This is a genomic window from Rhizorhabdus sp. P4_G5, assembly GCF_056401065.1.
This window is the reverse complement of the sequence record NZ_JBFUKB010000006.1, coordinates 1-110028: the sequence shown is the minus strand read 5'-3', so window position 1 is coordinate 110028 and position 110028 is coordinate 1. Positions and strand designations below refer to the sequence as shown.

Annotated in this window: 114 protein-coding genes, 1 tRNA gene and 1 pseudogene (1 of these 116 only partly in view); 58 read left to right on the top strand and 58 right to left on the bottom strand. The window is 63.9% G+C overall.

What is annotated here, in order from left to right; translation table 11 throughout:
• Positions 1-979, top strand: the final stretch of a protein-coding gene (locus AC1DQK_RS12925) for a putative bifunctional diguanylate cyclase/phosphodiesterase (protein WP_477871083.1). Its footprint begins 1106 nt before the window's first position; only the last 979 of its 2085 coding nucleotides appear in the window; its start codon lies beyond the left edge, outside the window; its stop codon occupies positions 977-979.
• A gap of 39 nt (positions 980-1018) precedes the next feature.
• Here AC1DQK_RS12925 and mfd read toward each other — a convergent pair whose 3' ends face one another.
• Complete coding sequence (gene mfd, locus AC1DQK_RS12920; RefSeq protein WP_477871081.1) at positions 1019-4510, bottom strand: transcription-repair coupling factor; 3492 nt, start codon at positions 4508-4510, stop codon at positions 1019-1021.
• A 115-nt stretch (positions 4511-4625) separates the two neighbouring features.
• The gene (locus AC1DQK_RS12915; protein ID WP_477871079.1) at positions 4626-4892 is read right to left on the bottom strand and encodes an FAD assembly factor SdhE; all 267 of its coding nucleotides are present in this window, start codon (positions 4890-4892) and stop codon (positions 4626-4628) included.
• 82 nt (positions 4893-4974) lie between these two features.
• Between AC1DQK_RS12915 and recG the strand changes: the two genes are divergently transcribed.
• Both recG and AC1DQK_RS12905 read left to right on the top strand, forming a co-directional pair.
• A complete protein-coding gene (gene recG, locus AC1DQK_RS12910) occupies positions 4975-7035 on the top strand; it encodes an ATP-dependent DNA helicase RecG (RefSeq protein ID WP_477871418.1) in 2061 nt (686 codons plus the stop codon).
• 173 nt (positions 7036-7208) lie between these two features.
• Complete coding sequence (locus tag AC1DQK_RS12905; protein WP_477871077.1) at positions 7209-7766, top strand: class I SAM-dependent methyltransferase; 558 nt, start codon at positions 7209-7211, stop codon at positions 7764-7766.
• Positions 7767-7880: 114 nt separating this feature from the next.
• Here AC1DQK_RS12905 and AC1DQK_RS12900 read toward each other — a convergent pair whose 3' ends face one another.
• From AC1DQK_RS12900 to tyrS, 3 genes are all read right to left on the bottom strand, one after another.
• Positions 7881-8243: a PilZ domain-containing protein gene (locus tag AC1DQK_RS12900; RefSeq protein ID WP_477871075.1), complete on the bottom strand. Its 363-nt coding sequence runs from the start codon at positions 8241-8243 to the stop codon at positions 7881-7883.
• A gap of 287 nt (positions 8244-8530) precedes the next feature.
• A complete protein-coding gene (locus AC1DQK_RS12895) occupies positions 8531-8674 on the bottom strand; it encodes a hypothetical protein (protein ID WP_477871073.1) in 144 nt (47 codons plus the stop codon).
• A 27-nt stretch (positions 8675-8701) separates the two neighbouring features.
• Positions 8702-9931: a tyrosine--tRNA ligase gene (gene tyrS, locus AC1DQK_RS12890; protein ID WP_477871416.1), complete on the bottom strand. Its 1230-nt coding sequence runs from the start codon at positions 9929-9931 to the stop codon at positions 8702-8704.
• Between the two features lie 167 nt (positions 9932-10098).
• Here tyrS and AC1DQK_RS12885 point away from each other — a divergent pair, with 167 nt between their 5' ends.
• Together AC1DQK_RS12885 and AC1DQK_RS12880 are read left to right on the top strand one after the other, a co-directional pair.
• Entirely contained in the window at positions 10099-11187 is a 1089-nt protein-coding gene (locus tag AC1DQK_RS12885) for an anhydro-N-acetylmuramic acid kinase (protein WP_477871414.1), read from the top strand.
• Positions 11188-11288: 101 nt separating this feature from the next.
• Positions 11289-12443 carry a calcium-binding protein gene (locus AC1DQK_RS12880; protein WP_477871071.1) on the top strand — a complete coding sequence of 385 codons (1155 nt, stop codon included), beginning with the start codon at positions 11289-11291 and terminating at the stop codon, positions 12441-12443.
• 94 nt (positions 12444-12537) lie between these two features.
• On the opposite strand, the gene AC1DQK_RS12875 is transcribed toward AC1DQK_RS12880, so the two are convergent.
• The 3 genes from AC1DQK_RS12875 to AC1DQK_RS12865 all read right to left on the bottom strand — a co-directional run bounded on the left by AC1DQK_RS12875 (position 12538) and on the right by AC1DQK_RS12865 (position 15658).
• Positions 12538-13713, bottom strand: a complete 1176-nt coding sequence (locus AC1DQK_RS12875) for a vWA domain-containing protein (RefSeq protein ID WP_477871069.1) — start codon at positions 13711-13713, stop codon at positions 12538-12540.
• Positions 13713-15008: an MFS transporter gene (locus AC1DQK_RS12870; protein ID WP_477871068.1), complete on the bottom strand. Its 1296-nt coding sequence runs from the start codon at positions 15006-15008 to the stop codon at positions 13713-13715. The genes AC1DQK_RS12875 and AC1DQK_RS12870 overlap by 1 nt, the downstream gene beginning before the upstream one ends.
• A 206-nt stretch (positions 15009-15214) precedes the next feature.
• The gene (locus AC1DQK_RS12865) at positions 15215-15658 is read right to left on the bottom strand and encodes a glycine zipper 2TM domain-containing protein (protein WP_477871066.1); all 444 of its coding nucleotides are present in this window, start codon (positions 15656-15658) and stop codon (positions 15215-15217) included.
• 289 nt (positions 15659-15947) lie between these two features.
• Here AC1DQK_RS12865 and AC1DQK_RS12860 point away from each other — a divergent pair, with 289 nt between their 5' ends.
• Together AC1DQK_RS12860 and AC1DQK_RS12855 are read left to right on the top strand one after the other, a co-directional pair.
• Complete coding sequence (locus tag AC1DQK_RS12860; RefSeq protein WP_477871064.1) at positions 15948-16562, top strand: transglutaminase-like cysteine peptidase; 615 nt, start codon at positions 15948-15950, stop codon at positions 16560-16562.
• A gap of 234 nt (positions 16563-16796) precedes the next feature.
• Entirely contained in the window at positions 16797-17810 is a 1014-nt protein-coding gene (locus AC1DQK_RS12855) for a glycine zipper 2TM domain-containing protein (RefSeq protein ID WP_477871062.1), read from the top strand.
• Positions 17811-18200: 390 nt separating this feature from the next.
• Here AC1DQK_RS12855 and AC1DQK_RS12850 read toward each other — a convergent pair.
• Positions 18201-18317 (bottom strand): annotated as a pseudogene (locus tag AC1DQK_RS12850) (HGGxSTG domain-containing protein); the annotation flags it as partial.
• A 425-nt stretch (positions 18318-18742) separates the two neighbouring features.
• Here AC1DQK_RS12850 and AC1DQK_RS12845 point away from each other — a divergent pair.
• Positions 18743-20008 carry a S1C family serine protease gene (locus tag AC1DQK_RS12845; protein ID WP_477871060.1) on the top strand — a complete coding sequence of 422 codons (1266 nt, stop codon included), beginning with the start codon at positions 18743-18745 and terminating at the stop codon, positions 20006-20008.
• 110 nt (positions 20009-20118) lie between these two features.
• Here the strand turns inward: AC1DQK_RS12845 and AC1DQK_RS12840 are convergent, their stop codons facing one another.
• From AC1DQK_RS12840 to AC1DQK_RS12810, 7 genes are all read right to left on the bottom strand, one after another.
• Entirely contained in the window at positions 20119-20430 is a 312-nt protein-coding gene (locus AC1DQK_RS12840) for a GIY-YIG nuclease family protein (protein WP_477871058.1), read from the bottom strand.
• A 595-nt stretch (positions 20431-21025) separates the two neighbouring features.
• Positions 21026-21994 (bottom strand): hypothetical protein, encoded by a 969-nt coding sequence (locus AC1DQK_RS12835; RefSeq protein WP_477871056.1) that lies wholly within the window; start codon positions 21992-21994, stop codon positions 21026-21028.
• 32 nt (positions 21995-22026) lie between these two features.
• Positions 22027-23079 (bottom strand): ribonucleotide-diphosphate reductase subunit beta, encoded by a 1053-nt coding sequence (locus tag AC1DQK_RS12830; RefSeq protein WP_477871054.1) that lies wholly within the window; start codon positions 23077-23079, stop codon positions 22027-22029.
• 13 nt (positions 23080-23092) lie between these two features.
• Positions 23093-23317, bottom strand: a complete 225-nt coding sequence (locus AC1DQK_RS12825; protein WP_477871052.1) for a hypothetical protein — start codon at positions 23315-23317, stop codon at positions 23093-23095.
• A gap of 583 nt (positions 23318-23900) precedes the next feature.
• Entirely contained in the window at positions 23901-25856 is a 1956-nt protein-coding gene (locus AC1DQK_RS12820) for a ribonucleoside-diphosphate reductase subunit alpha (RefSeq protein ID WP_477871412.1), read from the bottom strand.
• 771 nt (positions 25857-26627) lie between these two features.
• A complete protein-coding gene (locus AC1DQK_RS12815) occupies positions 26628-27323 on the bottom strand; it encodes a hypothetical protein (RefSeq protein ID WP_477871050.1) in 696 nt (231 codons plus the stop codon).
• Between the two features lie 87 nt (positions 27324-27410).
• On the bottom strand, positions 27411-27713 hold the full coding sequence (locus tag AC1DQK_RS12810; RefSeq protein WP_477871048.1) for a hypothetical protein: 303 nt from the start codon (positions 27711-27713) through the stop codon (positions 27411-27413).
• Positions 27714-27939: 226 nt separating this feature from the next.
• On the opposite strand from AC1DQK_RS12810, the gene AC1DQK_RS12805 reads away from it, so the two are divergent.
• Positions 27940-28377, top strand: coding sequence for a VOC family protein (locus AC1DQK_RS12805; RefSeq protein ID WP_477871046.1), 438 nt, complete (start codon positions 27940-27942; stop codon positions 28375-28377).
• A 40-nt stretch (positions 28378-28417) separates the two neighbouring features.
• Here the strand turns inward: AC1DQK_RS12805 and ppk2 are convergent, their stop codons facing one another.
• Positions 28418-29332, bottom strand: a complete 915-nt coding sequence (gene ppk2 / locus AC1DQK_RS12800; RefSeq protein ID WP_477871044.1) for a polyphosphate kinase 2 — start codon at positions 29330-29332, stop codon at positions 28418-28420.
• A gap of 256 nt (positions 29333-29588) precedes the next feature.
• Between ppk2 and AC1DQK_RS12795 the strand changes: the two genes are divergently transcribed.
• Positions 29589-29765: a hypothetical protein gene (locus AC1DQK_RS12795; RefSeq protein WP_477871042.1), complete on the top strand. Its 177-nt coding sequence runs from the start codon at positions 29589-29591 to the stop codon at positions 29763-29765.
• Between the two features lie 126 nt (positions 29766-29891).
• The gene (locus AC1DQK_RS12790; protein WP_477871040.1) at positions 29892-32141 is read left to right on the top strand and encodes a bifunctional diguanylate cyclase/phosphodiesterase; all 2250 of its coding nucleotides are present in this window, start codon (positions 29892-29894) and stop codon (positions 32139-32141) included.
• Here AC1DQK_RS12790 and AC1DQK_RS12785 read toward each other — a convergent pair.
• The 6 genes from AC1DQK_RS12785 to AC1DQK_RS12760 all read right to left on the bottom strand — a co-directional run bounded on the left by AC1DQK_RS12785 (position 32138) and on the right by AC1DQK_RS12760 (position 36511).
• The gene (locus tag AC1DQK_RS12785; protein WP_477871038.1) at positions 32138-33367 is read right to left on the bottom strand and encodes a diaminopimelate decarboxylase; all 1230 of its coding nucleotides are present in this window, start codon (positions 33365-33367) and stop codon (positions 32138-32140) included. The genes AC1DQK_RS12790 and AC1DQK_RS12785 overlap by 4 nt on opposite strands.
• Positions 33357-33485, bottom strand: coding sequence for a hypothetical protein (locus AC1DQK_RS12780; protein ID WP_477871036.1), 129 nt, complete (start codon positions 33483-33485; stop codon positions 33357-33359). The genes AC1DQK_RS12785 and AC1DQK_RS12780 overlap by 11 nt, the downstream gene beginning before the upstream one ends.
• A gap of 290 nt (positions 33486-33775) precedes the next feature.
• Entirely contained in the window at positions 33776-34432 is a 657-nt protein-coding gene (locus AC1DQK_RS12775; protein WP_477871034.1) for a response regulator, read from the bottom strand.
• A 328-nt stretch (positions 34433-34760) separates the two neighbouring features.
• Positions 34761-34913, bottom strand: a complete 153-nt coding sequence (locus AC1DQK_RS12770) for a hypothetical protein (RefSeq protein ID WP_477871032.1) — start codon at positions 34911-34913, stop codon at positions 34761-34763.
• A 15-nt stretch (positions 34914-34928) separates the two neighbouring features.
• Positions 34929-35663, bottom strand: a complete 735-nt coding sequence (locus tag AC1DQK_RS12765; RefSeq protein ID WP_477871030.1) for a TorF family putative porin — start codon at positions 35661-35663, stop codon at positions 34929-34931.
• 170 nt (positions 35664-35833) lie between these two features.
• Entirely contained in the window at positions 35834-36511 is a 678-nt protein-coding gene (locus AC1DQK_RS12760; protein ID WP_477871028.1) for a GntR family transcriptional regulator, read from the bottom strand.
• 65 nt (positions 36512-36576) lie between these two features.
• On the opposite strand from AC1DQK_RS12760, the gene AC1DQK_RS12755 reads away from it, so the two are divergent.
• From AC1DQK_RS12755 to AC1DQK_RS12745, 3 genes are read left to right on the top strand one after another with little or no spacing between them, the layout of a single operon-like run.
• Positions 36577-37332 (top strand): SDR family NAD(P)-dependent oxidoreductase, encoded by a 756-nt coding sequence (locus AC1DQK_RS12755; RefSeq protein WP_477871026.1) that lies wholly within the window; start codon positions 36577-36579, stop codon positions 37330-37332.
• A gap of 13 nt (positions 37333-37345) precedes the next feature.
• Complete coding sequence (locus AC1DQK_RS12750; protein ID WP_477871024.1) at positions 37346-38524, top strand: acyl-CoA dehydrogenase family protein; 1179 nt, start codon at positions 37346-37348, stop codon at positions 38522-38524.
• A complete protein-coding gene (locus AC1DQK_RS12745; protein WP_477871022.1) occupies positions 38521-39579 on the top strand; it encodes a phosphotransferase in 1059 nt (352 codons plus the stop codon). The genes AC1DQK_RS12750 and AC1DQK_RS12745 overlap by 4 nt, the downstream gene beginning before the upstream one ends.
• An 83-nt stretch (positions 39580-39662) precedes the next feature.
• Here the strand turns inward: AC1DQK_RS12745 and AC1DQK_RS12740 are convergent, their stop codons facing one another.
• Complete coding sequence (locus AC1DQK_RS12740; RefSeq protein ID WP_477871020.1) at positions 39663-40919, bottom strand: DUF763 domain-containing protein; 1257 nt, start codon at positions 40917-40919, stop codon at positions 39663-39665.
• Between the two features lie 98 nt (positions 40920-41017).
• On the opposite strand from AC1DQK_RS12740, the gene AC1DQK_RS12735 reads away from it, so the two are divergent.
• The gene (locus tag AC1DQK_RS12735; protein WP_477871018.1) at positions 41018-41254 is read left to right on the top strand and encodes a hypothetical protein; all 237 of its coding nucleotides are present in this window, start codon (positions 41018-41020) and stop codon (positions 41252-41254) included.
• 52 nt (positions 41255-41306) lie between these two features.
• On the opposite strand, the gene AC1DQK_RS12730 is transcribed toward AC1DQK_RS12735, so the two are convergent.
• The gene (locus AC1DQK_RS12730; protein ID WP_477871016.1) at positions 41307-44015 is read right to left on the bottom strand and encodes an adenylate/guanylate cyclase domain-containing protein; all 2709 of its coding nucleotides are present in this window, start codon (positions 44013-44015) and stop codon (positions 41307-41309) included.
• Between the two features lie 468 nt (positions 44016-44483).
• Here AC1DQK_RS12730 and AC1DQK_RS12725 point away from each other — a divergent pair, with 468 nt between their 5' ends.
• From AC1DQK_RS12725 to dxs, 6 genes are all read left to right on the top strand, one after another.
• Positions 44484-45305 carry a trypsin-like peptidase domain-containing protein gene (locus AC1DQK_RS12725; protein ID WP_477871014.1) on the top strand — a complete coding sequence of 274 codons (822 nt, stop codon included), beginning with the start codon at positions 44484-44486 and terminating at the stop codon, positions 45303-45305.
• A 142-nt stretch (positions 45306-45447) separates the two neighbouring features.
• Complete coding sequence (gene fdhD / locus AC1DQK_RS12720; RefSeq protein ID WP_477871410.1) at positions 45448-46230, top strand: formate dehydrogenase accessory sulfurtransferase FdhD; 783 nt, start codon at positions 45448-45450, stop codon at positions 46228-46230.
• Positions 46227-46766 carry a molybdenum cofactor guanylyltransferase gene (mobA, locus tag AC1DQK_RS12715; RefSeq protein WP_477871012.1) on the top strand — a complete coding sequence of 180 codons (540 nt, stop codon included), beginning with the start codon at positions 46227-46229 and terminating at the stop codon, positions 46764-46766. Before fdhD ends, mobA begins: the two co-directional genes overlap by 4 nt.
• 102 nt (positions 46767-46868) lie before the next feature.
• On the top strand, positions 46869-47237 hold the full coding sequence (locus AC1DQK_RS12710) for a MerC domain-containing protein (protein ID WP_477871010.1): 369 nt from the start codon (positions 46869-46871) through the stop codon (positions 47235-47237).
• 62 nt (positions 47238-47299) lie between these two features.
• On the top strand, positions 47300-47776 hold the full coding sequence (locus tag AC1DQK_RS12705; RefSeq protein WP_477871008.1) for a Fur family transcriptional regulator: 477 nt from the start codon (positions 47300-47302) through the stop codon (positions 47774-47776).
• Between the two features lie 47 nt (positions 47777-47823).
• Positions 47824-49743 carry a 1-deoxy-D-xylulose-5-phosphate synthase gene (gene dxs / locus AC1DQK_RS12700; RefSeq protein WP_477871006.1) on the top strand — a complete coding sequence of 640 codons (1920 nt, stop codon included), beginning with the start codon at positions 47824-47826 and terminating at the stop codon, positions 49741-49743.
• 63 nt (positions 49744-49806) lie between these two features.
• On the opposite strand, the gene AC1DQK_RS12695 is transcribed toward dxs, so the two are convergent.
• The 4 genes from AC1DQK_RS12695 to AC1DQK_RS12680 form a co-directional block, all read right to left on the bottom strand.
• Complete coding sequence (locus AC1DQK_RS12695) at positions 49807-50094, bottom strand: FliO/MopB family protein (protein WP_477871004.1); 288 nt, start codon at positions 50092-50094, stop codon at positions 49807-49809.
• 10 nt (positions 50095-50104) lie between these two features.
• Positions 50105-50422, bottom strand: a complete 318-nt coding sequence (gene fliN / locus AC1DQK_RS12690) for a flagellar motor switch protein FliN (protein ID WP_340317100.1) — start codon at positions 50420-50422, stop codon at positions 50105-50107.
• Complete coding sequence (locus AC1DQK_RS12685) at positions 50419-51417, bottom strand: flagellar motor switch protein FliM (RefSeq protein ID WP_477871002.1); 999 nt, start codon at positions 51415-51417, stop codon at positions 50419-50421. The genes fliN and AC1DQK_RS12685 overlap by 4 nt, the downstream gene beginning before the upstream one ends.
• A gap of 294 nt (positions 51418-51711) precedes the next feature.
• The gene (locus AC1DQK_RS12680; protein WP_477871000.1) at positions 51712-52491 is read right to left on the bottom strand and encodes an outer membrane protein assembly factor BamD; all 780 of its coding nucleotides are present in this window, start codon (positions 52489-52491) and stop codon (positions 51712-51714) included.
• 87 nt (positions 52492-52578) lie between these two features.
• Between AC1DQK_RS12680 and AC1DQK_RS12675 the strand changes: the two genes are divergently transcribed.
• Entirely contained in the window at positions 52579-53763 is a 1185-nt protein-coding gene (locus AC1DQK_RS12675; RefSeq protein ID WP_477870998.1) for a glycosyltransferase, read from the top strand.
• 12 nt (positions 53764-53775) lie between these two features.
• On the opposite strand, the gene AC1DQK_RS12670 is transcribed toward AC1DQK_RS12675, so the two are convergent.
• From AC1DQK_RS12670 to yajC, 4 genes are read right to left on the bottom strand one after another with little or no spacing between them, the layout of a single operon-like run.
• Entirely contained in the window at positions 53776-54153 is a 378-nt protein-coding gene (locus AC1DQK_RS12670) for an MTH938/NDUFAF3 family protein (RefSeq protein WP_477870997.1), read from the bottom strand.
• A 4-nt stretch (positions 54154-54157) separates the two neighbouring features.
• Positions 54158-55123 carry a protein translocase subunit SecF gene (secF, locus tag AC1DQK_RS12665; protein WP_477870995.1) on the bottom strand — a complete coding sequence of 322 codons (966 nt, stop codon included), beginning with the start codon at positions 55121-55123 and terminating at the stop codon, positions 54158-54160.
• A 13-nt stretch (positions 55124-55136) separates the two neighbouring features.
• The gene (gene secD, locus AC1DQK_RS12660; RefSeq protein WP_477870993.1) at positions 55137-56738 is read right to left on the bottom strand and encodes a protein translocase subunit SecD; all 1602 of its coding nucleotides are present in this window, start codon (positions 56736-56738) and stop codon (positions 55137-55139) included.
• A 7-nt stretch (positions 56739-56745) separates the two neighbouring features.
• The gene (gene yajC / locus AC1DQK_RS12655; protein ID WP_477870991.1) at positions 56746-57087 is read right to left on the bottom strand and encodes a preprotein translocase subunit YajC; all 342 of its coding nucleotides are present in this window, start codon (positions 57085-57087) and stop codon (positions 56746-56748) included.
• A gap of 133 nt (positions 57088-57220) precedes the next feature.
• On the opposite strand from yajC, the gene AC1DQK_RS12650 reads away from it, so the two are divergent.
• From AC1DQK_RS12650 to AC1DQK_RS12635, 4 genes are all read left to right on the top strand, one after another.
• Positions 57221-57297: transfer RNA gene (locus AC1DQK_RS12650), tRNA-Pro, on the top strand.
• 224 nt (positions 57298-57521) lie between these two features.
• Entirely contained in the window at positions 57522-59345 is a 1824-nt protein-coding gene (locus tag AC1DQK_RS12645) for a methyl-accepting chemotaxis protein (protein ID WP_477870989.1), read from the top strand.
• 85 nt (positions 59346-59430) lie between these two features.
• On the top strand, positions 59431-59724 hold the full coding sequence (locus AC1DQK_RS12640; protein ID WP_477870987.1) for a hypothetical protein: 294 nt from the start codon (positions 59431-59433) through the stop codon (positions 59722-59724).
• Positions 59725-60317: 593 nt separating this feature from the next.
• Positions 60318-60716, top strand: a complete 399-nt coding sequence (locus AC1DQK_RS12635; protein ID WP_477870985.1) for a PRC-barrel domain-containing protein — start codon at positions 60318-60320, stop codon at positions 60714-60716.
• Here AC1DQK_RS12635 and AC1DQK_RS12630 read toward each other — a convergent pair.
• The 4 genes from AC1DQK_RS12630 to AC1DQK_RS12615 all read right to left on the bottom strand — a co-directional run bounded on the left by AC1DQK_RS12630 (position 60707) and on the right by AC1DQK_RS12615 (position 62678).
• A complete protein-coding gene (locus AC1DQK_RS12630) occupies positions 60707-61378 on the bottom strand; it encodes an aquaporin (protein WP_477870983.1) in 672 nt (223 codons plus the stop codon). The two genes, AC1DQK_RS12635 and AC1DQK_RS12630, sit on opposite strands and share 10 nt — an antisense overlap.
• Positions 61375-61887 carry an arsenate reductase ArsC gene (locus tag AC1DQK_RS12625; RefSeq protein WP_477870981.1) on the bottom strand — a complete coding sequence of 171 codons (513 nt, stop codon included), beginning with the start codon at positions 61885-61887 and terminating at the stop codon, positions 61375-61377. The genes AC1DQK_RS12630 and AC1DQK_RS12625 overlap by 4 nt, the downstream gene beginning before the upstream one ends.
• A gap of 11 nt (positions 61888-61898) precedes the next feature.
• Positions 61899-62234, bottom strand: a complete 336-nt coding sequence (locus AC1DQK_RS12620) for an ArsR/SmtB family transcription factor (protein WP_477870979.1) — start codon at positions 62232-62234, stop codon at positions 61899-61901.
• A 99-nt stretch (positions 62235-62333) separates the two neighbouring features.
• Positions 62334-62678 (bottom strand): hypothetical protein, encoded by a 345-nt coding sequence (locus AC1DQK_RS12615; RefSeq protein WP_477870977.1) that lies wholly within the window; start codon positions 62676-62678, stop codon positions 62334-62336.
• 302 nt (positions 62679-62980) lie between these two features.
• Here AC1DQK_RS12615 and AC1DQK_RS12610 point away from each other — a divergent pair, with 302 nt between their 5' ends.
• From AC1DQK_RS12610 to AC1DQK_RS12590, 5 genes are all read left to right on the top strand, one after another.
• Positions 62981-63691: a cistern family PEP-CTERM protein gene (locus tag AC1DQK_RS12610; protein WP_477870975.1), complete on the top strand. Its 711-nt coding sequence runs from the start codon at positions 62981-62983 to the stop codon at positions 63689-63691.
• 27 nt (positions 63692-63718) lie between these two features.
• Entirely contained in the window at positions 63719-64072 is a 354-nt protein-coding gene (locus AC1DQK_RS12605; protein WP_477870973.1) for a DMT family protein, read from the top strand.
• A 62-nt stretch (positions 64073-64134) separates the two neighbouring features.
• A complete protein-coding gene (gene hslV, locus AC1DQK_RS12600) occupies positions 64135-64686 on the top strand; it encodes an ATP-dependent protease subunit HslV (protein WP_477870971.1) in 552 nt (183 codons plus the stop codon).
• A 62-nt stretch (positions 64687-64748) separates the two neighbouring features.
• Positions 64749-66050, top strand: coding sequence for an ATP-dependent protease ATPase subunit HslU (gene hslU, locus AC1DQK_RS12595; protein WP_477870969.1), 1302 nt, complete (start codon positions 64749-64751; stop codon positions 66048-66050).
• Between the two features lie 14 nt (positions 66051-66064).
• Positions 66065-66427 (top strand): ArsC family reductase, encoded by a 363-nt coding sequence (locus AC1DQK_RS12590; RefSeq protein WP_477870967.1) that lies wholly within the window; start codon positions 66065-66067, stop codon positions 66425-66427.
• A 172-nt stretch (positions 66428-66599) separates the two neighbouring features.
• Here the strand turns inward: AC1DQK_RS12590 and AC1DQK_RS12585 are convergent, their stop codons facing one another.
• On the bottom strand, positions 66600-67862 hold the full coding sequence (locus AC1DQK_RS12585; RefSeq protein WP_477870965.1) for a GGDEF domain-containing protein: 1263 nt from the start codon (positions 67860-67862) through the stop codon (positions 66600-66602).
• 46 nt (positions 67863-67908) lie between these two features.
• Here AC1DQK_RS12585 and purT point away from each other — a divergent pair, with 46 nt between their 5' ends.
• From purT to AC1DQK_RS12565, 4 genes are all read left to right on the top strand, one after another.
• The gene (gene purT, locus AC1DQK_RS12580; protein ID WP_477870963.1) at positions 67909-69093 is read left to right on the top strand and encodes a formate-dependent phosphoribosylglycinamide formyltransferase; all 1185 of its coding nucleotides are present in this window, start codon (positions 67909-67911) and stop codon (positions 69091-69093) included.
• On the top strand, positions 69093-69476 hold the full coding sequence (locus AC1DQK_RS12575; RefSeq protein WP_477870961.1) for a RidA family protein: 384 nt from the start codon (positions 69093-69095) through the stop codon (positions 69474-69476). Before purT ends, AC1DQK_RS12575 begins: the two co-directional genes overlap by 1 nt.
• Before the next feature lie 45 nt (positions 69477-69521).
• Positions 69522-70544, top strand: coding sequence for an aldo/keto reductase (locus AC1DQK_RS12570; RefSeq protein WP_477870959.1), 1023 nt, complete (start codon positions 69522-69524; stop codon positions 70542-70544).
• 158 nt (positions 70545-70702) lie between these two features.
• Positions 70703-71017: a UrcA family protein gene (locus tag AC1DQK_RS12565; RefSeq protein ID WP_477870957.1), complete on the top strand. Its 315-nt coding sequence runs from the start codon at positions 70703-70705 to the stop codon at positions 71015-71017.
• Between the two features lie 72 nt (positions 71018-71089).
• On the opposite strand, the gene AC1DQK_RS12560 is transcribed toward AC1DQK_RS12565, so the two are convergent.
• The gene (locus AC1DQK_RS12560) at positions 71090-71452 is read right to left on the bottom strand and encodes a hypothetical protein (RefSeq protein ID WP_477870955.1); all 363 of its coding nucleotides are present in this window, start codon (positions 71450-71452) and stop codon (positions 71090-71092) included.
• Between the two features lie 192 nt (positions 71453-71644).
• On the opposite strand from AC1DQK_RS12560, the gene cysD reads away from it, so the two are divergent.
• The 3 genes from cysD to AC1DQK_RS12545 are packed head-to-tail and all read left to right on the top strand — an operon-like array spanning position 71645 to position 75212.
• Entirely contained in the window at positions 71645-72550 is a 906-nt protein-coding gene (cysD, locus tag AC1DQK_RS12555; RefSeq protein WP_477870953.1) for a sulfate adenylyltransferase subunit CysD, read from the top strand.
• A complete protein-coding gene (gene cysN / locus AC1DQK_RS12550) occupies positions 72550-74475 on the top strand; it encodes a sulfate adenylyltransferase subunit CysN (RefSeq protein ID WP_477870951.1) in 1926 nt (641 codons plus the stop codon). Before cysD ends, cysN begins: the two co-directional genes overlap by 1 nt.
• Positions 74475-75212: a 3'(2'),5'-bisphosphate nucleotidase CysQ gene (locus tag AC1DQK_RS12545; RefSeq protein WP_477871408.1), complete on the top strand. Its 738-nt coding sequence runs from the start codon at positions 74475-74477 to the stop codon at positions 75210-75212. The genes cysN and AC1DQK_RS12545 overlap by 1 nt, the downstream gene beginning before the upstream one ends.
• Before the next feature lie 65 nt (positions 75213-75277).
• Here AC1DQK_RS12545 and AC1DQK_RS12540 read toward each other — a convergent pair whose 3' ends face one another.
• Positions 75278-75544: a hypothetical protein gene (locus AC1DQK_RS12540; RefSeq protein ID WP_477870949.1), complete on the bottom strand. Its 267-nt coding sequence runs from the start codon at positions 75542-75544 to the stop codon at positions 75278-75280.
• A 235-nt stretch (positions 75545-75779) separates the two neighbouring features.
• Here AC1DQK_RS12540 and AC1DQK_RS12535 point away from each other — a divergent pair, with 235 nt between their 5' ends.
• Positions 75780-76025 carry a hypothetical protein gene (locus AC1DQK_RS12535; protein ID WP_477870947.1) on the top strand — a complete coding sequence of 82 codons (246 nt, stop codon included), beginning with the start codon at positions 75780-75782 and terminating at the stop codon, positions 76023-76025.
• Positions 76026-76243: 218 nt separating this feature from the next.
• Here AC1DQK_RS12535 and AC1DQK_RS12530 read toward each other — a convergent pair whose 3' ends face one another.
• Positions 76244-76771 carry a hypothetical protein gene (locus AC1DQK_RS12530; RefSeq protein ID WP_477870945.1) on the bottom strand — a complete coding sequence of 176 codons (528 nt, stop codon included), beginning with the start codon at positions 76769-76771 and terminating at the stop codon, positions 76244-76246.
• An 89-nt stretch (positions 76772-76860) separates the two neighbouring features.
• On the opposite strand from AC1DQK_RS12530, the gene AC1DQK_RS12525 reads away from it, so the two are divergent.
• Together AC1DQK_RS12525 and AC1DQK_RS12520 are read left to right on the top strand one after the other, a co-directional pair.
• On the top strand, positions 76861-77505 hold the full coding sequence (locus AC1DQK_RS12525; RefSeq protein WP_477870943.1) for a hypothetical protein: 645 nt from the start codon (positions 76861-76863) through the stop codon (positions 77503-77505).
• A gap of 179 nt (positions 77506-77684) precedes the next feature.
• Complete coding sequence (locus AC1DQK_RS12520; RefSeq protein WP_477870941.1) at positions 77685-79370, top strand: PAS domain S-box protein; 1686 nt, start codon at positions 77685-77687, stop codon at positions 79368-79370.
• 89 nt (positions 79371-79459) lie between these two features.
• Here the strand turns inward: AC1DQK_RS12520 and AC1DQK_RS12515 are convergent, their stop codons facing one another.
• Positions 79460-79906, bottom strand: coding sequence for an NfeD family protein (locus tag AC1DQK_RS12515; RefSeq protein ID WP_477870939.1), 447 nt, complete (start codon positions 79904-79906; stop codon positions 79460-79462).
• The gene (locus AC1DQK_RS12510) at positions 79903-80877 is read right to left on the bottom strand and encodes an SPFH domain-containing protein (protein WP_477871406.1); all 975 of its coding nucleotides are present in this window, start codon (positions 80875-80877) and stop codon (positions 79903-79905) included. The genes AC1DQK_RS12515 and AC1DQK_RS12510 overlap by 4 nt, the downstream gene beginning before the upstream one ends.
• A gap of 220 nt (positions 80878-81097) precedes the next feature.
• Between AC1DQK_RS12510 and AC1DQK_RS12505 the strand changes: the two genes are divergently transcribed.
• The 3 genes from AC1DQK_RS12505 to AC1DQK_RS12495 all read left to right on the top strand — a co-directional run bounded on the left by AC1DQK_RS12505 (position 81098) and on the right by AC1DQK_RS12495 (position 83573).
• Complete coding sequence (locus tag AC1DQK_RS12505; protein ID WP_477870937.1) at positions 81098-81895, top strand: transglutaminase-like domain-containing protein; 798 nt, start codon at positions 81098-81100, stop codon at positions 81893-81895.
• 99 nt (positions 81896-81994) lie between these two features.
• Positions 81995-82423, top strand: coding sequence for a hypothetical protein (locus AC1DQK_RS12500; protein ID WP_477870935.1), 429 nt, complete (start codon positions 81995-81997; stop codon positions 82421-82423).
• 22 nt (positions 82424-82445) lie between these two features.
• Positions 82446-83573 carry a PQQ-dependent sugar dehydrogenase gene (locus tag AC1DQK_RS12495; RefSeq protein WP_477870933.1) on the top strand — a complete coding sequence of 376 codons (1128 nt, stop codon included), beginning with the start codon at positions 82446-82448 and terminating at the stop codon, positions 83571-83573.
• Positions 83574-83642: 69 nt separating this feature from the next.
• Here AC1DQK_RS12495 and AC1DQK_RS12490 read toward each other — a convergent pair whose 3' ends face one another.
• The 4 genes from AC1DQK_RS12490 to AC1DQK_RS12475 all read right to left on the bottom strand — a co-directional run bounded on the left by AC1DQK_RS12490 (position 83643) and on the right by AC1DQK_RS12475 (position 87851).
• Entirely contained in the window at positions 83643-84296 is a 654-nt protein-coding gene (locus AC1DQK_RS12490; RefSeq protein WP_477870931.1) for a pyridoxamine 5'-phosphate oxidase family protein, read from the bottom strand.
• A 323-nt stretch (positions 84297-84619) separates the two neighbouring features.
• Positions 84620-85003, bottom strand: coding sequence for a response regulator (locus AC1DQK_RS12485; protein WP_477870929.1), 384 nt, complete (start codon positions 85001-85003; stop codon positions 84620-84622).
• A gap of 162 nt (positions 85004-85165) precedes the next feature.
• Positions 85166-86113 carry a DUF808 domain-containing protein gene (locus tag AC1DQK_RS12480; protein WP_477870927.1) on the bottom strand — a complete coding sequence of 316 codons (948 nt, stop codon included), beginning with the start codon at positions 86111-86113 and terminating at the stop codon, positions 85166-85168.
• 139 nt (positions 86114-86252) lie between these two features.
• Positions 86253-87851, bottom strand: coding sequence for an NAD(P)/FAD-dependent oxidoreductase (locus AC1DQK_RS12475; RefSeq protein WP_477870925.1), 1599 nt, complete (start codon positions 87849-87851; stop codon positions 86253-86255).
• A gap of 548 nt (positions 87852-88399) precedes the next feature.
• Here AC1DQK_RS12475 and AC1DQK_RS12470 point away from each other — a divergent pair.
• Complete coding sequence (locus tag AC1DQK_RS12470; RefSeq protein WP_477870923.1) at positions 88400-89932, top strand: phage head spike fiber domain-containing protein; 1533 nt, start codon at positions 88400-88402, stop codon at positions 89930-89932.
• Between the two features lie 180 nt (positions 89933-90112).
• On the opposite strand, the gene AC1DQK_RS12465 is transcribed toward AC1DQK_RS12470, so the two are convergent.
• Positions 90113-91582, bottom strand: coding sequence for a CYTH and CHAD domain-containing protein (locus AC1DQK_RS12465; RefSeq protein WP_477870921.1), 1470 nt, complete (start codon positions 91580-91582; stop codon positions 90113-90115).
• 186 nt (positions 91583-91768) lie between these two features.
• Between AC1DQK_RS12465 and pip the strand changes: the two genes are divergently transcribed.
• The 3 genes from pip to AC1DQK_RS12450 are packed head-to-tail and all read left to right on the top strand — an operon-like array spanning position 91769 to position 94868.
• Positions 91769-92716, top strand: a complete 948-nt coding sequence (pip, locus tag AC1DQK_RS12460) for a prolyl aminopeptidase (RefSeq protein ID WP_477870919.1) — start codon at positions 91769-91771, stop codon at positions 92714-92716.
• A 9-nt stretch (positions 92717-92725) separates the two neighbouring features.
• Positions 92726-94120, top strand: a complete 1395-nt coding sequence (locus AC1DQK_RS12455; RefSeq protein WP_477870917.1) for an amino acid permease — start codon at positions 92726-92728, stop codon at positions 94118-94120.
• A gap of 52 nt (positions 94121-94172) precedes the next feature.
• Complete coding sequence (locus tag AC1DQK_RS12450) at positions 94173-94868, top strand: 2OG-Fe(II) oxygenase (RefSeq protein ID WP_477871404.1); 696 nt, start codon at positions 94173-94175, stop codon at positions 94866-94868.
• Between the two features lie 8 nt (positions 94869-94876).
• Here AC1DQK_RS12450 and AC1DQK_RS12445 read toward each other — a convergent pair whose 3' ends face one another.
• On the bottom strand, positions 94877-95239 hold the full coding sequence (locus AC1DQK_RS12445; protein WP_477870915.1) for a PilZ domain-containing protein: 363 nt from the start codon (positions 95237-95239) through the stop codon (positions 94877-94879).
• Between the two features lie 180 nt (positions 95240-95419).
• Between AC1DQK_RS12445 and AC1DQK_RS12440 the strand changes: the two genes are divergently transcribed.
• Positions 95420-97093, top strand: coding sequence for an MFS transporter (locus tag AC1DQK_RS12440; protein WP_477870913.1), 1674 nt, complete (start codon positions 95420-95422; stop codon positions 97091-97093).
• A 27-nt stretch (positions 97094-97120) separates the two neighbouring features.
• On the opposite strand, the gene AC1DQK_RS12435 is transcribed toward AC1DQK_RS12440, so the two are convergent.
• Positions 97121-97282 (bottom strand): hypothetical protein, encoded by a 162-nt coding sequence (locus AC1DQK_RS12435; RefSeq protein ID WP_477870912.1) that lies wholly within the window; start codon positions 97280-97282, stop codon positions 97121-97123.
• Positions 97283-97779: 497 nt separating this feature from the next.
• On the bottom strand, positions 97780-97956 hold the full coding sequence (locus AC1DQK_RS12430) for a hypothetical protein (protein WP_477870910.1): 177 nt from the start codon (positions 97954-97956) through the stop codon (positions 97780-97782).
• Between the two features lie 161 nt (positions 97957-98117).
• Between AC1DQK_RS12430 and AC1DQK_RS12425 the strand changes: the two genes are divergently transcribed.
• Positions 98118-98372, top strand: a complete 255-nt coding sequence (locus AC1DQK_RS12425) for a hypothetical protein (protein WP_477870908.1) — start codon at positions 98118-98120, stop codon at positions 98370-98372.
• On the opposite strand, the gene AC1DQK_RS12420 is transcribed toward AC1DQK_RS12425, so the two are convergent.
• From AC1DQK_RS12420 to AC1DQK_RS12405, 4 genes are all read right to left on the bottom strand, one after another.
• Positions 98369-99010, bottom strand: coding sequence for an ATP-binding cassette domain-containing protein (locus tag AC1DQK_RS12420; protein WP_477870906.1), 642 nt, complete (start codon positions 99008-99010; stop codon positions 98369-98371). The genes AC1DQK_RS12425 and AC1DQK_RS12420 overlap by 4 nt on opposite strands.
• Positions 99007-99672: a molybdate ABC transporter permease subunit gene (modB, locus tag AC1DQK_RS12415; protein WP_477870904.1), complete on the bottom strand. Its 666-nt coding sequence runs from the start codon at positions 99670-99672 to the stop codon at positions 99007-99009. The genes AC1DQK_RS12420 and modB overlap by 4 nt, the downstream gene beginning before the upstream one ends.
• A gap of 3 nt (positions 99673-99675) precedes the next feature.
• On the bottom strand, positions 99676-100425 hold the full coding sequence (gene modA / locus AC1DQK_RS12410) for a molybdate ABC transporter substrate-binding protein (RefSeq protein ID WP_477870902.1): 750 nt from the start codon (positions 100423-100425) through the stop codon (positions 99676-99678).
• A 62-nt stretch (positions 100426-100487) separates the two neighbouring features.
• Positions 100488-100862, bottom strand: a complete 375-nt coding sequence (locus tag AC1DQK_RS12405) for a winged helix-turn-helix domain-containing protein (RefSeq protein WP_477870900.1) — start codon at positions 100860-100862, stop codon at positions 100488-100490.
• A gap of 128 nt (positions 100863-100990) precedes the next feature.
• Between AC1DQK_RS12405 and epsC the strand changes: the two genes are divergently transcribed.
• The 3 genes from epsC to AC1DQK_RS12390 all read left to right on the top strand — a co-directional run bounded on the left by epsC (position 100991) and on the right by AC1DQK_RS12390 (position 102932).
• On the top strand, positions 100991-101965 hold the full coding sequence (gene epsC, locus AC1DQK_RS12400; protein ID WP_477870899.1) for a serine O-acetyltransferase EpsC: 975 nt from the start codon (positions 100991-100993) through the stop codon (positions 101963-101965).
• Complete coding sequence (locus AC1DQK_RS12395) at positions 101955-102566, top strand: RBBP9/YdeN family alpha/beta hydrolase (RefSeq protein ID WP_477870897.1); 612 nt, start codon at positions 101955-101957, stop codon at positions 102564-102566. The genes epsC and AC1DQK_RS12395 overlap by 11 nt, the downstream gene beginning before the upstream one ends.
• 123 nt (positions 102567-102689) lie before the next feature.
• Positions 102690-102932 carry a hypothetical protein gene (locus AC1DQK_RS12390; protein ID WP_477871401.1) on the top strand — a complete coding sequence of 81 codons (243 nt, stop codon included), beginning with the start codon at positions 102690-102692 and terminating at the stop codon, positions 102930-102932.
• Between the two features lie 12 nt (positions 102933-102944).
• Here AC1DQK_RS12390 and AC1DQK_RS12385 read toward each other — a convergent pair whose 3' ends face one another.
• From AC1DQK_RS12385 to AC1DQK_RS12375, 3 genes are all read right to left on the bottom strand, one after another.
• The gene (locus tag AC1DQK_RS12385; protein ID WP_477870895.1) at positions 102945-103211 is read right to left on the bottom strand and encodes a hypothetical protein; all 267 of its coding nucleotides are present in this window, start codon (positions 103209-103211) and stop codon (positions 102945-102947) included.
• Between the two features lie 91 nt (positions 103212-103302).
• Positions 103303-104532, bottom strand: coding sequence for a dicarboxylate/amino acid:cation symporter (locus tag AC1DQK_RS12380; RefSeq protein ID WP_477870893.1), 1230 nt, complete (start codon positions 104530-104532; stop codon positions 103303-103305).
• A gap of 21 nt (positions 104533-104553) precedes the next feature.
• Positions 104554-105456 (bottom strand): iron-containing redox enzyme family protein, encoded by a 903-nt coding sequence (locus AC1DQK_RS12375; RefSeq protein ID WP_477870891.1) that lies wholly within the window; start codon positions 105454-105456, stop codon positions 104554-104556.
• 159 nt (positions 105457-105615) lie between these two features.
• Between AC1DQK_RS12375 and AC1DQK_RS12370 the strand changes: the two genes are divergently transcribed.
• The 5 genes from AC1DQK_RS12370 to AC1DQK_RS12350 all read left to right on the top strand — a co-directional run bounded on the left by AC1DQK_RS12370 (position 105616) and on the right by AC1DQK_RS12350 (position 109886).
• Complete coding sequence (locus AC1DQK_RS12370) at positions 105616-105813, top strand: hypothetical protein (protein WP_477870889.1); 198 nt, start codon at positions 105616-105618, stop codon at positions 105811-105813.
• A 162-nt stretch (positions 105814-105975) separates the two neighbouring features.
• Positions 105976-106440 carry a DUF3617 domain-containing protein gene (locus tag AC1DQK_RS12365; protein ID WP_477870887.1) on the top strand — a complete coding sequence of 155 codons (465 nt, stop codon included), beginning with the start codon at positions 105976-105978 and terminating at the stop codon, positions 106438-106440.
• Between the two features lie 13 nt (positions 106441-106453).
• Positions 106454-106909, top strand: a complete 456-nt coding sequence (locus AC1DQK_RS12360) for an NUDIX hydrolase (RefSeq protein ID WP_477870885.1) — start codon at positions 106454-106456, stop codon at positions 106907-106909.
• Positions 106910-107009: 100 nt separating this feature from the next.
• A complete protein-coding gene (locus tag AC1DQK_RS12355; RefSeq protein WP_477870883.1) occupies positions 107010-109385 on the top strand; it encodes an HAD family hydrolase in 2376 nt (791 codons plus the stop codon).
• Between the two features lie 237 nt (positions 109386-109622).
• On the top strand, positions 109623-109886 hold the full coding sequence (locus tag AC1DQK_RS12350; protein WP_477870881.1) for a hypothetical protein: 264 nt from the start codon (positions 109623-109625) through the stop codon (positions 109884-109886).
• Positions 109887-110028 lie beyond the last annotated feature (142 nt).

Here is a 110028-nt window from a genome sequence, read left to right as displayed (position 1 = left end):
CGTGTCGGGGGAATCGCTGATTCCCCTGTCATGTCGGGTCGGGATCGCCGCGGCCGACGCTGAAGGGCGGCGCGACGCCGGTACCTTGTTCCAGCGCGCGGCAGCGGCGCTGGCCGTGGCGAAGCATGGCGATGCCGGGCTAGTCCGCGCGTTGGATGCCGATAGCGAAGCCGAGGCCAATCGCCGCAACCAGCTCGAGATAGATCTGCGCCGCGCGCTCGACCACGACCAGATCGACATCCTCTTCCAGCCGCAGGTCGATATCGGAACCGGCCTGATCATGGGGGTCGAAGCGCTCGCCCGCTGGCGCCACCCGCAGCTCGGCGAACTGGGTGCGGTGCCGCTGTTCGCAACCGCCGCGCGATCCGACTTCGTCGTGCAGCTCTCCGCCCATGTCCAGCAGCGCGCGCTCCAGCTCGCTGCGGCATGGCCCGGGAAGTTGCGCGAGCTGCGCCTGTCGGTGAATGTTACCGCCGCCGACATAGCGCGCTCCAATTTCGTCGAGGACTTCCTCGGCCGCGTCGACGAGGCAGGATTCCCGCGCGATCGCCTGACGGTCGAGGTTACCGAGAGTGGGTTGATCTCGGACCTGGCACGGGCGGCCGAACTGCTCGCCCTCCTGCGTCGAGAAGGCCTGCGCGTGGCGATAGATGATTTCGGGACCGGCTATTCGAGCCTCGCCTATCTCAAGGCGCTGCCGCTCGACTATCTCAAGATCGACAAGACTCTCGCCGAGGATATCACCGGGTCGACCCGCGACCGGATCGTCGTGCGCGGCGTGATCGACATGGCGCGCTCGCTGGGCTTGTCGGTAATCACCGAAGGTGTCGAAACCCAGGCCCAGCTTACTTTGCTCGCGCGCGAGGGCTGCAACTATTATCAGGGCTATCTCTGCTCACCGCCGGTCGACAGTACGACACTCGAGGCGATGCTGCCCGATCGGGCCGAGATGGCGACGGCCGAACAACCGCTGGTGTAAGGTGACTGCCGAGCGGCTCGGCGGTGCCCAGACCCTTTTTCAGCCCAATATCTTCGCCAGCCCCCGCGACAGCTGCAGCGCGCCGTTCAGTCGCGCCTTGGCATCGGGCCAGGGCCGGGTGATCACCAGCCTGCTGTCGGGGCGCAGCTTCGCGCTGTCCTTCAACCGGTCGACATAGGCAAGCAACCCCGGCAGGTCCGGAAAGCTGTCATTGTGGAACGCCACCAGCGCACCGCGTGGACCCGCGTCCAGCTTGGCGACACAGGCGTTGCGGCAATTCAGCTTCGTCTCGATGACCGTCAGCAGATTCTGGGTGGCTTCCGGCAGCGGGCCGAAGCGGTCGATCATCTCGGCGGCGAAGGACTCGATCTCCTGCTTGGTCTCCGCTTCGTTCATGCGGCGATACAGGCCCATGCGCAGGTCCAGATCGGGGACATAATCTTCGGGTATCAGGATCGGCGCATCGACATTGATCTGCGGTGAGAAGGCTTCGCGCGGCGGCTGGGCAAGGCCGTCCGCCCTGGCCTCCAGGATCGCCTCTTCGAGCATCGACTGGTAGAGTTCGAAGCCCACCTCCTTGATGTGCCCCGACTGCTCGTCGCCCAGCAGGTTGCCGGCCCCGCGGATATCGAGATCATGGCTGGCGATCTGGAAACCGGCGCCCAGCGTATCGAGATTCTGAAGAATATGGAGCCGCTTTTCCGCAGTTTCCGTCAGGCTGCGTGTGCCGGTGGTCAGATAGGCATAGGCGCGCGTCTTTGCCCGGCCGACGCGACCGCGCAGCTGATAGAGCTGGGCAAGGCCGAAGCGGTCGGCGCGGTTGACGATCAGCGTGTTGGCCGAAGGGATATCGAGCCCGCTCTCGATGATCGTGGTCGATACGAGCAGGTCGAACTTGCGGTCGTAGAAGGCCGACATTCGTTCCTCGACCTCGCTCGGCGCCATCTGGCCGTGCGCGACGACATAGCTGATCTCGGGCACTTCCTTGCGGAGATATTCCTCGATGTCGGGCAGGTCCTTGATCCGCGGCGTGACGAGAAAGCTCTGCCCGCCGCGATAATGTTCGCGCAGCAACGCCTCGCGGATCACCACGCCGTCCCAAGGCGCGACATAGGTGCGAACCGCCAGCCGGTCGACCGGCGGCGTCTGGATCACGCTGAGTTCGCGCAGGCCCGACATCGCCATCTGCAGCGTGCGCGGGATCGGCGTCGCCGTCAGGGTCAGCATGTGCACGTCGGTCTTGAGGGCTTTCAGCCGCTCCTTGTGGGTGACCCCGAAGCGCTGCTCCTCGTCGACGATGACCAGCCCCAGCCGTTTGAACTCGATGCCCTTGGCGAGCAGCGCATGGGTGCCGATGACGATGTCGAGCGTGCCGTCGGCCAGGCCGTCCTTCACCTTCCGTGCATCGCTGGCGGTTACGAGCCTCGAGAGGTGGCCGACCTTTACCGGGAAGCCGTGGAAGCGCTCGACGAAGTTCCGATAATGCTGCCGGGCTAGCAAAGTCGTGGGACAGATCAGCGCGACCTGCATGCCCGCCAATGCCGCGACGAACGCCGCGCGCAGCGCGACTTCGGTTTTTCCGAAACCGACGTCGCCGCAAACCAGCCGGTCCATAGGTTTGCCCGCGCCGAGATCCTCGATCACGTCGGCGATGGCGCGATCCTGATCGTCGGTCTCCTGGTAAGGGAAGCGGTCGACGAACTCGTTATAGCCGCCTTCGGGCTGGATGACCTCTGCGGGCCGCAGCGCTCGCTCGGCGGCGGTCTTGATCAGCTCGCCTGCGATTTCGCGGATGCGCTCCTTCATCTTCGCCTTGCGCGACTGCCAGGCGACCCCGCCCAGCTTGTCGAGCTGGACGCCCTCGGTCTCGGCGCCGTAGCGGCTGAGCACGTCGATATTCTCGACCGGGACATAGAGCTTGTCGCCGCCCGAATAGCTGAGCGCGACGCAATCGTGCGGCGAGGTGCCGACGGGGATCGACGTCAGTCCCTCATAGCGGCCGATGCCATGATCCATATGGACGACCAGATCGCCCGGCGTGAGGGTGGCCAGCTCCGCCAGGAAGGCGTCGGCCGATTTCTTGCGCTTCTGCCGGCGGACCAAACGGTCGCCGAGCATGTCTTGCTCGGTGAGCAGTGCGATATCGCCGCTAGTAAAGCCGTGGCCGAGTGGAAGGACGGCCAGCGCGACTTTGGCGACTCCGGAACCCAGCGAACCCTTTGCGTCGAGCGCCTGTCCCAGGGCTTCCTGCCAGCTTTCGGCAAAGCTCAGCCGTTCCAGCCCATGGTCACGCAGCAGTCCGGCGAAGCGTTCGCGTGCGCCGCCCGAATAGCTGGCGAGAACGACGCGCTTTCCGGCCTTGGCCAGCGCGTCGACATGCTCGATCACCGCATCGTAGATGTTGACGCCCTGGGTCCGTTCGGGCGCGAAATCGCGCGCGGCTTCGACGGCCATGTCGAGCACGGTCGAGCTCTCCGGCTCGTCGAACGGCGTGACGAGGTGGATCGGGCGGTCGGTGATCGCCGTCGCCCATTCGTCGCTGGTCACATAGAGCTCGGCAGGCTCGAGCGGGCGATAGCTGCCGGGATCGGCGCTGCGCGCGCGGACACGGTTGGCGTGATAATCGGTGATCGCTTCGAACCGGGCCTCGGCGGCCTTGCCCGATCCGGCCTCGCGGATGATCAGATCCTCGGGCGCGAGATGATCGAACAACGTCGTCAGCCGCTCCTCGAACAGCGGCAGCCAATGGTCCATGCCCGCCAGTCGCCGACCGTCCGATACCGCCTGATAGATGGGATCCCCGGTGGCGCTGGCGCCGAAGCGCTCGCGATAGCGGCTGCGGAATCGCTTGATCGACTCCTCGTCGAGCAGGGCTTCGGAAGCAGGCAGGAGCGTGAAGCCCTTGACGGTGCCGATGGTCCGCTGGTCGGCGGCGTCGAACTGGCGGACATTCTCGATCTCGTCGCCGAAGAAGTCGAGCCGCAGCGCGTGCGGCTCACCCGACGGGAAAAGGTCGACGAGTCCGCCGCGCACGGCATATTCGCCGGGATCGGTGACGGTGTCGGTGCGGACATAGCCGTTCGCCTGAAGGAGCGCGGCGAGCTTGTCGCGGTCGATCCGCTCGCCGGGTGCGAGCCGGGCCACCAGCTGGCGGATTCGGAATGGGGTCAGCACCCGCTGGGTGATCGCGTTGACCGTCGTCGCGATCAGCAACGGCCCCTGCGGCTTCGTCTGGAGCGCGTGCAGCGTGGCGAGCCGGTCGGATGTCGCGCGCAGCGCCGGGCTGGCCCGATCGTAAGGAAGGCAGTCCCAGGCGGGGAAGTGCAGTACCGACAGCTCGGGCGCGAAATAGGCGGCGGCGTCGACCACCGCCTGCATCGCCTGGTCGTCGGGCGCGACGAACACCAGCCGGCCGTCGCGGGCGGCGGCGGCGCGGGCGAGGTCGGCGAGCAGCCATGGCTGGAAGCCGATCGGCGCGCGGGCGAGCGTCAGGGGGGCGCCGGCTTTGAGGATGCGTTGGAGGTCGGTCATGCAATCCGGATGATGTGAGAGGCCGTTTGATTCATGCGACGTCGAAGGCTGCTCGCCGCGACGCAGAGGCGGCTCTCGACTCCGCCCAAACCAAACGGAAAAGAAGAGTGTGAGTTCAGCTGGGGATGTCGATGTAATCGATACGCTGCATCCGCTCCATCATGGCGCCCTGCCATTCGGGCGGCACCGCGATGGTGCCGATCGCCCAGCCCATGATGTCGACATCCTCCTGGTTCAACAGGCCTTCGAACCAGTCGAGCGCGATATCGTCCCAGCCCTGGTGAAGCCGGTCGAAATAGCCGCCGATCATATAGTCAGCCTCGCGGGTGCCGCGGTGCCAGGCGCGGAAGCGCAGGCGTTTCAGGCGATCTTCGCGGTTCATGGAAATCCTGTCTTCAGCAAATACGAATTAGCCCACGGGCGATTGGCAAGCCCATCGGCGGAACGTTAGAAGCCATCTAGTGATGCGTCCCGATATTCTCAATCCGTTGTTCGCCGAAGTCGAGGCGCTGAAAGGCGTGGGGCCGACGCTCGCCAAGCCGCTCAAGAAGCTGCGGTTGGAGCGGATCGTCGACATGCTGTTCCACCTGCCGACCGGCACGATCGAGCGCAAGCCGGTCAACACGGTCGAGGCGGAAGACAGCGGCCGGATCGTCACCGTGCGGCTCGTGCCGGTCAGCTATCGCGCTTCCGGCGGGCGCGGGCCGTTCCGGGTGGGCGCAACCGACCAGGCCGGCAATGTCGTCAGCCTCGTCTATTTTGGCGGTAATCCAGGCTGGGCGAAGAAGCTGCTGCCGATTGGCGAGCCGCGAATCGTCTCGGGCAAGCTCGAACTGTACGGCCAGGAATTGCAGATGGTCCATCCCGACCATGTGCTGCCCGTTGCCGAAGCGGCCGACCTGCCGGCGCGCGAGAGCGTCTATCCGCTGTCCGAAGGACTGACCACGCGCCGCCTTGGGCAGCTCGCCGAGCAGGCGATCGCTCGCGCGCCCGACTTGCCCGAATGGATCGAGCCGAGCCTGCGGGCAGCGCGCGGCTGGCCGGGCTGGCGCGAGGCGATCGTCCGCGCCCATGCCGATCCGGCCGACGAGCTGGCGCGCGCGCGGCTGGCCTATGACGAGTTGTTCGCCAACCAGCTTGCACTGATGCTGGTCCGCGCCTCGTCGCGCCGCCGGCGGGGAATGCCGCTCGTCGGCGATGGCCGGCTGCGCGACGCGCTGAAGCTGCCCTATGCGCCGACCGGTGCCCAGCAGCGCGTGGTGGCCGAGATAGAGGGCGATCTCGCGCAGCCGGTGCCGATGACACGGCTGCTGCAGGGGGACGTCGGATCGGGCAAGACGCTGGTCGCGACGATGGCGCTTCTGACCGCCGTCGAGGCCGGCGCCCAGGGCGCGCTGCTGGCGCCGACCGAGATCCTCGCGCGGCAGCATTATGAGACGCTGAGCCGCACGCTCGCCGGCCTGCCGGTCAATGTCGCGATTCTCACCGGGCGCGAAAAGGGCAAGGCGCGCGAAGCGACTCTGATGGGACTGGCAGACGGCTCGATCGACATCCTGATCGGCACCCATGCGATCTTCCAGGAGAAGGTGGGCTATCGCAATCTCGCGCTGGCGGTGGTCGACGAGCAGCATCGCTTCGGGGTCGCCCAGCGAATGCTGCTCCAGGCCAAGGCTGAACGGCCGCCGCACTTGCTGGTGATGACCGCCACGCCGATCCCGCGCACGCTGACGCTCAGCCATTATGGCGAGATGGACGTCAGCCGCCTCGATGAGATGCCGCCGGGCCGACAGCCGATCGAAACGCGGGTGATCGCCGGCGAACGGCTCGATGAGATCGCCCAGGCGCTCGGCCGTCACATGGCCAAGGGCGGCCAGGCCTATTGGGTCTGCCCGTTGGTCGAGGAAAGCGAGCAATCCGATCTTGCGGCCGCCGAGAGCCGCGCCGAAAGCCTTCGCCAGCTGTTCGGCGACAAGGTCGGCGTCGTCCATGGCAGGATGAAGGGCCCGGAAAAAGATGCGGTGATGAGCGACTTTCAGTCGGGCGCGCTCGGCGTCCTCGTCGCGACAACCGTTATCGAGGTGGGCGTGGACGTGCCGAATGCCACGTTGATGATCATAGAGGGCGCGGACCGCTTTGGCCTGGCCCAGCTTCACCAGTTGCGCGGCCGGGTCGGGCGTGGCGACCAGCATTCGATATGCCTGCTGCTACGCGGCAATGCGCTCTCGGAGACATCGCGCGCGCGCCTCGCGCTGATGCGCGAAACCAATGACGGCTTCCGCATCGCTGAGGAGGATCTGCGGCTGCGCGGCGCGGGCGAGATATTGGGGACGCGCCAGTCGGGCGAGGCGGAGTTCCGGCTCGCGGGCCCCGAACGGACCGCAGCGCTGATCGAAGCGGCAACCCAGGACGCCCGGCTGCTCGTCGACCGCGACGGCGGATTGGAGGGGGAGCGCGGGCAGGCGGCGAGGACGGCTCTATATCTGTTCGAGCGCGATGCGGCGGTGGGATTGCTGCGGGCGGGGTGATGGCGGCAGCGCTCCGGTCCAGCGTTCGCCACCCATGGCCGCGGCAGCCATGCTTGTATTTTGGACAGATTGATGGAAACCTGATCGCTCAAAGGCAGGGAGAGGTCGCAATGTCGGGCTGGTGGGAGCGCGCGATAGTTCCCCATATCATTAGACTCGGCTGCGGCTGTCGGATGATGGCCGAGCATCGCGCCGGGCTGATTCCCGAGGCGGCGGGCCGGGTGCTCGAACTCGGCATGGGGGCGGGGGCCAATCTGCCCTTCTATGATGTCTCGAAGGTATCGGAGGTGATCGGCGTCGAACCATCGCCCGGGTTGCGGGCGATGGCCGCGCAGGCGGCACGCGCCGCAGGGCTGACGGTGGGGATCGAAGATGGCGTCGGCGAGGAACTGCGCTTCGACTCGGGGGCCTTCGATACGGTGGTGTGCACCTTCACCCTGTGCTCGGTTGATGATCCCGAGCGGATGCTGGCCGAGGCGCGGCGAGTGCTGCGGCCTGGTGGCGTGCTGCTGTTCCACGAACATGGCAGCGCGCCGGATCCCGGGGTCGCCACCTGGCAGCGACGGATCGAGCCGCTATGGAAGCCGGTCTTCGGTGGATGCCACCTTAGCCGGCCGGTCGGCAGCGCAATATCGCGGCATTTCACGATCGATCGGATTGACGGCTTCTATCAACCGAGGACGCCGCGTTTCGCGGGCTGGATGGAAACGGGCCGGGCGCTGGCGAGCTGATCCGGATGGTCGCCGTCCCAGCCTCTCGCCAGTATTGCAGGCGGTGAGGCTGGGACAGCGTCCTTTGGAGGACTGTGGGAGCAGCGCGCTGGAGGCCGCGCTGCTCCCGGCCTCTCACCCCATTGGCCAGCGCTGACGCTTGGCGCGCGCGGCATTGAGCATCGCGGTATAGGCATAGCTGTCGATCGGTTTGATGAATTCGGCACCGACGCGGCCGCCCAGCGACCACATCACCTTGGCGGCGACCTGACCGAGCCGCGGCAGCGCCAGCCGGACGATCGTGCCCTTGGGCGTCTCGCCATATTCGCGCACCATGAAGCCGAGCGGCGAGATGTTGACGAGCAGCACGTCGCTGGCGTGATCCTGCGTGAACATTCGTGTCGGCAGCGCGACCTCGTCGCGCGGTGCCCGTCGCTGCTCGACGTATTTCGCATCCTCGTCGACGCCGGGCGTCGGTGTCTGGGCAATCTGGCTCATGGTTTCATGTCCTTGTTTCAATACAAGAATTGCCCACAGACCTTGTGAACTCCTTACTCGTTACGGTGAACCAAGGGTTAAGCCGTATTTCCCCGGAGCGACGATCTTCCGGAAGTTAGCCACCTTCGTCCCTGCCGTCAGGGCTTCAGATCCGTGGGGAGGATCGGCGAGGAGATTATCGCCTCCACCCGGTGCCAGCGCGCGGCCGCCGAAGCGCCGGAAGCCGCCAGATCTGCCACCATCATGTCCTGATCCAGGCCAGGCCATAGTCTATGACGTAACTGCGATCATGCTCGGTGAAGGATAGCGACTGCTCGGCGCTTGCGGCTGACCAACTGATAGGTCTGGATCGGGTCCAGTGCGGCGTCGCGGTTAACCTTGAAGTCGAGGTACATGGCGGCGATCGTCCGCTTGCCCCCCATCTGGTGCAACAGGTCGAGCAGCTGCGAGCGTAAAGGTTAGCTGATAAGAAGGCCGTGCTTCTTCTTGCCCAGGCTGAGCTTCAGCGTCGGTGCCTGCGAAGGCATGACGATATATTGCGGATCGCGAACCACTTCATCGTTCAACCGGATGGCGCCTTCTTCCAGCTTCCGCTTTGCTTCGCCCCGCGACGCAGCGAAGCCGATCTGCACGTTCGCATCGAGGATGTTGATCCCACTTGCGCTGATCGCGAGCGTCGGCAAATCCCCGCCTGCCGCGCCTTCCTCGAAAGTCCGCCGCGCCGTCTCGGCCGCCGCCGCCGCCGCCTCGGTGCCGCGACACATCGCCGTTGCCTCGTTGGCGAGGACGATCTTGGCCTGGTTGATCTCCTGGCCATCGAGCGTTTCGAGCCGCTCGATCTCCCCGAGCGGAAGATCGGTGAACAGCCTCAGGAAGCGGCCGACGTCCTTGTCGTGCGTGTTCCGCCAGAACTGCCAGTAATCATAGGATGGCAGCTGCTCCTCGTTGAGCCACACCGCGCCTGACATCGTCTTGCCCATCTTGCCGCCGTCGGCGGTAGTGATCAGCGGGGTCGTGACGCCATATACCTCGGAGCCGAGCATCCGCCGGCTCAGTTCGATGCCGTTGACGATGTTGCCCCACTGGTCCGATCCGCCCATCTGCAGCCGGCAATTGCGGCGGCGGGCAAGCTCCATGAAGTCATAGGCCTGCAGGATCATATAGTTGAACTCGAGGAAGCTCAGCGATTGCTCGCGATCCAGCCGCAGCTTCACCGAATCGAAGCTCAGCATGCGGTTGATCGAGAAATGCTGGCCCACTTCGCGCAGGAAGGGGATGTACTCCAGCTTGTCGAGCCAGTCGGCGTTGTCGACGATCACCGCATCGGTGGGACCGTCGCCGAAGGTCAGGAAGCGCTCGAACACCCGCTTGATCGAGGCGACGTTCGACGCGATCGTCTCGGTCGTCAGCAGCATGCGCGCCTCGTCCTTGAAGCTGGGGTCCCCGATCTTGCCGGTGCCGCCACCCATGAGCACGATCGGTTTGTGGCCGCTCTGCTGCATCCGCCGCAGCAGCATGATCTGGACGAGGCTGCCGACGTGAAGCGACGGTGCCGTTGGATCGAAGCCTATATAGCCGGGCACCACGGTCGACGCGGCGAGCGCATCGAGCGCACTGGCGTCGGTCACCTGATGGATATAGCCTCGACTATCGAGGAGGCGCAGCAGATCGGAGCGATATTCGGTCATGACGCGCGAGCGATTAGCATGCGGGGCGGTGATCGTCATGCCCCCTTCTTTCGTCGCCCCGGCGGAGGCTGGGGCCTATGTCTCTTTTCACGACAGGTGTCATCTGAGAAGGAGGCAGACATCGATCCCAGCCTTCGCTGGGATGACGGGAGTAGATAATGCCCATCATGCTCGCGATCGGCCTGATGTCGGGCACCTCGCTCGACGGGATTGACGCGGCGCTGATAGAGACAGACGGTGCCGGGCATATCCGCCCTATCGCGTTCCGCTCTGATCCCTATAGCGCCCAGGCGCGCGAGCAACTGCGCGAGGCGGCGGTGCTGGCGCTCAGCTTCGAGAAGCCGCGGGCCAGCCCGAAGATCGTGGAGGCGGAGCGCATGCTGACTAACCGCCATATTCTGGCGGTGCGCCAGCTGCTCGCGGCGGCGAACCTCAATCGGACGGATATCGACGTGATCGGCTTCCACGGGCAGACCCTTGCCCACCGCCCCGACCGCGGCTGGACCTGGCAGATCGGAGACGGCGCCGCGATGGCGAAGGCGCTCGGTATCCGCGTCGTCAACGATCTGCGCTCGGCCGACGTCACGGCCGGCGGGCAGGGCGCGCCGCTGCTGCCGGTCTATCATCGCGCCCTGACCGCCGGCCTCGATGCTCCCGTCGCCGTGCTCAATCTCGGCGGAGTGGGCAACATCACCTGGCTAGGGGCGGGCGCGGCGGAGGTCATCGCGTTCGATACGGGGCCGGCCAACGGCCTCATCGACGACTGGATGCTGGCGGAGACCGGATCTCCCTATGACGCCGGGGGCGCCTTCGCGGCGCGTGGTACCGTCGACAAGACGGTGCTCGGCGCGATGCTCGACAATGGCTGGTTCGATCTGCCGCCGCCGAAGTCGCTCGACCGGGCGGACTTCACCATCCAGCCGGCGCGCGGGCTGTCCGCCGCCGACGGCGCGGCGACGCTGACCGCCTTCACCGCCGAGACGGTGGCGCTTGCACTGCGCCACCTGCCGGAGCGGCCGAAGCGGCTGATCGTCGCGGGTGGCGGGCGGCACAATCCGACACTCATGGCGATGATAACGGCCGCTACGCACATTGCCGCGGAACCGATCGAGGCGCTCGGCTGGAACGGCGACGCGACCGAGGCGGAAGGCTTCGCCTATATGGCGGTCCGGGCGCTGAAGGGCGAGCCGATCAGCTTTCCGGGCACGACCGGCGTTCCGAAGCCCATGACCGGCGGCGTGGTGCACGAAATCTGATGACGCTGAAGCGCTGACCGTCCGGGTAATGGCCAGAATGGTGTTAACGACGTTTGACGAAATGAAGCCGCCTCGATAGTCCCGGTTAGGGGGTCTAAAAGATGGCGCGATTGATATCGGACGGAGCTAGTCGGATCGATTTTTCGCATTTCGCATCTGACACTTTGGCTGCTGCCACCGTTATCGGTCATAGCAGCACTACATTCTCCCTCGCGCTCTATGCCGGGATCACCCTACACTTCACTGGCGTAAATCTCGTTTATAACTCCGATAATCTGCCGATCTCTGGAACCATAACGGGTCTGGAGGAGCGCCTGAACAGCGTGACCGTCTATAGAATTGTCGATATGGCTGACAGTATCGGACCCATATACGATTATATAATCAATAATCGCGGTGCCTTTTCGATTTTGGCTGGCAACGATTCGTTTATGGGATCGGTTGCAGATGATGTTCTTACTGGTGCCAACGGGGATGATTATCTGTTGGGTGGCGCGGGCGGCGATTATTTGTTCGGGGGATCCGGAAACGACCATCTTTATGGGCAATCGGCAAATGGCGGAACCGATGGAGCCGACGAAATCGATGGCTGGACCGGAAACGATTACATTCAGGGCAATGCGGGCGATGATCAATTGAGGGGTGGGGCTGGGTCCGACCGCATCCAGGGCGGTGCCGGCAATGATCTCATATGGGAGACCGACAGCGGTTTCGCCGACGTCGACGGTAATGATACCATCAATGGCAACAAAGGAAATGACACGATTATATCCGGTAAGGGCGACGATTTCGTTCGTGGCGGCCAAGATAATGATGAGATTGTCTCTGGCGACGGAAACGACACGTTGGTGGGCGACTTGGGTGATGACCGCCTCTCGGGCGGCGGTGGCTATGACTTGTTTACCGGTGGAGGGGGTGCCGATCGATTTCGGCTCGGAGATGACCGCAACGGCGACATCGATGGCGCTGCGTATACTACCATTGGGCCAGATGCGTACAGGATGGATGTTATCACGGATTTCACTCCGGGGCTCGATCGGGTGTATATAGGTAATGTTGACAGGATAGTGGTTGGTACGGCGACGGACGTCCGATCAGCCGAAATGTTTCCGCATGCTTCCGGTACCACAGTCTCGGCTGTCCAAGTGGGCGCGGATACCTACATCTTTTACCACGACTCGTTTCATCACAGCGCGGCAGTGCTGCTATTGCAGGTAACTGCAGCTACGTTGGCCATCACCGACTTCGCGGCGTGACACTCCTAAGCCCTGACGAGATCGAAGCGTCAGCTCCTTTCAGAAACTCTGATCACGCAGTTCAAGGCCGTTCCGTACAGGGCAGCCTTGCACCTCATTTCTTGCGAGCAAGCGACCGCATCGCGTCGTCGAGGCCGGACAGCGTCAGCGGGAACATGCGGTTGTCCATCAGCTCGCGGATCATGCGCGTCGACTGGCTGTGCATCCAATGGGATTCGGCTGACGGATTGAGCCACACCGCCGACGCGTAGACATTGGTCAGCCGCTGCAGCCAGACCGCGCCCGGCTCCTCGTTCATATGCTCGACGGATCCGCCCGGATAGCTGATCTCATAAGGGCTCATCGCGGCGTCGCCGACCAGCACCAGCTTGTAATCATGGCCGAATTTGTGAAGCACGTCCCAGGTCGGCGTGCGTTCCTGGAAGCGGCGGCGGTTGTCCTTCCACACGCCCTCATAGACGCAGTTGTGGAAGTAGAAGAATTCGAGATGCTTGAACTCGGCGGTCGCGGCCGAGAACAGCTCCTCGCACAGTTTGATGTGCGGATCCATCGAGCCGCCGACATCGAGGAAAAGCAGCAGCTTTACCGCGTTGCGCCGTTCGGGCCGCATATGGATGTCGAGGAAGCCGCGCCGGGCGGTGCCGTCGATCGTGCCGTCGAGGTCGAGCTCCTCGGCTGCGCCTTCGCGCGCGAAGCGGCGCAGGCGGCGCAGCGCGACCTTGATGTTGCGGGTGCCCAGCTCGACATCATTGTCGAGGTTGCGGAACTCGCGCTTCTCCCACACCTTGATCGCGCGCTTGTGCATGCTCTCGCCGCCGATGCGCACGCCTTCAGGATTGAAGCCGGCATTGCCATAGGGGGAGGTGCCGCCGGTGCCGATCCACTTGTTGCCGCCCTGGTGCCTGCCCTGCTGCTCCTCGAGCCGCTTCTTCAGCGTTTCCATGATCTCGTCCCAGGAGCCGAGCGATTCGATCTTCGCCATCTCCTCGGGCGTCAGATATTTCTGCGCGACCGCCTTCAGCCATTCCTCGGGGATCTCGTGGCCCTCGGCTGGTGCGTCGAGCACGCCCTTGAAGACCTTGGCGAACACCCGGTCGAACCGGTCGAGCAGCCCTTCGTCCTTCACATAGGTCGCGCGGGCGAGATAGTAGAACTCCTCCGCCGACAGGCCGATCACGTCGCGCTGCATCGCTTCGAGCATCGTCAGATGCTCCTTGAGGCTGGCGGAGATGCCCGCAGCGCGCAATTCATCGAGAAAGCCGAAAAACATCAGGCCGCTATAGCGCGTTTGTCGTGGTGGCGCGACCACCAGAGCGCGAGCAGGCTGACCAGCGCCGACGCGCTCAGATAATAGCCGACGAAGCCCAGCCCGCCGCGTTCCGCCAGATATTGCGCTACCGCGGGCACGGGCGCGGCCCCGAGGATGCCGGCGATGTTGAACGTCATCGACGCGCCGGTATAGCGCACCCGCGGCGGAAACAGCGACGGCAGGAAGGCGCCGAGCGGGCCGTAGACGAAACCCATCATGAACAGCGCGAGCGCCAGCCAGGTGAAGATCGGCGGGAGATCGCCACTCGCGAACATCGGCCCGAGCAGGAGCCCGGTCAGCGCGGTGCCGATGCATCCGGCGATCAGCACATAGCGTGGCGACTTCACGTCGGACCACCAGCCCGCCAGCAATATGCCCGCCGCCATGAACAGGATGGTGACGAGCTGCACGCTCAGGAAGGTTTCCTTGGGAATGCCGAGCGTCTTGGTGGCGTAGCCGAGCGCGAAAGCGGTCGCGAGATAATAGGTGGCGAAGCAGGCCACCGCAGCGAATGTGCCCGCGACGGTCGGCACCAGATGCTCGCGAAACAGCTCCGCAATCGGGATCTTGGCGGGTTCGGACGTGGCCAGCGCCGCCTGGAAGGCCGCCGTCTCGGTCAGTTTCAGGCGCACCCAAAGCCCAACCCCGACGAGCAGCGCCGAGCCGAGGAAGGGCAGGCGCCAGCCCCACTCCATGAACTGCTGCTGGGTCATCGCCACGCCCAGGATCAGGAACAACCCGTTGGCGGCGATGAAGCCGACCGGCGCGCCGAGCTGCGGGAACATGCCGTAGCGCCCCCGCATGCCCGGCGGCGCATTCTCCACCGCGAGCAGCGCCGCGCCGCCCCATTCCCCGCCGAGGCCGAAGCCCTGGCCGAAGCGCAGCACTGCGAGCAGCAACGCGCCGATCCAGCCGGCGGTCTCATAGGAGGGCAGGAAGGCGATCAGCAGCGTCGACATGCCCATCACCATCAGCGATGCGACCAGCGTGGACTTGCGGCCGATCCGGTCGCCGAAATGGCCGAATGCCCAGGCGCCGAGTGGGCGCGACAGAAAGGCAAGGCCGAGCAGCGTGTAGGACCAGATCAGCTGGGTGGAGGGCTCGAACCCGCCGAAGAACAGCGGCCCGAACACCAGCGATGCGGCCGTCGCGAAGATATAGAAGTCGTAGAACTCGACCGAAGTGCCGGTGAGACTGGCTAGCAGCACCCGGCGCGTGGATGGCCGGTGCTCCTGGATCTGCTGATTGTCGCTCATGGTCCGGTCCCCTCGTCGCGCCGGGGGATGGCGCGGCGAGGGGGCGGGGTCAAGAACAACGCAACTTGCAACTACTCAACGCAACATACTTGGCCAAGGCGTCGTCCGGGCGGAGGCCGGGACCTCGGGCGGCAGGGGCGGATTTGCGCACATCTGCCACGCCTGAGATGTCGGCCTCCGCCGGCATGACGAAGTTCGAACGCGCTTTAACGGCACTTCACCTCGCCGCGATCGATCGAGCGGCCGATCAGCGCGCCGCCGCCGGCGCCGAGGATCGTGCCGAGCGTCGAGGAGCGGCCGTTGTCGAGGGCATTGCCGAGCAGGCCGCCGGCCACCGCGCCGATGATCAGGCCGGTGGTGCCGTCCGAACGGCGGCAATAATAGCGTCCGTCATTGCCGCGATAGATCCGGTCGTTCCGGCTGAGCCTGCGCTCCCGGTAATAGCGGCCATCGCGATAATAGCGGGCTGGATCGTAGCTGCGGCCGTAGCGCGTATCGGGGCGGTTATAATCATAGCGGTTCCAGTCGCGCCGATCATCGCGGTCATGCGCGCGGCGGCCATGCGCCGGTGCCCAGGGGGGCGGATCGGCCATCGCGACGGAGGGGACCAAGGTGGCCGCCAACGCGGCCGCGAGAATGAACTTACGCATGACTGTCTCCCTCTGGGTTCGATGCAAGAACGGAACGGACCCGGAAAGGTTTCGTGAACCGAAAACTACGTCACGTTCATCGGAGCGACAGCTTCCGGGCCTTGCAAGGCGACCGGCAAGCCCGCCTTCATAAGTAACTCGTTGTTTTTCCATAACGATCAACGCTGCTCGACTCGTCGCGCCTGCCCGCTGCTGTCCGTCGCAACGGCTGCACAACGGATGGAACGCAGAGCGCGCTGTTCCGTCGAAGCTGCGGTTCGGGGGGCTGTAATGGCCTTCGGAGCAGTTCATGCGTCGCCTTGCCATGCCCGCATGCGCCGGCTTGGCGCTGACGCTGTCGATCCTTTCCGGTCTCTCGCCGGCACGCGCGCAGGATGATGTCCCGCGCTCCGGCCAGCCGATCCGCGATGGCGGCATGGTGATCCCGCCGGATGGCTGGTTGCGCTATTGTGACGGTCATGCCGAGGATGTCGGTTGCCGCGCCGGGGCGGACGGGCCGGCATATGTCACGCTCGACGACTTGCGCTGGCGCCAGCTGAAGGCGGTCAACGATGCGCTGCGCAGCATCCGCCGCGTCGAAGACCGCAGCCCTGCCTGGCGCGACGACTGGCGCGTCGCCGACAGCAGCGGCGACTGCGAGGATATCGCGCTGGCGGCACGGATGCGGCTGATGGCGCAGGGCTGGCCCGCCACGGCGCTGCGCCTTGCTACGGTATGGACAGAGCAGCGGGCGCTCCATACCGTGCTGACCATAGAATCGTTGCGCGACGGCCGGCGGGGCACCTGGGTGCTCGACAGCCGGATGGGCCGAGTGCTGCCGTGGCAGCGGCTCCGGACGCTGGGCTATCGCTTCGCGACCCGGCAGGCGGCGCGGTTTCCCGGCTGGGTCGCGGTCGCCTCGTGACGCAGATTTTGCCGCATGTTGGGCCTGTTCCGATATGCACTCTCCACAAGCTATGCAGCAGTGAAAGAGCGAGTCGTGAACCGGTCCAAAGCGCCGAAATACTCGGCCAATCTGAACGAAATGTAAGACTTGATGATTTGTATTTATCAACTGGTCGTATGCGGAACCATTAGTGCCATCCAAGCGTCTTTGCTGCGTGGAACGGCAATAAGCCGATATTCCAGGAGAGACACCATGCGTAACTATTTGATCGCGGCCAGTATCGCCGCGTTGGCCGCAAGCAGTGCGGCCCAGGCGGAAACCGTCTGCAGGCAGGACAGTACCGGCCGCACCGTCGCTACGGTCGCCGGCGCCGGCATCGGCGCGGTCCTCGGCCGGGTGATCGACGGCGGTCGCCACAAGGAAGTGGGCACGATCGGCGGCGCCATCGCCGGCGGCATTGCCGGCAACCAGCTCGCCAAGGGCGGCAACGATCGCTGCGAAGTGTCCTACGGCTATTATGACGAGAGCGGCCGCTGGCATGCCAACCGCATCGATGCCAGCAGTGCGCGCGGCTATTATGACCGCGACAATCGCTGGGTCGAAGGCGCGCCGACCGGCTATTATGACAGCAACAACCGCTGGGTAGCGTTCAACGGCGACCCCGAGAATTACGGCTATCGCGATCGCGACGGCCGCTGGGTTCCGGTCGGCGTGAGCGGCTATTATGCCGCCGACGGCCAGTGGGTGTCGGCCAACGCGCCCGGCTATTACAGCAACGGCCGCTGGGTATCCGGCCCCGCCGCCGGCCGCTACGACGCCAATGGCCGCTGGATCGCCGACAGCAACCGCTATGGCCAGCCGACCGGCTATTGGCAGGCACAGACCCAGCCCGGCTATTATGACGAGCGCGGCCGCTGGGTGCGTGGCGAGACCACCGGCTATTATGACGCGCGCGGCCGCTGGGTCTCGACCGGGATGAGCGCCGGCCGTCCGGGCAGCGTCGCCTATGGCCGCGACCGCGATGTCCGCGCCCGCGAGGCGCGGTTCGAGACCCGCATCGAGCGGATGCGCGAGCGCGGCACGATCAGCCGGAGCGAAGCCCGCCGCGCGATGAACCAGCTCGCCTCGATCCGCCGCGACGAAGACCGCATGCGCCGCTCGGGCGGCCGCTTCACCGCGAACGAGGAGTCGGTGATCCACCAGCGCCTCGACCAGCTCGGCACGCAGCTGCGCGCGGAGCGGGACGGCGATAACTGGGTCGGCTAAGGCCGGGATCGGTGGAGGAAGAAGTGGCCGGGCAGCGATGTCCGGCCATTTTTTCGCCGCCGTCCCTGCTTGCGATACGGAGAGGGTGTCGAACGCAACCTGTCCGCCGCGCGCCGGGAGCGGGCAGAAATCCGGGTGCATGGGGTTGATTGCCCCTTTTTTGATTTTCTCGGCTGGGCAGCGTTCGGGTCGAAGCGGATCGCCGCCTCGAACGGGGCGCGGAACGGCCTGGTTTTCCCGGCGCCTCGCCATCGTGTGGGTGCGGAGGATCAGGCCGGCCATGCGCAGCGTGACGCTGGTTCCCCGCACATAGCGCGCTATTGCCCGGAACCGGGCGGAATAGATGCCGTGCTTCCGGGCGTTGCTGTTGCCGCGCGGCGCACCGCTGCCCTTGCCGCCGTGCATCCGGCACCGCCGATGGCCCGCGACCGCCGGTGAACGGCAGGGATCGCCGGAGCGCGTGCGCGCACCGCAGCGAGGCGCATTGGCGAGGATTTCGGGCTGCATGGGCGGTGCTCGGGTCCGTGAGGGGGACCTGATCAGGTGGCAGAAAATCGCCGAAAATGCAAGAACAAAACAGAAACAGAATAGGTGTTTGGGCAGGGAAGAGGTGTGTTCACGGCTGGCTGAGGCCGAGATCGGGGGCGAAGGTATGGCCGGTCGAGCGATTATCCGGCCTGTTTTGGCTATGTCCGTCATGCTGAACTTGTTTCAGCATCCACCTATCCTCGCGCGCGCCCCGCATGTGAGGGGAGCGGCCGATACACCGAGCTACCAGGAATCACCGTTACCATCGGAGGTGCTTCGGGGTGGATGCTGAAACAAGTTCAGCATGACGAGCGAGGAAAAATACCACTCTTGATGCCTAATAGATCGCTGGCTAGCCTGTTCGGCGCGGGGCCGGGCTAGCCCCGCGCAAGGGGGCTTTGTCGATGGTCAGGGGGATAGCGGGCGCGTTTCTGTGGATGGCGGCGCTGTCGGCGCCGGCAATGGCCCAGACGACGAATATCTTCGGACCCGGTACGCCTTCGTCGGTTCAGCGGAAGCCGGTTCAACTGGCCAAGATCGTGATCAACATCAAGCGTGGAGACCCCATCGGCCGGGCGAAAACTGGGTTTTTTTGCCAGTGGCCTGAGAATCTGACGTGGAGGGCGGATCCCGGTGGTATCGCTCTCGACAGGTTCGATGCGATCTTCCGGGAGGAGATCACGAAAGCAGGCTTCGACGCCATCGGCGATCCCGCGAAAATGTTCGAGACGGCCGCTGAAAATCCTGCCCGATATCTCGTCGGCGGGGCCATCAATCGCATCGACATGCACGCCTGCTATCGGGGGGTGAACCCTTACGGCAATAGCTATGAAAAATCGAGCGGCCAGGCGTCGCTTGACGTGGAGTGGCAGATATATTCGCCGATCGAACGCAAGGTAATCGCGGTCATCCAGACGACCGGCACCGCCAGCCGGCCTGACAGCCAGGCGGGCGGCGCCTTCGGGCTTATATTCGATGCCTTCGGGGGCAGCGTCCGCCAGCTGGCGTCAAGCCCCGCGTTCATCAAATCTTTCAGCGGGCCGGCCCTCGATGCGTCGGTCGCGCGTTCGCCGTCGCGCGAGATCGTGCCAATCGCCATCAAGTCGGGCCGGCGCGCGCCGGTCGCGCTCAACGAGGCCGTTGCCTCGACGGTGCTGATCTTCGCCAATGGCGGACAGGGCAGCGGCTTTCTGGTCGGTTCCGAAGGCTATCTGATCACCAACCAGCACGTCATCGCCGGCAGCCAATATGTGAAAATCCGCTGGTCGGACGGGACCGAGGGACTGGGCGAGGTGATCCGCAGCGACAAGGCGCGCGATGTCGCGCTCGTCAAGACCGACCCCAAGGGGCATCGGCCGCTGGCTCCGCGCGGCAGCGGGGTGACCATCGGCGAGGATATCTATGCGATCGGCGCACCGACCGGCGAGCAGTTCCAGTTCTCGATGACCAAGGGCATCGTCTCGGCGACCCGCGTCATGGACGGCTTCAACTTCATCCAGAGCGACGTCGGCGTGACCCATGGCAATAGCGGCGGCCCGATCGTCGACAGCAAAGGCCAGGTGGTCGGGCTGACCGTCAGCGGGCGCGAAGATCTGCCCATGCTCAATTTCTTCATCCCGATCGGCGAGGCGCTCGGCTTCCTCGGCGTTCAGATGGTGCAGACTGAGTGATGATATGACGATGAGGGCTTGCAGCCCGGTTTGGATAAGCCCGCAGGTGTTTTCCGGAACGCCCGTCATGCTGAACTTGTTTCAGCATCCACTCATCCCCGCGCGTATCCCTAACGTGATGGAAGCGGCCGATACCCGAGGCCGATCGCCAGATCTTCCCAGCTGGGATTATCCTGTTCGATCAGGTTCAGTTTCCACGCTCTATGCCAGCGCTTGAGCTGCTTCTCGCGAGCGATGGCGGAAAGCATGTCTTCGAACAGCTCGTAACGGACGAGCTTCATGACCCGATAACGGGATGTAAAACCTTCCACCGCACCGCTGCGGTGTTCGTAGAGCCGCTGCATCAGGTTGGACGTCACGCCGATATAGACCGTGCCGTTCCGATCGCTGGCGAGGATGTAGACGCATGGCTGACGTTCCATGCATCATCGCTACCATGGAAAGTGCTTCGGGGTGGATGCTGAAACGAGTTCAGCATGACGGTGAGGGTTTGCTATCCGGTCCCATGGGTCCGCCAAAGGCAGGGCCGACTCCAATCCGGCGCAGGACCATGGCTTCATGTTCGGCCGCAGCGTCGAGGATCCCGATGGTTATGTGTGGGAGCTGTTCTGGATGGATAGGAAGCGCGACGGGCGGGCCGGAGTAGCCCGGCGTCGATCCTGGCAAAGCCACCTATCGTTTATGAATCGTCATGCTGAGCTTGTTTCAGCATCCACTCTTCCACGGGAGAGCGGGCGCGGATGATGGGTGGATGCTGAAACAAGTTCAGCATGACGATCTTGTTCTAGGTTTTGGCGTAAGCGCCCACACGCATGCAGACCGTTTATGATCTCGCGCGGGCGCGTACCCATGAGGCGGAGATCAATGTTGGGCGGTTGGAGGTGGCGGCGTGAGGCAAGGGGAAGAATTAAGTAAACTGTCCCCGTAATTGATGTTCAGCCGCAGCGTCGAGGATCCGGACGGTTGCGTGTGGGAGCTGTTCTGGACGGACATTAGCCCGATGGGGGCAGAAAGAACCTAGAAGCCTAATTTTGCTCCTATGAAAGATGACAAGAGGTTGATCACAATTCCGGCTCCGAAAATCGTAACAACAAAGTAGGCCATAGCTTTTTTCTTACCAACCTGCTTTTCATATAAACGATGGCGGTCTCTATCACCTTTCGTAAATAGAAGGAAAGTCTTCGGCCGTACCAGATTTAAGTTCCTAAAAAATTCAACTGAAATAATGTGGCCGGCTATAAAACCTATTAACGCATAAGCCATATAGTATAGTATATAACTAACCGGCCTATCAGTAAGATGTCTACTTGACCAGCCGGCGGCTCCGCCAATCAATGCAGTCGTTGCAAGAATGCGGGGAAGCATGACATTTATAAAATCAGATCTATCATCCAGAAATTTGAGAGATTTCGATTCTTTTCGTTGAGATAGAGTTGCGACCCAGTCCTGTACCGCGCCCTGCAGATTACGTGCAACTGCAAAGTCGGAATATTCTATCGTAAGAACAATGTTTCGGCCGCTTATTGCGTTCCTCATAAAGAGCGGAAGGTGGTCATTATCTTCGTAAAAATCCTGATCGACGCGAACTGTCACCTTAAATTTCTGAACAATTTCGTCAGTATTTTCAATTTCGGTAGGAATAACGGTAAAAAAATCAAGCTGATAATCGATCTCGGCCGTCGGTTTTGAATGGTTAAAATTGATAATCTTAAATTTTTCAAAAGAAGAGCATTGAAAAGATTCATGCTTATTTAAAGACAAAGTGCACTCGCAGCTCTTCCCTTTTACGCCGTATTGAATTATAGTCTGTTCAAGATAATTGTTTAGCTGAATGATGTCATCAATCTTTATTTCATAGATATCGTCAAAAATCTGAGTTAGCTTTTCCGTTTTTCGCGTTAACTTATGGTAAATTGCTTGGTACGCGCCCACCGGAACGCGCGACTCTGGAATGATCAAATTAGCTGTTTGTGCAATCTCTGCCATTAATTAGCCCCCCGGCTTTCTAAGCGTGATTCCTACTCCGCCGCAACCCCCGCATGCCCGAACAGTCCGCCGTCCCCCGCATCCTCATTCGCCGCGACGCTCTGCTTCGCCACCTTGCGGTTGTCGAAGGCGTCCCACACGTCGGACCACTGGCCGCGCGTCGCCGCCTTCGAATATTCGGTCGCGCGGGTCTCGAAGAAGTTGGCGTGTTCGACGCCGTTGAGCATCGGGGCGAGCCAGGGGAGGGGGTGGTCGTCGATCATGTAGATCGGCTTGAGGCCGAGCTGGCCCAGCCGCCAGTCGGCGATGTAGCGGACATATTTCTTGATGTCCTTCGGCGTCATGCCGTTGACCGGGCCCATCTCGAACACCAGGTCGATGAAGGCGTCCTCGATCCGCACCGTCTTCTGGCACATGTCGAGAATGTCTTCCTTGACGCTGGCGGTCAGGCAGTCGCGTTCCTTGCAGAAGGCGTGGAACAGCCGGATGATGCCCTCGCAGTGCAGCGTCTCGTCGCGGATCGACCAGGTGACGATCTGGCCCATGCCCTTCATCTTGTTGAAGCGCGGGAAGTTCATCAGCATCGCGAAGCTGGCGAACAGCTGCAGCCCCTCGGTGAAGCCGCCGAACATCGCCAGGGTGCGGGCGATGTCCTGATCGCTGTCGACCCCGAAGGTCGCCAGATAATCATGCTTATCCTTCATTTCCTTATACTGCATGAAGGCGCTGTATTCGGTTTCGGGCATGCCGATCGTGTCGAGCAGATGGCTGTAGGCGGCGATGTGCACCGTCTCCATGTTGCTGAACGCGGTCAGCATCATCTTGATCTCGGTCGGCTTGAACACCCGGCCATATTTGTCGTGGTAGCAATCCTGCACCTCGACATCGGCCTGGGTGAAGAAGCGGAAGATCTGGGTCAGCAGGTTGCGCTCATGATCGCTGAGCTTCTGCGCCCAGTCGCGGCAATCCTCGCCCAGCGGGACTTCCTCGGGCAGCCAGTGGAGCTGCTGCTGGCGCTTCCAATATTCGAAGGCCCAGGGATATTCGAACGGCTTGTAGGTGCGGCTGGCCTGGAGAAGCGGCATGTCGACGGACCTTTCAACTATAACTGAAGATAATCGCGGCGAGCGCGAACATGACGACTGCGCTCAGGCCCTGCCTGATCGCGAAACCCTTGAGCTCGGCCGGCGTCTCGCCCGCGACGCCCTTGCCCTTCTTCGCCTTGCCGAGCCGCAGCAGCGCGACGACCGCCAGCCACAGGCAGAGCAGGCCGACCAGCAGCGACGCGATGGCGACAATCGGGATGATCGGGACATCGTCCATCGGTCAGCCTCGATTCGCCCGTTCGGGAGCTTCACTCATCACCGCACCACCCTGTAGATCGGGGCTGCGGGCCCCATATTCAACCTTTTCCACGGGACCGTCCCCACGTCGCCGGGCAGGGCGCCATCCTATGTCAGACGCCATGGTTCACCAAATGATTTCGCGGGTTATCCACCGGAAAAATCCGCGGAATTCTACAAGGGGTTGTGGTGCGCTGCGGCATGGAGCCACAAGGGGTGCTCTTTTTTCGATGGCAGGCTATGGCGCCGACACATTTTTCCTTTGTTCGTCATCCCAGCGAAAGCTGGGATCTCTCTTGGCGCTTTTCCAAGCAAGTCAGGTGCAGAGAGATTCCAGCTTTCGCTGGAATGACGGGGTTGGGTAAGTTGCTGTGTTCGAGGGGCAGGCGCTCAGGATAAACTTCAGCTGAAGGCTGGAAGCCGGGATCTCAGGAGAGGTTCGCGACGTCCATTCGGTCCCTGACGACCGAGATCCCGGCCTCCGCCGGGATGACGGAGTTGGGGAGATGGCGGCCGTTCACCTCGCTGGCAGGTCAGAGTGGCGGGATCGCCAGTGACGGGTGTCACTGGCAGGCCAGGCACTCGTCATAATCCTTCACCTCGAGCTCGATCTGCTTGAGGTCGGGCGTGTTGTCCGCCTCGACGCCGCCGGCGAAGCCCGCGCGCTGGACCGATTTCGAGCGGAGATAATAGAGCGACTTGATGCCCAGTTCCCAGGCGCGGAAGTGGAGCATCAGCAGGTCCCACTTCTCGACATCGGCCGGGATGAACAGGTTCAGCGACTGGGCCTGGTCGATATAGGGGGTGCGATCGGCGGCGAGTTCGATCAGCCAGCGCTGGTCGATCTCGAAGCTGGTCTTGTACACGTCCTTCTCTTCCTGGGTCAGGAAGTCGAGATGCTGGACCGAGCCGCCCTTTTCGAGGATCGAGTTCCACACCGCGTCGCTGTTCTTCGCTTTCTCGGTGAGCAGCTTTTCGAGATAGGGATTCTTGATCGAGAAGCTGCCGGACAGCGTCTTGTGGGTGTAGATGTTGGCGGGGATCGGCTCAATGCAGGCGCTGGTGCCGCCGCAGATGATCGAGATGGAAGCGGTCGGCGCGATCGCCATCTTGCAGCTGAAGCGCTCCATCACGCCCTGGTCCGCGGCGTCGGGGCAGGGGCCGCGCTCGCTGGCCAGCAGCATCGAGGCTTCCTGCGCGCCGGCGGCGATATGCTTGAAGATCTTGAGGTTCCAGCTCTTCGCCATCGCGCCTTCGAACGGGATGTTGCGCGCCTGGAGAAAGGTGTGGAAGCCCATCACCCCGAGGCCGACCGAACGCTCGCGCGCGGCGCTGTACTTGGCGCGCGCCATCTCGTCGGGTGCGCGGTCGATATAGTCCTGCAGCACATTGTCGAGGAAGCGCATCACGTCTTCGATGAAGCGCTTGTCGCCGTTCCACTCGTCCCAGGTTTCGAGGTTGAGCGAGCTGAGGCAGCAGACCGCGGTGCGATCCATGCCATGCTGGTCGCGGCCGGTGGGCAGGGTGATTTCCGAGCAGAGGTTCGAGGTCGACACCTTGAGGCCGACATCGCGGTGATGCTTGGGCATCGCCCGGTTCACCGTGTCGTTGAACACGATATAGGGCTCACCGGTGGCGAGACGGGTCTCGACCAGCTTCTGGAACAGCGCGCGCGCATCGACCGAGCCGCGCTTCGATCCGTCCTTCGGGCTGACCAGCTCCCACTCGGCGCCATCGCGCACCGCTTCCATGAAGGCGTCGGTCAGCAGCACGCCATGGTGCAGGTTGAGCGCCTTGCGGTTGAAGTCGCCCGACGGCTTGCGGATCTCGAGGAACTCCTCGATCTCGGGATGCGAGACGTCGAGATAGACCGCGGCCGAGCCGCGGCGCAGCGAGCCCTGGCTGATCGCAAGGGTCAGCGAGTCCATCACGCGGACGAAGGGAATGATGCCCGAGGTCTTGCCGTTGAGGCCCACCGGCTCGCCGATGCCGCGCACCGAGCCCCAATAGGTGCCGATGCCGCCGCCGCGCGCGGCCAGCCAGACATTCTCGTTCCAGGTGTTGACGATGCCCTCGAGGCTGTCGTCGACCGAATTGAGATAGCAGCTGATCGGCAGGCCGCGCCCGGTGCCGCCGTTCGAGAGAACCGGCGTGGAGGGCATGAACCACAGCTTCGAGATATAGTCGTAGATGCGCTGGGCATGCGGCTGATCGTCGGCATAGGCCGAGGCGACGCGCACGAACAGGTCCTGATAGCTTTCACCCGGCAGCAGATAGCGGTCGGTCAGCGTGTCCTTGCCGAAATCGGTAAGCAGCGCGTCGCGGCTGTGATCGACCTCGATCGGATAGAGCTGCGGCGTGATCTCCATGCTGTCGATGCCGGGCTTCTTCGCCTTGGGCTCCGCCGCCGGGGCCTCGGTTGCGGCCGGTGCCGCATTGGTCCGGGGCTCCTTGGCCGGAGAATCGATGATCGTCGCCACGTCGTTCGAGCCCACTTCGCTGCTGCCAGAAAGATCCATCACGCCCGTCTCCCGCGCACTATAATAGAACCGGCCGCAAAAGGCCATGTTCGTGATACGTTCGACTCGGGGCGTTCGTTCAAGATAGTGCTTCCGCGGTGCTATTCCAGCGCCGAATTGGCGTTATCCCCAGTTTAACATGCCGCTGTGGATCATTCGCCCGGAGCCAAGCTCCCGGACGCCAGCCACCACTACTAGCGTTGCCCCTGTTGTCTTACACCACCTATAGTGCCTCATCTGAATCTGGACGCAAGAGTCAAAATGACGGTTCGGGGACTCCGCCCATCGCAAAGCGCGAAACGGGCGAGCAAATGCGGGCGGAAAAATCTTCTCGTCCTGTCGGGCGGCGAATGGAAAAGGGGCGGTGGGCCGGCGGCTGCGGGCTCCGAACCGCCCGCCAAGGGATATGTGCCCACCCCACCCTCCTGAAAGGAGGAGAGCGAGCCTAGCGCGTCCCGCCTTTAATATGAACCGCTCATCCTGAGTAGGGGCTGAGCTTGCCGAAGCCCCGTATCGAAGGACGTCCTTCGATACGCCATTTCGACTTCGCTCAATGCCTACTCAGGATGAGCGGGAAGTGCTTCAGATTAAGAGCACGCGACTCTAGCGCGTGCTATCGAACCATGGGAGCAAGACCACGACCGCCACCCCCAACCATCGAGGCAACTCGCCGACCCCGGTCTGACGATGCTCGCGCTCGGCACGGCCGGCGCGACCTTTATGTTCCTGCGCTGGACGGGGTTCATGCGGCGATAGCATCCGCGAACCAGATCAGGGGGCGCCACCGTTCACGAACGGCTGGACCCGCAAGGGAGGAAAAACCACCTCAAGCGGCTTGGTGTCGGGCAATATATAGACATATCCACCTTTTTTCCGAAAAAGGGGACGCACATTCCCGTTGTAGAAGGCCAAGGGCACGTTGATGCACCCGAATGTTATCCGATTGTCGTCGATAGTCGGAGAGAGCATCCGCTGACGCCGATGTTCCTGCTTGCTGGCTCCCTTCGGGATCGGATGAAGCGCGACGGACATGGCGTAGTCGACCCAGAGCACCTTTTGCCGTCCCGCGGCCGATCCGAATCTGGCAAGGAAGCGGCCCGCAGGCGTTGTCTTTTCCGCGGGGCCGATCTGGGCAAGATTTTTGTTGCCGATGCCGGGGCTTGCGTCATCGCCCAGGGCAACTCCGATCAATACCGGAACACTGCCGAGCGATTTCCCGCTCGAGTCGAACAACAAGAGGGAAGCAGCCTTCTTGTCGACGATGATATAGGGCAGCGAGCTATTATCCCCTGACGCGGCGACCCAATCGGCAACGCGCGTAGCCGCCGCCGATCGGCTCACCTCATCCTCAGCTTCCGTGCCGGCCGGCTGCGACGACCGTGCCCCTGACGGCTGGGCGCTCACCTCCGCCCCTGCAGGCAGGGGAGTGGCCAGCGCAAGTCCAAGCGCTAGAAAGGCATCGATCATCGGGTGAGGCACTCGAAATGAAACAGGCGTCGCCTGCAAAGGCGACGCTGCAAATCACAATCTTATCGGCATTTGCGTGTCGTGGCCTCAGTTGCGAGGGCGCTTCCGCTGATTTTCCTGCATCCGCTGCTCGATGCCGTCCACCCGCGCATTGAGTTGATCCAGACGCTGACCGTCATTCTGCGCCTGCCCCGATGCGGCCTGTGCCTGTGCCAATGCGGACTTCGCCGTGCCATCGGTCTCCTGCAGTTTCGCCTCGAGTGCATCGACGCGCTGGCTCACGGGAGCGATCTGCTCCCTCACAAAGTCCTTCGTGGCGCAGCCACCCAAAGTCAGTGCACCAACCAAAATCATAGCCGCGGGGGCAATTTTCGTCAGAGAGGGCGACATGGCATTCTCCAATCCTTAAAAACGATACAACCCAAGACCGAGCGCTCATGTTCCGACAATTCGTTTCTGTCCGGCTGTGCATCTGCTCAGGTGAGTGGATGGCCTCCGCATCCTGATCCTCCAGGGCAGTGGATTGCTGCTCTATCGGTGTATGGAGACGCCTCAAGCGTCTGCTGTGGGCCTAGGCGACACTTGCGGTTGAAACGATAGCTGACGGATTCGAAACATGGCGCTCAAGCGGATGGACAACGTGGGAATCGTCGTCGCTGACCTCGGCAAGGCGATGGATTTCTTTCGCGAACTCGGCCTCGAGCTCGAGGGGCGCGCCACGATCGAAGGAGAATGGGCCGGACGTGTGACTGGACTGGGCGACCAGCGTGTCGAGATAGCCATGATGCGTACACCGGACGGCCACAGTCGGATCGAGCTCTCCCGCTTCCTCACGCCGCCTGTCGTCGCAGATCACCGGAACGCTCCGGTCAACGCCTTAGGCTATCTCCGCGTCATGTTCACCGTGGACGATATCGACGAGACACTTGAAAGGCTCCACGCACACGGAGCGGAGCTTGTAGGCGAAGTTGTCCAGTATAAGGACGCGTATCGCCTCTGCTATCTTCGCGGACCTGAAGATATCCTCATTGGACTTGCCCAAGAGCTAGGCTGAGAGCAGCATCGCCCGCCGGTTTAGCTGGCCGGGATCAATCCTAGTACCGCTCCGGCACGTACATGTCGTCGGGAACGGGGTGGCGTTCATAGTCGTCATGGCGGACGCGTTCCGGCAGGATGACCTGCGACTTCGGCACGTCCTCGTAGGGGATCTGGTCGAGTAGATGGGCGATGCAGTTGAGCCGCGCCTTCTTTTTGTCGACCGCTTCGACCACCCACCAGGGCGCCTCGGCTATGTGGGTGCGCTCGAGCATCGCTTCCTTGGCGCGCGTATAATCCTCCCAACGGCGGCGCGATTCCACATCCATCGGCGACAGCTTCCACTGCTTGAGCGGATCGTGGATGCGCATGTGGAAACGAAACTGCTGTTCCTCGTCGGTGATCGAGAACCAGTATTTGAGCAGGATGATGCCGGAGCGCACGAGCATCCGCTCGAACTCCGGAACCGAACGGAAGAACTCCTCGACTTCTTGTTCGCTGCAGAAGCCCATCACCCGCTCGACGCCGGCGCGGTTATACCAGCTGCGGTCGAAAAGCACGATCTCGCCAGCCGCCGGCAAGTGCTGTGTGTAGCGCTGGAAATACCATTGCGTGCGTTCGCGCTCGTTCGGTGCCGGCAGCGCCGCAACCCGGCAGACACGCGGGTTGAGCCGCTGGGTGATGCGCTTTATGGCACCGCCCTTGCCGGCGGAATCTCGTCCCTCGAACAGCACGACGATCTTCAGGCCCTTGTGCTGGACCCAATCCTGCAGACGGATCAGTTCATGTTGTAATCTGAACAGCTCGCGAAAATAGATGCGCCGTTCGAGGTGCTCGCGGTCGGGATGCTCCTCCATGTCGGCGAGCATGGTTTCGAGACGGCCCTCGTCGATCTCCATCTCGAGTTCTTCGTCGAAGCTGTCGGCCAGTTCCTGCCGGATACGCTCCACCTGGGATGTTTCGAAAAGGGACATGGCTGTTTCCGGACGCGAGAGCGAAAGTCTGCGTTTGGCGCCCGCTGATGACAGGCGTATGACGCCGAGGCTGCGAGAAGGTCCAGAATGGACGAAAAGCAGCGATTGTGTCGAGTTCGCGACATGCTTAACAGGCATAGCCAATGTGCTGTCGCGAGGGGGGAGAAAACATGCACGGTGAGATCCAGCGGTATGAAGCGGACGGGCTGTATATGGAGAGTCGCCTCCACATCGAGCCGAGCTTCCACTGACCGCCATGGTCGACGCGTCAAGCGGAAGCGCCGCGAAGCTGCGGCGGGAAGCGGCAAAGGCACGGCTTCTTGCGCATAACACGACGAATGAGGAAGAGCGTGAGCGGCTCAGCGCCATCGCTGCGATGCTCGATCGCGAGGCGCTGGCGATCGATGCGGCATTAGGGGCCCGCCCCAGCTAAGCCGCATCCGCGACACTGTCCCGCTCCCGGACAGATAGTTGCATTGGCCAACTGGCGCGATCCACGTTAGAAGGTCGCCGAGGGGGCTGCAATTTTGCTAACGTCGTTGTGTGTGGTTTCGGAGTCGTGCTGACCGGAGGCATTTTACGCGGTCAGCGTTTGGCCGCGTTCGAATGGCGCGAGACGTTCCTTGTCCAGATCGTCCTCCGAACGCTCCTGATCGTCGCGCTCCTCGGTGGCCTGCTGGCCGCGTTCATCCTGGTCGCCGCCGGCAAGGCCGATGAATTAGCGGTCGACCGGCAGCAGCACCTTATCGCGACGGTCATCGAGCAGAGCTTTCGCACGATCGAGCATGATCAGGAGGCATCGACCGTCTGGGACGATGCCGTCGAACAGATGAACGCGCCGACACGGGACGACGACTGGATCGATCGTAACCTCGGGATCTGGTTTTACACCTATTATGGGCATGACGAGGTGTTCATCGTCGATGGCGCCGATCGGATCATCTACGCAATGCGTTCCGGACGGCGCGAAGGCGTTCCGGCCTATGCCAAATCGATCGGCACCACAGTTACGCCGCTGATGTCCGAGCTGCGCGGCAAAATGCGCAACAGTGACAACAGCGGAAATGATGCGACGGTGCTGAGCCCAGGCGCCAGCGACCTCGGTACGGTTCACGGCCATCCGGCGATGATCAGCGTAAAGCCGATCGTTCCCGAGACAGATGACATCGTGGTGAAGCCGGGCAGTCAATATCTTCACGTCAGCATCCGATATCTCGACCGCAGTTTCGCCGCCGCTCTGGCACGGCGCTATGAACTTGCCGATGGCCACTTCGCCAAGGCGCCTCCCGACGACTCCAAATATCGACAGATTCCGCTGCGTGCCCGAAGTGGGAGCCTGCTTGGATATTTCGTGTGGGAACCATTCCGTCCCGGGACAGCCATGCTCGGTGAATTGGCACCGGCGCTGATCGTCGCGCTGCTGTTCGTGTTCGTGATCGTTGCGTGGTTGCTGCATCGGATAAGCCATCGCACGCTGCAACTCAGCGTGGCGAAATCGCATGCCCTGCATCTTGCCAACCACGACCCGCTGACGGGTCTAGCCAATCGTGCGCTGTTCGACAGGCGCCTTGGCCGCGAGCAGGCCCAGCTCGATCTCACCGGTCGATCCCTCGCTCTGCTGTATGTCGATCTTGATCACTTCAAGAATGTAAACGATCATCTCGGCCACCCCACGGGAGACCTACTGATCCGCGCGATGGCGCGGATATTGCTCGATCTGGCGCCCGGCGATGTGGTGGCCAGGCTGGGCGGCGACGAATTTGCGATCATCCATGTCGCCGACGATGCCGCGTCATCGGCTGAGCAACTTGCCCAGAGCATCCACCGGGCGCTGGCCCGTCCGATCGACCTTGGCGACGGCGAAGTGCTGATCGGCGCAAGCATAGGTATCGCGGTAGCGCCCGGCGACGGCCATGATCCGGTCGAACTGGTTCGCAAAGCGGATATTGCGCTCTATGACGCCAAGCTGACGGGCCGGCGGCGCCACAGCTTTTTCACGCCGGAAATGGGTGATCGCATCCGCGAGCGCCACGAGATCGAAGCCGAACTGCGCGAAGCGATGCGCGCCGGCGAGGGCCTTAGGGTTGTCTATCAGCCCTATTTCGGTGCCCGATCCGGCGAAATGATCGGCGCAGAGGCACTGATCCGGTGGGACCATCCACTGCGCGGCCCAATGCTGCCCGAGCAGTTCATCCCTACCGCCGAGGAGTGCGGACTGATCGAGACGCTCAACGAATGGGTGCTCGAACAGGCGTGCATCGCCGCCGCGCGGTGGCCTGCTGGAATCATTTCGGTCAATCTGTCGGCGGTGCAGCTGCGCAACCCTACGCTGGCGGAGCGGATCTACACGATCGTCAAGCGGGCCCGGCTATCGCCGAGCCGGCTCGAACTCGAGATCACCGAGACCAGTTTCCTCGAAAGCAGCGAGAAATGCCGCCGCAACCTCGGCTGGCTGCGCGACATCGGGGTGCGGATCGCACTGGACGAATTCGGCACCGGTTATTCTTCGTTCAAGCATCTGCGCGGCTTCGAGATCGATCGGATCAAGATCGACCGGAGTTTCGTCTCGACCATCCAGCTCGGGCAAGGCGGAAGCCCGGTGATCCAGGCGATCATCGATCTGGCGCGGGTAAGCGCTTTGTCGACGATAGCGGACGGCGTCGAGACGGAGCAGCAGCAGCTCTTCCTGACAAGCATAGGGTGCGATGCCCTGCAGGGCATCCTGCTGGCCGAGCCGGTCGAGGCGGCCGATCTTGAGGCGCGCTTTCTCGGTGTGCCGGCCCGGCCTCGCCTGGAGCCGGAAGCCTAGACAGCCTCGAGTGCGTCGGCCTCGATCATCGCCTCGACGAACTCCCCGCGCATGCAGTGGTTGGAACTCATTGCCGAACCATAGCCGCCCGCGTTGATCAGCGCGATCCGGTCGTCCTCGACAAGAGGAGGCATCGCATGATCTTCGATCCACAGGTCGAGCGCCTCGTTGATATTACCGGCGATGGTTACCCTCTGCCATCGGCTTCGGTCGGTTTCGCGCAGCCGGCACATGACGGGTTCGCACGGCAGCCCGTAATGCGCCGGCTCGGGCGCAAGGTTGAAGCCGCCATCGACCGACACGAACAGGGTCTCGCGCTTGTGCTCGACGCCCGTCACCGACAGCAGCAGGATGCCGGCATCCTTGACCAGATAGTCGCCCGGCTCGATCGCTATGATGAGGCGGCGCCCGCCGAAGTGGCGCGCGACGATGGCGGACCAGCGATCGAGATCGAGCGGCGCCTCGCCGGCGCGGTGTGGAAGGCCGAGCCCGCCGCCGATATTGACGGTGGTGACGTCCGGCAGGTCATCGAGGAACGGCGTCGCTGCGGCAAGTGCGACTTCCCAGGCATCAAGCTGCTGCGACAGATAGCCGCAGCCTACATGGAAATGGACGGTGGTGACCACAAGCCGATGATGCGCTGCGAGCGCGATCGCCTCAGCCCATTGCTCGCGATAAATTCCGAACTTGGTCGTGCGCATTCCGGCATAGGTCAGCCGGGCGTCGTCGCCATAGCCGGTACCATGGCCGGGATTGATGCGGATGCCGATGGCGCGGCCCGGCGCGCGCTCGCCGATGCGGCGGATCTGGCTGAGCGAATCGCAGTTGATATGCATCGCTGGCTGGGCGAGCAGCCTGTCGAGATCGTGGTTGGAGACACCGGTGCCGGTGTAGCTGATCTGTCCCGCGGCGAACCCGCAGGCCAGGGCATGATCCATCTCGTTCGGCGAGCAGATATCGACGCCGATGTCCCGCTCCATCGCCAGCATGCGCAGCAGTGGCGCGAAACGGTTGCATTTCATCGCATAGTAGAGGCGGTGATCGCACCCTGATCGCGCCAGTGCCGCGCGAAGCCGCGCCACATTGGCGCGGATGCGCGCACCGCTGTAGAGAAAGAGCGGGCGATCGTGCTGCCGCGCCAGCGCCTCGACATCCTGTCCCGCGAAGATCAGCCTGCCATCTTCATCATGGTGAAGATCGTCGCGAGCCCACCAGTCAGCCGTCATCGCGCATCGCGAGCCAGGTGCGGCCCGCGGCATCGGGCTGTTCGCTGCGACCGGCGGCAATCCGCGGCCCCGCATCTGCACGCGAACTGGCGGTGAAGCCGGTCCTCGGTGGCGGCATAGTCGATTTCCTCGAGGAGGGTTGGGGCTTCATCTTCGTTCCTTCGTCACTACGATGAAGCCCAACTCTCCTTAAATCACAATCTCAAATCTGTGCCATTGGTACTGACGGCGGACAGGGCATGGTCGTGCCCATGGGATTTCCAAGCGCGACGATGATCCGCCGGCTGCGCGCTATTCAACCTTCATCGATCGCGCCGGATTGGTGCCGCGGTGAAGGGATCGGTTGGGGCCATGGAGATCAGGACGAGGTCTGACGCCTCGACAAGCCGGAGTTGTTCCGGCGGAGGGTCATGCCGATCCGAGGATGGGGGAATACAGCGATTGGGGCGTACCGACCTTGCCGTCCGGTCTTGCCGAGTTCTTCAATGCCTCGTCCACCCTTCGCGAAATGCCGACCCACTTGGCTATTTCCGCCGTATCGCCCTGCAGCGTCGCAAACCCCACCCGCTCGGCGATCAGCTTGACGAGGCCGTCGCCATGCTCTGCGATCAAGCGCTCGACCAGAGCCGAACTGGCTACGGTCTGTTGGCTATTGGCGTGATGCTCGGGGTCCGCGGGTGAAGGCCTATGTTGTGCCGCCTCCTTGATGAGCTTCAAAAGTTGGCCAGCATCGCGAACCGCGTTCGCTTTATCGAAGCAAGCAAAGGCGCCTCGTCCGAGGGCCTCCTCTCGCACACCGGATCCGTCCGCAGTGTGCCCTGACAGCATCACTACGGGGATCCGTTTCTTGGTAAGCACTTGAAGATACTCTAAGCCACTCGTACCGGGCATTTCTATGTCCAGAGTTACAACATCAACAATCGTCTCGGACAATATTCGTGCCGCTTCGGAGGCGGAGGATGCCGCCCCAACTACAGTTACTTCTTTATCCTTTTCGAGAACGCCAGTCATCATGGCGCGAATAACGAGGGAATCGTCGACAATCAGGACGTTGATTGATGCCATGTCGACGAATTCCCACGTTACCCTGTCATTATCGCCACTTTATGCGGGAAGGTTGCATAAGCTGGTCTCACTTAAATGGGCGGAAAGTCATAATTTAATATGAATCTCGGCCGAAAAGGGGGGTTATACTTTAGTATATAGGTAGAAACCACTATTATACTTTAGTCCAATAAGATCGATGGAGTATTTCACCGATAGTAGCGCCAGCATTGCCTGCTCCTGTAATGGGCTCCTGCAAGCTGCTATTCTGCGGCGCCGAGCGTCAATCGCGGCCGTTGCACCCCCGTGCATCTTGCGCAGATAAAGGCGCATATCGCCGATCGCCTGCTCAATCTCGGACAAGGAAAGCGAAGCCGATCTGACCGGCCAGCATCAGCGGGAAATTGGTGAAGAAGGTGTTCAGCCAGCTGCCACCATCGGTGAACCGCGCCTTGAACTGGGTGGACCCGGCCATGTCGACCGAAAGGAACGGCCTGACCATGGCTCGCAAGCTCCCCTAGAAGGTGGCCTTCGCCGAGAGGATGGCACCAGCCCCGCCATTATGGCCGGCTTCGAGCGCGCCCTTGTAGTTGCTGTCGACATAGAAGGCCGAGATTTCGAGCAGGTCGAGCTTCCAGGTCAGGCCTGCCGACCAGTCCCACTTTTCGTCATAGCCGCCATTTTCGCGACCAATGGCGAAGGAGGCCGTCAGCGGCAGGCTGCCGATCGCTACATCCGCACCGAGCGCAGCGTAGAAATTGTCGCGCGTCGTGTTCGACTGGTCGGGCGTGTAGGCCAGCGTGAGTGTCGTCGTCACCGGGCCGATTGTCTTTGCAAGCGTCGACTGCAACTCGATATAATTCGCGTCGTTGCCGCCTGGATAGAGATAGGCATAAGCGCCGGCCGAGTAGCTGAGCCCTGCCACTTCCCCGCCATAGCCGCCATAGACGTCGATCTCGACCTTGGAACCGCCATAGTCGGCTATGTTCGATGCCCAGGCGCCAGCGAAGAACCCCGAGCTGGATGCGACATCAACACCGCCTTGCACGGCGGGATCGCGATTAGTGAGGCTGAGGCCGCGGAAACGATAGTCTGACACGATGGCCAGATTATAGGAAATCGTTATCGGCGCGGCCGAGTCCGCGGCCTTTGCCCGCGCCTCGGCTTCTGAGTCGAGAGATGTTTCGGCACGAGCCATGGCTGGCGCGAGCGCGATTCCCACCGCCAGCAATGAAGTGATGTGCCCCCGCATGCGGGATCTATGGTCTGTCGCCGTTGCCGCTGCAACCGGCTTCTCGCCTGGAGCCTGATTGTTTAAGGTGGAAGCGCTACGCGCGTCCACCCCGAAGCGTGAATCAGGCCCTCGTATATGGGTTAGACCTTGATTCACGGTTCAGGCCATCCAGCCGGACCGATCAAGATTTAGCGCCGTCCGGTAGCCAACTCCCGCACCACCGCGCGCACTGCGTCGACATGGGCGACTGCGGCATCTTCCGCCGCTGCGGCATCGCTGGCCGCAACGGCGGCGGCGATCGCGCGATAGTCGGCGATGCGGATACCGCGAAGCTTGGCCGATGGGAATTGCGCGTGGATGATGTGAACGCCTATTGCGGGGAACAGCCGCTGTAGTTCGCGATTGCCGCCGATCAGCAGCAGGGTACGGTAGAAGTTCCGGCGTGCGGCGCTGAAAACCGCCGGCTCATCCGCTGCGGCTCCGATCAAGCCGTCGATTGCCGCCTGAAGCGGCGTGGCATGCTCGGGACCGTAACCGATGGCGGCGGTGCGCGCGGCGAGCCGCGTCAGCGCCTCTGCTACGTCCAGCACTTCCAAGCTTTCGGGCAAGTCCAGTTGGCGAATCGCCGGCGAGCGGTTCGGACTGAGATCGACGACGCCGCGCGCTGCGAGATGCTGCATCGCTTCGCGCACGGCATTCCGACCGACGGCGAAACGGCTGGACAGGTCCGTTTCAGCCAGGCGCTGGCCCGGCACCAGCCGGCCCAATTCCAGATCCTGGAGAATGCCCAGATAGACCCGACGGGCGGTGCCCGCCGGCTCGGCGCCGGACCAGTTGCTGTCGTCGAGGGTCGGATCGTTGGACATCGTCGGATTGATTGTTCCACAATATTGTTCTATAGTCGATGGAAATCGATAGCGTAGCAGGTGAAATGACGGACTTGTTGAACCTAGAGGGCAAAGTGGCGTTCGTGACCGGCGCTTCGGCAGGGCTAGGGGCGCATTTTGCAGGCGTGCTGGCCCGTGCTGGTGCCGAGGTGATCGTCGCCGCGCGACGGGAGGGGGCGCTCGCGAAGGTGGCGGAGGAAATCCGATCGGCCGGCGGTCGCTGCAGCACCGCTTCGCTCGACGTGTCGAGCGCAGCCAGCATCACCGCAGTCGAGCCGCTGCTCGCCAGCGCCGACATTCTCGTCAACAATGCGGGCATCGCGATCGAAAAGCCTTTTCTCGCGCAGGAGGAGGCGGATTGGGACGCGGCGATGGACACCAACGCCAAGGGCATGTTCCTGCTGACCCAAGCCGTAGCGCGCGGGATGATAGCGCGGGGCAGCGGAGGTTCGATCATCAACATCGCCTCCATCCTGGCTCTGCGCCAGGGTACGCACCTCGCCACCTATGCGATTTCGAAGGCCGCAGTGGTCCAGATGACCAAGGCTGCGGCGCTCGAACTCGCCCGTCACGGAATAAGGGTCAATGCGATCTGCCCTGGTTACATCTCCACCGACATCAACAAGGGGGTGTGGGAAACGGACGGCGGCAAGGCGATGCTCAAACGCATTCCACAGCGCCGGACCGGCGAATTGTCCGAACTGGATGGGCCGCTGCTGCTGCTCGCCTCCGACGCTTCCTCCTACATGACCGGATCGGTGATCGTTGCCGACGGCGGCCATCTGCTCAGCTCGCTTTGATAAGGAAAACACGGTGACCGAACGCGCTCTTGCCATCGCCTCCAAGGTCGAGACCTTTGTGCGGGACGTCATCATTCCCTATGAAAATGACCCGCGCGCGGGAGCGCATGGCCCATCCGAGGATCTCGTGCGGGAAATGCGCGCCAAGGCGCGCGTGGCCGGCGTGATGACGCCGCATATTCTGGGCGACGGATCGCACCTCACCCAGCGCGAGACCGCGATCGTGCTCATCAAGTCCGGCCTTTCGCCGCTCGGGCCTGTCGCGGTCAACACCATGGCGCCGGACGAGGGTAATATGTACCTCATCGGCAAGATCGGATCGCCCGAACTCAAGGCGCAGTTCCTCGATACGCTGGTATCGGGCGAGGGCCGGTCGGCGTTTTTCATGACGGAACCCGCGTCGGATGGTGGGGCCGGTTCGGACCCGTCGATGATGAAGACGACCTGCCGGCTCGAGGGCGACCATTGGATCGTCAATGGTCGCAAGGCCTTCATCACCGGTGCACAAGGTGCAAAGGTGGGCATCGTCATGGCGAAATCCGAAGCCACGGATGGCACCGGCGGAGCGTGCATGTTCGTCGTCGACCTGCCGGATCCCGCAATCCGCATCGAGCGGCTGCTCGACACGATCGACAGCTCGATGCCGGGCGGCCACGCGGTGGTTACGATCGACAACCTGCGTGTGCCGGCAGGGCAGATGCTGGGACGCAGCGGCGAGGGTTTCAAATATGCCCAGATCCGGCTGTCGCCGGCGCGACTGTCGCACTGCATGCGCTGGCTGGGCTGCTGTATCCGCGCGCAGGAGATCGCCACCGATTATGTCTGCCGCCGCGAGGCGTTCGGCAAGAAGCTGATCGACCATGAAGGAGTCGGCTTCATGCTCGCCGAGAACCGGATCGAGCTCAAACAGGCCGAACTGATGATCGACTGGTGCGCCGGCGTGCTCGATGGCGGCTCGCTGGGCACGATCGAAAGCTCGATGGCCAAGGTCGCGGTGTCGGAGGCGCTCTATCGCATCGCCGATCGCTGCATCCAGGTGATGGGCGGCACCGGGGTCTCCGGCGATACGGTCGTCGAGCAGATCTTTCGCGAGATCCGCGCCTTCCGCATCTATGACGGTCCGACCGAGGTGCACAAATGGTCGCTCGCCAAGGCGATCAAGCGCGAACATGCCAAGGCGCACGCGCAATGAGCACCAGCCAGGACGAGAATAGCGGGACTACAGCGGTTCGCGAGGGTTTCGCCTTCGACGAGGCGAGCCTCGTGCGCTGGATGGCCGACAACGTCCCGGGCTTCCAGGGGCCGCTGAGCGTCGAGCAGTTCAAGGGTGGGCAGTCCAACCCGACCTACAAGCTGGTGACGCCCGCCAAGGCCTATGTGCTGCGCCGCAAGCCGCCCGGGCAGATCCTGAAGGGTGCACATGCCGTCGAGCGCGAGGCGGCGGTGCTCGCCGGGTTGGAAAGCGCCGATTTCCCAGTCGCGCATGTCTATGGTCTGTGCACCGATGATGCCGTCATCGGCACATGGTTCTACGTGATGGACATGGTCGAAGGGCGGGTGTTCTGGGACGCGAGCCTGCCAGAAGTGTCTCGCGCGGAACGTCCGGCCTACTTCGACGCGATGAACGCGACCATCGCCGAGCTCCACAGCGTCGACTATGCCGCGGTGGGACTGGGCAACTATGGCAATCCGGGCAATTATTTCGAGCGGCAGATCGGCCGATGGTCGCGCCAGTATCTCGAGGATGGCGAGGCAGGTCGCGATCCGAACATGGACAAGCTGATCGAGTGGCTGCCGGCGAACATCCCGCCAGGCGAAGAGACAAGCATCGTCCACGGCGATTTTCGTATCGACAATATGATCTTCCATCCGACCGAGCCGCGGGTGCTGGCGGTGCTCGACTGGGAACTGTCCACCCTGGGGCATCCGCTGGCCGACTTCGCCTACAACGCAATGATGTACCACATGCCGCCGCACATCGTGGCTGGCCTGGGCGGTGCCGATCTGGCGGCGCTGAACCTGCCAAGCGAGGAAGACTATATCGCCGCCTACTGCGCGCGGACCGGACGAGCTTCGATCCCCGGATACCATTTCTACACCGCCTTCAATTTCTTCCGCATCGCCGCGATCTTCCACGGCATCAAGGGCCGCGTGATCCGCGGCACGGCGGCTTCGGCCCAGGCGGCAGAACGTGCGCGTGTCTTTCCCGAGCTGGCGCAGATCGCCTGGGCGCAGGTGCAGCGGTAAGCGCACTCTTTGCGGTGGCCCCCGAAACGGTTCTCAGCCACGCCGGGATGCCAGGCAGGAGAAATCGCAGCCTTGCCGCTGGCTCAGAGGGCCGTCTTCCGGTCACGTGTGGCCGGCTCCCAGCCGAATACCGATCGGCCGCCGAGCGCGTGCGACTGGCGCCGTTCCTGGGCGAGGAACGCCTCAAAGGATGGGCCATGCGCGGTCGCCTCGAGCGCGCGTGCCTGGGCGTCCAGCCTGCGGATCGCGCCGAGCTTCTCGTCCTGGCCGAGCTTTGCCGCCTCGACCGCTGATTTGAGAACGCCGATCGTCTTGTCATAGACCCTGATCGGCACCGGGAAGGGATGGCGATCCTTGCCGCCGTGCGCGAGCGAGAAACGCGCCGGATCGGTGAAGCGGCACGGCGCACCATGGAGGATCTCGGCGACCAGCGCCAGCGAGCGGACAGTGCGGGCGCCGATGCCTGGCACGAGCAGCAACTCGGTAAAGTCCCGCGGCCCGGCCTCGGCCGCGGCGGCGAGCGCGCCGTGCAGCCGCCGGATCACGACATCCTCCGCCCGCACATCATGATGATCGGGCAGGATCAGTTGCGGCAGTAGCGGCTCGGCGCTGGCGGCGGGACATCGGTTCTCGCGACGCAGGATGGCTGCTTCCCTGGCGATCCCATCGGGACCCATGCTCCCAAGCAGATCGAGTTGCGTCGCCCGCGACACCGCCGCACGACGATCGGCAAGGTTGACGATTTCCCCGCCGCCGCGTCCCTCGATCGCGGCATGCGGCGCGTCGACGAAGCTCTCCAGCCCTTCGGATAGCCAGTGATACCGTCTGGCGCGACGGGTCGCGTCGTTCATGCCTTGCTGAACCACGACCCATGCGCCGTCGTTGGCGACAACGAAGCCATGAAGATAAAGATCGAAGCCGTCCTGAACCGCCGCGCTGTCGACCTTGGCAACGAGCTTGCTGGTGCGCGCCAGCGCCGCACCGTCGAAGCCGCCCTGCGTGCCGGCCAGCAGCAGTTCCGCAGGGGTGCGTCGGCTCTGTTTTCCGCGCCCGCCGCAGACATGCAGGCCAAGTTCGCCGCGCAATGGCTCCAGCCCGCGCTTCAGCGCGCCGATCACGCTGGTGGTGATGCCTGAGGAATGCCAATCCATCCCCATCACCGCGCCGAACGACTGGAACCAGAAGGGGTTGGCCAGGCGACGCAGGAACTCGTCGCGGCCATAATGGTGTACGATGGCCTGGGCCATCACTGCGCCAAGCCGGGCCATGCGCTGGCCCAGCCAGGCCGGCACGCGTCCACCATGCAGGGGAAGATCGGCACTGCCGGCACGTTGAGGCATGATTCGGAATAGAACGAAACACGAACGACTGCAAGCCGCCAGCGCATCCAAGGAACAGCGCGCGGCGCCCTTCGTTTTTGACGCGAAGGAGAAAGATAATGGCAGATGACAATCTGGCGAACCGCCCGTCCGAAGCCGGAGCCGCTGCTGGCGGGCCCGCCGAGAACGGCGTGGATGACGCAAACCTCACCGAAGAGCAGCGGCTGGAGATACGCCGGCGCCGTGCCATGGCGAGCGCGGTCGATGATGCCGATGCCAGCCATCAGGGCGGAATGGGCGCCCAGGGCGGCGCGGCCGACTTCGGCAGGCCCAAGAATTTCGGACTGCCGGAGTAGCGCGATAGTCAGGCCGGCCGGGTGAAGCTGCCCGGCCGGCCGAGCGCGGCTTCTATTTGGACGTCAGCGTCCACACGCCATCCCAGTCCGCGCCTGGTGGCGTCTGCCCGAACGCACGGCATCGTTCCACATACATGGCCGACGGACCATCGCCCGGCATCGCCTGCAGCGCCTTCAGGAATGCCTGCTCGGCATCCCCCCATTGCATAGCGCGATACGCAGTGAACCCCGTCGCATAATGTTCGAGCATCGCGCCCAGGCCCCTGTCGACCTCGGCCGCACGGTAGCCGAGCGATTCATGCACGCCGACGGGGAAGTCCTTGCCCTTCACGCGGATCAGATCGATCTCGCGGGTCAAGCTGGGCGAAGCGAGCCGCGCGTGAGTGAATTCCGAAAACAAGATCTTCGAGCCATAGACTTTGTTGGCGCCCTCCAGCCGCGAAGCCAGGTTCACGCTGTCGCCGATCACGGTATATTCCATGCGCTTGATGGACCCGATGTTGCCGACGATCACATCGCCGGTGCTGATGCCGAGTCCGATGTCGATCGGTTTCTCGCCCATCGAGCTGCGCTTGAGATTGAGCGACGCCAGCTCGATGAGCATCTTGTTCGCCGTGGCGATCGCATTGTCCGCGTCGTTCGGGCCTGCGAAGGGCGCGCCGAACAGCGCCATGATGGCGTCGCCGATATATTTGTCGAGTATGCCCTTATGCTCGAATATGACGTCGACCATTTCGGTGAAATAGCTGTTCAGCATCGCCACCGTCTCGCGCGCGCCGATGGCTTCGGCGATGGTGGTGAAGCCGCGGACGTCGGAGAACAGGATGGAGACGGTCTGGTCCTTGCCGATCAGTTCGCTCTCGCCCGCCTCCAGCAGCTGATCCGCGACTTCCTTCGACATATAGCGCGCCATGGTCGAACGGACGCGCTTCTCGCTGGTGATGTCCTCCATCACCAGCATCGATCCGATCACCGCATCGTTCGCGTCCAGCAGCGGTGCGGCAGTGAGATTGATCGAAGCGGAGTTGCCGTCGCTGCCGACCAGTTCGGCATCAACCGCCAGATAGGCTTCGCGGTCGCGATCGGTGCGCTCCAGCCGCTCGGCGATCCAGGCGTTCTTGCCTGAGAATGCATCGCGGGCGCTGGTGCCGATCAGTCCGTCCGCGGCGTTCATCAGCTTGCGCGCGGCTTCGTTGCTGGTGACGATCCGCGTATCCTCGTCGAAGGTGATGACGGCGTTGGAGGTGCTCTTCAGGATGCTCTCATTGTAGTTCTTCATATAGAGCACGTCGTCGAACAGCCGGGCATTCTCGAGGCAGACCGCGATTTGCGCCGAGAAGGCGCGCAGCCGGGCCTCGTCCTTCTGCGAGAAGCCCGAGCCGTCGCGCTTGTTGAGGATCTGCGTGACCCCGATCCGGCCGCCATGCTTGTCGAAGATCGGCTGGCACAGGATCGAACGGGTGGTGAAGCCGGTCGAGCGGTCGACCTCCGGATTGAAGCGCGGATCGGCGTAGGGGTCGGCGATATTCTCCGCCACCCCGCTGGTGAAGACGGCGCCGGCGATGCCGCGGTTCGACGGCAGGCGGATCTCCCGGATGAGGTCGCCCTCCGCGAACAGCGAGAAGAGTTCATCGGTCTTGCGGTCGTAGACGAACAGGCTCGATCGTTCGGCGTTGAGCAACTCGGTGGTCGCGCGCATTATCCGCGCGATGAGGATCTCGAGCTGTAACTCGCCGGCCAAATCATTGCTCATCTCCAGGATGAGCTGCTCCTCGCGCAATGCTTCGAGCATATGCTGGAAGCCCCGGAAGATGTCGGCATATTCGTCGGTCGAAACCACCTCGAGCTTGACCTGGTCGAGCTCGCCGCGCTCGACCAGTCGCATTCCGTCGATCAGCTGGCTTGCGGAGCGCGACACCTCGTGCGCGGTGAGCAGGGCCATCATCACCGAGCCCAGCATGCAGATGCAGACGACGCCCGTGATCCAGACATAGAAGGGCATCATCATCGACACGCTGGGTTCGATGCCCTGCTGCACGAACATCCGCTGGACCTTGAAGATGATCGACGCGGCGAAGAAAATGAGCGGCAGCGCCGCGACAAAGATCGTCAGGTAGAGCAGCTTGCTCTTCAGCCGGATCGCGACCAGCTGGCGTTGATATTCGGGGGGCAGGCCGCCCTCGAGCGCCTGCGACAGCCGGATGATGGTTGGGACGAGCGTTCGGCTTACGCCGAAATATTCGAAGATCGCATGGGTCGGCGAGGCGAAGAACAAGGTGGTCGCGGCGAACACCGTCACCTGCCACATCTGGTAGCCGGCACCGACGACCAGATTGCCCAGCGGCAGCACGATGCACACCAGCATCGTGACTAGCGGCCCGTGCAGGAAGGTGACGCGCAGGAAGGAATAAAAGGGCAGGTTGAGCGCGCGCACCACCGCTTGGGCGACGACGTCGGGCGGTGGCTTCGCGCCGCTGTCCAGTGCGCGCAGCGCCGTGTCGACCGGGCGGAAATGACGGACGATCAGATAGACATCGCTGAGATTATAGATCGCCACGACGATCGGCATCATCACCAGCATGATGATCCACTGCCGCAGGGTGAATTCGAGCCCGAACAGCACCAGCGCGAGGGTGATGATGATCGCGGTCGTGCAGCCGCCCTGGTATAGCCAGACGAGCCGCCAGAACAGCGCGCGTGCCGAGGACCGTCCGGGCGGTGGCGCAGCGCTGCCGGCCGAGATGGGCTTCAGTTCGGTCATGATAGCGGGCGGAGCGGTCGGTTCATCTTGCCGTGCCTCTCCTTCGTCCCTGGTCCCCTGAAGGCTGCCCCCGGTGCGAGCCTTCCCGGCGCTGGTTTGCCGCCCTAGCCAAGGCTTTGTCCAGAGGAGTTTCATATAGCCGCGCCAACCACTCGGATGGCGCTGGCTGGACCTGAGTGAGCGCGCGCGACTTGCAGTTGCGTGCGTCGTCGGCCCTGGCGTCAGTGGATGATATAATAAACAGGAAGTATAGTTGTTCAGTAAATCTAAGATTAACCTTAAATATCCGAATATTATCCCGACGTTTATGATGTATTATAGTTTGGACGGTAGATGTGGTGAGCAATTTTGCTTCATATATCGATTGAATGGGTACGTATATCTGCCCGGAGATCGTGACTGCAGGGTTCGAAGATGCCTGTTGTTCGATTGTCGTGCAATGTATTGGCGTTGCCGTATCGGAAATTGTTGTCGCTGCTGGTCCTGCTGACGCTTCCGCTGCTATTGGCCGAACCTGTGGTAGCCATGCACCTCGGGCGGCTTTCGGCATCCGCGAAAGCCGCGGCATCCGATGGGGTAGGGCGCTTGACATGCCGCGCCGGCGACGGCCGGGCCTCGGTGGAAGAGGCCACGGGTTGGATCGTCGGATCCGCCGACACCGTGATGACGGCGGCGCACCTGTTCTATTCCCGCGACAATCCCATCGATCCGCGCGGGTGCGTGTTCCGGCTGTATGAGGCCGACGGCACCGTCCGGCAGGCCGCGCGCATCCGTTATGCCCGTTCGCCATGGCAACAAGAGCGCTATCGCGACGACAGCGCCCATGACTTCGCCGTGCTGAAACTCGACCGCGCGATGGCGGTGGGCCTCGTCCCGGCTATCGCCGCAGGAGGCCGTGGAACCCCGACTGCCGTGCTGTTGCTGTCCTTCCCCATCAGCGCAGCGGACCGCCTCGCGCGGAGGAGCGCCGGCGAAGCGCGGCCGTTCCCCTTCGGCATGGCACGCTACGGCCCCAACGAGATACGCATCTCCGATCCGTCCCGGCTATTCGCGAGTTCGGTCGATTCGGACTCCGGTTCGTCCGGAGCGCCTTATTACTCGGCAAGGGGCGGTCAACCGATAGGTCTACACCTGGGCTACGCCTGTGCAGGCGCCGAAGGCTGCATAAATTTCGGGCTGAAGCTCGATACCGATATGCTCGCGGTTATCGCCGCCGTCGCGGCCGATCGCGCCGACGATCGGGCACTGCAGCTGGCGGAGGCCGGCACAACCGGTCCGTTGCAGTACTGATCTGGTGCGAATGAAATGAAGCGTCCGCGCCCGCAGAATGGCGAGTGACGCCGATAAGCGGCTGATCTACATGCAACCCTGATGCCGTCATATTGCGGCGCTGGGACATGATGACGCCGTGACCGCACCTCCCGATCGAGACATGACGTTGCGGGCGGCGCGCCAACGGCCGTTCGTCCGGATAGCGGCAACGGGGGCAGCCTCGGGCGTAGATCGGCCGGTCGCGGACGAGACGCCGGTGGCGATAGAGTATAATGGCCTGGGCTATGCAGTGCTGATGGCGAGCCCGTCCGATCTCGACGACCTCGCCTTTGGCTTCAGCTGCTCCGAACGTCTGATCGAGGCGCCCGGCGATATCCTCGATGTCGATATCCATCCCGTCGAGCGCGGCGTGCTGGTCAGGATCACGCTCTCGGAGTCTCGCGTCGGCCTCGCCGCCGACCGCGTGCGGCATCGCGTCTCGGAATCGTCGTGCGGCCTCTGCGGTATCGAGAATCTGGAACAGGCGCTGCGCCCGTTGCCGCGGCTCGAAGCAGGGCAGCCGCCGGCCGCTGCCGCGATATTCGCCGCGCTCGCTGCGCTCGCCGACCACCAGCCCCTGAACGCCGAAACCGGGGGCGTCCACGCCGCGGCGCTGTGCGACCGCGATGGGCGGATTGTCCTGGTCCGCGAAGATGTTGGTCGGCACAATGCGTTCGACAAGGTGATCGGAGCGATGCTGCGCTCGGGCATTGCGTGGAATGGCGGTTTTGCGCTGCTCTCGTCGCGCTGCTCGTTCGAACTGGTGGAGAAGGCAGTGCTGGCCGGATGTCCGACCCTGGTTACGGTCTCCGCACCGACGGCGCTGGCGATGGAGCGTGCCCGCGAGGCTGAACTGCGACTGGTCGTGCTGGCCCGGTCAGATGCGATGCTGGTGGTGTCGTGAGCCGGCGCCTGCTCGGCGCTGTCCTCGCCGGTGGGCGATCGAGCCGCTTCGGGACGGACAAGGCCGAGGCGCTGTGGCAGGGCAAGCCGCTGGTCCAGCATGCGCTCGATGCTCTGCGGCCGCTGGTCGATGACGTGGTGCTCTGCGGCCGGGCCTATGGCGGCGCGCTCGCGATACCAGACCGGCCGGAGGCTGGTATGGGGCCGCTGGCAGGCCTCAATGCCGCGCTCCATCATGCCGCGGCGCAGGGGTTCGCCGCCGTGCTGTGCGTCGGCTGCGACACCCCGCTGCTACCGGCGGTGTTGCTCGAGCGGCTCAGCATGTCGCCTGGTCCCTGCTATGTCGCCGGGCTGCCCGTCATCGGCTATTGGCCGGCCGCCCTCGCATCGCAACTCGACGTCTTCCTGAGCGAAGACCGCAAACATGCCGTCAGGGCGTGGGCCGCATCGGTGGCCGCCGCTGCGGTCGACTGGCCGCCGCTGCCCAACATCAACGAACCGGGGGACATCGGCGCCTTGCCTAAGGCACCGCGCTGATCCGCCTCATGCGGGAGGCTGGGCACGCCGGATCGCGCGTTCGAAATGATATATTGTATCTTTGGACCGATCGTGCCATTCGGCCTGTCGAGAGGAAGAATCGTGATCCGCTTTGCTCCCGCACGTGACTTGTTCGACCGCCTCGCCATCGGCGTGTCGGCGCTGTGTCTTGCTCACTGTGCGGCCAGCGTCGTCCTTGTCACCATGCTCGCTACCGCGGGCGGTGCCCTGCTCCATCCGGCGATCCATGAGATGGGGCTGGCCCTGGCCATCGTGCTGGCGATCGCGGGCCTCGGCCGCGGCTACCTGCAGCACCGGCGGCGCGTGCCGATGATCCTGGGAACGGCGGGAATCGCGTTGATGGCAACCGCCCTGAGCGTGCCGCATGGGCTTCTGGAAGCGGGCCTCACGATGCTCGGCGTCTGCGGTGTCGCCGCGGCGCATCTGCTCAATGGCCGTGCTCATAGCTGACGGGCTGATCGGTCGGGTTCACCATCATTGCCGTTTGGTGCGGTAAGCCCTAAATTGCCGGCATGGCCACTGCACATGATCACCGCACGCACAAGGGCGAGTCGCTTGCCGACGCGGCGCGACGCGCGTTCGAGCGGGCAGGCGAGCAGTGGACGCCGATGCGTGCGGCGATATTCGCGGCCCTGAGCGCGGCGGAACGCCCGGCTTCCGCTTATGACCTGGCCGAGACCGTTTCGCGGTCGAGCGGCCGCCGCGTTGCCGCCAACAGCGTCTATCGTATCCTTGATGTGTTCGTTGCGGCCAACCTCGCCCGCCGGGTGGAAAGCGCCAATGCCTATATCGCCAACGCCCATCCCGACTGCGAGCATGATTGCATTTTCCTGGTCTGTGATGCCTGCGGGCGGGTGAGTCATCTGGACGACGACGGCCTGTCCAGTGCGGTGCGGCGCTCGGCCGAGAAGGCCGGATTTTCGCGGCTGCGCCCGGTAATAGAGGTGCGCGGAAGCTGTGCGGAATGTTCCGAAGGCGACCCCGCCTGACGTATCTCCGCTAGCTACGGTCCGGCAATGACGTTAAGGCGAGCAGGATGACCGACCGTCCCGTGACCCCGTTGCTTGATAGTGTCAGCACCCCCGCCGACCTGAGGAAGCTCAAGCCTAGCCAGCTCACCCAACTCGCGGACGAACTGCGCCGCGAGATGATCTCGGCGGTTTCGGTAACCGGCGGACATCTGGGGGCCGGGCTCGGCGTGGTAGAGTTGACGGTCGCGCTGCATTATGTGTTCGATACGCCGCGCGATGTTCTGATCTGGGATGTCGGCCACCAGGCCTATCCGCACAAGATATTGACCGGCCGGCGCGATCGCATCCGCACCCTGCGCCAGCCGGATGGCCTGTCCGGCTTCACCAAGCGCTCCGAAAGCGAATATGATCCGTTCGGGGCGGCGCACAGTTCCACGTCGATCTCCGCGGCGCTGGGTTTCGCGGTGGCCAACAAGCTGTCCGGCACATCGGGTCGTGCCATCGCGGTAATCGGGGACGGCGCCATGTCCGCGGGCATGGCCTATGAGGCGATGAACAACGCCAAGCAGGCCGGCAACCGGCTGATCGTCATCCTCAACGACAACGACATGTCGATCGCACCGCCGGTCGGCGCGCTATCGGCCTATCTTGCCAAGATCGTCTCGTCGCGCCCGTTCCTGTCGATGCGCAGCCTTGCCAAGCGGGTGGCCCAGAAGCTGCCGCGCCCGCTCCATGACTTCGCCAAGCGGTCCGAGGAATATGCCCGCGGCATGGCCACCGGCGGCACTTTGTTCGAGGAGCTGGGCTTCTATTATGTCGGCCCTGTCGATGGGCATAATCTCGACCACTTGCTGCCGGTGTTCGAAAATGTTCGCGACAGCGATCATGGCCCAATCCTGATTCACGCCGTGACCAAGAAGGGCAAGGGCTATGCCCCGGCCGAGGCGGCCGCCGACAAATATCACGGCGTTCAGAAGTTCGACGTGGTCTCGGGCGAGCAAGCCAAGTCGCCGCCTGGTCCGCCCAGCTATACGGCGGTTTTCGCCGACGCTCTGATTCGTGAGGCTGCCCGCGACGAGACGATCTGCGCGATCACCGCGGCGATGCCGTCAGGCACCGGACTAGACAAGTTCGGCGCCGCCTATCCAGCGCGCAGCTTCGATGTGGGCATTGCCGAGCAGCATGCGGTCACCTTTGCCGCCGGCCTGGCCGCGCAAGGCTATCGCCCGTTCTGCGCTATCTATTCGACTTTCCTGCAGCGCGCCTATGACCAGGTCGTCCATGATGTCGCGATCCAGAACCTGCCCGTCCGCTTCGCGATCGACCGTGCGGGACTGGTCGGTGCCGATGGGTCGACCCATGCCGGCAGCTTCGACATCACCTATCTGGCGACCCTGCCCAATTTCGTGGTGATGGCGGCGGCGGACGAGGCCGAGCTCTGTCACATGGTGCATACCGCCGCGCTCCATGACAGCGGGCCGATCGCGCTGCGCTACCCGCGCGGCAACGGCGTCGGCGCGGCCTTGCCGGCGGTTCCCGAACGGCTGGAGATCGGCAAGGGCAGGCTGGTGCGCGAAGGCAAGACCGTCGCGATCCTATCGCTTGGTACGCGGCTCGGCGAGGCGCTGCGCGCGGCCGACCAACTCGAGGCGCTTGGCCTGTCGACCAGCGTGGCCGACCTGCGCTTCGCCAAGCCGCTCGACGAGGTGATGATCCGGCAGCTGCTGACCAGTCACGAAGTGGCGGTGACTGTCGAGGAAGGCGCGATCGGCGGCCTCGGCGCGCATGTGCTGACACTCGCGTCGGACCTCGGCCTGATCGACAACGGACTGAAACTCAGAACGCTGCGCCTGCCCGACGTCTTCCAGGAGCATGACAAGCCCGAGAAACAATATGCCGATGCCGGACTTGATGCCGAGTCGATCGTGGCCACGGTGCTGGCGGCGCTTCACCGCAACAGCACCGGACTGGAAGTGCGGGCGTAGCGGCTAATCAGCTGGGAGCCGTAATGCTGAACTCGTTTCAGCATGACGGTGGGCGTGTAAGGCCTAAACGTCCTCGTCCGGCAGCACGAACACGCCATCGGCGGGTGCTTCAGCCAGCTTTTCGATCCGGCCGCGCGAGACGGAAACCAGGATATGGCGGTTGGCGAACTCGACCACGGCCAATCGGCCGGTGGCGCCCATCGGAATTGCGTCGACGATCTTGAGCGATCGCTGCCTGTTGCCGATGGCGATGCCCGGCTGGACCTTCCGCCACAGCCACAATGATCCGTATGCCAGTCCACCGACGAGGGGGACCAGCAGGAACAGTTTCAACAAATAGTCTATCATCATTGGCGAAGCATCATTGGCGGCGTTCTATCCCCGACAGCCGCGCATCGGCAGCGACCACGTCGACCACCCTTATTCCGAATTTTCCGTTGACTGTCACTACCTCGCCCTTTGCGACGAGCGTGCCGTTCACCATGATGTCGAGAAGCTCGTTGGACTGGCGATCGAGCTCGACCACGCTTCCCGAGTTCAGATCCATCAGCTCGGCGAGACGCAACGAGGTGCTGCCGACCTCGACCGAGAGCCGCAGTGGGATATCTGCGAGCAGCCGGTAATTGGCGCGGCTCGACAGATCGCCCGGGACAGCGGGAACGTCGGACATATCGCTCATTTCAATAGACCCTTGTTGAGATTCTCTATCATCATGGCCGCGCGGCCTTCCTGCTCGCCGATGGTACCTTCGGCAAAGCGGCGGTTGCCGACGAGCAGCGGCACGGTCTGCGACAGCGTGATCGGTATGACATCGCCCGGCTTGAGCGCCAGCAGCTGGGCCACCGTCATTTCGGGGCGAGCCAGCACCGACCGCACCGGAAGCGCCACATTATCGAGCGCGCCGAGTAGCTTGTTCTTCCATTCGTGGTCGTCGCCGCCGGCACCGGCCTGGGATCGCGACGCGATCGCATCCTCGATCGGCTGGAGCATCGCGAGCGGATAAAGGATCTCGATGCGGGTCGAGCGGGACATGCCGGCCTTGATCGTGAAGCTCTGCGCGACGACGGCTTCGTCGGGGCGCACCATGTTCGCGAAGTCGGCGTTGGTCTCGTGGGCGGCGAACTCGAACTGCAGCGGATGGGTTTCGCCCCAGCTCCTGGTGAGCACATCGGCAATGGCAGTGATCAGGCGTTTCTGAAGCCGTTGCTCCGAAGGCGTGAACTCGCCGCCCTTGGCCGCGAGGCCGCTACCGGTGCCGCCATAGAAGGCATCCACCATGTTGGTGATGAACGCCGGATCGATCGCGATCATCATCATCCCTTTGACGGGGCGGACGCGAAAGAGGCTCAGGCTCATATAATCGGTCTGGTTGCGCTGCCACTCGTCGAAGCGGCGCGTCTCCAGCGGGATGGCGTCGACCTTGGCGCGGGCCTGGGCGATCGGTTCGATCACGTCGCGCAGTCGTCGGGCTATCCGCTCGTTGGTGCGCTCCAGGTGCGCAAGCTGGGCAATCGGCCGATCCTTGCGCTGGCCGAGCGCGAAAGACTCGACGGCCTGCGGCTGCAGGGCGAGCGGCGCTTCCGCAGCGTCGGCCTGGTCGAACGAGATATCGCTGAGCTCATCCATCAGCGCGGCGACCTCGTCACCCGAAAGACTGGAAGCTGCGCGCGTCATCTAATTTGCGAATGCCCTAAGACGAAAGCCGGTTCTGCCGGTGGAATCGGTATAGAGCTGAGGTGGTTAATGAAACGTCGAGACGCGGTTAGGCTTTTGTTGAAAGGAGGCTTCAGGTTCACGTCGTCAACCCGCCGAGGGGCTCCCCGGTGAACCTTGAGCGCGGCGACCTGAAGACAGTCATCCCAGCGAAAGCTGGGATCTCGCTGCCTTTGAGTCCCCTGTACGAGCAAGAAAAAACGAGATCCCAGCTTTCGCTGGGATGACGGCGTGGCTGGAGAAGCCCCTAACGACCTATGCCGCGCCCTTCTTGCGGATGAGCTGATAGGCATGCTCATACCATTTGCTGCCGGGGTAGTTCGTACCCAGCACCGCGGCAGCGCGTTCGGCCTCGACCGGGATGCCCAGCTCCAGATAGCTTTCGGTCAGCCGCATCAGCGCCTCCGGGGCGTGGCTGGTCGTGTCATACTGATCGATCACGGTGCGGAAACGAATGACCGAGGCCAGCCAGTCGCCACGCCGCTGATAGAAGCGGCCGATTTCCATTTCCTTGCCGGCAAGATGATCCTTGATCAGGTCGGTCTTTACCCGCGCATCGGCGGCGTAACGCGATTCGGGGTAGCGGCGGATCAGCTCGTTCATCGCGTCGAGCGCCTGCTGGGTCAGCTTCTGATCGCGGGTGACGTCCTGGATCTGCTCATAATAATCTATGGCGATCAGATAGAGCGCATAGGGCGCGTCGCGGTTGCCCGGATGGATCGCAACGAAGCGCTGCGCGGAGCCGATCGATTCGGTGTACTGGCGGGCCAGATAGTAGGAAAAGGCGCTCATCAGCTGTGCGCGGCGAGCCCAGACCGAATAGGGATGCTGCCGCTCCACCTCGTCGAACAAGGCGGCCGCCAGCTTGTACTGACGGCGGTCGAGCCGTTCCTTGGCCGCATTGTAGAGCGTGTCGACATCCCGGGCGACATATTTGGTATCGCCCTTGTTCTTGCTGGTGGCGCAGCCGGCCAGTGGAGCAACAAGGGCGGCAGCGATCATCAAGGCGATCGGACGGGTGGCTTTACGCAGCATAGGCGGTTTCTTTAGGGCCCAATCGCCACCGCCGCAATGGCCGCGAACAGGGGGTGCGCCGCGGCGCCAAGCGGCTAAGATGATCCGATGCTGCGCGTGCTGACATTATCGACCTTATTCCCGGATCACACCCGTCCCGGCTTTGGAGGATTCGTCGAGCGGCAGACCCGCGCTCTCGCTGCGCACCCGGATGTCGAGGTGAAGGTCGTGGCGCCGCTGGCAATGCCGCCGACCGCCCTCGCGCGGCGCCATCCGGCCTATCGCGCTCTGGCGGCGCTGCCGCTGCGCGAGGAGTGGGATGGATTGGACGTGCGCCGGCCGAGCTTTCCTGCGCTGCCCCTGATCGGTGGACGAATCAATCCATGGAGCCTGTGGTGGGGCCTTCTCCCGGTGCTCGACGCGCTGAGGGAGGAATTCGCGTTCGACGTGATCGACACGCAATTCTTCTATCCGGATGGACCGGCGGCGGTGCGGCTCGGTCGGCGCTATGGCGTACCGGTCTCGATCAAGGCGCGGGGCAGCGACATTCACCTGTGGGGTCATATGCCGGGCTGCCGCGGCAAAATCGTCGCGGCCGGGCAGGCGGCTGACGGGATGCTGGCAGTGTCGGCGGCGCTGCGCGAGGATATGATCGCCATGGGATTGCCGGGCGACAGGATCAGCGTCCACCATACCGGTGTCGATCAAGCGATGTTCCGTATCCAGGATCGCGTGACCGCCAAAGCGCGGTTGGGTGTGGAGGGGCCGCTCGTGGTGACGGTCGGCAATCTCATTCCGCTCAAGGGGCAGGCGCTGGTGATCGAGGCGCTGCGCGCTCTGCCGGATGTGAGCCTGTTCATTGCCGGGCGTGGTCCCGATCGTGATGCGCTGGGCGCGCAGATCACCGCCTGCGGCCTTCAGGATCGCGTCCGGCTGCTCGGGGCGCTTCCGCACGCCCAGCTGCCGGGCTTGCTGGCTGCAGCAGACGTGATGGCGCTGCCGTCGGCGTCGGAAGGGCTCGCCAATGTCTGGGTCGAGGCGCTCGCCTGCGGCACGCCCATCGTGATCACCGACGTGGGAGGCGCGCGCGAGCTCGTCGATGGTCCGGCGGCAGGGCGCCTGGTCGAACGAACACCGGAGGCGGTCGCCGCTGGCATTGCCGCAGTGCTGGGGAATCCGGCGTCACAGGCCGAGGTGGCGGAGGCGGCACGGGGCTTCACCTGGAAGCGCAACGGCGACGCGCTCTACGCACATCTGAAGCAGTTGGTGGAGAGGCGCCGCCAGCCCGGGTGATGCCTGGTGGTTCTACAGGGGCATCAGCGCCGCAACCACCCAGCGGTCTTCGCCGCGCAGCACATTCCAGGCGCGGGCGGCGGCACGGCTGTCCATCGCCTCGATGCCGAAGCCGAGCGCTTCGATCGCGGCGGCGAAGGTGGGCGAGGGGCGGCGCATCGACGGGCCGGTGCCGAGCAGCAGGAACTCGGGCGGCGGATCGATCGCCAGCAGGCCTGCGACGTCGGCGGCGGTCAGCGCTTCCAGCGCAGGAGGATTCCAGTCGCGCGCATCATCCGGGGTCAGCCAAAGGCCCCCCGGCACGATCCGGTCCTCGACGCGGAATGCCGTCCCCGCGAAGCCGCGGACGGTCGGGCCGCTCGCGGGGAGTTCGCGATCGAAGCTGACCATGGCGTCAGGCCTTGGGGCCGACCCGTTCGGCGTTCGGGCGGGCGTTGTCCGGCCTGGCGGCGAAGCGCTGCGGTTCGAGGCCCAGCGTGATCAGCAGCGAAGAGGACACATAGACCGACGAATAAGTGCCGACGATGATGCCGAGCATCATGGCCGCCGCGAAACCGCGCAGCACATGGCCGCCGAACAGCAGCAGCGCGCCGAGCGCGAGCATGACCGTCAGCGACGTCATCACGGTGCGCGGCAGCGTCTCGTTGACCGAGAGGTCGATCAGCGCCTTCATGTCCATCTGCCGGTATTTGCGCATATTCTCGCGGATGCGGTCGTCGATCACCATCTTGTCGTTGATCGAATAACCGATGATCGTCAGCACCGCCGCGACGATGTTGAGATCGAATTCCATCCAGGTGATCGCAAAAAAGCCCAGCGTCATCAGCACGTCGTGGACGATCGCGATGAAGGTGGAGACGCCGAACTGCCATTCATAGCGCAGCCATGAGAAGATCGCGATCCCGACCACGGCTAGCACCACGGCCAAAAGTCCGTTGCGAATCAGCTCGTCGGAGACCTTGCCGGAGACGGTGTCGTAGCGGGGGAAGGTGACGCCCGGGAATTCCGCGCGAAGAGATGCCGAGACCTTGTTGACCACCGCATTGGTGGCGCCTTCGTCAGTGCTCGCCGGGGTGGGCAGGCGGATCGAGACGCTCTTGGGATCGCCGAACTGCTGAAGCGAGCCCTGGCCCACTCCGAGCTTGTCGACATTGCGGCGAACCGCGTCGAGGGACGGGGGGGCGGGGAACTTGGCCTCGATCATCAGGCCGCCGACGAAGTCCACGCCGAGATTGAGGCCATGATAGGCCACCGCACCGATCGACGCGATCGTCAGCAGGGCCGTGAGGACGAAGGCGACGATCCGGACGCGGACGAAGCCGATATTGGTATTGTCGGGAACGAGCTTCAGCAGACGCATGGGACTGTTCCGATCATATGTGCAGCATCGTCGGGCGCGTGCGGCGCAGCCACATCGCGACCATCATGCGCGTGAAGACCACGGCCGTGAACACCGAGGTGGCAATGCCGATCAGCAGCACGACCGCGAAGCCCTTCACCTGGCCCGAGCCGAGCACGAACATGATCAGGCCGGCAATCGCGTGGGTTACGTTCGCCTCGAAGATCGTGCGGCTGGCTTCCTTATAGCCGAACTCGACGGCCTGGGTAGGATTGCGCCCGCGCCGCAGCTCCTCGCGGATGCGCTCGTTGATCAGCACGTTGGCATCGACCGCGGTGCCGATCGTCAGCACGAAGCCGGCAATGCCGGGCAGGGTGAGGGTCGCGTTCATCAGCGCCATGACGCCGAGGATGATGAAGATGTTTATCACCACGGCAAGGTCGGCATAGAAGCCGAAGCGGCCATAGCTGACCAGCATGAAGATCACCACGCCGACCGCGGCTATGACGCTGGCGAGCGTGCCGGCGCGGATCGAATCGGCGCCCAGATCCGGGCCGACGGTACGCTCCTCGACCACCTTGAGCGCCACCGGCAGCTTGCCCGAACGCAGCGAGATGGCGAGCTGATTGGCGCTGTCGGTGGTGAAGCGGCCTGAGATCTGCGCCTGGCCACCGAGGATCGGCTCGTTGATGTTCGGCGCGGACAGCACCTTGTTGTCGAGGATCATCGCGAAAGGCTTGTTGACGTTTTCCTGCGTCACCCGCGCGAACTTGCGGCCGCCCTCGCTGTTGAAGGTGATCGAGACGACGGGCTCGTTGGTCTGGCTGTTGAAGCTCGGCCGGGCGTCGATCAGTTCGTCGCCGGTCAGCATCGCGCGCCGCTTGACCGCGATGAACGGAACGCCGCTGGGGCTCTCCGGATAGGGCAGGATTTCACTGCCGACGGGCGCGCGACCCTTGGCTACCTCGGCGGGATCGGCGGTCAGGTCGACCAGCTTGAACTCGAGCTTGGCGGTCTTGCCGATCAGCGCCTTGAGTGCAGCCGGATCCTGAAGGCCGGGCACCTGGACGATGATCCGGTCGCTGCCCTGGCGGATGATGGTGGGCTCCTTGGTGCCCATCTCGTCGATGCGCTTGCGGACCACTTCGGTCGCGACCTGCATCGCGCTGTCGGTCGCCTGGGTGAGGCCGGCGTCGGTGGGGGTCAACACGATCCGCGTCGAATCGACGACCTGGACGTTCCAGTCGCGCTGGCCGCTCATGCCCGAAGGCTGGGTCAGCGTGCGGATTCGCTCGACCGCGGCGTCGAGCTGGGCGCCATTGCGCACGAAGAAGGAAAGGCGGCCGCCCGTCGTCGAGATATCGCCGATCGCGATCGGGGGATCGGCGCGGCGCATCTCGGTGCGCACCTGATCTTCCATCTTGGCTATGTTCTGCTTGGCGAGATCGGTGGTGTCCGCCTCGAGCATCAGATGGCTGCCGCCCGAAAGGTCGAGGCCGAGATTGATGCGTGGCAGACTGCCGAGGCCCCAGCGCTCTATCGTCGCTTCGGGCACGAAGCTTGGCAGCGACAGCAGCACGCCGAGCGCCATCGACAGGACGATCGACCAGATCTTCCAACGCGGGAAATCGAGCATGTGAGTCTCAGTCGTTGGCGGGCTTGCCGGAGCCCGCGCGACGGACCTCGGAGATGGTGCCCTTGACGATCTTCACCCTGACGTTGGGCGCGATCTCGGCCTCGACCTCATGTTCATCGACCTTGACGACCTTGGCGACGATGCCGCCCGCGGTGACGATCTGGTCATTCTTCTGGACCGCGTCGATCGCCTGGCGGTGCTCCTTCATCTTGCGCTGCTGCGGACGGATCATCAGAAAATAGAAGATCACGAAGATGAAAACCAGCGGCGCGAACTGCATGAGCATCGCGGCGCCGCCGCCGGCGGGTGCCGCGCCTGCGGCCTGTGCGTAAGCGGGTGAAGCGAACATCGATCAAGGTATCCCGAAAGAGGGCGGGCACGAACCAGCCCGAAGTGGCCGCGCGCCTATCACGTTCCGCATGGACGGCGCAACCGGGCGCTTGCCAAGCACGAAAGACCTGCCTAAAGCGCGCAGCCTTGGTCGGGGCGTGGCGCAGCCTGGTAGCGCACTTGACTGGGGGTCAAGGGGTCGCAGGTTCGAATCCTGTCGCCCCGACCAGATATCGCAGCGGCTTTACCCCCCTCGCGCTGCTCACACCGCCTGCCGCGCGTAAGCCTCTGTTTTTCGACGGAGGTTATCCGCGTCGGCGGTTGTGGTTAACATTTTGGTGAGATGCGGCACCGCATAGATCGCGCATGTCAATGCGACCGATCCCCTGTCCCGTCTGGCTGCGTCGATCCCTAGCGTGGCTGCGCTCGTTCGTTGCCGGCCAGCCGCCTGCCTTGCTGCCCTTCGCCGTGCTGGTGGGCGTGGGAATCGTCGCGACCGCCATTCTGCTCGGATCGTTGATGATCCAGATGGACGCGAACGCTGCCGACGAAAAGCTGCGTATGGTTCGCGGGGCGCTCGCACAGGAGGGTGCGACGCTGTCGGGCTCGACCATGGACTATGCGCGATGGGACGATGCCGTCGCGCATGTCTATGGCCAGGTCGACCGGCGCTGGCTCGACACCAACTTCCTCGGCACCATCCCTCTCTATGTGATCGATGAGCAGGGCAGGACGCTCTATGCGGTGCGCCCCAACGCAAGGTTCGCCGTCGACTTCCGCTCGGAGGCGCCGGAGGTGCTGCCGCGTCTTCTGCGCCGGCTGCCGCGCCGCGCCGTGGACGCCGCCGCCACGGGGCCCGTGACGATGGCCGGCAAGCGGCACGGCGAGCTGGCGATCTTCTCAGCCGCGGCGATCCTGCCTTTCACCAAGGGGGTAAGCCTGCCGCCGGCGCCGTTGCGCTATGTGGTTCTGATCAAGCCCGTTAACCCAACTCTCCTGGCCAGGTGGGCCAGGAGCTTCGCATTGCCGGACATCACATGGCAGGGCATCCCGCCGCAGGGCGACGCCCGCAACGAGCTGACGGTGAACGATGCGGATGGCCGGCCACTCGGGCATGTCCAGTGGGAGCGGGTGTCCCCGGCCGGCCTGGCGATCCGGGAATTGTCGTGGCTTATCCTGGCGAGCGCCGCGGCGTTCGTCGGGCTGTCCTGCTGGTTGATCCGATCGGTGCTTGCGACCCAGCGCTCGCTGGAGAGCAAATCCCGGCTGTCCGAGGAGAGCCTCGCAGGGCGCGAGGTCGCACTGGAGGAAGCGCGCACCGCCCACGCTTCGGCGGAGAGCGCGCTGGCCCAGGCGGAGGAGGCGAATCGACGGCTGCAGTTGATCGCGCAGAAGGAGGCCGAGGAGCAGGCACAGCACCGCCAGCAACTCAGCATGATTTCACACGGCGTCGCCGATCGGCTCCACGCCCAGATCGGCACGCTCATCGAGCAGCTCATTATCAGCGCCGACGAGCTCGATCGTAGCGCGGCGGTCACCCTCTCTTCGGTCGAGACCCAGAAGCGCGCGTCGGAGCTGGCACAGACCCGCAGCGCAGCATCGGCATCGGAACTCCGGCTGATCGAGAATAACGTCGAGGAGCTCGATCGCGCGACGCGTCATATTCGCGAACAGTCGGAACATATGGCGCAGGCCATGCGGCTCGCCGATGCCGAGTCGGGCGCGGCTACCGACGCCAATGGCGACCTGCGGGCTCAGATCGATTCGATCGGCGCCGCCGCGCGGCTGATCGAGGATATCGCCGCGCAATCCAAGCTGCTCGCGCTCAACGCCACGATCGAGGCTGCTCGGGCGGGCGAGGCGGGCCGCGGCTTCGCGGTCGTGGCCAGCGAAGTGAAAGGGCTTGCGATGCAGACCCGCCGCACCACCACCGACATCCATGAGCGGGTTGCGGGCGTCGAAGTCGCGGTCCACGCCACCACCTCGCTGGTCGAGAAGGTGCACGGTCTGCTCCAGAACCTGAACGCCACGATCAACAGCACCGCCAGCGCGGTCGTCCAGCAGCAATCGACTGCGGCTGCCATCCTCGAAGCCAGCCAGCTTGTGGGCCGGCACGCCAGCGACACCCATGATTCGGTGGAGACGATCGCCCGTTCGCTATCGGCGGTACGCGACAGCGCCGACGGAACGCGCTCGATCGGTGCGCGGGTGCGCGACCATGCGGGCAGGCTCAACGCGGAGCTGGAGCGGATCGTGGCCCAGTTGCGGGCGGCGTGAAGCCGCGGCCTTCTGGGGCATCTGGCGGGGAACCTTTCGCAGAAGCGAGCGCTCATGATCCGGTGCAACGACCGGAGTGACCATCATGCACATCCTGAAGATCGCTGGACTGACGGCGGCCTGCCTTGGGCTCGCGGCCTGCGGAGGCAAAGGCGATGACAAGCTGGGCGATCAGGCCAGGCAGGCCATGGACAACCGGGCCGACGCCATGGACGCCGCAGCGGACAACTTGTCCGGCACCGCCGAGGACATGATGCAGGCTCGTGCCGACGCGACGCGCGAAGCCGGAGAAGCGAAGGAAAAGGCGATCGACAAGTCGGACGTCAATGCGGACGCGATGACAAACGCACAGAAGGCGGCGATCGTGAACGGGATGTGATCCCGGGCGGAGCGGCAGCCGCGAGCGTATCCGCGCTCGCGGTTCCCCCAGCGCTTATCCTCCGAGCGCGTGCTCTTCAGCCGTTACGGGAAGGCCGCGCTGTGGATGCGAGAAGGTCGCACCCGTGATCCATATTGCGGACAGACCCAGTATCGCGAGAAGCAGGCTTATCATCAATACATATCGGACGATGTGTGGCGTGTCGCCGCCACGGGCCTCTCGGGTGTCGAGATGTATTTCGTCGCCTATTTTTTTCATGGCTACTCTCCGGGGCGCTGCCATTTCTTCGCATGTGGCAACGACCGATCATCGTGCGGTTTGGGGCCACATCGCCGACGCGCATGGCTCCTCAAAAGGCTGTTGGCCTCCTGCGCCACCTTCTTCCAGCGGACGCGCCAAGCAACCACTTGACCTATATCACTTCAGCCCGCGTCGAACCAGATCAACTATGTCCGGTGACGGAGCCGTTCCGGCCGTTTCCCAGCCGAAATCGGCTGGAACGTTCGGCGATGCACTGTGTTTATGGAAGGCGCGCGATATCGCCCCGCCACTCGATCATCGCTCTACGCGGTTGGGGGCAGGAGGATGGAATCATGGAAGAGCCTATGTCCGAGGCCGGCGCCAATCCGAGCCACCGGCTTATCCTGGGCAGTCGTGTTCAAGGCGCCGCGGTCTTCAATCAAGAAGGAGAGGCGATCGGCCATGTCGACGACCTGTCGATCGAGCGGGTCAGCGGCACGGTGATCTACGCGATCATGTCGTTCGGCGGTTTCCTGGGCATCGGAGAGAAATTTCACCCGATACCCTGGTCGATGCTCGACTATGATCCTGCCCGCGGCGGTTATGTCGTCCCGCTGGACCGGGCTGAGCTGAAAGGCGCGCCGCATTATGGGCGCGACGAACTCGTCTCGCTGGGCGGCCCCAGCCATCGGGGCTATGAACAGCAGATTTTCCAATATTATAGTGCCTATGGGCCGATGCCCTATTGGTGACGCGGAGAATCGGCTTCGATCAGCCAGCCGAAAAAGAGGATGCCGCCGAGCGTGCCGACGATCTGGCCGGCGACGAACATCGGTGCCGATACGGGGGCTATGCCGGCGAAGCTGTCCGACAGGCTGCGGGCAACCGTCACAGCGGGGTTGGCGAAGGATGTCGATGCGGTGAACCAATAGGCCGCGGTGATATAGAGCCCGACCGCGGCTGGCGTAAACTCTGGGCGACTTCGCTGGGTGGACAGGATCGTCCCAATCAGGCCGAAGGTGGCGACCGCCTCGGAGAGGCCCTGCGCCGGACCTGCGCGCAGCTTGGCTGAAAGCTGGAGCAGCGGTTCGGCGAACATGGCGTGGGCCAGCCAGACCCCTCCGACGGCCCCGGCGAACTGCGCAACCACGAAGGCGATCGCCGCGCGGGGCGCGATTTGCCGCCGGACCAGAATTGCCAGCGTCACGACGGGATTGAAATGTGCGCCGGAGATCGGGCCGAACATGTGGATCAGCACGATCAGTCCGGCCCCCGTGGCGATGGTGTTGCCGAGCAGGGCTATCGCATCGTTGCCGCCCGCCAGCCGCTCGCCCATGATGCCGGAGCCGACGACGATCGCGAGGAGCAGAGCGGTGCCGGTGAACTCGGCGGCGAGCGGGCGAGCGAGGTTCATGCCGTCGTGGGCATGTCGCTCGCGACACCGATATCGTCCATGTGGCGCTGCATCGACAGCCGATCGAGACTGTCCATGGGCAGGCTGGCAAACAGGCTGACGCGGTTGTGGAGTTGGCGATAGGCCTCGGCGAAGGCGAGCGCGATAAGGGAATCCGATCCTTCTGCCGCCGCCGGATCGGCGATCCCCCAATGTGCGCGGATCGGCTGGCCCGGCCAGACCGGGCAGGCTTCGCCCGCGGCATTGTCGCAGACCGTCATGATGAAATCGATGGGCGGCGCGTCTGCGCCCGCGAATTCGTCCCAGCTTTTCGAGCGGAGACCGGCCGTCTCGTAGCCCAGGCTGTTCAAGAGCCTGATCGCGTGCGGGTGCACCACGCCCTTGGGGAAGGAGCCTGCGGAAAACGCCGTGAACTTGCCCGCGCCGATCCGGTTCATGATGCACTCGGCGAGGATCGAGCGGGCGCTGTTGCCGGTGCAGAGGAACAGCACATTGTAGGACGCGCTCATGCTTATGCCTTTCAGTTTCTGGGAGAGCAGGCGAGTTCGGTTGCCGGTCCGCAAATTTCGGGGTGGCCGGCACAGCAATCCTCGACGAGAAACCCAAGCAGGGCGCGCATGCCTACATAATCGGCGGCGTAGATCACCGAGCGGCCTTCGCGACGCGAGCGGATCAGGCCCGCATGGCCGAGGATGGTCAGGTGCGTCGACAGGGTGTTGGGCAGGGCGCCGATCTCGCGGGCAATGTCACCGGCGGCAAGGCCATCGGGGCCTGCGCGGACGAGCAGGCGAAAGACGGCGAGGCGGCTGCCATGGGCCAGCGCGGAGAGCGCCTCCACGGCATCAGGGAATTGCATAGGCCACCATGCCTCGATTCGATAATTCGACTATTGCCGAATAGACGAATTATATGTCGATGCAATCAGGCGATTGTGATCGGGAGTTCGGCGCCGCGTTCAGTGTCCGTCGGCGGCGATCGGGAGCGTCGCGCTATCGCTGGCCGGCGCGACGCTCGCCATGGCGGGGCCGGCTGGCGTGCAATGGTGGCGTTCGAGCATCTTGGCATGGATATAGGCGGCCTGGCGGTATGTCAGCCGCTTGGGTCCGACCGAGGCGATGGCGCGGGAGAAGGCCAGCATGTCGGCGCGGCGAGCGGCGTCATCCGGGAGGAATTCGGGGCAGGTGAATCGCTGGTCGATCTCCGCCAGCACCACGGGAAGGTCCGCGGCAGCGGCAGGCACAGCCGCGGCAAGCGCCATCATTCCAGCCGCCATGACGTCCCACCCATGGTTGCCCACCATCGTCACTCCCTGCACATGCATGGCAGCGCGGCCAGCGGCGATTGAACGCTGGAGCAGGCTAGCGGTTCATTATGATATTCCGATGAAACGAGAATTTTTGAGGTTGAGCCGGGCGGCGCGCCCTGGTCACCAAGGCTTCATCCGCAACGACACCCGGAGGTGCGCGCGTCGTTGGAAAATCGTAAACTATTGTCCGGCTATGCCGGGCCGATGCGGCGCAAGGATGGTATTTGTTACGGCGATGTGCTAGTCAGCGAGCAACCATTGGCGATGGGAGCCCGTGGCGATGTGGGGCATGTGTTATGATGCGTAGCGTGAAGGCAGCGGTCGCGACCGCGATGATGTTCGCCGGCATGGCCGTTCCGGCTGCTGCCGCAGTGGTCGTCAACGCCGCCAACACCGGCTATAATTTCGTCGTCGATTATAGCGGCAAGGTCGGCGGCTCGACCACGAACCTGATCGGATCGCTCGGGAGCTTCACCTTCACCGGCGTGAGCGGCAACGGCCTCACCTATAATTTCAACTATTCGATCCTGAATGACTCGAGCGTTTCATCGCGCCTGACCTCCTTCGGTTTTGACACCAACCCGAACATCTCGTCCGGCAGCTCTACCGGCACCTTCGCCAGCACCAATTTCAACAATAATTTCCCCGAAGGCTTCGGTACCGTCGACATCTGCTTCGAGGCGGACGGCAATGGAAATTGCACCGGCGGCAGCGGCGGCGTGAACACGAACGCGACCGGAACGGGTACGTTCGCGCTGACCTTCGCGAATGTGATGCAGTCGGTGTCGCTCGACAGCTTCGTGAGCCGCTACCAGTCGATCAATCCCTCGATCAACGGCTCCAACTCCGGCATCGGCGTCGGCGCGCTGGTCTCGTCGACGGGCGGTGGCCCGGTCTCGACCGCGCCGGAACCCGGCACCTGGCTGATGATGCTCGGCGGCTTCGGCCTGGTCGGCTATGCGCTCCGTCGGCGCCGCGTATCGTTGCCGCTTCCGCAACTCGCCTGATCATTCCCAGTACGCGGTTTGGGCGTTATGGCACCGGCCATGACGCTTACGCCGCTTGTCCTGCTGGTCTGCTCCAACATCTTCATGACGGTGGCCTGGTACGGCCATCTCAAGTTCACCGATGCCAGGTTGTGGATCGTCATCCTCGCCTCATGGGGCATCGCCCTGATCGAATATTGCTTCGCCGTGCCGGCCAACCGGATCGGCTATCTCCACGGCTGGAGTGCCGGGCAGCTCAAGATCACCCAGGAGATCGTTACTCTGCTGGTGTTCGCGGTCTTTGCCGTCGTCGTACTGGGCGAGCCGCTGGGCTGGCGTCATGCCGGTGCCTTCGCCTGCCTGATCGGCGCGGCGGCGTTCATGTTCGCGGGCAAAAGCTGATCGCGATTGCGCAGCCGTAAGCGGCACCCCATATCCGGCCTCGGCAAAGCATCAGGACGGATATGAGCGAACTTCCAAAATGGCATGGCACCACGATCCTGTCGGTGCGCAGGGGCGGCAAGGTTGTGGTGATCGGCGACGGCCAGGTTTCCATGGGCAATACGGTGATGAAGCCCAACGCCCGCAAGGTGCGTAAACTCGGCGATGGATCGGTGATCGGCGGCTTCGCCGGGGCAACCGCTGATGCCTTCACCCTGTTCGATCGGCTGGAGCGCAAGCTGGAGCAGCATGGCGGGCAGCTGCTGCGATCGGCCGTTGAGCTGGCGAAGGACTGGCGCACCGACAAATATCTGCGCAACCTCGAGGCGATGATGATCGTCGCCGACAAGGAGGTGACGCTGATCCTGACCGGCAATGGCGACGTGCTCGAACCCGTCGGCGGTGTCGCCGCGATCGGATCGGGCGGTAATTTTGCGCTGTCGGCCGCACGGGCGCTGGTCGATTACGAGGCGGACGCCGAGACCCTCAGCCGCAAGGCGATGGCGATCGCCGCCGAGCTGTGCGTCTTCACCAACGAAAATCTGACGATCGAGACGCTCGACAGCGTCGCCTGACCTTCTTCCTTCCCGCACAGAGCGCCGCGGTTTCCTGCCGCGCGTCGAAAGCATAGAGCGATATGAACGACAGTCTGACACCCAAAGCCATCGTCACCGCGCTCGACGCGCACATTGTCGGCCAGGCCGATGCCAAGCGCGCCGTCGCCGTCGCGCTGCGCAACCGCTGGCGTCGCCAGCGCCTGCCGGAGGCGCTACGTGACGAGGTCACGCCCAAGAATATCCTAATGATCGGCCCGACAGGGTGCGGCAAGACCGAGATCAGCCGGCGGCTGGCGAAGCTGGCGGATGCGCCCTTCGTGAAGGTCGAGGCGACCAAGTTCACCGAAGTCGGCTATGTCGGCCGGGATGTCGAGCAGATCGCCCGCGACCTGGTCGAGGAAGCGGTGCGGCTCGAGAAGGAGCGCCGCCGCGCGGCCGTGAAGGACAAGGCGGAGGAGGCGGCGATGGCGCGCCTGCTCGACGCGCTCGTCGGCAAGGATGCCAGCGAGGCGACCCGGCTGAGCTTCCGCCAGCGCTTCGATGAGCATCAGCTCGACGACAAGGAAATCGAGATCGAGGTCGAGGATTCGGGCGGCACGCCGTTCGAGATGCCCGGCATGGGCGGCCAGATCGGCATGATCAACCTGAGCGACATGATGAGCAAGGCGATGGGCCAGAACAGGACCAAGCGCCGCAAGATGACGGTGCGCGCGGCCTGGTCCAAGCTCGTTGAGGAAGAGGCCGACAAGCGGCTCGACCAGGATGAGGTCAGCCGCGTCGCGCTGCAGGATGCCGAGCAGAACGGCATCGTCTTCCTGGATGAGATCGACAAGATCGCGGTGTCCGACGTGCGCGGAGGATCGGTGAGCCGCGAAGGCGTGCAGCGCGACCTGCTGCCGCTGATCGAGGGCACCACCGTCGCGACCAAATATGGCCCGCTCAAGACCGACCACATATTGTTCATCGCCTCGGGCGCCTTCCATGTAGCGAAGCCGTCCGACCTGCTGCCCGAGTTGCAGGGCCGCCTGCCGATCCGGGTCGAGCTCAAGGCGCTGACCGAAGCCGACTTCGTCCGCATCCTGTCCGACACCCGGGCCAGCCTGACCGAGCAATATCGCGCGCTGATCGGCACCGAAGGTGTCGAGATCGGCTTCACCGAGGACGGCATCGCCGCGATCGCGAAGATCGCCGCCGAGGTGAATGGGCAGATCGAGAATATCGGCGCGCGGCGGTTGTCGACGGTGATGGAAAAGCTGCTCGAGGAGATCAGCTTCAACGCGGAAGATCGCCTCGGCAGCACGCTCACCGTCGATGCCGCCTATGTCAACGGGCAGCTGAGCGAGATCGCGCGGAACACCGACCTGTCGAAATATGTGCTGTAGGGAGGAGCGGGACGATGGCGATCACCATGTACGGCATCAAGAATTGCGACACGATCAAGAAGGCGCGCACATGGCTGGAGGAGCGGCGCCTCGGCTATGACTTCCACGACTACAAGGCATCGGGCATCGATCGCGAGACGCTGCAGGGCTGGGTGGACGAGCTCGGCTGGGAGGTGCTGCTCAACCGGGCGGGAACGACCTTCCGCAAGCTGCCCGATGCCGATCGTGCCGATATCGACGCGACCAAGGCGATCGCGCTGATGCAGGCGCAGCCTTCGATGATCAAGCGGCCGGTGCTCGAAGCGGACGGGCGGTTGCTGGTAGGCTTCAAGCCCGACGCCTATCAGGCGAAGCTGGGCGAGCTTAAGACCGGCTAAACCGGATCTGCAGCCTAAATCAGCACGTGTTAAACCTGACGCATTAACCATTCTGTCATCCCAGCGACGGCTGGGATCCCGGGAGGATATGAGCGCCCCTCGACACGCACGAGACCCCAGCCTTCGCTGGGGTGACGGTGGAGGGAGTGAGCCCGATTAAAAGCGCTTGGCTCTAGATGACGGGTGCGGCCGTGCGATCGATGGTGGTGCGGTTGCGGCCGGCTTCCTTGGATGCGTAGAGCGCGCGATCGGCACGCTTGAGGATGTCTGCCAGGATCCGGTCCCCGAGCGTCATGCTCGCCATCCCGAAGCTTGCCGTGAGCAAGGCGGCCTCTTCGCCGATCCGCATCGTCATGATCCGTTCGCGCAACGCCTCGACCCGCATATGTGCCGCTTCGACTCCGCAGTCGGGGAAGAACAGGACGAACTCCTCGCCCCCGAACCGGCCATGGAGATCCGGGCCGACCTGCTGCCCGAACAAGGCGGTGAGCCGGCAGAGCACCTCGTCGCCATGTCCATGGCCGTAGAGATCGTTGATGTACTTGAAGTGATCCACATCGCAGATGGCGATCGTCAGCGGCCGTCTGGTGGCGCGCGCTTCGGCCATCAGACGGCTGCCGGTCGCGTCGATCGCGCGTCGATTGGGGGCTCCGGTGAGCGAGTCCGTGTCGGCTGCGGCGCGCAGCTTCTCTGCAAGGTCGCCAGCCAGCAGGTACAGCGAGAAGATGCCGGCGGCGACGGTCATCGCTGGCAGGCCGAGGAAGACGATCAGCTTATAGGCTTGTTCCAGCCCCGGCGAACTGGTGTCGCCCATCGCCGCCAGCACAAGTCCTCCGCTGAACTCGACCGCCGCCATCGCCACGCTAGTGAAGATGATCGGACGTTCGCCGAGCCGCATCTGTCGGCCGGGCCGCCACATCGCAGTGATGCCGAACAGCAGCACGCCGGACGCGTAGATCGGAACGACAGCGGCGCGGAAGCCGCGATTGGGCTCGGCGATGCTGAACCACAGGATGAGGAGCAATGCGAGGGCGTGGCTGGCGGCGAACCGGCCCAACAAGAGGGGCAGGCGCCCCCGCAGCCGATAGGCGAGCGCGGCAGTGATCGGGGTCGCCATCGCGATGGCGCTGACGAGAAGGTTGAAGGCGATGCTGCCACGGAACGCGAATATATAGATCGCGTCGGTGATGTAGAGCAGTACGTTGCCGCCGAATGCGCCTGCCAGCACATAAGTAACGCGCGGTTGTCCCAGGGTGCGCGCCGCGAGAAGCATCGCAAGCGCCATCAGCGTGTTGATCAACAGCAACACGGAAAAAATGAAGACGTCGGTCGACACAGACCTTTGCTCCCCAAGCCCCGCGCCACCATAAGCCGCGCCCGACACGGCGGAAAGCAGATTGCGATTTGCGATGCCTGCGCTGCGCCCGCGCTTCACGTCGGCTGCTTTTCTGTCTATCGGCCATCGCCGAGGAGATACCTGGATGACCCCTATCGCGAAGATCCTGCTGCTCGGCTCGGGTGAACTGGGCCGCGAGTTCGTGATCGCGGCCAAGCGCCTGGGCGCGCATGTGATTGCCTGCGATTCCTACGCCGGGGCGCCGGCGATGCAGCTTGCCGACGAGTGCGAGATATTCTCGATGCTCGATGAAGAGGCCCTTGCAGCTGTCATCGAAAAGCACAGGCCGGACCATATCGTCCCCGAGGTCGAAGCCATCCGCACCGAGGTGCTCAAGACCTTTGAGGATCGCGGCTTTTCCATCGTGCCGTCCGCGCGCGCGACGATACTGACGATGAATCGCGACCGCATCCGCGACGTGGCTGCGAACGAACTGGGGCTCACCACCTCGCGCTTTCTTTATGCGGAAAGCCTCGATGAGATGCGTGACGCCGTGGATGAAGTCGGAATTCCCTGTGTCGTCAAACCGGTGATGTCGTCGTCCGGCAAGGGCCAGAGCATCGTCTCCGCCGCCGGTGCGATCGATGCGGCCTGGGACTATGCGGTTGCGGGAATGCGGGGCGACCGGCAACGCGTGATCGTCGAGGCGTTCATCGCGTTCGACTACGAGATCACGCTGCTGACGATCCGTACCCGCGACGGCGTGCTGTTCTGCGATCCGATCGGGCACAGGCAGGAGCGCGGAGACTATCAGGAGAGCTGGCAGCCGACGCCGATGTCGCCGCGCGCGTTGTCCGCGGCGCAGGACATGGCGCGCAAGGTCGTCGACAATCTGGGCGGGTATGGGCTGTTCGGGGTCGAGTTCTTCGTGGCGGGCGAGAAGGTGATCTTTTCGGAGCTGTCGCCGCGCCCCCACGATACCGGCATGGTGACCTTGATCTCGCAGAACCTGACCGAGTTCGACCTCCACGCCCGGGCGATCCTGGGACTGCCGATCCCGCATGTCCGCGCACTTGGCGCCGCCGCATCGGCGGTGATCCTCGCGGATCGCGACGCCGCGGACTTCCGCTTCGAGGGCCTTGCCGAGGCTCTGGCGCCGCGGCCTGGAATCGAGACCGACGTCCGGTTGTTCAGCAAGCCGGTGACGCGACCGAACCGACGCATGGGTGTCGCGCTGGCGCTCGCCCGCAATGGCACGACCGACGATGCCCGGGCGGCTGCCCGGGCCGCCGCCGAGAAGATAGTGATTTGTTATGGAGACGAAAGCTGATGCCCCGTACGTTGATTTCCTCGGGTTCGCCGTTCGAGAAGCAGGTGGGGTACAGCCGCGCCGTAGTGGATGGGAATTGGGCTTTCGTGGCGGGCACTACCGGCTATGACACCGAAACCCGGATCATGCCGGAGAGCGCGGCCGATCAGGCCCGCAATGCGCTGGGCCTGATCGCGCGAACGCTCGAAGGCGCAGGCTTCGCGATGGCGGATGTGGTCCGCGCCACCTATTATTTCACCGAAGCGGCCTATTGGGATGAAGTTGGCCCGGTGCTGGGCGAGGCGTTCGGCGAAATCAGGCCGGCGGCCACCGCGTTGGTGGTCGGGCTGGTCAGGCCCGAGATGAAGGTCGAGATAGAAGTGACCGCACTTCGGCGCGGTTGAACCGCAGCGCGGCTTTCCACTGCTCATCCTGAAGGAGAGATGTCCATGCGCTACAAGAAGCTCGGCAACACCGGCCTGCTCGTTTCCCAGCTCTGCCTGGGTGCGATGACCTTCGGCAGTGGCACCGAAGGATTAGGGGCATCGGTCGGAAACCTCCAGCAGGATGATGTCGACGCGATGGTGCGGCAGTCGTTCGACGCGGGAATCAATTTCATCGACACCGCCAACGTCTATGGTGCCGGCCGTTCCGAGGAGATGGTTGGCCAGGCGATCCGGAGTCTCGGCCTGGCGCGCGATCAGCTGGTCGTCGCCACCAAGGTGATGGGACCGATGGGACAGGGGCCGAACCAGCGCGGCCTGTCGCGTTATCATATCATGGACGCGGTCAAGGCAAGCCTGAAGCGGCTGCAACTCGATCATATCGACCTCTATCAGGTGCATGGCGTCGACGCCGTGACGCCGATCGAGGAGACCATGGAGGCGCTCGACACGCTCGTTCGCCATGGTCATGTCCGCTATATCGGCGTGTCGAATTGGGCGGCGTGGCAGATCGCCAAGGCGAACGGCATTTCGGCGCGCCTGAACCTCGCGCGGTTCGCTTCGTTGCAGGCCTATTATACTATTGCCGGCCGCGACCTCGAGCGGGAGCTCGTGCCGATGATGCGCTCGGAAGGGCTGGGGCTGATGGTGTGGAGCCCGCTGGCGGGCGGTCTTCTCTCGGGAAAGTTCGCGCGTGGCGAGAGCATGCCGGGCGGGACGCGCCGCGCCACCTTCGAATTCCCGCCGGTCGATCACGACCGGGCCTATGCGATCATAGATGCCATGCGGCCGATTGCAGAAGCCAGGGGCGCATCGGTAGCGCAGATCGCCCTCGCCTGGCTGTTGCACCAGCCGGTCGTGACCAGCGTCATAGTGGGCGCCAGGCGGGTCGATCAGCTGGCGGACAACATCGCCTCGACCGAGGTTGTGCTGAGCAGTGATGAACTGGAGGCGCTTGACGCGATCAGCTCGCTTCCCGAGGAATATCCGGGATGGATGTTCAAGATGCAGAGTGGCTATCGCTCGTAATTGTAGATTTTGCCATGGATTGGCAATGTGAACAAATATTCAGGAAATTATGGGCTGCGATCCAATAAGAAATCTCATATTTTTCTGGGAAAATCCATTTGGCACGGTTCCTGCTGAGTGATGTGCATCGACAACGCACACTCGAAAGGGATCTTAAAATGAACAGCTTCAAGAACGCCGTCGCCGGCAGCTTTGCCCTCGTCGCCACCTTCGTCACCGTCGCTGCGGCGACGCCGCTGCATGCCGCGCCGGTCAGCGTTGCCGTCGCCTATGGCGATCTCGACCTGAGCAGCGATGCCGGCGCCTCGGCGCTGCGCACCCGCATCAGCCGCGCCGCCCGCTTTGCCTGCGATCAGGATGCCGGCGGAAATCGCCTGAACGCAGCAAGCTGCCGCGACGAGGCGGTGAAAGCCGCACAGGCGCGGGTCGCGATGAAGAATGGCGAGACGAATGTGAAGCTCGCAGCGCGCTGAACCGGCATATGCCGGGCTTCGGAACGCCGCCGGCCGAGCGTCTTCGGACCCTCGCTGGCGGCTTCCCCCATATCAGAAACTGAAGGCCAGGGGCTGGTCACCCAACATTCCCGTCCCGCTGCCATGCTTCATGTTGCGCAGTGTGAAGCGGAAGGGGCCGGAGCGACGGTCGTCGCAGACCAGTGTGCCGATGCCGCCCCGAAACCTGTTGGTCTGCCGATATTGGAAATTGCCGACGCAGTGGATGCTTGCCGCGCCGTATAGTTCGATCGTTCCCCCGTCGCTATATTGGGTTATCGAGCCGGACAGGGGCGTGCCATCGTCCAGCGTGCCGGCGAGTTGCATCGTGGCGTCGCAGCTTGTCAGCAGGAACAGCGGCAGCACCAATAATATCCTGTAGCAATTCACGACCAACTCCCCCCAGTTGCCGTTCAAGGCGCAGCATATCATGGCCGAAACAAAAGAGATATCGCGGGCGATCCAGCTAATTTTTGCTAAGACTTGGTGATTGCCGCGCCCAAGTTACCCAGCCCGGCCGTCGCTGCGCGTGCAAACCCGCACATTTCCTTAGCGCTATCCAACATTTAATTTGGGGCGTCTGGTGCGCGGCTCCGATACTGACGACGCATGGCAAATAACATGACACATCTCGAGCGGCTCGAGGCGGAGAGCATTCACATCCTGCGAGAGGTGGTGGCCGAGTGCGAGCGTCCGGTGATGCTCTATTCGGTCGGCAAGGACAGCGCGGTGATGCTGCATTTGGCGCGCAAGGCCTTCTATCCGTCGCCGCCGCCCTTTCCGCTGCTGCATGTCGACACGACGTGGAAGTTCAAGGCGATGTACGAACTGCGCGACCGGATGGCGCGCGAGAGCGGGATGGAGCTTCTGGTCTATCACAACCAGGAGGCCAAGGACCGCGGCATCAATCCGTTCGACCACGGCGCGCTGCACACCGACATGTGGAAGACCGAGGGGTTGAAGCAGGCGCTGGATCTCTATGGTTTCGATGCGGCGTTCGGCGGCGCACGGCGCGACGAAGAGAAGAGCAGGGCCAAGGAGCGGATCTTCTCGTTCAGGACCGCGTCGCACGGCTGGGACCCGAAAAACCAGCGGCCCGAGCTGTGGAACCTCTACAATGCGAGGAAGGCCAGGGGCGAGAGCATCCGGATCTTCCCGATCTCGAACTGGACCGAGCTCGACATCTGGCAATATATCCAGCTCAACGACGTGCCGATCGTGCCGCTCTATTTCGCGGCCAAGCGCCCCACGGTGGAACGCGACGGCATGCTGCTGATGGTCGACGACGACCGCTTTCCGCTGGAACCCGGCGAGGTGCCGGTCGACCGCTCGATCCGGTTCCGCACCTTGGGCTGCTATCCGTTGACCGGCGCGGTCGAGAGCGAAGCGGCGACCTTGAGCGAGGTGATCCAGGAGATGCTGCTGACCACCACCTCCGAGCGGCAGGGCCGTGCGATCGACAAGGATGCCGGCGGCGCGGGCATGGAGAAGAAGAAACAGGAAGGCTATTTCTGATGACCGGGACGCTTCAGGACGCCGAGAGCGCCTATCAGGTCGACAAGCTGATTGCCCAGGACATCGATGCTTATCTCGACCAGCACCAGCACAAAACGCTGCTGCGCTTCATCACCTGCGGATCGGTCGACGACGGCAAGTCGACGCTGATCGGGCGGCTGCTGTACGACAGCAAGATGATTTTCGAGGACCAGCTGGCCGCGCTCGAAGCCGACAGCAAGCGGGTCGGCACCCAGGGCCAGGAGATCGACTTCGCCCTCCTCGTTGACGGACTCGCCGCAGAGCGTGAACAGGGCATCACCATCGATGTCGCCTATCGCTTCTTCTCGACCGAGAAGCGCAAGTTCATCGTCGCCGATACGCCGGGCCATGAGCAGTACACCCGCAACATGGTGACCGGCGCCTCGACCGCCGATCTCGCGGTGATCCTGATCGATGCGCGCAAGGGCGTGCTGACCCAGACCCGCCGCCACAGCTATCTGGCGCACCTGATCGGTATCCGCAACCTGGTGCTCGCGGTCAACAAGATGGACCTGGTCGGCTATGATCAGGCGGCCTACGACGCGATCGTCGCCGACTATGGCGCGTTCGCCAAGTCGATCGGCATCGAGCATTTCACGGCGATGCCGATCTCGGGCTTCAAGGGCGACAACATCACGCTCAGGAGCGAGAAAACGCCCTGGTATGCCGGGCCGACGCTGATGGAGCATCTCGAGACGGTCGAGCTCGACGTCACCTCGGCGCAGGGCGGGCCGTTCCGCATGCCGGTGCAGTGGGTCAACCGCCCCAATCTCGACTTTCGCGGCTTCGCCGGGCTGATCGCGAGCGGGACGGTCAAGCCCGGCGACAAGGTGCGGGTGCTACCATCGGGCAAGACCAGCAGCGTGGCACGGATCGTGACGCTGGGCGCCGATCTCGACGAGGGGATCGCCGGCCAGTCGGTGACGCTGACGCTGGCCGACGAAATCGACTGCTCGCGTGGCGACGTGATCGCGCTGGCGGACAATCCCCCGCAGGTCGCCGACCAGTTCGAGGCGACGGTCGTGTGGATGGCCGACGACGCGATGCTGCCGGGGCGGCCCTATTGGCTGAAGCTGGGTACGCAGACCGTCACAGCCAGCGTCCAGGCGCCGAAATATCAGGTCAACGTCAACACGATGGAGCATCTGGCGGCAAAGACGCTGGAATTGAACGCGATCGGCGTCGCAAACCTGTCGACCGACCGGCCGCTGGTGTTCGAAAGCTACGCCGACAACCGCGCGCTGGGCGGCTTCATCCTGATCGACAAGATCACCAATGCGACGGTAGCCGCCGGGATGCTGCACTTCAGCCTGCGCCGGGCGCAGAACGTCCATTGGCAGGCAACCGAGATCACGCGCGAGAAGCGCGCCGACCTGAAGAACCAGAAGCCCGCGGTGCTGTGGCTGACCGGCCTGTCGGGGGCGGGCAAGTCGACCATCGCCAACATCGTCGAGCGCAAGCTGACTCGGATGAACCGCCACGCCTTCTTGCTGGACGGCGACAATGTCCGCCACGGCCTCAACAAGGACCTGGGCTTCACCGATGCCGATCGGGTCGAGAATATCCGCCGGGTCGGCGAGGTCGCGAAGCTGATGACCGACGCCGGGCTGATCGTGATCACCGCGTTCATCTCGCCGTTCCGCGCCGAGCGCGACATGGTGCGCGCAATGATGGCGCCCGGCGAGTTCGTCGAGGTGCATATCGACACCAGCCTGGACGAAGCCGAGAAGCGCGACGTAAAGGGCCTCTATAAGAAGGCCCGCGCTGGAGAGCTCAAGAATTTCACCGGCATCGACAGTCCCTATGAAGCCCCCGAGCATCCCGAGATCCGCATCGACACCACGGCAATGTCCGCCGAGGATGCCGCCGATGCCATCATCGTGCAACTGCTGGGCGAGGCATGATGAACGACGTCGAACTGGCGATCCACATCGCCGAGACCGCAGGCCGCCTGCTGCTCGAGACGCGCCAGTCGGGCCGGTTCGAGGGCTCGGCGCTGGGGGCAGAGGGCGACCGTATCGCCAACGACTTCATCATGGAGACGCTGCGGCGCGAGCGGCCGGCCGATGCAATCCTCTCCGAGGAGGAGACGAATGACGTGTCGCGCTGCTCGGTCGAGCGCGTCTGGATCGTCGATCCGCTCGACGGCACGCGCGAATATGGCGAGGGTCGGACCGACTGGGCCGTGCATGTCGCGCTGGCGGTGGGCGGCGAAGCCGCGGCAGGCGCTGTGGCGCTGCCGGGGCTCGGCGTGACGCTGGACTCCGCCAGGCCGTTGCCGCTGGCGCCCACTCCCGCCAAATTGCGGATGCTGGTCAGCCGCACCCGGCCCGCGGCGGAAGCCGTCGCTGTGGCCAAGTCGCTCGGTGCCGAGCTGGTGCCGATGGGCTCGGCCGGCGCCAAGGCGATGGCGGTGGTGCGCGGCGAAGCCGATATCTATCTCCACTCGGGCGGGCAATATGAATGGGACAATTGCGCACCTGTCGCGGTTGCGCAGGCCGCCGGACTGCATTGCTCCCGGATCGATGGTTCACCGCTGCGCTACAACCTGCCCAATCCATGGCTGCCCGATCTGCTGATCTGCCCGGTGGAACTGGCCGATGAGGTGCTGCGGCTGGTGAGCGAGGTCACGCCCGCATAGTCGCGGCGATACGCACGCGTTGAGCAATCCTGCAGCAAAGGCGACGGTCCCGCTTTGATCGGCGGTTACTCGGGACGTCCTCCCGCGTCGATCCAGCTGTCGTGGATCGCGTCTATCTCGAATAGTCGATAGGCCGCGCAGAGGCTGCTTATCCAGGCTTCTTCGCGCTGTCGTGCGGCCGTCGCGTAAAGCCGTCGTCCCTGATCGTCGCGATAAGCTTTGCGCGCAGCGGCACTGGCCGACCAGTGGCGCAGATCGCCGAGGGCGCGCAGCAGCGCGTCGATCTCCACGACCTCGCGATGGGCAAGGCCTACCGGTTGAAATGCGGTCATCGCAGCTCCTGGATGAAGATCACATGTGTACAAAAATATTGTACGATGTCAATTGAAATCTTGGTCGCATGGTTAATGGCGTCCTTGGGTCAGCAGGCAGGAAGTCATAGATTCATTGGTTTTCCTCCGATGCTGTCAACAATTGTAACTTCGGTGCTCGTCCTATTTTCTTGGGCGCATGAAGAGCGCAAGAAGGCGCGGGGGCATTTCGTTCCCTGAGTCGATGGTGGGCATCATGGCAACGCGCATGTTGGAACTGGACGAATATCCCGTCATCGAGGGGGGAGCCCGCCCTATGCTGAGTCTGGTGGAGCGCACGCCGCCAGCCAGGCTGCCGCCCCCTGCCTGGATGGTCGCTCCGGCGTTCCGCACCGAGATCGCTGCCGTTGTCCGCGAAGAGCGGGCGCCCTATCGAGCACCTCTGATGGAGCCGGCGCAGGGGCCGTATCGCAGCATCCGCGAGGTACCGCGGGTCGGCTGAATATGTCGCCGGTCGAATAGTCCGGGATTCCATACCCCCATCCAAGCCGCTGCGACCGCCTCATCGCCCGCTGAGTTGCGCGCGCGATAGGAAAAATCCTAGACATGTAGGATAGTCCAGCTAGAACATAACAAGAACAATAATAGCCGAGTCGATCATGGGAAAACCCGTCTTCCGCGCCTCGCCTGGATGCGAGATCGCGTGCATCGCCTGCGACGTCAGATGCGCGATTCTGGCCGGCGAGGCCGACGACGCCTGGCGGCGGGTGGAATATCTGCGCCGTGAGCATGGGTTGGATCCCGCACCGGGACAGGCTGAGAGCCTGAAGCGCGCTGAAGCGCTGCTGGCAGGCGCAGAGCGAGATTTCGCGCGAGCGCGTCCCGCCGGCTTGCTGGGACATGCTCTTCCAGCATGGTCTCGAACATCCGGGTCAACGCGTCTGCATTAGGGAGGGCGACATCGAGACGGACATATTGCACCGACGGTCCGGCGACGATTGGTCCGGCCTCTGCTTCGTCGGCCGAAAGGCCGGCCAGCGCGAGGACCTCCTGAGGTTCCACTCCGTAGGGCTGCAGCGCAGCGGCGATCCGGCGCGCGGTATCGATGGGGATCAGGCCGGTGAAGCGCTTCTCCTCATAATAGGCGTAGCGCGTGTCGAGCGGGCTGCCGAGCTGCGCGGCGAAGGCGCGCATCGACAGACCCGACCGAGCCCGTAACGCGCGCATGCTTTCATAGGGATGCGCCATGGGACGCCTTTACTGCTGGTTCAACCGCAGGTGTCAGTAAATCTTGTTTTATTATGTGCAACAGAATTGTGGGAAAGCGAGGCGGAGCGATGGCAAGGGCAGGACGGAAACGCAAGGCCGGGGCGCGCACCAAGGCGGGCCGGCTCATTGCCACCACCCGTCCGCGGGCGGATGGTGGCACCGCAGAACTGCGGCTGCACCGCGCACGGCGGGCCGGTGCGCTCGACCCGCTGACGACGCGGTTGTGGCAGCAGGGCAAGGCCGAGGAGGCAGCCGAGGCAATCGGCGGTGGCGATCATGGCCAGGGGATCGACGCGATCGGCCGGGCCTGGCTCGCCGGGCTGCTCGAGCATCCGGCGCGTGGCGCCGAGGCGATGCGCGACGCCGGGCGCGTTCTGTTCAAGCTCTACTGGTCGCATTATGCCGAACTTGCGCCAAGCGGAGGGCTGTATCGCGAACTGTCTGGACGCGGCGTGGTGCGCTCGGACGCGAATGATGATATCGAGCGTTCGGCCCAGCTCGAGCGCGCGCTCAACCGCCGGCTCGCGATCCTCGACGATTGCGGCCGCGACGTGCGCAAGGCGGTCGAGAGCCTGTGCATCGACCATCATTTCGAGTTTGGACCATTATGGCTCGACCGGCTGATTGCCGCGCGGCGAGAGAAGCAGGCGGCGGATGCCGAGGCGGCGCGCCGGCTGGAATGTGCGCTGTTGGGGCTGGCGGCGCTGACGTAGAAGTGGAAGCCTTTCTGTTTCCCGGCCGATCCGACCCGCTTCGTATCGGCCGGCCGACGATCGAGAGCGGCGGATAGCGAAAGCCTTGGCCTATGTGGCTCTGGCCTGCGCTGAGTGCGGCTGATAGATATACAGCATTGTAAAGAGGCAAATTGCAGATGCCCATTTTCGATCGATTCTTGACGCTGTCCCCTGACCTGCTCGCCGTGGCCGATATCCGCGATGGACTGCTGACGCGCGTCAATCCAGCCGCCTGCCGCATTTTGGGGCGCAGTGAGGCCGAACTGCTGTCCCTGCCGTTTTTCGAACTGGTCCATCCGGACGACCGTGACGACGCAGTGGCGGCGACGGCAGCCGCGGTGACGGCAGCGGCGGTTGGGGCACGCCAAACTGACGTCCGCTTCGAATACCGGTTCCTCCGCAAGGACGGCAGCCATTTCTGGGCCGAGGCGCACGGCACCTATTACCCCGACGAGGGTCTGCTCTACGGCATCGCGCGCGACATCACCCAGCGCAAGCAAAACGAGGCCGCACTTGCCGCCGCCCAGGCCGAGCGGGATGCGGTCCTCGAAAGCATCAGCGACGCCTTCTACTCGGTCGACGCCGAGTGGCGGATCACCTACGCGAATGCGCGAGCGGCCGAGATACTGAACAAAAGCCCCGAGGCCGTGCTGGGGCGGCGGCTAACTGACGTCATTTCTGCGAAGGTTGCCGCGTCGCCCGAGTTCCAGCTCCTAAAACTGGCAATGTCCGAGCGCCAACCGCAGGATATGGATTTCAGCGAAGCTGTAGGGCGATGGGCCTCGTTGCGGACCTATCCGCGCGACGATGGCGGACTTTCTATCTATATTCGGGACATCACCGAGCGCAAGCGTATGGAAGAGGCGCTGCAGGCCAGCCGTGCGCACTTCGAAGCGGTCGCCAATCTCGTACCCGACATGCTGTGGCGCAGCGGACCCGATGGAACCGCGACCTGGTTCAATCAAGGCTGGGTAAACTATCACGGACGCCCTCTCGAGACGCTGCTGGATGCGGGTTGGAGCATCTTGCATCCCGATGATGTCGAGACCGCCCAGGCGACTTTCGAAGCCGCGCTTCGTGGCAGACAGCCAGTGACCCATGAACAGCGCTTCCGGCGCAGCGATGGCGTGTACCGCTGGTGCCTGGTGCGTATCCAGCCCCTGCTCGACAGCGATGGCGAGATTACCGCCTGGTTCGGCGCTGCGACCGATATCGACGACCTGAAGCGCTCCCAGGAATTGCAGGAGCTGCTCATCGCCGAACTCCAGCACCGGACGCGCAACCTGCTTGGCGTGGTTCGCTCGCTCGCGGCGCAGACCTTGGCAGGCAGCGCCGCGCTCGATGATTTCTCCGAACGGTTCAACCGTAGGCTGGGGGCGCTGTCGCGCGTCCAGAGCTTTCTCTCGCAGGCGGCCGCGACAGGAATCCGCGAACTCGTGTGCACCGAACTCGCGGCGCATGGCATCGAGCCGGACGAGACGCGGGTTGTCCTTGATGGGCCGTCGGTCGAATTGCCGATGGGTCACGTCCAGTCGCTCGCGCTGGCCGTGCATGAACTGACCACGAACGCCCTGAAGCATGGCGCATTCGCCACGCCTTCGGGGCGCCTCGCCCTCCGCTGGTGGATCGAAGGTGAAAAAGGCTCGTCGCTGTCGCTCGAGTGGCGCGAAAGCGGGGTTGCGATGCCGGATGGGGCAAGCCTGCGCCGGGGATTCGGACTCGACCTGATCGAACGGAGTTTGCCCTATCAGCTCAAGGCGAAGGTCAAGATATACTTTTCACCCGACGGTGTGGTCTGCAATCTCGTGCTGCCGCTTTTCCAGGCTAATTCGCTGGAGGTTTAGAGCGATGAACAATCAGGCTAAGTAGCCACCATTCTGGGCAGGCCGTCTGATCTAAACAGCCCGTCGGCCTGTGCTTTCATCGCGGCCTCTCAGTCCCCCGGCTCCACCACCAGCGTATTCCCTTCCACCGCTGTCACCTTCGCAATCGTTCCCGCCGCCATGTCGGGTCCCCTTGCCGACCAGAAGCTGTCGCCATCGGTTGCCCGGCCCTGGCCAGCGACGATGGGTTCGCAAATCGTCACGCGCATGCCGATTGTGCGGGCGGCGCGGTTGTTGAGGAGGGGATCGGAAGGGCTCGCGGCACGGCGGTAGAGGATGCCGCCGATGTAGATCGAAGCGACCGAGGCGCAAGCGAAGATGGCGAGATCGACAGCCAGCGGCGGATCGAACAGCAGCGCGACGATGCCGGTGAGGATCGCCGCCAGTGCCAGCCAGATCAGGAAGACGCCTGGCACGAAGATCTCGGCCGCCGCCAGCAGCACGCCGGCGACCCACCAACCCCAACGCAGGTCGATCAGGGCGAGGACGTCGTTCATGCCGGTTCGGCCGGCGGCTGCGGCGTGGTGGTCGGAACGCTGGTGCTGGTGCCGCTGCGCGACGGCGCCTTTGCACGCGGCGCGATGACGGACGCGGGCGTGCCATCATCGCCGAGCGCGGCCTTGGCCAGCGCGCCGATGCCGCCGAGAGTGCCGATCAACTGGGTGGCTTCGACCGGGAACAGGATCGTTTTGGCGTTGGGTGAGGTCGCGAACTTGCCGACCGCCTCGACATATTTCTGCGCGACGAAATAGTTGATCGCCAGCGCCTCGCCGCCCGCGATCGCATCGGACACGACACGGGTCGCGGTCGCCTCGGCCTCGGCGGCGCGCTCGCGGGCTTCGGCATCGCGGAAGGCGCTCTCGCGACGGCCTTCGGCCTGGAGGATCTGGCTCTGCTTCTGCCCCTCCGCCTTGAGGATTTCCGAAGCCCGCTGGCCCTCGGATTCGAGGATCAGCGCGCGCTTCTCGCGCTCGGCCTTCATCTGGCGGCCCATAGCGTTGACGATGTCGGCGGGCGGACGGATGTCCTTCAGCTCGACGCGGGTGAGCTTGACGCCCCAGGCGACGGTGGCGTGATCGACCACGCTGAGCAGCCGTGCGTTGATCTCGTCCCGCTTCGACAGCGTCTCGTCGAGGTCCATCGAGCCCATCACCGTGCGCAGGTTGGTGGTGGTGAGCTGGAGCAGCGCGCGATAGAGGTCCGACACCTCATAGGCGGCCTTCACCGGATCGAGCACCTGGAAGAAAACGACGCCGTCGACCGACACCATCGCATTGTCCTTGGTGATGATCTCCTGCCCCGGAATGTCGAGCACCTGCTCCATCATGTTGACGCGGCGGCCGACGCGATCGACGAACGGCATGATCAGAGTGAAGCCCGGCGGCGCGGTCTTGGTATAACGGCCGAAGCGCTCGATCGTATATTCATAGCCCTGCCGCACGACGATGACCGCCGAGAAGACGAACATCACCGCCAGCAACGCCAGCGCCGCGAACAAAATGGCTGCGATCGTCATGCTCTGCTCTCCCGATATGCAGGCGGATGATAGCGCGTTGGCGGTGGCATGACAGCGAAACAACGCGCAGTATCATGGGTCGGCGTTCTTTCTTCGCGATGACGCCTCATCGGACGGACATTAACCCACCGGCACGCGTTTATCGATTCTTACGTGAAGGAAACGACCGGCGATGCGCCTGAAAATCGAAGCGGACCTGCAATACCGCATGTCCGAGCCCGTCGATGTGCTGCTGGCGATCGAGGCGGCGCAGCTCGTCGATCAGAAGCTGATCAGCGACCGGCTGACCGTCGATGGCGTCGGGCCGCTGCGCCCGATCGATGGCGAGGACGGCATTGGGCGGCGGACCTGGATGGAGGCGAGCGGCGACGTCCATGCCCGCTACGAGGCCATGGTCGACATCGAGCGGCGACCCTTATCGATCGAGGCTCTGCCGATTACGCCACGACGCGATCTGCCGCCCGAGGTCATCCCCTATCTGTGGCCGAGCCGCTATTGCGAGGCCGACCTGTTCGAGGCGTTCGTCGAGCGGGAGTTCCCCGGTGAGAATCACGGCTCCAAGATTCTCGCCATGTCGCGCTGGATTCACCAGCATGTCGATTATCGCATCGGCTCCAGTGATGCCTCCACGAGCGCGGTGGGCGTGTTCGTCTCGCGCCGGGGCGTGTGCCGCGATTTTGCGCATCTGCTGGTGAGCTTCGCGCGGGCGGCCGGCGTGCCTGCACGGCTGGTATCGGCTTATGCCTGGCGGCTCGACCCACCGGATTTCCACGCGGTGGTGGAGATCTGGCTGGCCGGCGAATGGTATCTCGTCGATCCGACCGAGCTTGCCCCGCTCGATGGAGTGGTGCGGATCGCCGTCGGCCGCGATGCCACCGACATCGCCTTCATGACCGTGTTCGGGACCGCCGAACTGGTCGAGCAGAAGGTGTCCGTCATGCAAATCCCGGCCACGGCAGTAGCCGCCTGAGGTCAGCATCGCAGGAGGTGTTCCGCGGCCAGCGGCAAGCGAGGTATCGGCGGTGGCGGTAGCGTCTGGCCAAACTGCTGCTATATCAGGGCGATGAGCATGACCGCTATCGATGTGTGGGTCGGAAAGACCCTGTTCGTCCCGCCAATCATCAAATTCTGCCAACTCACCCGGCAGAGCCAATATGCCGTATCGCGGCTGCTGTGGTTTGTAGCGGGACTCGACCAACTGCGTCTCGCAACGTCGCTGACCTCGCAGATATTAGCAGGGTTATTCAGCCTGTTCATGATGTTCGCGGCCTCTTTCCGCGCAGATACGCCCGTGATTAGCACGATGGGATTGCGGATCATGACGCTGATGTTGCTCGCGCTGGACGTCTTTTCGGGCGTGGTCAGTGGCGGCTGGAAAGGTGTCGAAATATGGATCCTGCTATTGTTCGCGCAGTATGCCGCGACAATCCGGACGATCCCGCCGAAGGAGCAGGCCAAGGCTGCCCGGACCGTGCGCGCCCGAGAAGCCGGGCGCTGACGCGGCGATCGGGAGCCCAGCCATGCCGAACAGCAGAGCTCTCCTTGCGCTTGCAGTGCTGGCTATGGCGGCTGCCGCGTCGGCTGAGCAGGCGCCGATTACCGGCCAGCGCGCCTTCGCCGCCAAGCCGTTCCAGACCAGTGTCGTCGCGACTTTCGACCGGCCCTGGGCGATGGCGTTCCTGCCCGATGGCCGGATGCTCGTCACCGAGAAGGCCGGGCATATGCTGCTGCTGTCCGCGGATGGCCAGCGCCGTACCGAGGTTTCCGGAATTCCAGCGGTCAATCCGGCCGGCCAAGGCGCCCTCGGCGAGGTCGTGCCGCATCCGGACTTCGCCAGGAATCATCTGGTGTATTTCAGCTATTCCTCACCCGGAGCGCCCAACGGGATCGTGCTGGCGCGCGGCAAGCTGGCCGGCGATGTCGATGACGTACGCCTCGAGGGCGTAACGACGCTCTACCGCGGCTTTCCGCTCCGGGGTGGCGGCAGCCAATATGCCGGAAGGATCGCCTTTTCGCCCGATGGCTATCTGTTCTTCTCGATCGGCGAGCGCCAGAAGGCCACGCCGGCGCAGGACTCCACGGGCGTGCTCGGCAAGATCGTGCGGCTTACGCCGGACGGCAAGCCCGCGCAGGGCAATCCGCTGGTCGGGCAGGGCTTCGACCCGGCGGTATGGAGCTATGGGCACCGCAACCCGCTCGGCCTCGCCTTCGATCTGCAGGGGCGCCTGTGGGAGAATGAGATGGGGCCGCGGGGCGGCGACGAGGTCAACCTGATACTGCCCGGGCGGAACTATGGCTGGCCGATCGTGTCCAACGGTGACAATTATGACGGCTCGCTCATTCCCGACCACCCGACGCGGCCGGACTTGGAGGCACCGAAGGTCAGCTGGAACCCTTCGATCTCACCGTCGAGCCTACTGGTCTATTCGGGCAAGATCTTCCCGAAATGGCGTGGCAAGGCCCTGATCGGCGCGCTCTCCGGCCGTTCCCTCATCCTGATAGAGTTGGGCCAGGAGGATGCCCGGGAGCAGGCGCGCTATGACATGACGAATCGCATTCGCGCGGTCCAGCAGGCACCCGATGGCGCCGTCTATGTGCTGGAAGACGGCGGCGATGCGCGGCTGCTCAGGCTGACCCCGAAGCATTAAACTCTTTTCATCCAACTTACCGGCGGGACGGCGGCCAGCCATCGAGGCGAAGAAGCCGCTCTGCAAGCATCACGGGCGGGTGAGCCTGGATGGCATCGGCGGCGCGACGCGACCGGCGGCCCGGGTGGTCGCATCGGGCTGGGGTTCGCCGAACGCCAGGCGAAACGGCGCAATGCCGGCCCAGACCTCGTCGCCCATGTCCTCCTCATCGTCGACGGGATCGCCGGTGCGGATCTTCACCGAGGCTTCGTCGATGGGCATCCACATTATGCTGGTCGCCTTGAGCTCCTGCGGCGAGACCGGCCGCAGGCCATCCCAGCGTCCGGGATAGAAGCTTTCCGTCATTGCCTTGAGCCGGGCGAGCTTCTCGTCGTCACCCACCACCAGCCGGCCCTTGCCGAACAGCATCGCGGATCGGTAATTGGCGGAATGGTGAAAGGCGGATCGCGCCAGCACCAGGCCGTCCAGATGAGTGACGGTCAGGCAGACATCGACATCCTCGCTGGCGCGGAGCGCACGACTGGCGCTGGACCCATGCCAGTAGATCGAATCGCCCTCACGCCAATAGAGCGTCGGGGTCACCACCGGGTAGCCCTCGAACACATAGCCGACATGGCAGAGCATGCCGGCGTCGAGAACGGCGTGGAGGGTGTCGCGATCATAGGCGGCGCGTTCATGGACGCGCCTTACGCGCGTGCGTGCGCTCGGTGGTAGAGATGGCAAGCTGTTCCCTCGGCGCTGGTTCTGCGAGCGTGACGCCCCGCCCTGGAGGAGGCGGGGCGGGGCACGCTCAAGCACAAACCGCCCCCGATATGCGCGGCGGTGTACCCTGTCGTTGGGTATAATGGAAAAGCGAAGAAGGTGCCAGTTCGCGCGAAGACCCGCCGGCGACGGGGGGGTGACCGACGGGTCCGCACTCTCCTGAGCCGCGGGTATAAGGGGGGCTTTGCCGGCTCGGAGACCAGAACCGATCGATAGCCGGTAAGTTCCTTTACGGCACCGTTACTGGCCGGGCACCATCGAATGTCGTCGCCGGCCCGTGCCGCTCAGTGGCTTACCCGCTCGAGTTCGGCGATCAGTGCGTTGGCGCGATACGGCTTCTGGAGGAACGGGACCGCCGCGGGCATGTCTATATCGTCGGGGTAGAGGTGCCCCGAGGTCAGGATGACGGGAAGCGTTGGCCAGCGCTCCTGCACCATGGCGGCCAGCGCGAGACCGTCCAGCGCGCCAGGCATCTTTATATCGCTGAACACTATGTCGATGTCGCCGCGATCGTCGAGCACGGCCAAGGCAGAATCGGCGTCTGCGGCTTCTATGGCCGCGTAGCCCGCGTCCTCGATCGCATCGACTGCCATCAAGCGGACGAACAGCTCATCCTCGACGACAAGGACCACCCGTCGTTGCATATCCGGGTTTACGCTACGGCCCATGGCAAAAACTGACCTCCAAAAGGGGAGAATGCAAATCGAAAGCCTGCTCTATTTGCCGCGGGAAATCCACCCGGAAGAAAACGTACCGTACACGAAATGATATGGCGGCCCAGACCGTTACGGCCCCGCCATGTCAGGGAGCTTGGGTACGGCCCCGCCATGTCAGGGAGCTTGGGTCTTGCCGTTCAATCCGCCAACGATATGCATCAGCGTGCCGATCGTCCCTCCCACCAGAAGGCCGACGAGGCCCGACAAGAAGGCGGCAATAATCCAGGGCAGCAGTGCTGGCGCAAAGGGGGCGGCACGAGCGGCGGAATCTGCGAGGTGATGGATCAGCGCCGCCGGCGCGTCGACGCCGAAGACCGCGAGCCCGTGAACGATGATACCGCCGCCGACCCAGATCATCGCGGCGGTGCCGATGATCGACAGCCAGCGCATGATGATCGGCATCGCCTTAACCATCGAGCGGCCGATCGCGCGGGTCGCGGCGAGGTCGCGCCTGGCGAGGTGGAGACCGATATCGTCCATCTTCACGATCAGGCCGACGACACCATAGACGCCGATCGTGATCGCGATGCCGACCGCTGCCAGCACCCCCGCCTGGATCGGCAGCGGTTCAGCGGCGACTTCGCCCAGCGCAATCGCCATGATCTCCGCTGACAGAATGAGATCGGTACGGATCGCCCCGGACACCTGCTGCTTTTCGAGAGTCGCGGCATCGATGCCGGCCAGCGCCTCCTCCGCGTGGTCGTGCCCGCCGATCGCCTCGAGCACTTTCTCCGCCCCCTCGAAGCACAGGAAGCCGCCGCCCAGCATCAGCAGCGGCGTGATCGCCCAGGGTGCGAAGGCGCTAAGCAGCAATGCGATGGGCAGCAGGATGAGCAGCTTGTTACGCAGCGATCCCACCGCGATCCTTGCGATGATCGGCAGCTCGCGATCCGGCGTAAGACCGGTCACGTAGCGCGGCGTTACGGCCGCGTCGTCCACGACGACGCCCGCCGCCTTCGCGCCCGCCTTGCCTGCGGCGGCGCCGACATCGTCGAGCGATGCCGCCGCCAGCTTGGTCAGGCCGACGATGTCGTCCAGCAGCGCTACAAGTCCCGAAGCCATCCGCGTCCTTCCATCTTCATCGAGGGGCGTCCTGTAGAGACCGCCCCGAACAGATCAAAGGAGAAGTGTTTTGGTTGGCGCCTGGGCGGGATAGATCAGGCCGGCGACGTGATGGTCGAGGCATTACCGAACTTCATCGTCAGCCGGCAAGGCTGAGCGCCACCGCTTCCGCCACCTTGATGCCATCGACTGCGGCCGAGAGGATTCCGCCCGCATAGCCGGCGCCTTCGCCGGCGGGATAGAGGCCGCGGACGTTGAGGCTCTGGAAATCCTTGCCGCGGGTGATCCGGATAGGAGAAGAAGTGCGGGTTTCCACACCGGTCATCATCGCGTCGGGATCGTCATAGCGCGGAATTTGCCGACCGAAGATCGGCAAGGCCTCGCGCAGCGCCTCGATGGCGAAGTCCGGGAGGCATGCGGCGAGGTCGGTCAGGTGGACGCCGGGCTTATAGGACGGCACGACCTCGCCGAGCGCCGTCGACGGCCGGGCGGCGAGGAAGTCGCCGACACGCTGCCCCGGCGCTGCATAGGTCGATCCGCCGGCGACATAGGCCCGCTCCTCCCAATGGCGTTGCAAGGCGATGCCGGCGAGCGGGTGGTCCGGATAGTCGCGCTCGGGCGTGATGCCGACGACGAGCCCGGAATTCGCGTTGAACTCCTGCCGCGAATATTGGCTCATGCCGTTGGTGACCACCCGGCCGGGTTCCGACGCCGCGGCGACGACCCGGCCGCCGGGGCACATGCAGAAGCTATAGACGCTGCGGCCATTGGCGCAGTGATGCGACAGGCTATAGGCTGCGGCGCCAAGGTCCGGATGGCCGGCGCAGGCGCCGAAGCGGGCGCGGTCGATCCAGCTTTGCGGGTGCTCGATGCGGACCCCGATCGAGAAGGGCTTCGCCTCGATATGCACACCGCGCTCATGGAGCATGTGAAAGCTGTCGCGAGCGCTGTGCCCGACGGCCAGCACCACATGCTCGGCTTCGAGAAAATCGCCGGTGTGGAGCTGTAGCCCGCGCACGCGCCCCTGCTCGATCGCGATATCCTCGACGCGGTGCTCGAACCGATATTCGCCGCCGAGCGCCTGGATCGTCTCGCGCATGCTTTCGACCATCGTCACGAGCCGAAAGGTGCCGATATGCGGATGCGCCTCGGTCAGGATCTCGGGTGGCGCGCCGGCCTTGACGAACTCGGTCAGCACCTTGCGCCCGAGGAAGCGCGGATCCTTGATCTGGCTGTAGAGCTTGCCGTCCGAGAAGGTGCCGGCGCCGCCTTCGCCGAACTGGACGTTGGACTCGGGATCGAGCACGCCGCGCCGCCAGAGGCCCCAGGTGTCCTTGGTCCGCTCACGCACCACCTTGCCGCGATCGACGATGATCGGGCGGAAGCCCATCTGCGCCAAAATCAAGCCGGCGAACAACCCGCAGGGGCCGGCGCCGATCACGACGGGGCGGGGGGCTCCGGCGGGCGCGCTGGTCACGAAGCGATAGCCGGTGTCGGGCGTCGCGCGGACATGTGGATCGCCAGGGAAGCGTGCCAGAACCGATGCTTCGTCGCGCAGCGCCACGTCGACCGAATAGACGAGCAATATCGCCGACTTGCGACGCGCGTCATTGGCACGACGGGCGATGGTGAAGTCCACCAGCTCGGCCGGCGTGATGCCGAGCCGCTGGATGATGGCTGCACGCAGGGCTTCGGCCGGGTGATCGAGCGGGAGCTTGAGTTCGGAGAGACGGAGCATCAGCGGGGCTTTAGGGCCGTCCCGTCATGGCTGCAATCGAAGGCGTCCTCACAGCACATCTCCAAACATGAAGTAGAGCAGGGCAAGCCAGGCGATGAGTCCGCCGAGCCCGATGATCCAGCCGAGATAGCGCTGGAGGCGATCGGTCCATTCATCCATGGCTGCCACGTAAACTGCTCCATCTCCATGGTCCAGAAATCAGCACGCTGTCTATCATGTTCAGCGAGCGGCCGATGTGATGGAAACGCATGCCGGCGATCGTGGCGCAGTCGCCCAGCTCCATCTGCGCGTAAGGCGATTCAGAGTTGACTTGTAGTTCTTCATTTGTTCTCTCCGACTCACCCGATATGAGTTGAAAATATCCCTGTCTCCGCACTGCGCGGAGCAGGATGCGCTGCCGAGACACCGTGCGATGCTCAGCGTCGGTGGGCGTGGGAACTCGTCTCCGATCGGCCAATCAGAACTACGAAATGTGAGCGTCCTCACGGATAAGATTACCAATTCATTTAAACAGAGAATGCTTTTGAGCTATTTACAGGAGTCTATGTATGACAGCGAACTATAGTTCCAATAATCCTGCTCTGTCGGCCGCGCGCGACCTTATCATAGCGCAGGGAAATATCGCGGAGTTGGAGGCTTGGCACCAGCAGGTCTCAGGTCCAAAAATTGCGCTGACTAAAAGCTACACCGGAACATTCACCGTGGCCGATCAGTCGGATGCTGACGATCTTGCAGGGACGGCCGTGAAGGGGAAGGTTCTTGTCACGGCAGGCGGCACGCCGTCCAATCCGCTACGTCTTCGAAATTTCTCGGTCGAAGGCGCCGACAATCCAGATAACGTGAACACGATTATCCTGGTTCAATTGCATAACGCATCCTCGACCATATCCAACGTCGTCATCGAGGATTTCACGATAGATGGTATCGGTGAGTTTGCCTATATGGGCATCGGCGGCGATAGCTACGCAAAGAATGTCCTGGTTCAACGCGGAGATATTTTTGCGGTAGGCAATGATCCAGCCCGCATCTTCAAGAACAGCATATTCCGTCACAACTACGTGCATGACTTGCGCGGGTGGACGACGGCTGATGGCACCTATGTGCCGAATGCGTCGGATAACCCATCGCAGACGCCTAACCCGCTCGTCGTGAATCCCCATCTCGATTGCTGCCAAGGTTTATACGGCCAGTCGGTAATCGAAGAGAATTGGCTTCAAAGTACGACAGGAGATTCCTCGACGGCGGTGATCCTCGTCAAGCCCGATTCAAGCGAAGATATTGTCAGCTATCTGATCAGGGCAAATTATATCGAGGGCGGTAAGGATTATCCCATCAAGCTTGTTACCAAGAACATTTCACTTACCAACCCGGGGAATACGGTTTCTGGTGTGGTCGTTCGAGATAATCTTATTAGCAAGAATTACGGAAATTATCCAGCTGATCCGCCTTATTCCGTTGGCAGCATCTACAGCGACTGCGCTACTTTTTCTGGCAATGTGTATGCTGAGGACAGGTCCCCGATCCCGATTCCGTTCATGACGGCTCGACCAAATCTTCTTGCCAGCCCCACCGATCTGTCCAATGCGGCCTGGGTCGCATCTGCTGTCAGCGTCGTGACCGGGCAGACCGGTTCGGGCGGCGGCGCGACAGCATCTTCGGTTAAGGAGACGGCTTCGACCGGTTATCACGATGTGGATCAGTGGATAAGCAAGGCAAGTTCCATCAAGGATTACCGGATGACGGCGCGCGTGAAGGCCAATGGGCGTTCCTTCGCCAAGCTCGCCGTAGCCGGGGCGGCCTATAGCGGCGGAGCGACCTGCTTCTTCGATCTAAGCGCGGGGACGGTCGGCTCTTCCTATAATTATGGGACGATGACGCCGCCTTATCTGGCCAAGATACAGGCGGTCGGAACGGCCGGCTGGTATCAGATCGAAATCCGTTTCAAGTCGGATGCGACAAATCAGCTCAATTATGCGGTGCAGATCGCTTCTGCCGACAGTGTGGATAATTATGCTGGCGACACTACGAAGGGGCTGTTCATAGAGTCACCGTATCTCGCAGAGCTCCCTCCGCATCTGTGAGGGTAAGCATCATCGCAAGATAATCATTCGAGAACGCAGGATCGATCCGGAAATCCTATGAAGGAGGAATGGGAGGCGCTTAATTGTCGCTTCCCATTTTCCCGTTCAGCATGGTTATCAGCTGATCATTGTCGTGCGCACGGTACCGGCTGCATTCAGGCACGGCGGGCGGCACTGCGATCAGGAGCGCCAGAAGCGCTTCGTTTCGACCAGCGCATCGAAGCATCGCTCGGCATCGCACAGCAGGCGCCGGCGAGCCTTCGGTCGTGGGGGGCCGATCTCCGGATCCAGCCCCAGCTTCGCCAGAAGCTCGGGTGCGGCAGCCATGTCGTTGAGCCTGCCAAGTTTGTCCTGCAGCGCTTCGAGCCGGTCGAGCAGCCGTTCCATCCGGCGACGCGCTTTCCGGTCTGGGTAGAGCGAGACGAAAAACTCGGCGGCATAGCGCAGCTTCTTCGCGTCCTTGCGCACCTCATGGCGATGTTCGTCGTCCAGGGTCGCGAGGCACCGACCTTCGCGCCTGATGCGTTTGCGCAGACGATCAAGCCGGTCCGCTGCGAAGACCGAGATCATCTCGTCATGCTGTCCCGGATCCGGGTGCGGCTCCCTCCACGTGCCGATCGCCAGCCATTCGGCAAGCTCGATCGGCAGCAGCCGGACGCGGCTGCTCTCCAGCAAGTTGCGGAGGTGACTGAAGCGGCTTTCACGAATCGTGGCCAGTTTTGCTCGTCCAGATCCTTCCAGCTGCGGCATCAGGACATCGATGTCGCGAACGGCGCCGAGTTCGCCAGCCAACCATCGCAACTCGGCTGCGAGCATGGCGGCGCGGTCGTCGCCAGCGAACAGCGGCTTGAACAGCACGAAGGCGGAGCGGAGCCGACGCAGACCCACCCGCGCCTGGTGGATGGCCTCGCCTGCCTCGGTTTCGAGCAGCAACGTTTCGTTCAGCCGATATTGCTTGAGGCAGGAGCTTGCGATCAAGGTGAAGGAATCGGCGGCGCCCATGTCACGGGCAAGGCGGATGGGTTCGGCTTTGGCGACGCTGGACGGCGCGGCCGCGACCAGCGCGTAGCCGCATCCGGATTTCGAACGAACGCCGAGCCGCAGCGGAACCTCCTCGTTGAGGCTCCGGGCGAGATCGAACAGGATCTGCGGGGAGCCGTCTTTCAGCTCGAACTCGATTTCGGACAGGGCGAGGCACCGCTTGCCAGCGCGAACCTCTCCTGAGTCGATGGAAAATTCTATCGTCGCCCCAGCCCGCTCGATCATTCCTGAGATGCGTTCGACGTCGGTGATGAACAGCGGTTCGACATTGCCCAATGTCGCGGCGTCGACATATTGGATCAGCGGACCTGCTCTTTCGTCGAGGATCGGCCGATTGCCATCGATCGGCCGCTCCCACTCTCCACGGATGAACAGGGCCCCCGCCGTGCTGGTGGAAGCCTTGACCGTCTGGATATTGCGATCGCCCTCGTTGCGGAGGCGCACGGCGTAGCCGGCACCGTGGAGCCGAAGATCCGGCGTATCGAAGTAGGTTGCGATGAATCGCTTGCGCTCCGCGTCATGCGCATCGAGGAGCGCCGAGCCAGTCAGCCGGTCGCGCTTGACGGGATCATATTCGAGCTTCAGTTCGATTTCGACTGAATCGTCCATATCGTCCTAGCCGGGGGAGATCGCATTGGCTGTGTACTATCCTGCAGCCGGGGAGTCATCTCGCATCGCCGCTGCGATGCGGTGGATGCCGGGCCTCCGGCTGGCGCGCATCTTCGGACTCCGCTAGCCTGCAGCGATGTTAGCATTGCCGACGCGTCTAAGTCATCCCTGCCACCGATCCGCGTCATGAGCGAATTGCGCACCCTCTACCCGCCGATCGAGCCTTATGCGACGGGCATGCTCGATGTCGGCGATGGCCACAGCATCTATTATGAGCGAGTCGGCACCCCGGGTGCGAAGCCTGCGGTCTTTCTCCATGGCGGGCCGGGCGCTGGCTGCTCGCCCGATCACCGCCGGCTTTTCGATCCCGCGCGCTACGATGTGCTGCTGTTCGACCAGCGGGGATGCGGGCGATCGACGCCGCATGCCGCCCTGGACGCGAACACGACCTGGCACCTTGTCGAAGACATCGAGCGGCTGCGCGCCCTGATGGGCGTCGATGCATGGCTGGTGTTCGGCGGCAGCTGGGGCTCCACGCTGGCGCTTGCCTATGCCGAGACGCACGCCGCTCATGTCAGCGCGCTGATCCTGCGCGGTGTGTTCACGGCAACGCGAGAGGAAATCTCCTGGTATTATCAGTTCGGCGTGTCGCAGATGTTTCCCGACAAGTGGGAACGCTTCGTCGCCCCGATCCCCGATGCCGAGCGAGGCCGGATGGTGGCAGCCTATAACAAGCGGCTCACGGGGGATGATCCCGTCATACAGCTCGAGGCGGCGAAGGCGTGGAGCCTGTGGGAAGGCGAGACGATCACGCTGCTACCGAGCGCCGACCTGAGCGCGACCCACGGCGACGACCATTTCGCGATCGCCTTCGCGCGCATCGAGAATCATTATTTCCATCATGACTGCTGGCTGGAACCGGAGCAGCTGCTCCGCGATGCAGCCTGGCTGCGCGGCATCCCCGGCACCATCGTCCATGGCCGCTACGACATGCCCTGTCCGCTCCGCTATGCCTGGGCGCTGCACAAGACCTGGGCCGATGCCGAGCTCCACGTGATCGAGGGCGCCGGCCATGCCTATTCCGAACCGGGCATCCTCGATCAGTTGATCAGGGCGACGGACCGGTTCGCATAGGGGAGGGGTATGGCAGGTTTCCTGCGGCGCAAGCCGATCGACAGCGTCGGGCGGCCGCCAGGCGGGCTGACGCCGACATTGTCATGGCCGCACCTGATGGCGCTTGGGGTGGGCGCCATCGTCGGGACGGGTATCCTGACGCTGATCGGGGTAGGCGCGGATCGCGCCGGGCCATCGGTGTTGCTGTCCTTCGCGATTGCCGGTGTGATCTGCGCCTGCGCGGCGCTGGCCTATGCCGAGCTGGCGGCGATGATGCCGGCCTCGGGCAGCGCCTACAGCTATGCCTATTCGGCACTCGGCGAGATTTTCGCCTGGGTGGTCGGCTGGAGCCTGATCCTCGAATATTCGCTGGTGGTGTCGACCGTCGCGGTCGGCTGGTCGGGCTATGCGTCGCCGCTGCTGATCGGTGCAGGCTTCCCGGCGGCGCTGACCCAGGGGCCGGAGCTTGGCGGGCTCGTCAATCTGCCGGCGATCTTCATCATCGCCGTGGTGACCGGGCTGCTGTTGCTCGGCACGCGGGAGAGCGCCCGGATCAATACGGTGCTGGTGCTGATCAAGATCGCGACGCTGTCGTTGTTCGTCGCAGTGGCCTTGCCCTATTTCGATGTGGGTCACCTGCACCCGTTCATGCCCTATGGCTTTGCCTCGATGCCGGGGCCGGACGGCGTGCAGCGCGGCGTGATGGCGGCCGCGGCGATTATCTTCTTCGCCTTCTACGGCTTCGACGCCATCTCGACCGCGGCGGAGGAAACCAAGCGGCCCGAGCGCGACCTGGCGATCGGCATCGTCGGATCGATGCTGGTGTGCACGCTGATCTATATATTGGTGGCGGCCGCGGCGATCGGCGCAGTGCCGTTCACCGGTTTCGCCGACAGCCCGGAGCCGCTGGCGCTGATCCTGCGCGACCTGGGCCGGCCAGGCGTCGCCAAGGTGATCGCCACGGCTGCCGTGATCGCGCTGCCGACGGTCCTGCTCGCCTTTCTCTATGGGCAGAGCCGGATCTTCCTGGCGATGGCCCGCGACGGATTCCTGCCGAGCGGGCTGGCGGCGATCTCCAAACGCGGAACGCCGGCGCGGATCACGGCGATGACGGCGGTCATCGTGGCGCTCCTGGCGGGGTTGCTGCCGATCGGCGAGATCGCTGCGCTGGCCAATGCCGGTACGCTAATCGCGTTCATGGCGGTAGGCGCGTGCCTGATCGTGCTGCGCCGACGCAGCCCCGAGCTACCGCGGCCATTCCGTGCGCCGGCCGCGACGCTGGTGGGGCTGGGCGCGCTATTCGGGTGCGCCTATCTGTTCGTCAGCCTCCCGGCCAAGACTCTGTTGTGGTGCCTGTTGTGGAACGCCATCGGCCTCGCCATCTACCTTGGCTATGCACATCGACGGAGCGCACTGTGCAAGTGAACGCAAGGAACGGGAGGCCGACGAGGCGGTCTGCTGCCAGCACCCCCGAATGATGGAGATCGATAGCCCTGACTGGGACGCTGCCGCCGTCGACCTCGACGTGCGAGGCTGGACGATCCTGCCGGGGCTGCTGAGCAAGCGGGCCTGCGGCGAGGTTGCCGCGCTTTACGACGCAGGCGCGGGGTTCCGGAGCCATGTCGTGATGGAGCGGCATGGCTATGGGCGCGGCGAATATCGCTATTTCGCCTACCCGCTGCCGGCCCTGGTGACGGAACTGCGCGGAGCACTCTATCGGCGGCTCGCTCCGATCGCCAATCGCTGGCACGAGCGGATGGGGCTTGAGGTGCGCTTTCCAGCCGAGCACCTGGATTTCCTTGAGCGCTGCCATGCCGCCGGCCAGTTGCGGCCGACGCCGCTTCTGCTTCGCTATGGTGCGGGCGACTATAATTGCCTGCACCAAGATCTTTATGGCGAGCATGTCTTCCCGTTGCAGGTCGCGGTGCTCCTGTCGGCTCCTGGCGAGGATTTCACCGGCGGCGAATTCATCCTGGCCGGGCAGCGGCCGCGCATGCAGTCGCGCGTCGACGTGGTGCCGCTGTCGCGGGGCGACGCCGTCATCTTCGCGGTGGCACATCGCCCGCAGCGCGGATCACGCGGCGATTATCGGGTAACGATGCGGCATGGCGTGAGCGGCTTGCGCACAGGGCATCGCCACACCCTTGGCATCATCTTCCACGACGCGGCTTGAGGTCTCCCTCAGCTGGCGAGGCGCAGTGGAGCCCTCTCCGTCTCGCCCTGGAGCGCGCGGCGACCCTCGGCCAGGATCGGATCGAGCCTGGCGGCGGGAAGGCGAGAGTCGAAGGCAAGGCCGAAGCGGTTGCCGCGAACCCAGGCGGTGCGCGCCAGCAGTTCATTGCCCTTGCATACCAGCCAGACGATCTCGCCTGGCGACGGCGGCTCGGCTGCATGGCCGAGCGCACCCTCGCTGGAGAGATCCAGGATGTGGACACGCGCGGGGCGCCCGCCGGCCAGCAACACGGCCGGCAGCATCACCCGCGTTCGCGATCCCTGGCGCGCCTCGGAGCGGCCCTTCAGGCCCAGAGCTGATGCTATCGACATCGCAAGCTACCTCTTCGACTGCCGGAACGTCCGGAGTTCGCAGCATGTCGTTACACGCAGGATCGGTATGATCGGGTTATGGGAATTGGTGAACGCGGCGGCAGGATTTGGCCAGTCCGGAGTTCCACGGGCTAAGGACGGCTATTGGCACAAAGCCGCGCGTCCGGCATTCCGTAGGCGATGACTCTCCACGCCGACAGCGCTTCGCCAGCTCCCCGCGCGGCCTCCCCGCTTACCATTCCGATCTTCAGGGCGGTCTGGATCGCATCGCTCCTGTCCAACTTCGGCGGGCTCATCCAGTCGGTCGGCGCGTCATGGATGATGACGTCGCTGGTGCGATCGCCGCAGATGGTGGCGCTGGTGCAGGCGTCGTCGGCACTGCCGTTCATGCTGCTAGCGCTGCTGGCAGGCGCGGTGGCGGACAATGTCGATCGGCGCCGCGTGATGCTCACTGCACAGGTGTTCATGCTGCTGGTGTCGGCGGCCTTGGCGATGTTCGCGTGGCAAGGCTGGCTGACGCCTTGGCTGCTGCTGACCTTCACCTTCCTGATCGGCTGCGGCACGGCGATGAACGGGCCCGCCTGGCAAGCCTCGGTGGGCGACATCGTGCCGCGCGCGCAACTGGCGGGGGCGGTTGCACTCAACTCGATGGGGTTCAATATCGCGCGCAGCGTGGGACCGGCGATCGGCGGCGTCCTTGTTGCTGCGGCGGGGGCCGCGGCCGCCTTCCTGGTGAACGCGCTCTCCTATGTCGGACTGATCCTCGTCCTGCTGCGCTGGCGGCCCGACTTCCCGCCTCGCATGCTGCCGCCCGAGCGTCTGATGGTGGCGATGGGGGCGGGGCTGCGCTATGTCGCCATGTCACCCAACCTGCGGATCGTGATGCTGCGCGCGGCATGTTTCGGGATCGTGGCCAACGCGTTGCCGGCGCTGATGCCGCTGGTGGCGCGGAGCCTGATCAAAGGTGGGCCGCTGACCTACGGGACGCTGCTCGGCGCGTTCGGTATCGGCGCCGTCATCGGTGCGCTCGGCAGTGGACGGCTCCGCCGGCGGCTGACGACCGAGATGATGATAAGGATGGCCACGCTCGGCCTCGCGATCGGGAGCGCGGTTGCCGGGCTCAGCTCCAATATCGTCCTGACCACGGCGGCGCTTATCCTGGCCGGTGCCAGCTGGGTGCTTGCACTATCGACATTTAATGTGACCGTGCAGCTGGCCTCGCCGCGCTGGGTCGTGGCGCGGGCGTTGTCGATCTACCAGATGACGGCATTCGGGGGGATGGCGGTGGGCGCCTGGGTGCTCGGCCTCATTGCCGAACATCATGGCGTGGCGGATGCGCTTCTCGTGGGAGCGGCCATTCAGGTGGCGGTGATAGCCCTCGGCTTCCTGGCACCGTTGCCGCAGGTCCAGGACCTGAATCTCGATCCGCTTCGGCATTGGACCGAGCCCGAGACGGCTGTGCCGCTCGAACCGCGTAGCGGGCCGGTCGTGATCACGGTGGAGTATCGCATAGAACCACACAATATCGTGGCTTTTCTGGCCGCGATGACCGAACGGCGGCGAATCCGGCGGCGTGACGGCGCCCATCGCTGGACCCTTCTGCGCGATCTTCACGACGCCGAGCTGTGGATGGAACGCTTCCATCTCGCAACCTGGCTCGATTATGCCCGATACAACCAGCGGCTGACCCATGCCGATGCGGAGACGAGCTCTGCCTTGCATAAGCTGCAGAAAGAAGGCGAGCCGTTCCGGGTCCACAGGATGATCGAGCGGCAGACGGGATCGCTCCCAAGCGCTCGCCGCAGCGATCCGGTGACCGACGATCCCATAACCGATCCCGCCCGTTCGGCCTGAGGTTGTTCGGCGGACCGAAAGCGAAGATCAGGACAGCGAGCGGATCGCGGTCAGCTTGCGCTCGTACATCTCCGCGATCCTGAGATGAAGCTGCCGCACCGCTTCGGTGCTGGCCCTTGCCGCTGCTTCGCGCTCACGCTGAATACACTGCGTGTAGTGACTGAGCGTGGCATCGTTGACTTCGATCATAGCGGATTCTGCGTGACTACAGCGCCCCCCTATCACGGGCCGGTCCATCAGACGCTTCAACAATTGTAACATGACGCGCCTGCATGCCCGGCTCGGTGTCGCGCTTTGCTACATCGGCCGCTGGATGGGGGGGAGAGCTGCTGTCCTCGATCGATGCGATCACGCAGCTCCACGGCGCAACGAAGGCCCAAGCATGAACCATATCGCCCTGAGCGCATCAGTGATGGAAGTTTTACTTTCAATGTAGGTATACATATGTTCTTGCTATGTACTTATGGAGGAGTTGCCATGGTATGATCGGGCTCGCGGCGCGTAAGCGAATGGCTGCGCAAAGGGTGCTGAGCAACAGGCTTCCGGATGGCCAACAAGTTGCGGATAATGTTGCTCTTATGCGAAGAATGTTAGCCGACGGTGAGGCCGATGCTCGCAACATGGGCATGGATCCAGGGGTCGCGGCAAATGTCGCCCCCTCAGCCGCCTTGGGTGTATGGCTTGGATCAGTTTTCCCGGGAGGTCATTGGGATCCAAAGATCCGAGGCAATAGGATTGGCGATGATCATGTCGGCAACATCAACTATGGCGCGACCGGTTCGACACTTTTCCCAGCCGGCATTTTGACGAGAGCTGCTGGAATCGTGCAGAGATATCAACACCTGGTGGATCCAAAGCGTCATCCGTACGATCCATCATGGGGCAACCCCTTAACCGGGACAGGCACACACGTGGGCGATGATCCTCGGGATACGCGCGACATCATGAGGGGCGTACGGGCGGCCAACGGGCAGCGCCGCAAATGATATATTCGAGGGTGGTGTTGCCGCGAACCTTGTGGCTTGTGGTCAAGATCGGCCTGGTCATGTGGTTACTGGCCATGCTGCCCATATCGCTGATGTGCATGGCCGCGGCTGGGCCGACAACAGGGGACGCAGAGACGGGGCGGCAAATCGCCGGGCATCTTGGTCTCTACCTGTCGATCGACGGCCTGACGCTGTTGCTGATCGCACGGAGCCGCCGATATCGCTGGGTTTGGGTGATGGCCGGATTGGTTGCTTTGCCGCCTGCGGTATTTGCCATTTACATGGTCTGCTAAACCGGTGGGCCCACGACCTGCCCCTGCCGGAGCTTGATCGTTCTGGCGGATAGCCTCTGCGCTTCGCCATGATCATGCGTAACGTAGAAAGTGGGGACATCGACGTCCCGAAGCAGCGCTTCCAGCCAGTCGAGCAGCTCCGCGCGCGCGTCGCTGTCGAGGGCGGAGAGAGGTTCGTCGAGCAGGAGCAGGCGGGGCTGGCTCAGCAGGGCGCGGGCGATGCCGGCGCGCTGGGCTTCGCCGCCGGAGAGGCGCGCCGGGCGGCGGTCGAGCAGATGGGCGATGCCGGCGCGCTCGATGATGTCGTCGCGGGCGAAGCGGCCGGGCGCGGAGCGGCGGATGGCATAGTCGAGATTGGCGGCGACGCTGAGGTGCGGGAGCAGGCCGGCGCCCTGGAAGACATAGCCGACGCCGCGGCGTTCGGCAGGGACGAACGTCCGGCTGTCCTGGAACACCTTGCCATCGACGAGGATCATGCCGGCGATCCGATCGAGCCCGGCGAGGGCGCGCAGCAGCGTCGTCTTACCTGAACCGGAAGGGCCGAGCAGGGCGGTCACGCCGCGCGATGGCACCTCGAACGCGACCCGCAGCGCAAAGCACTTGCCGAGCTTTCCATCAAGGTCGACCGCAATCGTCATGGCTGGACGTTGCCGATGCGCCGCTCGACGAGGAGCAGCGCGAGGAGGGCGACGAAGGAGAACACGACCAGCACGGCTGCAATCCGGTGCGCCTCGCCGAACTGCAGGCTTTCGACCAGCTGATATATGCGGGTCGAGAGCACCTCGGTCTTGCCGGGGATGTTGCCGCCGATCATCAGCACGACGCCGAATTCACCGATGGTGTGCGCGAAGACGAGGATCGCCGCCGACAGGAAGCCGCGGCGCGAGAGCGGAATGGCGATGGTCAGGAAACGGTCAAGCGGTCCGGCCCCCATCGTCGCAGCGATCTCAAGCGGGCGGTCGCCGATCGCCTCGAAGGCGGTGCGCAGCGGCTGGACCGCGAAAGGCAGCGAATAGAAGAGCGAGCCGATCACCAGGCCGGTGAAGGTGAAGGCGAGGGTGCGGATGCCGAACGGCTGGAGGAGCGCCATCAACGGACTGTCGGGCCCGAGCGCGATCAGGACATAGAAGCCGATCACGGTGGGCGGGAGGACCAGCGGCAGCGCGGAGACCGCGCCGATGATTTCCTTCCACCAGCGGCGTGAGCGGGCCAGCCACCAAGCGAGCGGGGTGGCGAGCAGGAGGAGCAGGATGGTGGTGACCAGCGCCAGTTCGGCGGTGGTCGCGAGGACGAGGCCCATCAGCTATCTGACGACATAGCCGTAGCGCCTGATGATCGCGAGTGCCGGGCGGCTCCTGAGATATTTCAGGAAGGCGCGCGCGGCCGGATTGTTTGCGCCGGTCTTGAGCAGTACCGCCTGCTGCTCGATCGGGCTGTGCAGCCGGGCGGGTACGAGCCAGCGCGAGCCGCCGGGAACATCGATCACCTGGCTGAGCGCCACGAAGCCGGCCTGGGCTGCACCGGTCGATACGAATTGATAGGCCTGCGCGATCGAGCTTCCGGTGACGATTTTCGGTTTCAGCGCGTCGTAGATGCCCAGCCGCTGCATCGTCTCGACCGCTGCGACGCCATAGGGGGCGGTTGCGGGATCGGCGACGGCGAGCTTTTCGAAGTTACCGCGCCTGAGCACTGCACCGCGTCTATCGACGAGGCCCGGCGTCGCCGAGTAGAGCGCCAGCTGGCCGATGGCATAGGTGAAGCGTGTACCGGGGATGGCCAGGCCGTCCTGCTCCGCCTTGGCAGGGCGCTCGGCGTCTGCCGAGAGGAAGACTTCGAACGGCGCGCCATGGCTGATCTGGGTGTAGAAGGCGCCCGACGCGCCGAAGGCGAGCACGGCCTTGTGACCGGTTGCCTTCTCGAACCTGGCAGCGATCTGCCTGGCGGGCTCAGCGAAGTTGGCCGCGACGGCGACCTGCGTTTCGGCGGCCAGCACCGGAGCGGCGATCAGGAGCGCCGATGCGACCAGACATCGAATTGCGAGAGAGCGGAGCATGAGCGGCGGTCCTGCAGGGTAGGGCGCTCCGCATGCTATATCCGCGCGTATATGGCAAGGCTCTACAGTTGCGGCAGGGGAGCGTCCCGGAGCAGCGTCGACAATGTGCCGAGATCGGCATCTGCCGCGTTCAGCAGATCGCGCTCCAGCATGCGATAGGCGGCCAGCACCTGCTTGCCGCATCCGGTCACCCGTGCGCCCTTGTCGCGTCCACCGCCGGGGGTGGTGTCGACCAGCTTTTCGGCCCAGCAGCGGTTCATGCTGTCGACGAGCAGCCAGGTTCGGCGATAGCTCATTCCGAGCGCTCGGCCCGCGGCGGAGATCGAGCCCTCGCGCTCGATCGCTTCGAGGAGCGCGGCCTTCCCGGGCCCCATCGCGGCTTCCTCGCCACAGTAGATCTGAGCCTTGAGCTTGAGCGGGCCGAGCCTTGGAACCATGGCTTCGCATAGCAGCCGCGTAGCCGTTTGTCCGCTCGGATATAATTCCTATCATTATGGTAGAGAAAAGTTGCTTTCCCTTGTCGGTAAGGCGGCTAGGCAGGGACGGGCTTATAAACGAGGCGGTTATGCAGGAAGCTTATGAAGAGGCCGTTGCGGCGCCTCCAGGTGAATATTGGGACATAGACGCCATCACAGCCGAACTTCGCGACGCGCGCGAGGCCTGGCGCAGCGCGCATAAGCGCCACGCCGAACTGGGCTCGGTCGGCTTCCCCTCGCGGCATGTGCTCGACAAGATCATGGCTGCGCTGTGCGGCGCTCTGTTCCCGTTGCGGCTGGGGCCCAGTTTCGTGCGGCAGCATAATGAGGAGGCATTCGTCGCGGAGACGCTGCAGACCGCGCTGAGCCGACTCTACGGTCAGATCCGGCTCGAGCTCGGCTATTCGATCGGTGAACATATGCCCGAACTGGTCGACGGCGAAGCAGGGCGGATCATCGGCCATTTCGCTACGAAACTTCCCGCATTGCGGCGGCTGATCGATACCGATGTCGAAGCCGCTTATGCGGGCGATCCGGCGGCACGCAGCGTCGACGAGGTTCTGCTGTGCTACCCCTGCGTGATCGCGATCGTGCATCATCGGCTCGCGCATCTGCTGCACGGGCTGGGCGCGCCGCTGGTGGCGCGGATCATCTCCGAGATCGCCAACTCGCGGACCGGGATCGACATCCATCCCGGTGCTTCAATCGGCGAGGCCTTCTTCATCGATCATGGCACCGGCGTCGTGATCGGCGAGACGGCGATCATCGGCAAGCGGGTGCGGCTCTATCAGGCGGTGACGCTGGGCGCGCGAAGCTTTCCCGCCGATGCCGAGGGCGCGCTGCGCCGCGGGCTCGCCCGGCATCCGATCGTCGAAGACGATGTGGTCATCTATGCAGGCGCAACGATCCTCGGCCGGGTGAGGATCGGCGCGGGATCGACGATCGGCGGCAATGTCTGGCTGACCAGCAGCGTGGAGCCGGGCAGCGTGATCAGCCAGGCCCATGCGCATGACAGCCGGGGCTGGGAACTGGTCAACGTGCTGGAGCGGGCCGATGATCGATGACCGCAAGCCACTGTGCCTGATCGTGCCGGGGCTCGACAATTCGGGCCCGGATCACTGGCAGAGCATCTGGGAAGCGCGGCGTGGCGATTGCCGGCGAGTCGATCTCGGCTGCTGGTCCGAACCTGACCGCCGCATCTGGACCGAACGCCTCGACGCGGCGCTGGCGATGACCGACGGACCGATCCTGCTGGTGGCGCACAGCCTTGGTTGCCTGACGATCGCCTGGTGGGCGCTCGGCGCGGATCATGCCAAGCTGGAGCGCGTGCGCGGCGCCTTGCTGGTGGCGCCCCCCGATGTCGACGCATCCGACGCGCACCCCTTCGTTCGCCGTTTTGCGCCAGCGCCGGGGCGGGTGCTGCCCTTTCCGTCCATCCTCGTTGCCAGCCGGAACGATCGCTATGCCGCGTTCGACCGGCTGGAAGCTCTGGCGAAGGCCTGGGGGAGCCGCTTTGTCGATGCCGGCCATGCCGGACATATCAATGCGAACAGCAAGCTGAAGGGGTGGCCGGATGGAGAGGTGCTGCTGGAAGAACTGATCGGGGTTGCTGCGCCTTCGGTCGCGGCCTCGGTACGCTCGCGCGAAAAAGGCCTTGCGAAATAGGATCTCGATCGGGCCTCGATCCGGGGCGAAAGCCTGATCGTCACCCCCATCGGCGAGAGCCCACGCGTCGGCTTGATGGCTGGCTACCTGTTCCTGTACGTTGAGGCGACAGGAGAAAATGCTATGCAGAATATGGGTGACGGCAGCTGCCCGTTCGAGTTCAATTTCGACGCGGCGACTTTCAAGCCGGGCGACATAGTCAGCTATCGGGTGACGGGTAGCCTGGAAGGGTTCCCGTTCGTCGGAACGCTGGTCGAGGTTCACGACGATTATGTGATGCTCACATCGGAACCCGACAAGCCCGAGAGCGTGGTGCGTGGAACGCGCGAGAGCCGCCCGGTCGTCCTCGAAGCGGACGTTCTTTAACCTCCGCTTCGATCAGTGCGCGCTGCGGATGGCGAGCCAGGCGCGCGCGCTGCGCTGGGCCTCGGCGATCTCGCGGCCGGTCATTTGATCAGCGATGTCGGCACGGCAATATTGCGCTTCCTGAGATCCGGCCAGTGCGGCGAGATTGAACCACTGGTGGGCCATGACCAGGTCAACCGCACTTCCCTGGCTGCCGGTCGAGCAGGCGAAGCCGAGGTCGAGCAGAGCATCGGTGTCGTCGGGACGGATCGCGATTTCGGCGGAGAGATTATGTCTCATGGTTGTAGCTCCTTCGCGGAGCAAATTGGTCGGGACTCGACCAACAAATGGTTAATTCGCAGTTAGACATTAGTCGAAGACGCGGGAAGGATCAGGCAGATTCGATGGCCGACTTTTCGGTGCCCGTTACTATGCGCGCCACAGCGAGATCGGCGGTCACGTTGCCCAGGGTGCGGAAGAGGTCTGGGATCGTCTCCACGGCCATGAGCAGCGGCAATGCCTCGATGGGTACGCCGAGTGCGACGCAGATCGGCGCTATGGTCGCGACGAACGACACCTGTGCCGCGACCCCGACCGCGGCAAGGCTCACGGGTACGGCCACCAGTATAGCCACCAGCAGCATCGGCGTGCTGAGATGGACCCCGTGCAAGGCGGCGAGATAGATTGCAACGGCGACATTGGCGGCCGCGCTGGCGGCACGAAACAGCGAGACCGCAAGCGGCAACACCACGCCCGCTGCGCTGGGCTGTAAACCGAGCGCCGGCGTGGCTTCGATCATGACGGGCAAGGTCGCGAGCGAAGACTGGGTGCCGAGCGCCACCGCCTGGGCGGGAACAGCAGCGCGCGCGAAGCGGATAGGCGATATGTTGCCGGCGATCGCGGCGGCTACATAGGCCATCAGCGTCGCGGAAAGGCAGGCTACAGAGGCGACCACGATATATTGGCCGAGCAAGCCTGCGGCAGTGGCGCCCATGTTGATGCCAGCGACAAAGGCCAGCGCTGCGATGCCAAGCGGCGCCAGCCACAAGATCCAGTTAACCAGCACCAGCATCGTCTGAACGATCGCTGCCGTGATCGTGACCATTGCGGTGCGCAGGCCCGCTTCGATCCGGGTGAGCGCAAAGCCGAACAGCAAGGCGAACACCACCAGCGGCACCATAGCGGTTTCGGCGGCGGCCTTGATCGGATTGGCGGGGATGACCGCATCATACCATGCGCCGCCGTTTCCCGCAGCGATGGCAGGAGGGGCGGCATGGCGAAGAACTTCGGCTTGCGGAGACACAGGCCATAAATGCAGCAAGCTGGTGGTGACGATGGCGCTGATTGCGCAGGCAAGGGTAAGCAGCAGTGCGAACCAGAGCAGCGAGCGCTGCGCCGCCTGGCTCGCCGAAGCCTCCCGTGCAGCTGCGGCGATGCCGTTGACGATCAGGCCGAAGACCAGTGGGACGATCGTCATTGTGAGAGCATTGAGCCAGAGCGACCCGATCGGCCGGGCGATGCCCAATACGGCGAGCGTTACCGGACCTTCGTTGCTCGCCATGGCGATGCCGCAGCCCAGCCCGACCAGCAGGGCCAGGAACAGGCGCAGCGGCAGGCTCATCGCCGCGTGGCTGCCATCCGCTTATCGATCGGCCCAGAGCGCTTCGCGATAGCGATCGAAACAGCGCGCGCCGCAACGCAGGCGCATCAGCGCGCCTTCGGCTATCGCCGTGGCGCGGCGGGGATCTTCCTCGACCAGCGGCCGCAGCGCTTCATGGTTCCAAGCGGCGCTGTGCTTGATGTCGAGGACGGCGTGGAGATCGAAATAGCGGCGTTCCTTGTCGGACAGCCCGATGCGGCGGAGGCCCTTGGCGACCATCGCCGAACGCCCCGGCGCCGTCAGCTCGATGACGCCGAGCGCTCCTACGGAATGCCAGGCATAGTCGCGGCTGGTCGCCATGCCCGTCATCGCATTGGCGAGGGCAAGGCTCTGCCACACCGTGTTCTCGATGACAGGCGCGACCGCCAGCGTCTCGACCAGTGCGTCGAGCATTGGGCCATGCATGCCGGCGCGGTTGCCGCGGCCCATCTCATCCCAATAGTTGCGGGCGAGTTCCAGCTTCGCCGGGACGGGGAGCTTGACCTGCGTATAAGCGACGAGATCGTCGAAGCCGGCTTCTCCGGCCGCCTCCTGCTCGAAGAACCAGCGAAGCTGATCGCTGCTCGCTCGTTCGGCAAGCCAGGGGAAGAGCGGGTCGCCCTGTCCGGGGCCGACGATCCGGAGATGTTCGAACCACGCGATAAAGGCGTCGGGATCGCGTGGCGCCGCAGCGGCGTCCTCGGCGATCTCGGCGCGGAGCTCATCGAGGAAGGCGCGCTCCAGGCGAAGCATCCGGGTATCGCGCTCAAGCCGGCTGTGCCAGTCGGGCGCCGGGAATCGCGGGCCGAGCCGCTCCCGGTTCCAATGGGCCAAGCCGCGCTGGAAACTGTCGGTATGAAATTGAGATCCGTTTTCGGAAATCCGTAGGGTGTAGCGGCTGGCCATTTTTCTTCCTGCAAATTCAAATTCTTTCGTTGGATATAGAACGGCGGGTCCATGGGTGGAGTTCCGTGATCAGGCCCTGTCGCGATCAGTCGAGCGGCCGGCATGTCAGATTGACACTATCGGGACAGCGTCTTCATCGCTTGCTAAGCAAGGCCTGCGATGGTCGCACGGATGCGGTATAGTTCGCTTTTCCGGAGCCGTTGGCTTGCGCTCATCTGGAGCGCCGGAATTCTTTGGACGGCTGTCAGCTTCGTCGGCTCGCAGGAGCCGGAAGACGGAGTCGCCGCGAATGGCGCGGCCGATGAAAGCGCGAACCTCTCCGAACTCCAGGCGCTGGTGGCCAAGCTGAATTCCTGAGGCGGCACGCCGGGACGGGTTCGCGTTCGCCCGTCCACAATATCATCCGCCGCCGGTTGTCCGCCGCAGCACTGTCTTGATGCGAATTGTAGCAACCGAATCCGCCTTTTTGGAGTATCTACAGGCGTTCGCCACAACGCCGTCCGGACAGGGAGAGGTCGCATGAAGGGTTACGCGCGTAGATTGTTCATCGCTGGCCTGCTGATCGCGGGCGCAATGTCGACGGCGCAGGCCGCGACGCAGATCCAGCCGGGACAGTGGGAGACGACATCGACGGTCGAGTCCGTCGACATGCCCGGCGCGCCACCGCAGGTTTCGAGGATGATGAGCGGGAAGACAACCCGGGCGAGTTATTGCATCACCCCCGAACAGGCTGCCAGGGGGCCGCAGGAGATGTTCAAGCAGAACCCATCCTGCCGCTTCACCAAATTCGCGATGACGGGCGGGACGATCTCCACCGAGATGAGCTGCTCGCAAAATGGAGCGACGATGATCGCCCGATCGCAGGGCAGCTATACGCCGACATCGTACAGCGCGACCGCGACGATGACCATGAGCGGCAAGATGAGCATGCGCATGACGAGCCGCAGCACCGGCCGTCGGCTGGGGCCGTGCACCGGTAAATAGCGGCCGAGGCCAGATGGGGCAGCGAAGCGCAGGCCTGCTGATCTATCGTCGGCGCGGCGAAGCGGTCGAGGTGCTGCTCGTTCATCCGGGGGGCCCCTTCTGGCGCAGGAAGGATGCGGGTGCCTGGCAGATCCCGAAGGGGCTGATCGAGCCCGGAGAGGATGCGGCGACCGCCGCACGGCGCGAGGCGGAGGAAGAATTGGGACTGCCGCTGCCGGGCGCGCTGGCGCCGCTGGGCGAGATACGGCAGGCTGGCGGCAAATATGTCGACGCATTCGCGCTCGATCGCGAGATCGATGCCGGGGCGATCCGGAGCAACATGTTCGAGATGGAATGGCCGCCCAAGAGCGGGCGGATGCAGGCTTTTCCGGAGGTCGATGCGGCACGGTGGTTTGGGCTGGACGACGCGCGAGCGATGATCCTGGCGAGCCAAAGGCTGTTGCTCGAACGGCTTGTTTCAGCGCTGTAAACCGACTGTCCGGGCTGACATGACGGCGCCCGTTCATGGTTAACGCGATAGTAAGACCCTTCGGCGATAGCGGGATGACGACCCATGCCGGATGGAAATCATGAAGATCAGCGTGACCGCGCAGAATATCCCGAGCCTCCTCGAACAGGCGCCGCAGGGCGTGAGCATATTGTCGCTCGACTGTTTCGACACGTTGCTGTGGCGCAACGCGCAGGCACCTTCGGACATCTTCGCGGAACTTGCGATCCAAGGCGGTGCCATCGAGCCGCGGGTGATTGCCGAGCGGAAGGCGCGCAAGACGCAAGCCTTTCGCGAGGGGCAGAACGAGGTCTCGATCGAGGCGATTCATGCGAGACTGCTGCCGCCGTCGGCGGATGCGATGGCGATTTCCGCTTCGGTGCAGGCGGAGCTCGACGCCGAGGCGAGACATTGCTTCGGCTTTGCGCCGGTTGTCGCGCTGATCCGCGATGCCAAGGCGCGCGGCCTGAATGTCGTCATCGTCAGCGACACCTATTTCAGTGCGGCGCAACTCGGCGAACTGATCGCGCGGGCCGCAGGCGTCGAGGTCGCCACGGCGATCGACCGGATCTTCACGTCTTCCGACCATGGGCGGAGCAAGACCGAAGGACTGTTCGAACCCGTCATGGCGGCGATGGGCGTGCAGCCCGGCGCAATCCTGCATCTTGGCGACAATCTTCATGCGGATCAGTCGGCGCCATCGGCGCTGGGCATCCATAGCGCGCATTTCGAACAATTCGACCCGGCCTCCGAAACCCGGCTGCGCCATGAGGCGATGGCGGCGGTGTTGATCGATGCGACCACCCGTCAGACAGTGCCGGCGATGCAGCCGCACCGGCCGCTGGTGTCGCTGCGCAACGACCAGGATCCGGCCTTCATCCTGGGCCACGACGTCATCGGGCCGATGCTGCACGGCTTCGCGCAGTGGGTGCGGGACGAAGCCGAGGCGCTGGCGGCAAGCTGCGGCCGGCCGGTCAAGACGCTGTTCCTGATGCGCGACGGCTTTCTGCCGATGAAGATGTTCGAGACGCTGGGATGTGGCGCGGCGGTGGGCGAGATCGCGATCAGCCGGCTGACCGCCGGCCGTGCCGGGCTGATCGATGAGGCAGCGGTGGCCGCGATGATCGAGCAGGATTTGGGCAAGCACCGGCTTGACGTGCTCGCGGGGTTGCTGCTGCTCGAGCCGCATGAAGCGCGCAAGCTGGTCGGGCCGCGGGGCGACACATCCGACCTCGAGCGGGCCGCCTGCGAGGGGCCGACCGCGGAACGGATCGTGCGGCGATCGGCGCGCTATGCCGAGAGGCTGATCGCGCATGTGCGGCGGGCGGGACTGAACGATGGCGACATGGCGATGATCGTCGACCTTGGCTATCACGGCACCGTCCAGGACCGGATCGCGCCGCTCCTCTCCGCGCGCATGAATGTCGCGCTCGCCGGGCGTTACCTGCTGCTGCGCGAGAATGAGCCGAGCGGGCTCGACAAGAAGGGCTATTTCGACAAGCGTCATTACGGCCGGGAGGCGCTGTGCACGTTGGGATCTTCGATCGCGATGATCGAACAGATCTGCACCCAGGCCAAGGGTTCGGTGGTCGACTATCATCCGAACGGCAAGACGATCCACGAAAAGGCGACGGAGAAGGGCGCGCAGAGCGCCACCCGCGATCGCATCCAGGCCGCCGCCATCGCCTTCGGCACGGCGGCAACCGCAATGGGCCAGGGCGCCCGATCCGACGATGCCGGATGCCGCCGCCGCAACGCCGCCGCAATCCTGGCGCGATTCATGTACCTTCCGTCCGCCGAGGAAGTGGCGGTGATCGGAGACTTCACCCATGACGCCAATCTCGGTTCGTCGAGCCACCTGAAGATGCTCGACGCATCGAGCTCGACCCGCGGCCTGCGCCGGCGCGGTCTCCATTATGTCCAGAGCACCGAGCGCATGTACCTGCCCGGCGAACTGCAGGACCAGGGGCTCGCGCTCAACCTCGCGCTGTTCGGGATCGTGCGCAGCGGGCTCGACATGCGCGAGAGCGATTTCCAGGCGGGCGGCGTCCCGGTACCGGTGATCCTGGCCAATGCCCAGGAGGATTGCCTGGTCGATATCGAGGCCTTTCCGACCCATGACGGCTATTACCGGCTGGCGATCCCCGCACGCGGCGACCTGACCGTCGCGGTGCTGCTGGGCGGTCTCTACGAGGCGGTGCAGATCGAGGATGTGAGCTTCCAGCCGCTGGTGGCGCCGACAGACGAACGGGGCATCAGCGACCAGGCCGATATCGGCGCGCCCTATGTCCAGGAGGGCATGGAGACGATGGCGGGCGATCTGTTCCGCTGCACGCCTGGCGCGGCCTTGCTGGTTCCGCCGGCTCCGGCGGTGGGTGAGGGCGGCTATATGCTGTGCATCGCGTTCAGGCCGGTGGTGCGGCGCGAAGCGGCGGGCGAGGTACGCGCGGCGGCGTAATCGAGAGAGTGGCTCCTTTGCCACCGGGCAAAGAAACAAAATGTGATCAAAACAGGAATATATGCTTGACATTCCTGCTGGAGCGCGATAGGCATAAATAGAGAGTGGGAGAGCCGCGGCAGCGGGCGCCCGCTTTTTTCATTTCCAGGCATCGCCAACGACCCGGCCAGCGACGGCGCAAAAGCTGTCGCGCGGAGCGGTGTCCTGCGCCCTTTCTCCAGACACAGGATGACGCCAATGACAGTCGAGATCAGCTTCTTTGCACGGGCAGCAACGGGCGGCCTGCCGGTGGCGGCGGACCCGGGACAGGACGGGACGGCCGCCGAGGCGCTGAGCGTCGCGATCACCGCCACCCCGGCGCTCAGCGCGGCGACGCCGGACGGCCAGACGGCGATGTCGATGATCGCCACCGAGGCATTCCGCTACGAATATAGCCAGGCAGGGGCGATCGCGGCGGTCGCGAACTCGAACTACGTGGCCGCGGGAGAACGAATGTGGTAGAGCATCTCGTTTACACCGAGAGGGTCGGCGGTTCGAGCCCGTCACCGCCCACCAGATGCAAAGGGCATTCATGGCCGCCGGCGTGCGCGCGGATCAGTTGCTGGTGGATCGCGGGCTCGTCGAGAGCCGCGCCCGCGGGCAG

Excerpts from the sequence above, each read along its gene's own strand:
- cysD (WP_477870953.1), top strand. The coding sequence starts at position 71,645 with ATGGCAAATAACATGACACATCTCGAGCGGCTCGAGGCGGAGAGCATT.
- AC1DQK_RS12540 (WP_477870949.1), bottom strand. The coding sequence starts at position 75,544 with ATGACCGCATTTCAACCGGTAGGCCTTGCCCATCGCGAGGTCGTGGAG.
- AC1DQK_RS12755 (WP_477871026.1), top strand. The coding sequence starts at position 36,577 with ATGACGGACTTGTTGAACCTAGAGGGCAAAGTGGCGTTCGTGACCGGC.
- AC1DQK_RS12680 (WP_477871000.1), bottom strand. The coding sequence starts at position 52,491 with ATGCTGCGTAAAGCCACCCGTCCGATCGCCTTGATGATCGCTGCCGCC.
- AC1DQK_RS12840 (WP_477871058.1), bottom strand. The coding sequence starts at position 20,430 with ATGGAACGTCAGCCATGCGTCTACATCCTCGCCAGCGATCGGAACGGC.
- AC1DQK_RS12815 (WP_477871050.1), bottom strand. The coding sequence starts at position 27,323 with ATGATCGATGCCTTTCTAGCGCTTGGACTTGCGCTGGCCACTCCCCTG.
- AC1DQK_RS12430 (WP_477870910.1), bottom strand. The coding sequence starts at position 97,956 with ATGACGCTTTGGATCCACCAGGTGTTGATATCTCTGCACGATTCCAGC.
- cysN (WP_477870951.1), top strand. The coding sequence starts at position 72,550 with ATGACCGGGACGCTTCAGGACGCCGAGAGCGCCTATCAGGTCGACAAG.
- AC1DQK_RS12885 (WP_477871414.1), top strand. The coding sequence starts at position 10,099 with ATGCTCGCGATCGGCCTGATGTCGGGCACCTCGCTCGACGGGATTGAC.
- AC1DQK_RS12370 (WP_477870889.1), top strand. The coding sequence starts at position 105,616 with ATGGTCGCACGGATGCGGTATAGTTCGCTTTTCCGGAGCCGTTGGCTT.
- AC1DQK_RS12610 (WP_477870975.1), top strand. The coding sequence starts at position 62,981 with ATGATGCGTAGCGTGAAGGCAGCGGTCGCGACCGCGATGATGTTCGCC.
- AC1DQK_RS12470 (WP_477870923.1), top strand. The coding sequence starts at position 88,400 with ATGACAGCGAACTATAGTTCCAATAATCCTGCTCTGTCGGCCGCGCGC.
- AC1DQK_RS12575 (WP_477870961.1), top strand. The coding sequence starts at position 69,093 with ATGCCCCGTACGTTGATTTCCTCGGGTTCGCCGTTCGAGAAGCAGGTG.
- ppk2 (WP_477871044.1), bottom strand. The coding sequence starts at position 29,332 with ATGTCCCTTTTCGAAACATCCCAGGTGGAGCGTATCCGGCAGGAACTG.
- AC1DQK_RS12440 (WP_477870913.1), top strand. The coding sequence starts at position 95,420 with ATGACTCTCCACGCCGACAGCGCTTCGCCAGCTCCCCGCGCGGCCTCC.
- AC1DQK_RS12510 (WP_477871406.1), bottom strand. The coding sequence starts at position 80,877 with ATGTTCGTCTTCTCGGCGGTCATCGTCGTGCGGCAGGGCTATGAATAT.
- pip (WP_477870919.1), top strand. The coding sequence starts at position 91,769 with ATGAGCGAATTGCGCACCCTCTACCCGCCGATCGAGCCTTATGCGACG.
- AC1DQK_RS12385 (WP_477870895.1), bottom strand. The coding sequence starts at position 103,211 with ATGAGACATAATCTCTCCGCCGAAATCGCGATCCGTCCCGACGACACC.
- AC1DQK_RS12495 (WP_477870933.1), top strand. The coding sequence starts at position 82,446 with ATGCCGAACAGCAGAGCTCTCCTTGCGCTTGCAGTGCTGGCTATGGCG.
- AC1DQK_RS12375 (WP_477870891.1), bottom strand. The coding sequence starts at position 105,456 with ATGGCCAGCCGCTACACCCTACGGATTTCCGAAAACGGATCTCAATTT.
- hslV (WP_477870971.1), top strand. The coding sequence starts at position 64,135 with ATGAGCGAACTTCCAAAATGGCATGGCACCACGATCCTGTCGGTGCGC.
- AC1DQK_RS12450 (WP_477871404.1), top strand. The coding sequence starts at position 94,173 with ATGGAGATCGATAGCCCTGACTGGGACGCTGCCGCCGTCGACCTCGAC.
- AC1DQK_RS12605 (WP_477870973.1), top strand. The coding sequence starts at position 63,719 with ATGGCACCGGCCATGACGCTTACGCCGCTTGTCCTGCTGGTCTGCTCC.
- AC1DQK_RS12570 (WP_477870959.1), top strand. The coding sequence starts at position 69,522 with ATGCGCTACAAGAAGCTCGGCAACACCGGCCTGCTCGTTTCCCAGCTC.
- AC1DQK_RS12730 (WP_477871016.1), bottom strand. The coding sequence starts at position 44,015 with ATGACCGAACTGAAGCCCATCTCGGCCGGCAGCGCTGCGCCACCGCCC.
- AC1DQK_RS12835 (WP_477871056.1), bottom strand. The coding sequence starts at position 21,994 with ATGGCAGAGATTGCACAAACAGCTAATTTGATCATTCCAGAGTCGCGC.
- AC1DQK_RS12445 (WP_477870915.1), bottom strand. The coding sequence starts at position 95,239 with ATGTCGATAGCATCAGCTCTGGGCCTGAAGGGCCGCTCCGAGGCGCGC.
- AC1DQK_RS12675 (WP_477870998.1), top strand. The coding sequence starts at position 52,579 with ATGCTGCGCGTGCTGACATTATCGACCTTATTCCCGGATCACACCCGT.
- AC1DQK_RS12860 (WP_477871064.1), top strand. The coding sequence starts at position 15,948 with ATGCGTCGCCTTGCCATGCCCGCATGCGCCGGCTTGGCGCTGACGCTG.
- secF (WP_477870995.1), bottom strand. The coding sequence starts at position 55,123 with ATGCGTCTGCTGAAGCTCGTTCCCGACAATACCAATATCGGCTTCGTC.
- fliN (WP_340317100.1), bottom strand. The coding sequence starts at position 50,422 with ATGAGCGATATGTCCGACGTTCCCGCTGTCCCGGGCGATCTGTCGAGC.
- AC1DQK_RS12390 (WP_477871401.1), top strand. The coding sequence starts at position 102,690 with ATGCAGAATATGGGTGACGGCAGCTGCCCGTTCGAGTTCAATTTCGAC.
- AC1DQK_RS12630 (WP_477870983.1), bottom strand. The coding sequence starts at position 61,378 with ATGAACCTCGCTCGCCCGCTCGCCGCCGAGTTCACCGGCACCGCTCTG.
- AC1DQK_RS12355 (WP_477870883.1), top strand. The coding sequence starts at position 107,010 with ATGAAGATCAGCGTGACCGCGCAGAATATCCCGAGCCTCCTCGAACAG.
- tyrS (WP_477871416.1), bottom strand. The coding sequence starts at position 9,931 with ATGACCGAATATCGCTCCGATCTGCTGCGCCTCCTCGATAGTCGAGGC.
- AC1DQK_RS12830 (WP_477871054.1), bottom strand. The coding sequence starts at position 23,079 with ATGCCGCTTCTCCAGGCCAGCCGCACCTACAAGCCGTTCGAATATCCC.
- AC1DQK_RS12485 (WP_477870929.1), bottom strand. The coding sequence starts at position 85,003 with ATGGGCCGTAGCGTAAACCCGGATATGCAACGACGGGTGGTCCTTGTC.
- modA (WP_477870902.1), bottom strand. The coding sequence starts at position 100,425 with ATGCTCCGCTCTCTCGCAATTCGATGTCTGGTCGCATCGGCGCTCCTG.
- AC1DQK_RS12695 (WP_477871004.1), bottom strand. The coding sequence starts at position 50,094 with ATGATGATAGACTATTTGTTGAAACTGTTCCTGCTGGTCCCCCTCGTC.
- AC1DQK_RS12380 (WP_477870893.1), bottom strand. The coding sequence starts at position 104,532 with ATGAGCCTGCCGCTGCGCCTGTTCCTGGCCCTGCTGGTCGGGCTGGGC.
- AC1DQK_RS12810 (WP_477871048.1), bottom strand. The coding sequence starts at position 27,713 with ATGTCGCCCTCTCTGACGAAAATTGCCCCCGCGGCTATGATTTTGGTT.
- AC1DQK_RS12545 (WP_477871408.1), top strand. The coding sequence starts at position 74,475 with ATGAACGACGTCGAACTGGCGATCCACATCGCCGAGACCGCAGGCCGC.
- AC1DQK_RS12905 (WP_477871077.1), top strand. The coding sequence starts at position 7,209 with ATGATGGCCGAGCATCGCGCCGGGCTGATTCCCGAGGCGGCGGGCCGG.
- AC1DQK_RS12765 (WP_477871030.1), bottom strand. The coding sequence starts at position 35,663 with ATGCGGGGGCACATCACTTCATTGCTGGCGGTGGGAATCGCGCTCGCG.
- epsC (WP_477870899.1), top strand. The coding sequence starts at position 100,991 with ATGCAGGAAGCTTATGAAGAGGCCGTTGCGGCGCCTCCAGGTGAATAT.
- AC1DQK_RS12530 (WP_477870945.1), bottom strand. The coding sequence starts at position 76,771 with ATGGCGCATCCCTATGAAAGCATGCGCGCGTTACGGGCTCGGTCGGGT.
- recG (WP_477871418.1), top strand. The coding sequence starts at position 4,975 with ATGCGTCCCGATATTCTCAATCCGTTGTTCGCCGAAGTCGAGGCGCTG.
- AC1DQK_RS12825 (WP_477871052.1), bottom strand. The coding sequence starts at position 23,317 with ATGGACGATGTCCCGATCATCCCGATTGTCGCCATCGCGTCGCTGCTG.
- AC1DQK_RS12640 (WP_477870987.1), top strand. The coding sequence starts at position 59,431 with ATGCACATCCTGAAGATCGCTGGACTGACGGCGGCCTGCCTTGGGCTC.
- AC1DQK_RS12805 (WP_477871046.1), top strand. The coding sequence starts at position 27,940 with ATGGCGCTCAAGCGGATGGACAACGTGGGAATCGTCGTCGCTGACCTC.
- hslU (WP_477870969.1), top strand. The coding sequence starts at position 64,749 with ATGAACGACAGTCTGACACCCAAAGCCATCGTCACCGCGCTCGACGCG.
- AC1DQK_RS12515 (WP_477870939.1), bottom strand. The coding sequence starts at position 79,906 with ATGAACGACGTCCTCGCCCTGATCGACCTGCGTTGGGGTTGGTGGGTC.
- AC1DQK_RS12760 (WP_477871028.1), bottom strand. The coding sequence starts at position 36,511 with ATGTCCAACGATCCGACCCTCGACGACAGCAACTGGTCCGGCGCCGAG.
- AC1DQK_RS12625 (WP_477870981.1), bottom strand. The coding sequence starts at position 61,887 with ATGAGCGCGTCCTACAATGTGCTGTTCCTCTGCACCGGCAACAGCGCC.
- AC1DQK_RS12670 (WP_477870997.1), bottom strand. The coding sequence starts at position 54,153 with ATGGTCAGCTTCGATCGCGAACTCCCCGCGAGCGGCCCGACCGTCCGC.
- AC1DQK_RS12865 (WP_477871066.1), bottom strand. The coding sequence starts at position 15,658 with ATGCGTAAGTTCATTCTCGCGGCCGCGTTGGCGGCCACCTTGGTCCCC.
- AC1DQK_RS12795 (WP_477871042.1), top strand. The coding sequence starts at position 29,589 with ATGGTCGACGCGTCAAGCGGAAGCGCCGCGAAGCTGCGGCGGGAAGCG.
- AC1DQK_RS12465 (WP_477870921.1), bottom strand. The coding sequence starts at position 91,582 with ATGGACGATTCAGTCGAAATCGAACTGAAGCTCGAATATGATCCCGTC.
- AC1DQK_RS12405 (WP_477870900.1), bottom strand. The coding sequence starts at position 100,862 with ATGGTTCCAAGGCTCGGCCCGCTCAAGCTCAAGGCTCAGATCTACTGT.
- AC1DQK_RS12500 (WP_477870935.1), top strand. The coding sequence starts at position 81,995 with ATGACCGCTATCGATGTGTGGGTCGGAAAGACCCTGTTCGTCCCGCCA.
- AC1DQK_RS12475 (WP_477870925.1), bottom strand. The coding sequence starts at position 87,851 with ATGCTCCGTCTCTCCGAACTCAAGCTCCCGCTCGATCACCCGGCCGAA.
- purT (WP_477870963.1), top strand. The coding sequence starts at position 67,909 with ATGACCCCTATCGCGAAGATCCTGCTGCTCGGCTCGGGTGAACTGGGC.
- dxs (WP_477871006.1), top strand. The coding sequence starts at position 47,824 with ATGACCGACCGTCCCGTGACCCCGTTGCTTGATAGTGTCAGCACCCCC.
- AC1DQK_RS12480 (WP_477870927.1), bottom strand. The coding sequence starts at position 86,113 with ATGGCTTCGGGACTTGTAGCGCTGCTGGACGACATCGTCGGCCTGACC.
- mfd (WP_477871081.1), bottom strand. The coding sequence starts at position 4,510 with ATGACCGACCTCCAACGCATCCTCAAAGCCGGCGCCCCCCTGACGCTC.
- AC1DQK_RS12855 (WP_477871062.1), top strand. The coding sequence starts at position 16,797 with ATGCGTAACTATTTGATCGCGGCCAGTATCGCCGCGTTGGCCGCAAGC.
- AC1DQK_RS12685 (WP_477871002.1), bottom strand. The coding sequence starts at position 51,417 with ATGACGCGCGCAGCTTCCAGTCTTTCGGGTGACGAGGTCGCCGCGCTG.
- AC1DQK_RS12845 (WP_477871060.1), top strand. The coding sequence starts at position 18,743 with ATGGTCAGGGGGATAGCGGGCGCGTTTCTGTGGATGGCGGCGCTGTCG.
- AC1DQK_RS12455 (WP_477870917.1), top strand. The coding sequence starts at position 92,726 with ATGGCAGGTTTCCTGCGGCGCAAGCCGATCGACAGCGTCGGGCGGCCG.
- AC1DQK_RS12780 (WP_477871036.1), bottom strand. The coding sequence starts at position 33,485 with ATGCCGCCACCGAGGACCGGCTTCACCGCCAGTTCGCGTGCAGATGCG.
- AC1DQK_RS12915 (WP_477871079.1), bottom strand. The coding sequence starts at position 4,892 with ATGAACCGCGAAGATCGCCTGAAACGCCTGCGCTTCCGCGCCTGGCAC.
- AC1DQK_RS12535 (WP_477870947.1), top strand. The coding sequence starts at position 75,780 with ATGGCAACGCGCATGTTGGAACTGGACGAATATCCCGTCATCGAGGGG.
- AC1DQK_RS12775 (WP_477871034.1), bottom strand. The coding sequence starts at position 34,432 with ATGGCATCAATCAACGTCCTGATTGTCGACGATTCCCTCGTTATTCGC.
- AC1DQK_RS12870 (WP_477871068.1), bottom strand. The coding sequence starts at position 15,008 with ATGAGCGACAATCAGCAGATCCAGGAGCACCGGCCATCCACGCGCCGG.
- AC1DQK_RS12360 (WP_477870885.1), top strand. The coding sequence starts at position 106,454 with ATGGGGCAGCGAAGCGCAGGCCTGCTGATCTATCGTCGGCGCGGCGAA.
- AC1DQK_RS12615 (WP_477870977.1), bottom strand. The coding sequence starts at position 62,678 with ATGGTGGGCAACCATGGGTGGGACGTCATGGCGGCTGGAATGATGGCG.
- AC1DQK_RS12525 (WP_477870943.1), top strand. The coding sequence starts at position 76,861 with ATGGCAAGGGCAGGACGGAAACGCAAGGCCGGGGCGCGCACCAAGGCG.
- AC1DQK_RS12735 (WP_477871018.1), top strand. The coding sequence starts at position 41,018 with ATGGCAGATGACAATCTGGCGAACCGCCCGTCCGAAGCCGGAGCCGCT.
- AC1DQK_RS12900 (WP_477871075.1), bottom strand. The coding sequence starts at position 8,243 with ATGAGCCAGATTGCCCAGACACCGACGCCCGGCGTCGACGAGGATGCG.
- AC1DQK_RS12395 (WP_477870897.1), top strand. The coding sequence starts at position 101,955 with ATGATCGATGACCGCAAGCCACTGTGCCTGATCGTGCCGGGGCTCGAC.
- AC1DQK_RS12620 (WP_477870979.1), bottom strand. The coding sequence starts at position 62,234 with ATGCAATTCCCTGATGCCGTGGAGGCGCTCTCCGCGCTGGCCCATGGC.
- fdhD (WP_477871410.1), top strand. The coding sequence starts at position 45,448 with ATGACGTTGCGGGCGGCGCGCCAACGGCCGTTCGTCCGGATAGCGGCA.
- AC1DQK_RS12770 (WP_477871032.1), bottom strand. The coding sequence starts at position 34,913 with ATGGTCAGGCCGTTCCTTTCGGTCGACATGGCCGGGTCCACCCAGTTC.
- AC1DQK_RS12880 (WP_477871071.1), top strand. The coding sequence starts at position 11,289 with ATGGCGCGATTGATATCGGACGGAGCTAGTCGGATCGATTTTTCGCAT.
- AC1DQK_RS12365 (WP_477870887.1), top strand. The coding sequence starts at position 105,976 with ATGAAGGGTTACGCGCGTAGATTGTTCATCGCTGGCCTGCTGATCGCG.
- AC1DQK_RS12435 (WP_477870912.1), bottom strand. The coding sequence starts at position 97,282 with ATGATCGAAGTCAACGATGCCACGCTCAGTCACTACACGCAGTGTATT.
- AC1DQK_RS12350 (WP_477870881.1), top strand. The coding sequence starts at position 109,623 with ATGACAGTCGAGATCAGCTTCTTTGCACGGGCAGCAACGGGCGGCCTG.
- yajC (WP_477870991.1), bottom strand. The coding sequence starts at position 57,087 with ATGTTCGCTTCACCCGCTTACGCACAGGCCGCAGGCGCGGCACCCGCC.
- AC1DQK_RS12785 (WP_477871038.1), bottom strand. The coding sequence starts at position 33,367 with ATGACGGCTGACTGGTGGGCTCGCGACGATCTTCACCATGATGAAGAT.
- AC1DQK_RS12635 (WP_477870985.1), top strand. The coding sequence starts at position 60,318 with ATGGAAGAGCCTATGTCCGAGGCCGGCGCCAATCCGAGCCACCGGCTT.
- AC1DQK_RS12745 (WP_477871022.1), top strand. The coding sequence starts at position 38,521 with ATGAGCACCAGCCAGGACGAGAATAGCGGGACTACAGCGGTTCGCGAG.
- AC1DQK_RS12740 (WP_477871020.1), bottom strand. The coding sequence starts at position 40,919 with ATGCCTCAACGTGCCGGCAGTGCCGATCTTCCCCTGCATGGTGGACGC.
- AC1DQK_RS12705 (WP_477871008.1), top strand. The coding sequence starts at position 47,300 with ATGGCCACTGCACATGATCACCGCACGCACAAGGGCGAGTCGCTTGCC.
- AC1DQK_RS12820 (WP_477871412.1), bottom strand. The coding sequence starts at position 25,856 with ATGGATCTTTCTGGCAGCAGCGAAGTGGGCTCGAACGACGTGGCGACG.
- AC1DQK_RS12505 (WP_477870937.1), top strand. The coding sequence starts at position 81,098 with ATGCGCCTGAAAATCGAAGCGGACCTGCAATACCGCATGTCCGAGCCC.
- AC1DQK_RS12875 (WP_477871069.1), bottom strand. The coding sequence starts at position 13,713 with ATGTTTTTCGGCTTTCTCGATGAATTGCGCGCTGCGGGCATCTCCGCC.
- AC1DQK_RS12420 (WP_477870906.1), bottom strand. The coding sequence starts at position 99,010 with ATGACGATTGCGGTCGACCTTGATGGAAAGCTCGGCAAGTGCTTTGCG.
- AC1DQK_RS12590 (WP_477870967.1), top strand. The coding sequence starts at position 66,065 with ATGGCGATCACCATGTACGGCATCAAGAATTGCGACACGATCAAGAAG.
- modB (WP_477870904.1), bottom strand. The coding sequence starts at position 99,672 with ATGGGCCTCGTCCTCGCGACCACCGCCGAACTGGCGCTGGTCACCACC.
- secD (WP_477870993.1), bottom strand. The coding sequence starts at position 56,738 with ATGCTCGATTTCCCGCGTTGGAAGATCTGGTCGATCGTCCTGTCGATG.
- AC1DQK_RS12565 (WP_477870957.1), top strand. The coding sequence starts at position 70,703 with ATGAACAGCTTCAAGAACGCCGTCGCCGGCAGCTTTGCCCTCGTCGCC.